We start from the raw sequence: 115,343 nt of genomic DNA on the forward strand, positions 1-115,343 counted from the left end.
TACCCTTATACCATTTTTGTTTGGCAACGGTGTAACTACTTATCCCACTACCGCACCTTACGCCCAGCGATACATTTATAATGACAACTCACGCGGCGTGTTGATGACCTATGGCGAAGTACAGTTTTTCAAAGCCGAAGCCTTATATAAAAAAGGCGATCAGGCTGGCGCTTATGCAGCCTACATCAATGGGGTTAATGCCAGTTTGGATTTTGTTAGTAATCCGCCGCAGGCTACATCACTTACCGGCACACAAAAATTCATATCCCAGGCAGCCATAGCTGCTTATATGAGCGGTCCGTGTGTTAAACAAAGTGCGGCCGCCTTAACTATTGCCGATATCATGCAGCAAAAATTCATCTCGCTGTTTGTATGGGGATCGCTGGAAGCCTGGGCCGATGAGCGTAGGTATAATTACGATACTAATATTTTCCAGGGCTTTAGTAAACCGGGTACGCTCTATCCGGATAACGGGGGCAAGCAGGTTTATGTGGTACGGCCGCGCTACAATTCAGAGTATATCTGGAACGTGCCCTCACTCAAGAGCTTTGGTGCTCTTGATCCGGATTATCACACCAAAAAACCATGGTTTATTTTACCTTAATTATTTCAAAAAAAGACATTATGAAAACGAACTTTTATATCATCACGTGCCTGTTTTTGATTATGAACACAGGTTGTAAAAAAAATACCATCACCCAGTTATCCCAACCGGCAACAGGTGCACAACTCAAGTATGTACAAGCTATTCCTGGGCTACCCGCTGTTGACGAATATGTGAACGGGACAAAGATAAGTCCGCAGCAAAACGTGGGGCTAACTGATAATTTAAAACCCACGTCTGTGATCACGGGCATCGCCTATCCCTCGGCGTTTAATACCGCTGTTCAATATGGCGGTCTTTATCCGGGCGGCACATCGGTTAATTACGCGTTGGTAGCTGCGGGCAATGCAACCATTAAAATTGCCACATCTACCCCGGTACCAGCTTTGGTAAGTCCGCAAACCGCGGCGCCCAATACCACTGTTGCCAGCGTAACCCAATCGCTTGCCGAAAGAGGTACTTATTCCTTGTTTACCATTGGCTATCCCGATAAACCAGCCACCCTATTTGTGGAAGATAAATTCCCCACAGCCGATATGACCAAGATCTATGTGAGGTTCGGCAACTTTATACCCAATAGTCCAGCGCTTGATGTAACCGGTGTTTATACCGCTACAGGTGCTTCTGCTGCTACTACCTTAACGCCCTTTACCAGCATAGCAGCAGGTAAACTAACCGATTTTTTACCCATAGATGCTAATGCCATAGGTACTACCGGATACACCTTCCAGCTGTACCTGGCAGGTACCACTACCAAAGTGGGCGCTGTTACCAAAGCTATTAACCTGGCACCGGGCAGGTACTATACCATTATTGCCAACGGCCTGTATGCCGATTATGTGGTTGGTACTACCGGCATTACTTTAAAAGCCACTGCCAGGCCAACCAAACCATCGGACCCCAACAGTTTGTTACCCGAAATATATTATAACCCACCGGGTATCAGTTATTTCACCACCAAGTAGGTTACCATTTATGAAAAGCCCCGAACATTTCGGGGCTTTTTTGTTATTGATATGACACGGCTTTTTTTAACCCTGGTATATTTGCACCAGGTTCCTGAATTTTCAGACACCACTATATTCACATGAAACAACTACCGCAGATACCGCAATCGGGCTTTGATTTTTTAAACGCGTTGAAACTGAACAACAACCGGGAGTGGTTCAACCTGCATAAAGCCGAGTTTGAAAAGGAGCAGCAACATCTGCAGATCTTTGCCGAAGCCTTGTTACAGCAAATGAATATTCATGATGTGATAGAAACTGTTTCAGGCAAAAAAAGTCTTTACCGAATTTACCGGGATACCCGTTTCTCGACCGATAAAACACCTTACAAAACACACTGGTCGGGTAGTTTTAAGCGTGCCACCAAATATCGCCGGGGCGGATATTATTTTCATATTGAACCGGGCAACAGCTTTATTGGCGGTGGATTCTTTGGGCCAAATCCGCAGGATCTGAAACTGATCAGGGAAGATATCGCCTTTGACCCTGCACCGCTCCGGACTATATTAAATGCCCCTGCTTTTATTTCGACATTTGAAACACTGAAAGGTGAGCAATTAAAGACAACTCCCAAAGGTTTTGATGCCGATCATGAAGCTATTGATCTGTTACGTTATAAACAATTCCTGCTGATTAAACGGTTTACAGATACCGAGGTTTTAGATCCGCATTTTGTGGAGCAGGCAAACAGCACATTTAAAAATATGCGCCCATTTCTGGATTATATGAGCGAAGTGCTTTCTACCGATGTGAACGGATTAGCATTTGAATAGTTAAAACCGAATACCCTATTTATCATGTAATTATATACAGAAAGCTAGAAACCTTAAGCCTAAAGGCATGAGGTTTTCTTGCGTTATAGGGCACCTATAAATCCACTGTCTGTTAAAGCCTGACACTTCAAATTCAGACTAACACTGATTTTATCACGTAATAAAATTCTATCTTTAATCTTCTAAACACTTACGCAATGATTCAAAAAATAGCCTGCTTTTTTTTGCTGTTCCTTATTTTAGAAACCAGCACTCATGCACAAACTTTCAATAAAGCCAAGTTAGACAGCTTTTTTGTCGCGCTGAATACGAAAGACCAAAACATGGGCAGTATCGCTATAGCTGCTAACGGGGTATTGATCTATCAAAACGCCATCGGTTATAGTCAGGTTAATAAAGGTGTAAAAACACCAGCAACCATTGAAACAAAATACCGGATAGGCTCTATCAGTAAGATGTTTACTGCAACGATGATCTTTCAGCTGATTGATGAAGGCAAGCTTAGCTTTGACACACCTTTGGCCAGTTATTTCCCACAACTCCCGAATGCAGGGAAGATCACTATAAGAGAAATGCTTGACCACCGTAGTGGTCTTCATAACTTTACGAATGACTCGCTTTATACCACATATATGGGCAGTCCTAAGTCAGAAGCAGAAATGATCACCATCTTTGCCAGGCAAAAGCCAGATTTTGAACCGGATACAAAGGCCGAATACAGCAATACCAATTTTGTGCTACTGGGTTATATCATTGAAAAATTGACCGGTAAAACCTATGCAGAAGAATTAAAAAAACGCGTCACCTCTAAAATAGGCCTGGCAGATACTTATTACGGTACTAAAGCCAATCCGGCCAAAAATGAAGCATACTCTTACAATTATTCAGCGCAATGGACACAAATGCCCGAAACAGATATGAGTATTCCTGGCGGGGCTGGGGCTATTGTATCCACGCCGGCTGATCTGGTTAAATTTATAAATGCACTTTTTGCGGGCAAACTAATTAGCCAAACTAATTTAGAATTGATGAAAACGATGAAGGACAACTACGGTATGGCCATGTTCATGATTCCGTTTTATGATAAAAAAGGTTTTGGACATTCCGGCGGCATCGACGGATTTTCCAGTTTGCTTGCTTACTTTCCGGAGGATAAACTGACTATAGCCTATATTTCCAATGGTGTTAGGTATTCGACCAATGATGTTGTTATAGGTGCATTAAGTATTTATTTTAACCGACCGTTTGCAATCCCTGAGTTTAAAACGATTACACTAAATACAACCGACCTTGATAAATATATTGGTAAGTATACCAGTACCCAAATACCGCTAAAGGTTGACATCACAAAAAACAACACTTTGCTGTTTGCACAAGCCACTGGACAGAGGGCATTTCCACTGGAAGCTCAAGGAGATAATAAATTTTCTTTTGCTGCTGCTGGTATTACTTTGCAATTTGATCCAGCTAAAAAAACTTTCACTTTAATCCAGGGAGGAGCTACCTATCTATTCACTAAAACGGATTAATGTGATCAAATTAAAAGTTCCGGATTGACAGCTGATCATTTAACCCAATAATTCACAAGGACTTATCGGTCTTTATAATATTGCCCCTATTACTTCAGGATTTTACCCCTTGTTTTTTCTCAAAGTTTCGAGCTTTGGTATCGTAAGCGCAGCACACTGCTTAAAACCAATTCATTTAACCAAAACCATCAAAATGAGAAAAGCATTCATCTTATTGCCTATATTGGCAATGGCACTATTTGCATCCTGCAACAAATCCATCAACCGGGTGCCTACAGACACCGGCGCTTCAAAAGCCCTGGTAAAAGGCACTCACTCTACCGGTACAACTTATTATGTAGATCCTGCGGGCAGTGACAGTAACGACGGGCAAAGCACCGCCACCGCCTGGCAAAGCATCAGCAAAGTAAATACCCAAACTTTTTTGCCCGGCGACCAGATCCTGTTTAAAGCAGGTGGCAGCTGGAGCGGGCAGCTTTTGCCAAAAGGATCAGGCAGTTCCGGGAGCCCCATTGTTATTGATATGTACGGAACAGGTAACAAACCGGTAATTAATGGTTCTGGTGCCGATACAACCGGGGCAGTTAAATTAATAGGGCAATCTTACTGGCAAATAAAAAATTTAGAGGTTACCAATAAGCAGACAGCCGGTGGTACATCCCGGTTATATGGCATTCATATTAAAACTGCTACTTCTACCGCTTTTACCAATGTGCAAATTCTGAATTGCTTTGTGCACGATGTTAATTCTTATACTACCGAATCAAACACCACCTTGTTTAACAAAGGCACAGGAGGAATAATAGTTGGAGGGAATAACAGCGAGGTACTCATTAAAGGTTGCCACGTAAAAGATGTAACTGTAGAGGGTATCAGAAATACGGGTGGAACCTGCTCGCATATCCTCATCGACAGCAATTTGATAGAGAATGTTTATGGCGACGGCATTGTATTAAACGGGGTCAATAACAATTCGGCTATTACCAGGAACGTTGGTCGTAATTTATGCTATAACACAAACACCTACAACTACGCAGGTATGTGGACATCTAACAGCGTGGGCACCTTAGTAGCCTATAATGAGATATCAGGCATTACAGGTGGCGGTGCCAATGATGGCGAGCCCTTTGACGCGGACCTGGGCGTTAGCGGCGACATTTTTGAATACAATTATACACACGATAATAAAAGAGGCTTTATGCTGTTTATGCACGGCACCAGCAATGTAACCGTACGTTATAATATCAGTGTGAATGATGTAGGAGACGGAAAAAGATTATTTTTCTACGATCCCGGAAGTCATACCAATATTAAAATTTACAACAACACCTTTTTTATAACCGGCAATGTGGCCCAATTATTTTATAACGATTTTAACAACACCAGTAATACCACCGAATTCAGTAACAACATTGTTTATTGCACCGGTACTGTAGCCAAGTTTTCACAAAACGGAACAAGCGCTAATTGCCTTTTCCGTAACAATTGTTTTTATCCGCAATCCATGACGTCTGTTAACGGTCCGGCAGCGGGAACCATGTCGGGAAGTGTATATTCAGATCCTAAATTTGTAAGTGCTGCTTCAGGAGCTACCACCAACTTTAACCTGCAATCAACTTCGCCTTGTTTAAACATGGGAGTAGTTATGGGCAGCAATGGCGGTATTGATTATTATGGAACCGCTTTACCTGCCGGCGCGCCTGACATCGGTTTTTACCAGCATCCATCCACAGGTACCACAAGCACATTGAATGCCACAGCCGATGCTTACGTGCGCGATGGCAGTTATGCCACAACAAACTATGGCACTTTAACTTATACTGTGGTTAAATCGGATGCGGTAGGCTATGCCAGGAAAGCCTATGAAAAATTTGATTTCAGTTCTGTACCAGCCTCAAGTGTGCAGGCTGCAACGCTGAGTTTATATGTTAATGGTGTTAATACGGCCCCTACACGAACCATCTCCGTATACACCACCCAAACCGAAAGCTGGGGCGAAACATCAATCAACTGGAATAATGCACCAACAGATACAACCTATGTTGGACAAATAGTAGTAACCGGCGTAGGTACCTATGCCCTGGATGTTAAGAATGCGATTAATGCGCAGCTGGCAAAATCAGATCATATCGTCTCGTTCCTGTTGCAAAACAATGGACCAAATAGTTCAACCAATGATATCACTTTGAATAGCAGGGAGGCATCCAGCAATCAACCTGCATTGACAGTTACTTATTAGTACGCGGAGGTATTGACCCGCACTTTTTAATAAACGCGTCATTGCGAGGTACGAAGCAATCCCCAGTAAGCAAGGTCTGCTCTGTATAGCGTAGAGATTGCTTCGTACCTCGCAATGACGCGTGGAGAGAGAACATTCCGTTCCCTCAGGGTCTCCTGAAAGGGACCCTGAGGTTGCCCGTGAAACTAGTAGCCCCCCCTCAGGGTCCTCTGCGAGAGACCCTGAGGGGACATTAGCGAATATCAAAAAAAATCCCCCAACGTAACCATTGGGGGATTTTCTTTTAAACTATTTAATTCTACCTCACATTTTTTGTAGACGGATCGACCTTGCGATATGCCCAGCCAAAAATGAGCGGGAAAACCCAAAGACTAAACAACATGGCGCATAATATACCACCGATAACAACCCTGGCCAGCGGACGGGAACTTTCGGATCCGATACCGTGTGAAATAGCCGCCGGGAACAAACCGATAGCTGCCATCAGTGCTGTCATCATCACCGGTCTGATTCGGGAGTTTACACCCAGCTTAATAGCGGTATATAAAGTAACACTATCGCCTTTTAACTCCTCCAGGTTATGTTTAAATATGGTGATCAACAACACACCATCCTGTATACAAATACCGAACAACGCTATAAAACCTATACCTGCGGATATACTGAAGTTGGTGCCGGTAATATGCAGGGCCAGAATACCACCCACAATGGCGAAGGGCACATTTAAAAATACCAGTGCAGCATCTTTCACATTACCAAACATGATAAAGAGCAGTAAAAATATAAGCGCTAAACTAATAGGAACAACCTGGGCCAAACGTTTCTGGGCGCGTTGCTGATTTTCAAAATCGCCCTGCCAGGCCATGTGATAGCCTCGTTTTAATTTCACTTTGGCATTTACTTTTTCCTGAGCCTCGGCAATAGTGCTGCCCATATCCCGGCCACGTACCGAAAATTTGAGCGTAGCATAACGCTCATTCTCATCCCTGAAAATTAAACACGGACCAGTTTTTTGGGAGATATCAGCAATTTGCTTAATGGCAACTTTAGCCCCGCTTTGTGTGGGCACCAGTAAGTTCCCGATATCGGCAGGGGTTTTCCTAAACGCTTCGGGGAAACGGATCCGGATATCAAACGTACGCACACCTTCATACAAAGTTGATGCTGCCTGGCCGCCAATAGCCATGGAAATTACGGAGTTGGCATCGGCCGTGGCTACGCCATACTGTGCCATTTTTTGCTGATCAAGTTGAATATCCAACTCGGGCAAACCAATACTTTTCAGCACGCCCAAATCCTCGATACCTTTTACATCTTTCAATATCCGGTACACATCGTTCACCTTTGATTCCATATAGTTTAGCGAGTCGCCATAAACTTTAACTACGATGGAGCCTTTTACACCAGACACAGCCTCTTCCACGTTATCACTGATCGGCTGCGAAAAGTTAAGATCGACACCCGGCAGTTTGGCCAGCTTCTTGTTCATCTGGTTAATAAGTTCTTCCTTGGAAATTTTCGGTTTCCAATCTTCTTCCGGGTACATCAGCACGTCGAACTCATTATTATAAAAGCCGGCTACGTCTGTACCATTATCTGGCCTGCCGGTTTGCGATACGGCATATTTAACCTGTGGAAAGGTCATCAATATTTGGCGCACCTGTTTAGAGGTTTCTACCGACTGATCAAGTGATACGCTATAAGGCAGCTGCACCCTTAGCCATATCGCCCCCTCATCTAATTCGGGCAAAAACTCGCTCCCTAAAAATTTAAAGGAGAACAACCCGATAGCCATCGCTATTAATGACACAGTCACCACCACTTCTTTCCGTTTAAACGACCGCACAAAGCCATTCAGCATAAAGGCGGTAAGGTGATGCACAAAAGGGTTATGTTTTTCGTGAACGTTTTTACTGAGCAGCAATTTGATCAAAACTGGCACCAGGGTTAATGTAGTGATCAAAGCGCCTACAAGCGCAAAACCCAGCGTATAAGCCAATGGCGAAAACAATTTGCCCTCTACCTTTTGAAAGGCAAAAATGGGCAGTAAACCGGTGATGATAATGAGCTTGGCAAAGAAAATAGCTTTACCCAACACGGCACCGTTATTTTTAATCATCCCCATCTTGGCGATCTTGTTAAATCGATCCATGCCCAACATCACCGCCTTATGGTCGAGGAATACAAACATCCCTTCCACCATTACCACCGCACCATCTATAATGATCCCAAAGTCGACAGCGCCTAATGAAAGCAGGTTGGCCGACATGCCCATGAGGTGTAAACAAATAAAGGCAAACAATAAAGCAAGCGGAATAATGATAGACACAATAAGCGTAGTACGCCAATTGAACATAAACAGCGATACCAGCAGCGTTACCAGGATAATACCCTCAATAAGGTTATGCAACACCGTATGCGTGGCATAATCAATGAGGTTGGTGCGGTCATAGTAAGGAATAATTTTGGTATCGGCAGGCAGTACATCATTGTTCAGCTTATCTACCTCTTTTTTCAAAGCAGTTACCACCTCGGTAGGGTTTTCGCCTTTTCGCATTACAATAATGGCCTCTACCGCATCGGTATCGTCTACTACAGTTCTTTTGCCTTGTTTATCTATCAGGGCATCGCTCCGGCCTACCCATCCCAGACGAGGCAGGTTGGAGATCTCTACATTGGCTACATCTTTTACCAGCACGGGTACACCGTTATTATTACTGATAACAATGTTCCTGATCTCATGGATATCATTTAACAAACCTATACCACGCACGGCAAATGCCTGGTTGTTTTGGATGATCATATCACCGCCCACGTTGATATTGGTTTTTTGAACCGCGGTAAATACATCCAGCGGGGTAATGTTTAGCGTAGCCAGCTTTTCGGGGTTAACCGTTATTTCATAGGTTTTGGTTTTACCGCCAAAGCTGTTAATGTCGCCAATACCAGGAATGGCCCGCAAACGTCTGTCAATTACCCAATCCTGTATGGTTTTCAGTTCCCTTACATCGCGTACCGAACTTTTGAGGGTATACCTGAAAATTTCGCCGGTAGGTGCAACGGGGGGCTGCACCGATGGATTAAGACCAGGAGGCAATGTAGCATTGTTTAACAGGTTCATGACCTGCTGCCGGGCTTCCGGGTCTTTCACCTCATCGTCAAATATTACTTTCACATAGCTTAGCCCGAATATGGTACTGGAACGCAGACTTACCTTTTTCTGCACCGGGTTAAGGGCTATTTCAATAGGGATGGTAACCAGTTTTTCAACCTCTTCAGCGCTTCGGCCAGGCCATTGGGTAATAATATCTATTTCGGTATTGGTAACATCCGGAAATGCTTCAATAGGCATCTGGATAAAGGTGATTATCCCGCTAACAACCAGCAAGCCGGCCAAAGAAAGTATCAGGTACTTATTTTTTAATGAGAATCCAATTATTCCCTTAAGTAGTTTAGTCATCAGCTTTTAATTAAGGATAAATAATTAGTTGTTTAATGACCCATAGATCAGTACCGCCTGCGAGCCAATCAGCCTGTCGCCTTTGGATACCCCGCTTTTGATATAGGCCAGTTTCCCGTTGATGCTGGATACTTCCACCGGTCTGATCTGTACATCTTTAGGACCTTTCAGAATAATCACATAATACTGGCTATGGTCAAAAATAAGGTCGCTGCTCGATACGGCTATCGCCTGCTCATTCTCGGTATTATTTACTGTTACGGTTGCAAACATCTGTGGCTTCAGCATAAAATTCGGGTTGTCCAGAACAACCTTCATTTTCATTACTTTGCTATTGGGATCAAGCACATTCATCAGCTTGTCTACCTTCCCTTTGAAAACTTTATCTGGGTATGATATCGTACTTACTTCGGCCTCGTCGCCCTCATGTACTTTGCCTATATTTTCTTCATACACGTTGGCCTCTACCCATATTTTTTTAAGGTTGGATATGGTAAACATAGGGGCGCTGTTATCCGTGCGGATAGATATGCTGTTGGTTACATTTTTTTGAACAATAAAACCATCAATCGGTGATTTGATCACATATTCGCCATTGGGATTATTGCCATTGATCCGCAGGATACGTTGCGCTGCTGTACGGGCCGCTATAGCCTGCTCATAATTAACCTCGGCACTGGTAATATCCACCTTTGAGGCCAGGCCGCTTTTAAACAGATCTCTTTGCTGATCGAGCTGTTTGGCGGTTAAGCGTACGTTGGTTTCGGCGTTGATGAGGGCCGCGTTATAGTTGGCAACCTCGGCGCTTTTAATAACACCTAAAACCTGTCCGGCTTTTACCTGATCGCCCTGCATCACACTGATGTCCTGCAAAGTTCCGCTTATCAGCGGGAATATATTAATAACCTTATCGGTATTAAAATCAACCGCGCCGTTAAACTTAATGGCGTAGGTAATGTTGGTTACTTTTACCGTATCAATAACCAGTGTTTTCATCAAGGAATCCGGAACGGTATAAGGCACCCTCACATCCTCTTTGTTTTCGTTGGAATTACAGGCAAAAAGATTAAGCAGCGATAGTCCTGCTGCAACAAAAATCAATGGATTTATAGGGGTTGATCTTTTCATGAATTATCCTGTTAGCGTATTTTATTGTTGATTAAAAAAAGGGGTGCCGGTTATAAAATTCAATTGTTCAAGCGATGTAACCTTACTTAGCTGTAAGGCATTAAGCTGCAGCAGATTGTTTTTGTAAGAATCATAAAAGTCAAGAAATTCCAGTAAGCCGATATTTCTTTTCTGATAGTTTTTAAATACTTCCTGTATCAAATGTGTAAAGTCATGCTTAAACTGCGGATCAAACCCGTTGTACAGATTCTCCAGGCGCAGGGCTCCTTTATAAGTAGTGGCCAGGTCCATTTCGAGCTGATCCTGCTGGCTTTGCAATTGTACCTTACTTTGGTCTATAGCTATGCGGGCCTGCTTAATACCGCCCTGGTTACGGTTAAAAAATGGCAGGTTAAATTCGATACCACCGGCAATGTAATTATTATTGAAAGCACCAAACTTGTCATAACTTACAGAAAGTGATACATCGGGTACTGCAGTGGCTTTTTGAAGTGCCAGATTAACTGTGTTATAATCAACCTGTGCTTTTGCATTCTTCAGATCGTACCGGTTGGCATAGGCAGAATCAAGCAGTTGCTTGTAAGGCTTTACAGTAACAGATTCATTAATATCATCATGATCGGCTACGGGCATAATATAAGTATTAGGCGATGCTTTGATGAGCATCTTCAGCTCGCTTTCAGTAGTATCTATGCCAACAATAAGATTATTATACTCTGTTTGCAGAGCGTACAGTTGTGATTGTATACGCAGTACTTCTTTCTGCGCTATATTGCCTTTAGCATATTGCTCCTTAAATACTACTAATATTTTGGCCAGCGAACTGATCTCTTCGTTATAAACCTTGGCAGATTGCTGCTGATAATAGATGGTATAAAAATCGCTCCGGAGCGTAAATCTTAAGGTTCTGATCAGATCAAAAAATTGGTACCGGGCCTGGTCAACACTAATTTTGGCCAGTTGTATATTTTTATTGCGCTTGCCTGCTGTAGTAAATAACTGCGACAACCCAAGTGACTGATTACGATACGCATCGTGCGTATCATTATGGATACCATTAGCAAAATTAAAATCGGGGTTGGGGAACAGTCTTGCTGTAATTACCTGTGCGCTTGCTATATCTATATTATAGCGTTGGGCCAGCAGGTTGAGGTTTTTGTTTAAAAATTCTTTTTCGGCATCTTTTACATTCATTTTCAATGTATCGTTACCAGGGCTTTGTGCGTAAGCACTGGCCCCGGTAACCATACACCATAGTTGAATTGAATAGAAAAGAACGATAACAAATTTGAAGTGCATAGTATATTTGTTTTAGCAAAATTACAAACAGCGAATTAGAACCAGGTTAAAGCTACATTAGAACGGCATTAGATTACCGAAGGTCGGAATTTAACAGTAAAAATAGCACCCTTATCTTTTTCAGATTCTACCAAAATAACGCCGTTAAATAAATGGATAATTTTCTGGGTAACATACAAACCTATGCCGCTTCCCTGAAACGAACGACCGTTTGGGCTACGGTAAAACGAGGTAAATATTTCCTGCAGATCGCCGGCGGGTATGCCTATCCCCGAATCTCTTATTTTAATACTGATTGTTTCCTGATCGGCATACAGATTACATACCACAGGCTGGTTATTAGAAAATTTAAAAGCGTTACCAATTAAATTATTAAAGGCTATGGTAAGCAAGGCCTTATTGGCATAAATGCGCAAAAGATCGGCATCCTCGGGGAGTTTCGAAATTTCGAGGACTAATTTACCGGCATCTTTTTGTTTTTTCCAGTAATCGTGCAGATCCCATATGAGTTCATCAATCATCACCGGCTCGCGTTTGGCCTGTGTGTATTGCATATCGGTTTGGGCAAGTTCTACCAGGCTGGTTATAGTTTCATTTAGCCTTTCTGAATCGGTTAAAACAGAGCGCAGCGTTTTTTGATATTCTTCGGGCGTTCTGGGTCTGGTTAAGGCCACTTCTATTTCGCCAACAGTACTGGTAACGGGTGTTCTTAATTCGTGCGAGGCATTGGTTACAAAAGCCTGCTGTAATTCAAACGCGTTTTGGAGATGCTCCAGCAAACGGTTAAAATACCTGGCCAATGCCGTTATCTCATCTTTCCCCTTACCTTCTTCAACCCTTAAATGTAAATTATTAACCGTTATGCGGTTCATTTGCATAATTAAGCCATCAATAGGTGCCAGGGACCGTTGAGCAAACCACCGGCCCAGGAAAAATAATAATCCGTTGATACCCAGAAAAGAAACCAGCATGATCTGCGCCATCTTAATCAAACGGTTATAGTTGAGTTCGTCAAAAGCCGATACCAGGATAACAAAATTACCCTGGTTGTCATTATAATAAATACCAACCGTTTGCCGCTTACCTTCGGTAAACTGCATAAACTTTTTATTACGGATTTTATCAATAACACTGGCCGACCAATACTGATGCGCCCCGCCAATAAAAGATTTATCGTGCTCATCATACATCCCCAGTATTTCGCCGGGTAATTTGGCCAGGTAGCGTTCACGTACATGGTTTAATGAATCGGTTGATATTTCATCAGCCTCAAAATAAAGCTGGGCCGCTACTTTAGCCCTGTCTTTTAGATGTCCGTAAAAGTCGTTTTTAAAAAGATTATAAAATATAGAATAAATAACCGCCAATATGACCAGCAATAAACCTGCGGTAATGAGCGAAAAGTGAAGCGCCAGCCGGTTTTTTATCTTCATAACAGTTTAAGCGTCTTTCATGATATAGCCCATTCCTATAATGGTATAAATTAACTTGCTACTAAAGCCTTTTTCTATTTTTTTACGAAGATAGTTTACATAAACATCTATAAAATTGGTACCGGTATCAAACTCAATGCTCCAAACTTTTTCGGCGATATATTCTCTTGACAATGTTTTGTTAGGATGCCGCATAAACAGCTCCAGCAAGGTATACTCCTTGGCAGTTAAAGTGATCTGCACTCCTTCACGTTCCGCGGTTTTGCTCCAGGTATCCAGGTTCAGATCGCCGAAGGAGATCATCTGCTCATCGGTTTGCGAGCGTTTAAACCGGCGTAACAGGGCCTCTATACGGGCCAGTAACTCGCTAAAGTGAAAAGGTTTCACCAGGTAATCATCTGCACCGGCCTGTAAACCTTTTACTTTATTATTTACATTATCCAGCGCGGTTAAAATCAAAATAGGAATATTAACACCGGCCTTTCTAAACTGGCGGCATAGTTCAATCCCGCTTATATCCGGCAGCATTACATCCAGGATAATGATATCAAAGTTGTGTGTGTCTATAATTTTTTTGGCAGATGCGCCATCACCGGCCACCGTGGCATTATAGCCATTCTCTTCCAAACCTTTGGAAACAAATGCGGCTACCTTGCTTTCATCTTCTACTAAAAAAACATTTCCCATTTTAAATACCTCACTATTAATACGCTATAAGATAAGAATCCTTTTTTTATTCAAAGAATCATATTATAAATGAAGTTTGCATGATTTTTGGGTTTACAGCCCCTATAATGTAGATATTTTAAGCTTTTGGGCGCTGATAAATTTATTGTTTACATTTATGACCAGGAGCAGATAGTATAAAGCCTTTTATGGAGAATTACAGCATTGTTATATTTATTCTTGCGGTGATGATTGGTCTTTCGGCTATTGCCGATAAAATTAAGCTTCCTTATCCTGTACTGTTGATTGTTGCCGGTATTGCCGTAGGGTTTACCCCCCAGATACCAGATATAGAGCTCAATCCCGAGATCGTTTTCCTGATATTTTTACCGCCATTGCTGTATGACGCGGCATTTAATATCTCATTCCAAACTTTTAAAACTAATATCAATACGATAGGCACTTTGGCTATTTCGCTGGTGTTTATTACTACCTGTGGCATTGCTGTAGCTGCCCATTATATGATACCCGGTATGACCTGGCCGCTTTCCTTTGTACTTGGTGCCATACTTTCGGCTACAGACGCGGTAGCAGCTATGAGTATTACCAAAGGCCTGGGACTCACACATAACACCAACACCATACTGGAAGGTGAAAGCCTGGTGAATGATGCTTCGGCATTGGTAGCCTATCGCTTTGCGGTTGCCGCTGTAACCGGTACTGCCTTTGTATTCTGGAAGGCTTCGTTGCAGTTTATCATACTGATGGCCGGGGGATTTGTTATTGGGGCTGTGATGGGCAGAATTCTGGCCTTTATCATTAAACGGGTACATACTAACAGTTTAGTAACCATTAGTTTTATGCTGCTGATGCCCTTTGTAACTTACCTGGTTGCCGAAGACCTGCATGTTTCTGGTGTTATTGCGGTAGTGATCCTGGGTTTAAGTATAGCGCGTTTCAGTAACAAAGTATTTCCTGATGCCTTAAAAAAACAATCCAAATCTATCTGGGATATCATTATTTTTTTATTGAACGGCTTAATCTTTATTTTGATAGGCCTGCAATTTCCACAGGTTATAAAAGGTCTTAATAATAGTCAGATACTGGCCTATATAGGCTATGCTTTTATCATAACGGTTATTGCCTTGCTGTTACGCATGGCGCGTGTGTTTTTACAACGGATAAATTTGCAACGGGCTTTTCAAAAAGGCAAAGGAAAAATCACAGAAGATGCCTTGTTGGATATGAAAAACAGTTTGATCATTAGCTGGTCGGGCATGCGGGGTATTGTATCATTGGCTATAGCTATTGGTTTGCCCGCAACTTTGGCCGATGGCAGTCCATTTCCGGAACGGCACGCTATCATATTCATTTCGGTGGTGGTAGTTCTATTTACACTGATTGGTCAGGGTCTTACCCTGCCCTGGATCGTAAAACGTTTAAAAACCGATTAAAATAATTGTAACAATAAGCATCTGTTTAAAAAACAGGGGCAATTTAAACCTGTATTTAAAGTTATGATAAGCGTATTTTTATTTAATGCTTTAATATGAATAAGTGCAATATCAAACCATATACGTGTCTTTTTATTTCGACTTTTACTTTTATCTTTTTTCTGTTTACCGATAGCACTGTGTTTGCTCAAAACACTGCCCGCTCAGAAGATATTCCACTTTGGCAGGGCGCACCACCGGATGGCCCGGGACCGCAAGGGTCTGAAAATGTAAGTACCAATGGCTCCTACACTAATATTTCGGTGCCCCGGCTAATTGTTCACCAACCAGAGCATCCAAACGGTATAGCTGTATTGGTGATCAGCGGTGGCGGCTACGCACATTTGGAGGCAGGAAAAGAAAGCACCCCGGCCGCTAACTGGCTGCAATCTGAAGGCATTACCGCTTTTGAACTCATTTATCGTTTACCGGGAGAGGGCTGGACTAACACGAATGTACCTTTTCAAGACGGGCAACGGGCCATGCGCATCATCAGGAGCTTATCAAAAAAATATGGATACGATCCGCACCGTATCGGCATCATGGGCTTTTCGGCCGGTGGGCATTTGGCCGGAATGACAGCGACAACATTTGATCAGCAATTCTATACTCCGGTTGACAAAACCGATCTCGTATCTGCCAGGCCCGATTTTGCAGCGTTGCTTTACCCGGTAATAACGATGCTGCCGCCATATGATCATACCCATTCCGAGAAAGAAATTATAGGCAAGCATCCCGACAAAAAGGCTCAAAAACGTTACTCGGTGCAGCTTCATGTTACCCGGAAAACGCCGCCTACCTTCCTGGCCCAGGCCGAGGACGATCCTATCTCCAATGTGCAGAACAGCCGTTTAATGTATTCAGCACTTCAGGAGCAACAGATACTAACCGAAATTCATCTTTTCCCTACCGGTGGGCATGGTTGGGGGATGGGAGCTCCAGGTTTACCTGAGCAGGAATGGCCAAAATACTTTAAAACCTGGCTTAAACGTATCCATATTTATTAAAAACAAAACCCCTACATGATGCGTGCAGGGGTTTCTACGTCTACCGATATCAGGAATAATCTTTCCCTGATTATTGATAGGTTATTAAAATTTGCTTCATTGATTTAGCTATAATGATTAATGTAATTCAACTCCAACCACTTGGCCATCATTGTCTATATTAACAAATGCAAAAGTTAGGTAATAGCGATTAGTGTTATAAGATTGTTGCTGATAGTAATTGATACCTCCATAACCATCATCTGCATGCCCAGCATATTTATCGTAAGTACCCGAATAATTAACTCCAACAGTAGTTTCAAGGTAGTATTTTCCCGGCTTTAGGTTTGGAAAGGTAAATTCTCCTGTTGAATTTGTAATAGCTGTATAATGATAATACCATGCTTGCTTACTCATGTAAACAAACCTAAGCTTTTTTTCATTTTGCTTTTTCTTTTTTAAATCAAGAAATTCCAACAAATACGGTGTTACCGGAAACAGCACTACTGTGGAGCGATTAGCATTTATTCGTGATGCAAACAAAGCCTTATTTCCGTTTGCAGCCCTACGTACATAAGCAACACCTTTTATAGTAGAAGCGCCGCGCCCCAAGGCATTAATAGCTACCACTGAGTCAAACTTTGTTTGCGGGTATATATAAGTAGTGTCATTTCTTTCGGGTTGTACATATTGGCCTCTCGCAATAAATGTAAAAAGAGTAAACGCCAGCATTAAAGGGATTGTTTTCATTCGATATGTTTTAACGTTTGTTACATCTAAGTTTGATCAAATAAATATGATTTTATAAGAAAAATGACAGCATATATTTTAATCCCGCAGGATTAAAGCACTTTTTAGAAATTTGGATTTAAATTAAACAATGCTCCAGACACAACTCTATTTTTATAAGTAGTTGACTAAAAACACTTAAAAGGCCGATTCAAAAAAGCCCATATCGATCATCAAACTAAAAAGCCCCGCGAATATGCGGGGCTTGATTATAAAAAAAACCGACAAATAAAAATACCCCTATTATTTACGTACCGGCAAGATCGATCGCTTACGGTTTAGTGATGGCAATATCTATTTTCCCATCTTCCATACCTTCTATATTCTTGTCAGTAAATATGGTTTTGGAAGTCTTCTCCAGGGCAGTTAACAGATCTTCTGTACTACCTTTGGCATGAGCTACTAAAATTACAGAACCGGTACCGCTAAACTTCATTTTGGTGCTATCAACCCCGGCGCAGGCTTTCACATTGGCATTCAGTTTCCGGAGATTTTCCATGGTAATACCTTTTATGGTGATAACTGTTTTATACCCTGTAAGCGCATTGGCAGGTGCAGATGCAGTTGCATCAGCTTTCTTTTTCTTTTTAAAGATCCCTAAAACTTTGTCGCCGGTGCCACCAGCCCGGTTTGCAGTGCTCGACGCATTATCTGCTTTGTTAAGTAAACTGTTTGCTTTGTCGATAATGCCCTGTGCTTTCACTGTAGATGCCCCTCCAACTACGAAGAGCAAAATTAAAACGATAAGATTTTTCATGACGGATTGATTTGGTTAATGCCTGTATAGATTATTATAGATGATGGTAGCTTCATATAGTTCCCTTCGATGCGTTCAGGTTATAGGGATATCTTACACATCTATACATCAATAATTACTATACAAAACTATTTCATAAATACATGAATGGAAATACCAGTATTTTTGGAATTATTTATACCAGTTTTCAGGTAGTTTTTTAAATCTCCGGAAAGCGTGTTTTCAAAAGCATTAACTTCACTTACAATAATTATTTACCATATGGCAACTATTTCAACAACCTATATTGGCGATTTAAAGACCGAAGCGATACACCTCCAATCGGGCTCTAAACTCATTACCGACGCCCCAACCGATAATCATGGAAAAGGTGAAGGTTTTTCACCAACAGACCTGCTTGCCGAATCATTAGCCGGATGTGTTTTAACTGTAATGGCTTTGGCCGCACGTTCGCATGGCATCAATATGGATAATACCCAATGTGATGTATCCAAAGTGATGGCGGCCAATCCGCGCAGGGTGGCAGAAATCATCCTTAATTTTAAATTCCCGACGGAATATACCGATCAGGAAAAAAAGATCCTTGAATTGGCCGCGTTAACCTGCCCGGTATCAATAAGCCTGCACCCTGATCTTAAAAAAACCATCAATTTTGGGTGGTAGCAAATCAACCATGGTTTTAGCGGAAATAGAAGAAGACATACAAGCCATAGAACAAGACGAGGCGATTTACCAGGAGATCAATTTTAACAGCCGGGCAAATGCTATCGACTTTATTGATTTCCATATTATTGACAGGATTGATGGGTTGCTGCAAAATTCAGCATATCAAAAAGAACTGACTATACTTCAACAACGGGCAGAAAAAGTAAAAACCGACCTAGAAAAAATAGATAATAACTTATTTAAGCGGCTCAGAGAAAATATAAGAACGGGTACTTACAAGGAATCATCTTTCCTAAAAACTCTCGATGAATATTTTGATCAGGATGATAATCCGACGGATAACATCGGATATGATAACCTGGATAATTTTATGAACGGTTTATTATCAGATCAGGCCATTCCAGAACCCATTATGGAACGGGAACAGGAAATGGTATTTTATCAAAAAACACCCGCCAGAATAATACTGGAGATAGCAGAACTTGCCAACTTAGGTTCGGAAGATGTTTTTTTTGACCTGGGATCGGGCCTGGGCCAGGTACCCATTCTGGTAAATCTGATCAGCGGAACAGCAGCCAAAGGCGTGGAATATGAACCGGCTTATTGTAATTACGCCAAAACGTGCGCATCGCAGCTCAACTTACACCTTGTTGAATTTATTAATATAGATGCCCGCCTAGCAGACTATTCGCAGGGTACGGTATTCTTCCTATACACGCCTTTTGGAGGAAAGATCTTACAAACTGTGCTGGAAATATTGCAAAAAGAATCGCTAAAACGAACTATCCGGATTTTCACTTACGGCCCTTGTTCCGAAACACTGGCCCAACAAAACTGGCTTAATTGTGTACATGGCGCGGTGAATGATCCGTATAAATTATGTGCGTTCAGAAGTTTGTCTTTTTAATCCCACTATCCTGAATATTCACGGCTGCAATAGTCTGGTTGAAGATGTAAAATGTCTAATTGAGCCATAAACAGGCTCGCGATTTCCGATTTAGACCGTAGTTTAGCAGAATAGACCGCAATTAATCAGCTAAAGGGAACGTCTCCGATAAGCTAACACGTCGGTCATAATTTACTTTATCTTTGCTTTGCAACCACCTGTGTTCCCGTAAAACAACTTATGCTGAATGAAAAATAAAAACTTTAAAATATCACCGGGAATTATATGGGTCAGTTCAATTTTTCTGGGTTTATTATCGTCGGTTCCTCAAATTGCCGAGCGGCATTTTAACCCGGCAGAGGCTGCTGTAAACTCGGCAATTACCGGTTTATTTGCCTTGTTTGTATGGTATTATAATATCTACACACTTCGCGACAACCCGGTCACCAATCGCCCTAACAGGATTTTTTCTTATTACCGGCTGCTCACCAGCTTATTGATCGGTATTGGGGTTATGCTGGCTTTGGCATCAATACAACAACTCATATTATCGCATATCAATTTTGGCCCTGTAGTGCTGATGGTGGAAGTGAGGGGTATACTCATTAACCTCGTTTTTTACATGTTTATACACCTGCTGTATCAAAACTATAAAAACCAACAGGTAAATATTGAGCTGGAGCGTACCAAGGCCGATAACCTGGGCGCGCAATACGAATTATTGAAACAACAAATTAACCCCCACTTTTTATTCAACAGCCTAAATACGCTGAAAGCCATGGTAGAAACCCATGATAAAAATTCGGTAGATTTTATTCTGAAATTGTCTAACTTTTATCGCTTTACCCTGGAAAGCCGTAAGCTGGATCTCATTCATTTATCAGAAGAACTGGAAATAGTGGAAGCTTATAATTTTTTATTAAAAGCCCGGTTTGAAGATGGTTTTACCTTCACCAATACCATTAGCGAGAAATATTTAGGAACCCTTATTCCCCCTTTTACTTTACAGCTACTGATAGAAAATTGTATCAAACATAATGTGGTATCGTTGGAGCGCCCGCTGCATATCCAGTTTTATGAAGAGAACGATAGTTTAGTAATGGAAAATCAGATGCAACCTAAAAGAAATGAGGAATCATCATTAGGTGTAGGGTTAAAAAATATCAGTCTGCGTTACAGTCATTTACTGGACAAAAAGATCGAAATCATTAATGACAATAAAATATTCAAAATAAAACTCCCGGTAATACATGAACATTATCATCATTGAAGACGAATTAAAAGCGGCCCGTTCACTCGAAAATATGATAGCCGAGGTTAGACCGCAGGCAAAAGTAGTAGCACAACTGCAGAGCATCGAAAGCTCGGTAAAGTATCTGACCGAGAACAAACAACCCGATCTCATATTCATGGACATTCAGCTTTCAGATGGCCTTTGCTTTGAGATCTTTAAATCAGTTAAAATTACCAGTCCTATTATTTTTTGTACCGCGTTTGATGAATATTCATTGGAGGCATTTAAAGCCAACAGTGTAGATTATGTACTGAAACCGTTTTCAAAAAGTGATATCACCGATGCTTTTAAAAAGGTGGATGAGCTCAAAAACTTTTTCCAACAAAGTATTATGCCCGATCTGGGTAATTTGTTGACGCAAATTGCACAACCGGCTGGCAAAAAAAGTTTCCTGGTATTTAAGCATAACAAATACACTACGGTATCTACCGATAGTATCGCTTTCTTTTATATCCGTAACGAGGCCACATCCATCATGTGTTTTGATCAGCAGGAGTATTCCTTAAATCAATCATTGGATCAGGTGATCAGTTTATTATCACCCGTACAATTCTTCAGGCTAAACCGGCAATATATTGTAAACTTTAGTGCAATAAAAGAGGTAGAGCATTACTTTATGCGTAAATTATTTGTAAAACTTACCATTCCTACGCCCGAGAAATTGCTCATTAATAAAGAGAAAGCGCCTGTTTTTTTAAACTGGCTCGAGAATAGATAAAGCACATTTATAAATGCCAAAATATTGGCATTTATAAATGTCTAATCGAACCGGGATTATGACTAATTGGACCCTTTTGTACTAAATAAGCAGCTGTTAGGAGAATACTTTTGAGTTAATTAAAAAAATCAGAAGATATGAAAACTCTTAAAATTTTAACATTTTGTGCTGGCGCGATAGCTTCCATATTGTTAACCACTGCTTTAATCGATCCTTCAACAGCTTCTCCTAAAAAAGACAATCCTCCGGTTACCGGAAAGGGATTTGCTTTATTGGAACTATTTACATCTGAGGGCTGCTCAAGCTGCCCGGCAGCCGATGACTTGTTAGCCAAAATCCAAAAAGAATCAAAAGACAAACCTGTTTACGTACTGGCCTACCATGTTGATTACTGGAACCGCCTGGGTTGGAAAGATCTGTTCAGCAACGCAGAATTTTCCAGGCGGCAGGTTACTTACGGCCAATGGCTTAATAACCCGCAAATTTATACCCCACAGGTTATTATCAATGGCAAAGCCGAATGCATAGGCTCGGACGAAACGGCCCTTCGTGATGCCATTTCCGGGGCGTTGGCAGGTACTGCTTCAGCAAATGTTGCCTTACAGGTTCAGCAGGATAAAGATAAGCTGGCTGTTAATTACCAGGTAACCGGAGGTTCCACAACAGATAACTTATTGATAGCACTTGTGCAGAAATCGGCCATCAGCAAAGTAGCCGCTGGTGAAAACAGCGGTCGTACCTTAGCCCATGCACAGATAGTACGCCAACTGCAAACGGTTAGCTTAAATGCCAACAAGAAAGGCATCTACTATATCAAAACTCCCCAAGGCTATAATTCACAAAACTGGGAGGTAGTGGGTTTTATACAAAACAGTACTACCGGCGAAGTTTTAAGTGCAACCCGGGCCAACCCTAACAGCAACAGCAACGTTAAAAGTAATATATAATGAACAGCACCGGAAAATATAGACAAAGTAGATTATTAGTCGGAATTATATCATTATTTTCTATGTCGATACTAGCAAGAGCGCCATTTGAAAATAATCCGCAGGATTGCGCCATGATCAGCGTTACAGGAAAGAAGCATAAGGGCAAACATCCTACCGATGAAGATCAAATACACTGATAAGCAAACCATACCGGCCTTCCAAAAGAGGGCTGGTATTATTTTATAAATGGTACAGTAAAATATCTGATTTATGAAAAAGCTACTTTTAACAGCAATGACATCACTCCTGGGTATAGTTGCTTATGCTCAAACCCCATATGGCTCTGCACGGGAACTGAAGTGTACAGAAGAGGCGGTGACTTTTAGTACGAACATACGCTCTGGCTTGCACCTGTATTCGCCTCATATCGGTTATGCAGACATGCTCAAACCCACGCCTAACTTTACCTCATCAAATCTTTATATAAGCAAAAACAGTATCCCCCAATCATCTCTTCCAGCCAAGTTTGAAAAAGCCTTTAATCCAGGATCTGCATCCACACACACCAATAATTTGTTTCTTCAAAAAATGACACAAGGCCTGTTTCAGATAGACGAAACGGCTATTAAACGCGCTTTTATCATCTATGATTACAGCAGATTTTTACCGCCGGCAAACACCGGGATCATTACTTTAAATTGATTAATATTACATAAAAAAAGTCCTATGAAAATTACGTATTACGGCCACTCCTGCTTCTCGGTAGTTGCTGGTGGCAAACACATTTTATTTGATCCTTTTATAACAGGAAATGAATTAGCCAAAGACGTTGATATCAATACCATACCGGCCGATTACATTTTTGTATCCCATGGCCATTTTGATCATATACAGGATGTGGTAGCTATTGCCAATCGTACAGGCGCCACCGTGGTTGGCATTTGGGAGTTATATTCCTATTTCGGCAAACAGGGGGTAAAAAATGTACATCCACTAAACCCGGGCGGTAAGTTTACTTTTGATTTTGGCACAGCCAAATCAGTTATCGCCCAGCACTCCAGCAGTTTGCCCGATGGAACTTATGCCGGCGTAGCCTGTGGCTTTGTTTTAAAAACTGCTGAAGGTAATTTTTATTACAGCGGTGATACCGGGCTTACTTTAGATATGACCCTGATCCCTAAATGGGCAGATATCGACTTTGCTGTTTTCCCGATAGGCGATGCCTTGACCATGGGCATAGATGAAGCCATTGAAGCCGCTCAATTTGTTAAAACCAATAAAGTATTAGGCGTTCATTATGATACCTTCGGCTTTATTAAAATTGATAAAGCCGATGCTGTTAAGCAATTTAAAACAGCGGGTATAGAGCTGTTTTTACCGGCGATAGGGGAAACTTTTGATATCTAAACAGAGTCAAAATTTATCCATAAAAAAACCTGCCCGAAATGATCGGGCAGGTTTTTTATTTAGAAAGGGGTATTAAACCAGGTTGATCACTACGTTGATATTACCTTTGGTTAGTTTAGAATACGGACAGGTTTGGTGAGCAGCTTCGATCAAAGCTTGTGCTACTTCACGATCTAAACCTGGCAGACTTACATTAAGACGAGCCTGTAAGAAGTAAGCACCTGAAGTAATCCCCAGATCTACTTCTGCATCAATTGCTGATTCCGTTGGAAGTGTTATTCTCATTTTGGCAGCTGTAATGCCCATTGCTCCTTCAAAACATGCTGACCAACCAGCAGCGAATAACTGCTCCGGATTAGTACCGGGAGCCGATGTACCCGGAGTAGCATGCCTGATATCTAAACGACCATCGTTGCTGCGCGAAAAACCTTCACGGGCACCGGTGGTACGCACTTTGGCGGTATATAATACTTTTTCGATTTTGTTATCGGTAATATCTTCGATGATTTTGATTGCATTCACTGGTGAATCTATTCTGTTGGTTTCCATTGTTTTATTTTTTAATTATTGCTTGTTATTGTTTTGTTGCTCAAATATACCCTCATATCGGGCGCTGTCCTATCAGTAAATACAGCAAACGGACAACCGGCCAGCTGAATCAGACATTTTTAAGTCTGAATATTTTATGACTTATTTTGTATAACCATCAACCTCGATGATCGCGTCGAAAAAGGCCTTTGGAGCTTCCTGTGGCAGGTTATGCCCTATGCCACCGGTAATGGTATGGTGTACGTATTTACCAGAGAATTTATTACGGTAAGATGCAGGGTCGGCATGTGGTGCGCCATTGGCATCGCCTTCAAGGGTGATGGTTGGCACAGCTATAACCGGGCTTTTTGCCAGTTGTTTCTCCAGGTTATCATATTTCGCTTCGCCCTCGGCCAGGCCCAATCTCCAACGGTAATTATGAATCACGATGCTTACATAGTCCGGATTTTCAAAAGAAGCCGCGCTGCGGTCTAAGGTAGTTTCATCAAAGTTCCATTTTGGTGATGCGGTTTCCCATATCAGTTTAGCGAAATCACGACGGTATTTGTCATAGCCCTCACGACCACGTTCTGTTGAGAAGTAATATTGATACCACCAGCTGAACTCAGCTTTTGGTGGCAGTGGGTGTTTGCTGGCTTCCAGGTTGGTCATGAGGTAACCGCTCACCGAAACCAGGGCCTCACAACGCTCAGGCCACAGGGCAGCGATGATACAGGCAGTTCTTCCTCCCCAATCGTAACCGGCGAATATGGCTTTTTTAATCTGAAGGGCATCCATCAAATTGATGATATCCACAGCTACGGCAGATTGCTGGCCGTTCCTGGGTGTGTTATCTGAAAGGAAACGCGTAGTACCATGACCACGCAAGTGCGGAATAATTACCCGGTAACCCGCAGATACCAGCAAAGGTGCAACATCAACAAAGCTGTTGATATCATAGGGCCAGCCATGCAGCAGAACAACCACTTTACCATTGGCTGGACCTACTTCCACATAACCCATATTCAGTACGCCGGCTTTAATTTGCTTAACGTTATCAAATGCCTTATTTGCAATGGGTTTGAATGGGGCTTTGCCTGTTGAGTTTGTATTTTCAGATTGCGCTTTTGCCGGGCTAAATATTCCAAGTTGAGTGGCTGCTAGAGTAATTGCGGCGGTACTTAAAAAGCGACGGCGACCGTATTGTATTTCGTTTGACATCTTTGTTTCTCCTTTTTATTTTATTGGTAGATTGAATGATAATTACCGGTAGTCCGCAGGTCAAATTGAATATATTGGCCTGCGGCCGGTAACATTATATATGATCAGTTATTTGCGTAATGATTTGAATGCGGCACGAAGTTCTTCGGCAAAAAGTTGTGGTTCTTCCCAGGCAGCAAAATGGCCGCCTTTGTTTACTTCGTGAAAATAGATCAGTTTGTGGTAACTTTTTTCGGCCCAGTTTTTTGGCGCCTGGTATATCTCGCCAGGGAAAACGGTTATCGCTGCTGGGATCGAAATGTCAACAGCATTAAAGTTGTTGGCATTGTTTTCCCAGTATAGTTGTGCTCCCGATGTAGCGGTATTGGTTAACCAGTATAAGGAAATATCATCCAGCATCTCGTCTTTGGTCAATGATTTTTCAGGATCACCGCCACTGTAAGTCCAGTCAGCAAATTTATCATAGAACCATGAGGCCAAACCTACCGGTGAATCAGACAAACTGTAACCAATGGTTTGCGGACGGGTAACCATCATAGCAGCGTAACCACCGCCCCGGGTATATAGATTATTTAATGATTGGTAAGCAGCTTTTTCTTTAGCAGGCAGACCTGCAGGTGCAGGGCTTCCGCTGGCCAGTAATTTGGCTATATCAGCAGGCACTGTGGCCGGCATGTTAACATGAATACCTAATAGACCTACGGGTTTTTGAGCCGCCATTTTATCGGCAACTACCGAACCCCAGTCTCCGCCTTGCGATACATAGTTTTTATATCCTAAACGCTTCATCAGCACATCCCAGGCGCGGGCTATGTGATCGGCGTTCCAACCGGTAGTGGTAGGTTTACCAGAAAAACCATAACCAGGCATTGAAGGGATAACCACATCAAAAGAATCTTCCTTGCGACCGCCATAAGCCTCCGGATCGGTCAGCGGACCAACAATTTTCAGCAATTCAAAAACAGACCCCGGCCAGCCATGGGTGATGATCACCGGCAGGGCATTTGGATTTTTGGAACGTACGTGGATAAAGTGGATATCCAGACCGTCGATATTAGTTATGAATTGTGGCAGAGCATTCAGTTTATCTTCTGCTTTGCGCCAGTCATACCCTGTTCCCCAATATTTTACCAGGGCTTGTATTTTTTCTAATTGAGCACCTTGGGAACGATCGGTAACTGTTTCTTTTTCGGCCCAGCGGGTTGCCTGTACACGTTGGCGCAGATCGGCAACAGCTTCATCTGAAATATGGGCGCGAAAAGGGCGGATAGCATTTGATGCCTGCGCATCGGCAGTTGTATTGGTTTGAGCAAAACTGGTTGCTGTAAGCAGGACAAAAACACCGGTGATAAATTTACTGATAAGGATACGTTTGTTCGTTTTCATGATTTAAATGTTTGAGTTTTCTTTTTTGTTTCCTCAAAAGTATCGTCACCCTGCCCCTAACCCAATCACTATATATGGCAAGTAGACAAAGCCCACCCCGAACCAGTCATTTTTAAACCCGAATTTTTATTTTAAAAGAGAAATCATCCGTTTAAGCCCTCCCGGGGGTATATAGGGCAAATACAGAACATTATGGTGGAAGCAATTGATAAAAAACAGCACAACTAAAAGACAATAGTTATCCTCCGATTAAATCTAATGACATCAAACGTTTGCGTCAATTTTTGAAGAAGTATAGTTCTATTTCCCTGATAAAAAGCACCATTCAGCGTCTTACAAAAAACAGGAATATTTTCTGACGGATTCAAATTTTAGATTTTTGACGCCTTTATTTTTGATAAAAGGCGACTTTAACGTATTTTCTTATGTTTTATTTTAAAATTGATATAAAATCATAAAAAATTACTTTTAAACAACAAATATGATTTCGGTTTTTAATCAAAACCATTAAATCTTTCCCGCTTTTCTAATAATTATGGCCCTTAAATCAGCTTAAACCTACTCTTTTTTTGCTTTAACTATTAAATAATTGAATTCTTAAACCATTGCGCAATAAAACTTCAGCAGCAAACGTTTGCGTGCCCTTCAATTAGGTGCTCAATAAAATTATTCGATAGGTTTGGTTTAAGAGATTATTGATTTTCTGATTGAAAAACAATCACTTACGACCTAAGTCCGACGCTTCCCGTAAGGCTGTTTATCAATGCAAATTAAGGTATGTATTGTTAACCGGCGATTACTCAATAATTAATTATAAAACAATCCAATTTATTTATTTAACCCAGTAAAGCATGATGAACATTTACAAAAAGATTCTGATTTGTTGTACGCTGTTATTTTACTACGGGCTTGCCTTTGCCCAGGTAAATATAACCGGCACAGTTAAAGGCGCTGATGATGGCAGACCTATCCCCGGTGTTTCTGTAACCGTTAAAGGAGAGAAACGGGGACTAATTACCGACTCGGAAGGTAAGTTTAAAATTTCTGTTACTCCCAATACCGTTCTCCGGTTTTCATTTATCGGTTTTGATGCCAAAGAAGTTGATGTTAAGGAAAAAACGGTTATTAACGTAAGCCTTCAACCTTCAAAAAATGAGCTTAATAATGTGGTTGTAGTAGGTTATCATGAAATTAAGCAACGGACAACTACCGCTGCTATAACCGTAATTTCAGGTAAGGATATAGAAAATTTGCCAGCGCCCAGTTTTGATATTGCCTTACAAGGTAAGGTAACAGGGGTAAACATCCAAAACTTTAGCGGGCAGCCAGGAGTACGTAATACTTTCACTGTAAGGGGTAATTCGGCTTTGTCATCTAACCTTTCTGAAGCCAATGCGTTGAGCACCCCCTTGTTTATTATTGACGGGGTACCCACCAGCCTTACAGATCTGGGCAATTATGATAATACCCAAACCGATGTTTTGGCCGGCATCAATATTAACGATATTGAAAGCATACAGATAGCCAAAGATGCCGCCGCCACGGCCATATGGGGTTCAAGAGGTGCCAATGGTGTAGTAACTATAAAAACAAAAAGAGCGACTAAAGGAAAACCGCAAATCAACTTAAACGTTTACGGTGGCTTTTCTGATCAGCCTAAATTAGTTGAAACAGCCACCGGCTCCTACGAGCGAAATCAAAAACTTAATTTCCTGACCCAACAAGGTGGTGTAAAAGCAATTGGTTCATTACCTCAAATGCTTACCGACAGTTTGAACCCGGCATTTAATAACGCTACTAACTGGCAGGGATTGTTTTACCGTAAAGGCTATATTCATAACGTAGACTTATCCATAGCCGGGGCTACAGATGCCATCAACTATCGTTTCAGTTTGAACAACTACGATGAGAACGGTGTTCTATATGGAACAGGCTTTAAGAGATATTCATTCCGATCAAATATTGATTATCAGATCAATGAAAAGCTGAGCACCGAAGTAAACATCAGCTTTTCAAGAGTCGACAGACAACCAGGCCTGGGTAATGATCCACATGAGGTCAATCCTCTATCCGGTTTTCAACAGCCAAGTTCATTGTATTACACTAATGATACAGATATTGCCAGATACCGGGGACAATATGATCAGTTAAGAAACCTGGACAGAAACGATCTCTTAACCGGCTTTATAGGGTTGCATTACAAGATACTACCGGGTTTATTGTATAAAATTGAAGGATCCGGAAGTACCAACATGAGTGAAAACCAGTTTAGCTCACCCACAACGCTATCTGCGCAAGGAATTGCTACTTCTTATGACTACAGCAGTAATTATGTATCGGCCAACATCAATAACGTTTTATCCTACGGACGAAAAATCGGCACCAATCACAATATCAATATTCTGGTACTGCAAAACTTTCAAAGAGATGTAGTGAACAGTAAAAATATTTATGGCGATAACGTTCCGAACGATAATATAAAAGTGGTTCAGGGTGTTCCGCAAGCCAGTTTAACTGCTTCAACCGATTACCAGGCTTCTTCACTGCTATCATACGCTACACAAGTACACTATGATTATAAAGAGAAATACCTGTTTGATGCTACTATGCGTGCAGATGCATCATCAAGGTTTGGCTCCAATCACAAATGGGGATATTTTCCATCGGTAAGCGCCGGCTATATACTTTCTGATGAAAATTACCTAAAACCAGTAAGATGGATATCGTTATTGAAACTAAGAGCAAGTTATGGTGTAAACGGCGATCAGCCATCTAGTTTTTACGCCCCTTACAATGGTTATAATTTAACACAAGGTTATTACAATGGCGTAGCCATGGGTACGCCTAACTTTAATACAGGCAATGGGGTTACCGATAAAAACCTTACCTGGGAACCAACTAAACAATTCGACATAGGTTTTGATGGCGCCTTTTTTAATAACCGTATTAACCTTACTGTCGATTATTATAACAAAATTCAAAGCAATAAATATTACACCTTTCCGCTGGCCTTTTATACCGGGTATACACAACAAACCTCTAACTCGGGTCTATCTGTAGGCAACTCTGGTATCGAGGTTAATATTGACACGCATAACCTGCCACCTTCCAGCAAATTTCAATGGACTACCAACTTTAATTTTTCATACAATAAAAATCAAATCCGTAGTCTTCCTAACGGAAACCGCACTATTTATGCAACCTATAATGATAACAATAGTGGTTTAGGCATTAATTACATTTTCCAGGTAGGCAAGCCCCTGTATATGCTTAACCAGATGATTTATCAGGGAGTTTACAACTCGCAATCACAAGTACCTGTTAATCCATTTACCGGCCAGGCACTTACTTATTTTAAAGGAAACTATCCGGTTAAACCAGGTTACCCCATCTGGTTTGATTCCAATGGCGATTACGATGTTTGGTCTGACGAGGACAAGGGTAATGCTCAGGGAGATTTACTGCCAACGGCAAATCCTAACCCGGCTATAACTGGTGGTTTTAACAATAACTTCAGTTATAAAAACTTCTCATTAGGTATCGGGATGACCTTTACCTTAAAAAGAGATATCATTAACAGCTTGCTCTCTAATCAATACAATAACTGGGCAAGTGGCATCAATAACTTTACCAGTTCTGGCATTCCTGACCTTTCCAAAATAGGGTTCTGGGATCCGGTGTTAGCCGCTAAGGATCCGGCTGGTTATAAAGCCAAGTACCCTGCCTTAAACCCTGGAGGCGCTTACTTTTATCAGTTCTTCCCTTTCTCAACTATGTTTAATGAAAATGGAGCTTATTTAAAAATCACCAATATTTCTTTAGGATATAAGCTTTCTAAAAAATATCTGGATGCTTTAGGGCTTACAGGTTGCCGTTTTTATGCTGTTTTACAGAATGTATATACTTTCCAAAAAGCCAAGGTTCCAGATGCGGAGCAAGTAAATCCATTTGGTATTTACGATGGTGCCACTTACCCTATCCCTAAAAAAGTAACCCTGGGTGTAAACGTTCAGTTTTAATTAATTCAATGAAATTACAGATGAAAAAGTATATTAATAAATACATTATAGCTATAATTATTTGCGGCGTTGGATTAATTACCTCGTGCAAAAAATATATCAACGAAGGACCAATTGACACCCCAACCGACGATAATTTCTGGTCGAGCGAAAGGGCCGCAGAAAGCGGACTGGCGGGTGCATATGGACTGTTACGTACAGCCTTAACCAATGGCAACGCCTATTTTATTTTAGGAGACGCTACCGCAAATGAATTTACCTATGGCAGCGATTGGACATTAGCCTCCCTAAGTTCAGCCAACCAGTGGAATTTCAATTACGTTCCTTACAACGAGTCGGTGCTACACAACTGGACCAGCTTTTATCAGGTTATAAGTCAATGTAATTTGATACTAAGCAAAGTACCCAATATTCCGGCAGCTAACTTCACAGATGACCCCGTGGCTACTAAGAACCAGATTTTGGGTGAAGCATATTTTATCAGAGCCTATTGCTATTATTATATTACCCAGGTTTGGGGACAGCCGGTTATTGTTACCCAAGCTTATACAGACCCCATCAACGCCAAACCTATAGCCCGCAGTTCAGATGCAGATGGGTTTAACCAGGTGGTTAGCGACCTTAAAAAGAGTTCCGCCCTTTTAAGCTACAGTTATTCCGATGCTTCAAAAGTTGCTGTTCAGGCAAGTAAAGGATCGGCTATGGCGCTTTTATCAAAGGTTTATATGTGGCAAAAACAATATCAATTGGCATCAGCAGCAGCTGACAGTGTGATACAATATGGCAACTATTCACTGGAATCAGGTGTAAATTTCTCCAATATATTTAAAGGCCAAAGCCCGGAAAGCATTTTTGAGATCAACATGATCTACTCGCCAAATCAGAATGAAGCACAAAGCGGAAGTAGCGGGGTCTTTTCTATTTTCCTGGCAGACCCGCTTGTAAAAGGTAAAAGTTCAAGCTGGGCGGTAAATAAAGACCTGATCAATAGTTTATATGATACTACCAAGGTGAGTAGCGACGTGAGGGTTAAATCTACATTTTATGGTTTGCATAGTACAAGTACCTTAATGGTTAAATATGCCAACGTAATCTACCAGAATCCACAACAGCAAACGCTTCCTTTTGTAAGCAATAACATGGTTGTTTTACGCCTTGCCGATATCCTTTTATTAAAAGCCGAAGCTGATCTGAACCTGGGAAATACCGGCAGTGCATTAACTTATCTTAATCGCGTACGTCAACGGGCAGGCCTTACCCCTTATGTTTTTACTGGTCAAAATGATTTACTGTATACCATTATGGATGAACGGGGAAGAGAATTATATGGTGAAGGTCAATGGTATTTTGATCTTGTACGATCGGGCCTTATTACTAATCCCAACTATGCAAATTCCATAGATGGCTATTTGCCTAATCGCATAACCAATCGGGGTTATTTATGGCCGCTTGATCTGAGAACTCTTTTACCCCAGGATCCATTGCTAACACAAAATGCATGGTGGGCAGCAGCAGGTCAGTAATTCACTTAAACAGATAAGAAAATGAAAAATATAATTAAATTCTTTATGATCTCTGCATTAGCCGGTATCATATTGGTTTCATGCAAAAAAAACGATTATATCGTTGGTGGTAAGCTGGAAAACACAACCACAACTTTAAGCACTTATGACTATTTAAAAAGTAACAGATATAATATGTTTGATACTTTATTATTGGTGATTGATAAGGCCGGATTAAAAGATGTGATCAATCAAAAAGGCATTACATTTTATGCACCAACAGATTTTTCCATTAACAATTATTTACAGGCAAAAACTCTACAGGCTCAAAAAAAGAACCCATTTGCCAAATACAGTATCGACACTTTAATCAAGTATGATCTGAATGTATTCAAAGACTCATTAAATACATATATCATCCCTCAAACAGTAACCTATGGTTCGCTAACCGGAAACGGAGTTGTTTTCAATACGTCAAAAACCGGGAGTCAGGCAGTTATATCGTTCGAAAAAACATATGACCCTACTTTAGGATACACCTCGGCTACCAGCACAGCTCCAAGTATAGAATATTACACCTTTATTAAAGGGAAACTACCAACTGTAGTAGTTGCATCTGATATACCGGATACAGTTGGCGTCAGGGTACGGTGCCAAACAACAGGTCTTACCACCTCTACAGGCCAGCTTAATGTGCTTAGTAATACACATGTTTTATTTTTTAAACAATAACAACAACATGAAACGTAATCTATTTTTATATATCCCATTACTCATTATATGTTTAGTAGCAAGCTACGCGTGCAAAAAAACAGGCAATGGTTTCTTAAGTCCATATATTCATTACGAGCAAAACCCTATCATTATTCCTAAAGGGCGGGCATTTCTTAGTGCAGGATTGAATGGCGACGGTACCTCGCAACCTTTTTCTGTAAGGGTTATCCATTTTTATGATAAGGCAACCGGTAAAATTGTAGATGATTTATTTAGCAAAACATACCCTGTTTCGGTTTGGACAGGATTATATGATCCTAAAACAGATACCACCCTGCAATTGATTAATGCTAAACTTAAAACCGTTAACGTAGCCCCAATTTCTATTAATCCTTCCAGTGGTCAGATATTGGGTAACTACGGAGCCCTGCAACTACCCGCCGGCGAATATCAATTTGACCTGGAAATAAAAAATGAAACCGGGACAAAAATTTATCCCAAAATTGGCGATTTTTTACTCAGGGACACTACCACCTTCGAATCGGTGCCAACCATCGGATCAACCAGCGAAACCAGGATAATGGTTGGCAATGAAAGTAAATCTGTGGGAGGTAAACCACCGTTGTTAACAGTAACCAGAGTTGCCGATACACCCAATGTGATCACCGTTAAGTATATGGACAAAAACGGCGTATTCTTCAACCCCAAAAAGGGCGAGATTATCAGCAGACCGGCAGCCGGTTTAAATCCAAATCCTCCCTATTTACAATCGCTGCAACAGTATACCAAATCATATTATTATACAGACGATGCTATGGTATTTAAATTTCCATTTACACCATTTCCGTTAAACTCCCTGGGTAATGGATATAATATTTATCAAAGGATCCCAACCCAGTTTGTGCATAATGATGGATTACCTGATGGCATGTATAGTTTAAATCTTCGGTTCCCTATACGAATATATGTGCCGGGTTCTTACCTGGTAGTTGAACAAACCATAGATGCAGCACACAACTAGCTAATTTAAGCCTATTTAAAGCACATGAAATTAAATATAAAATACCTTTTTATTCCGATACTAACACTAGCCACTGCAACACATAGTTTAGCCCAGCAAAGCTGCCCAAAATGGGGACCCTATGTAAAAACAGTCAAAATGAATAAAATCAAAGCCGAGCTGATGATGGCAGATGTAATGTTTCCGGCGGATGGTTTGGCTCCTTATACCTATGCCTGCAGCGTGCAGTTTGGCATTGGTAAAAGCGGTGGTTATTGCGGGATACAAAAAGCAGGCTTAAATGAAACACGTATGCCCAATAACATATTTTCCATTTGGGACTTTCCTAATAAGGTTCAGCTATCCGCACAATATAAAGACCCGTTAACTTTTGTTGGCGGCTTTGGTGGTGAGGGTACAGGTTTACATTCTCATGCCGATTTTGGTTGGAAGCCCGGTCATTGGTATACCAATATTGTAAAACGATGGACGGTAAATGATTCTACAACCATGGTGGGCTACTGGATATATGACCAAAGCGAGAAAACTTACCGGCATTATGTAACCTTTATGGTGCCCGAAAAAGAAGCTATGCTTCATGGAGATATCGGCAGCTTTCTGGAAAATTTTGCCGATGATCAAAAAAGATCCAGAACAGCTGTTTACAAATCTTACTGGATGTTAACTGATCAGAACAAATGGGCACACCCAGACTCGTTGGTGGCTGAAGCTGGTGAAGGTTCATGGAAGGCGGAAAAGTATGGTAATGATGGCGTAAAGGTAACTTCATGCGGCACAACTCCGGGACAGCCAAAAACCTTTTATCCTACCCATCAAAAAGATAAACCGGAGATTCAGCCGGCAAGTATTTATGATCTGGCTTCCTATTATGATCACTCCCAGAAAAAGATTTTTGTGAACTGGAGCATGCTGCCAACCGCAACGCCACAGTTAAGCTATGAGATAAAAATATACGAAAATAGCTCATACACTGGCAATCCTATTGCATCTATCAAAGGCACCGACCCCGACCTCACCAGTACAGGATTTTTGGTTAAAGACATGAACCTGAAAGCCCAGGACTACTATATTGCCCTGCAGATAACAGATATTTTTGGCCAGTTTTCTCCCGTTAAAAAAACAGTTTTGGAAGAAAAAAAGCCATAGTTATAAATCGTGTAACATTTGCCGCTTAAAAGAAAAAGCCTCAGAATTTTAAAATTCTGAGGCTTTTTCTTTTAAACAATGTATGCAAACCTACTCCTCTACAAGCCTCATTTATCCGACCCTTTGTCAATTAATTAAAAATTATTGTAAGGATCGCCGGTAATCTCCGACAAAGCAGCAAAACAACTAATCAAGATAATAAGATCATGAAAAAAATGTTCGCCCTGCTTGTTGCAGCTCTATTTATCATTCGCGTGGCCTCTGCACAAAACGCTACGGAATTTCACAAAAAACAATTTAACCTGGATGATTCCGGATTGGCCATCAGGGGTTATGATCCAGTTTCGTACTTCACAGCCCATAAAGCCCAGGAAGGAAAAAAAGATATTACCCTGGTTACTGAAGGCATCACTTATCGTTTTTCATCAACACAAAACAGGGATCTGTTCAAAGCCAGTCCGGCTAAATATCAGCCACAATATGGTGGTTGGTGTGCCTATGCCATGGGTGCAACCGGTGAGAAGGTAGACATCGATCCCGGTACTTTTAAGCTGCTCGATGGTAAGCTTTACCTCTTCTACAATAAGTTTTTCAACAACACCAAAAAATCCTGGGACAAAGACGAGAGCAATCTTAAAAGAAAAGCTGACGCCAACTGGGCAAAGATCACTCAGTAACCCACCCAATTACACACACTTAACCCAACAATTTACATGAAACGTACCATTCTAATCGCCTTCATCGCTTTTTTAGGCATAGCACAGGCAAAAGCACAAAAATCAGAAATATTTGCACCGGGTGGCAAAGCTATCAAAGGTTACGATCCCGTTGCTTTTTTCACAGAATCAAAACCAGTGAAAGGTTCAGATAGCCTAAGCTATCAATGGAAGGATGCTACCTGGCTTTTCGCATCCCGCAAAAACCTGGAAGTATTTAAATCAGATCCGGATAAATATGCACCTCAATATGGTGGTTACTGCGCTTATGGTTTATCACAAGGTCACAAGGCGCCTACCCAAACCGATACCTGGACTGTGGTAAATGACAAGCTTTATTTCAACTACAACAGCAAAGTGAAAGAGTTATGGGTAAAAGATCAGCAAAGCCTGATTAAAACCGCTGATGAAAAATGGCCAGCACTAAAGGATAACAACTAATCCATTATGACCACCACCACAAAGGGCCCTTTGGTATTAATTACCGCGGGCCCTATCCGGGAAGCCATTGACCCGGTACGCTATATCAGTAATCATTCATCGGGTAAAATGGGCTATGCTATTGCTGAAGCTTTTTTAGATCAAGGCTGTACGGTGGTACTGGTATCCGGGCCTGTAGGTTTAACATTAACCCACACTAACCTCAGCATTATCCAGGTTCAATCAGCAGATGAAATGTTTGCAGCCTGCCTGCCATATTTCGACTCAGCACAGGTTGTAGTTTTTGCAGCAGCAGTTGCCGATTATAAACCTGCCGAAATTTTTACTTACAAGATGAAGAAATCGGCCAATGAATTTGAGTTGAAAATGGTTAAGAATGTAGATATCGCTTACGAATTCGGGCGGGTGAAACGGGACGACCAAATCGCCGTAGGTTTTGCTTTAGAGACCAACAACGAAGAGCAAAACGCAGTACATAAATTGTATAAAAAGAACTTCGATCTTATTGTGCTTAACTCCACCCAGGATAGCGGCGCTACCTTCGGTTTTGATACCAATAAGATCACCATCATCAATAAAGATTTGGTATTTCAATCCTTCCCGCTTCAATCAAAGCAGGAGGCTGGTAGAGACATAACTAACGCCGCTTTAAAGCTGGCAGCTAATCATACCCCTATTATTCAGCATCATTAAAAACAACATCATGACAAGCACTCCAATCAATATTTTAGCCTGGATATTGCGCCTTGCCGCCGCGATAATTATGCTCCAAACCTTATATTTTAAGTTTACTGCAGCACCGGAATCAGTATATATTTTTTCAACCCTTGGTCTGGAACCCTGGGGACGGATCGGCATCGGCTCTTTAGAACTTATAGCCTCTATCCTGCTGTTAATTCCCAAAACCACCAGCTTAGGCGCACTCCTGGCCGTAGGCATTATGGCCGGCGCGCTACTGGCACACATCACCCAATTAGGCATCGTGGTACAAAACGACGGCGGGCAGTTATTTGGATTGGCATTAGCCGTTTTCATCTGCTGCTCCATTCTCCTGTTGATATTCAGAAAACAGCTGGTGTCCTATATCCCATTTATTCACGCTTAGGTAATCCTAATCAATTTAAAACATCATGAAACTTAAAAAGCCCATCATAAACTTACTGGAACAACTGGAGTTTGTTATTGACCATTTGACCAACGAACAATATACACAACCTGTAAAACTATTATCCCACTCAAGCATAGGGCAGCATACCCGCCATATCCTGGAGTTTTTTATCGAACTGTATAAAGGCTACGAAAGTGGCCTAGTCGATTATGATAAACGTATCCGGAACCATGCTATTGAATCTGATAAAAACGCGGCCATTTCAGCCTTGCATCAAATAGCTGATCAATTGGTTAGGCCCGATAAGAGCTTTGTTTTACAGGTAGAATATGGAGCTGAGGTCGATCACCGGGCCGAAGTAGTGACCAACTATTTACGCGAACTGGTTTACAATATGGAACATACGGTTCATCACATGGCGCTTATCCGCATTGGTGTAAACGCGGTGTCAGAGATCGACATACCCGAAGAATTTGGCGTAGCTGCTTCCACACTTAAATACAGGAAGGCATGTGCACAGTAACCTATATTCCCGGCAAGGATGGTTTCTTTTTGACCTCCAACAGGGATGAACATGTGACCCGAGGCATCGCCCTTGCTCCGGCAATTTACAATGCCGGAAGCGCTAAATTACTTTATCCCAAAGACCCGGATAAGCATGGCAGCTGGATAGCAGCCAAAAACAATGGCGACCTCGTGGTACTGCTTAACGGGGCGTTTGTAAATCATACCAAACAAAAAGATTACCGCAAAAGCCGCGGACTGGTGTTAAAGGAAATTATCGAAGCAGAACTTCCTGCACATCATTACCACAATATGGATCTGGACGGTGTTGAACCTTTTACATTGATCCTGTACACCTCGGGCGAGTTATATGAATGCCGCTGGGATGGTGAAGAAAAACATACCACGTCCATCAGCATGAATCTGCCCCATATCTGGTCGTCGACTACACTATATGATCAAACGGCGGCAAATAAACGGGAGAACTGGTTTAGCGACTGGCAGCGGTCCGACTATCCAAAAACAGCAAACAACATCCTTCATTTTCACAAATATGCCGGTGAAGGAGACCAGAAAGACAGCCTGGTGATTAACCGCGATGGAAAAATGAAAACAATGAGCGTAACCAACATCAGCGTAATGCATGGCAATATCACCATGACCTACGAAGACCTAAAAGCAAACAAACAATATATAAATGAGCTGGCCATTGAAAGCCCTGCTCAAATAAATCAGCCGAGAATATTGCCACGCTTTTTTGCTATAAAACGCTTTTTCATCAGGCTTTTTAATTGGGAATACTGGTCGCTCAACACGGTGTATGCCCCTATTATGTTCTATTGGTTTTGGCTGAGTTTTAAATCACGTTCATTTTTCTTTTTCAATACCGCGAACCCACAGATCGAAAACGGCGGTTTTGCCATGGAAAGCAAATGGCTCATCCATCACCAGATACCCGAACCATACAAACCCGAAACTTTTTTCTTTAAAGCAGGAACACCTGCGGAGCAAATAAAACAAGTCATCAAACAGGAAAATTTAAACTATCCATTAATCCTGAAACCCGATATTGGCGGCCGAGGGGTACTGGTTAAGAAAATACACAGCGATGATGAACTAGCTCCATATGTACAATCCATGAAGGTTGACTTTTTGGTACAGGCATTTATTCCATACCAACAGGAGGTGGGGATATTTTATTACAGAATACCGGGCCAGGACAAAGGCCATATATCGGGTATTGTAGGTAAGGAGTTTTTAACCGTTACCGGAGATGGCCGATTAACCATTGCGGAATTGCTGGCCAGAGAACCACGCTATCTATTACAGCTCCCCGAACTGATGATCACCAACGCCGAAGAGCTTCAACAGGTGTTACCATCGGGCGAAAAACGCGTATTGGTTCCTTATGGCAACCATGCCAGGGGTGCAAAATTTATTGATCTCAGCCACCAGATCTCGGATGAATTAACCCAGACTATCGATGCGGTTTGCAGGCAGATACCTGAATTCTATTTCGGCAGGATGGATGTGATGTACAATACCTGGGAAGAACTGTGCCAGGGGAAAAACTTCGCTATTGTGGAGCTGAACGGCGCCGGCAGCGAGCCTACCCATATTTATGATCCCAAACACTCCATCTTTTTTGCCTGGAAAGAGATCATGAAACATTGGAAACTTTTACATACCATCAGCACCATCAACCATAAAAATAAAAACCTTAAATACATGACCTATGCCGAAGGCATGCAAATGTTAAAGGATAATACTAACTATTTAAAACTGATCGCCTAACATGTCCAGATATTTCAAATTATTTTTCGCCGCTTTCAGCATCAGTTTTATTGGGGCATTGCCTATAGGCACCTTAAATACCAGCGTTGCCAATTATGCGCTCAATAATAATTTCATGGGAGCCTTTGAGTTTGGCTTTGCCGCCATTTTGGTAGAAGTAAGCCTGGTTAGGGTGGCTTTGTTTTTGCTCGATAAGCTCGGTCATTTACAAAAGCTGTTCAGATATTTAAGCGTGGTATTTTGCTTTGCCATTTTGTACTTGGCATATAAAAGTCTGGAAGCGGCATTTCATATGCGCAATTTTGAGGACACACTGCCATTTATAGGGATGCAGCCCTTTTATTCGGGCCTGGTGCTCAGTTTGCTTAACCCGCTCCATATTCCGTTTTGGTTGGGCTGGACGGCGGTGCTAAAAGGCAGAAAAGTATTGTACTCCAATACAGCCAATTATAATGTATATATAACCGCTATTGGTACGGGCACTTTCCTGGCATTTTTAATCTATGGCTGCGCCGGGAATTACCTCATGAACGTATTGAAAGCTCAGCATAACCTCATCAACTGGATATTGGGCTGTACTCTATTATTAACCGGAGTAGTATTGGCCTATAAGATCATCTTCCGAAAAATCCAGTTAAAAGTTGCATAACCTATTAATTAAAATCAAATGAAAATCTTTCAAAAAATAATGATGATCGCGGTCGTTGCCGGATTATGTTTCAGTATTACCGCTTGCACCAGGCGGTACAAGCCCATGTTAAGCTCGCATGATGGCGTCAACTTTAAGACCATTTCTTTGGTGCAAGCAGAAGAAATTGCCAAGGCCGAAAATAAACCCCTGTTTGTGTTTGCCCATGCCTCCTGGTGCCCTACCTGCAAAAAAATGGAGCAGGAAGTATTGGTTCAGAAAAAGCTGGGCGATGTTTATAACCAGCAATTTATAGATGTAGCCATTGATATTGACAGCCCTGAGGGACACAAGCTAAACGACAGGTACAAGATCAGGGCGACACCAACTTTGTTCTTTTTGAATGCTGATGGTAGCATTACAAAAAAAGCGGAAGGGTTTATGACTGCCGAAGAGTTACTAGCGACAGCTGATGGCCTGAAAATAAAGTAGTAGAAATGCGTAAAAAAGGGACTGTCACCCTAAGCTCCGTCGAAGGGTAGAGCGCAGAGGCCTGCCCACCATGCTTCGACGGAGCTCCATGACATCCATCAAAAGAGCCAGGGCTTTGTGCGATTCCTTCCCCCGGGAAGGGGAGGAAGGGGTTTATGAAACAGGATGATCATCGCGCGTAGAAACCCCTACCTGCCAGTACACCTGCCCTACACGCCCCTCCCGTGGGGAGGGAATTAAAAATGATTTCTTAGTCCCCAACACGGTGGCCCATTTCATTATAAAAGTGGGTTTACATGGGTTTACACTTTTCACAACCAACACAAATGCAACTAATTAATAATCAACACATTAATTAAATTTTAATACTAAAAAGTGGATTTTCATGTTAACCCACTTTTTGTTCATTGATGCTGATTGAAATGGTTGGGAGCGTTCTTTATACCGAACGCATGTTAGATAGGTGAAATATTAAATGCATTAAGTAATTTTGATTTGATGCAAGCCAAAGAAATACTCCAGGCACATATCGCCAAAACTATATCGTTAACGGATGAGCAGTTCGATTATCTTTTTTCGCATTTCAAACAGCGGTCTTTCAAAAAAGGGCAGGTTATTATTGCTGCCGGCGATAAGGTAGATCATGAATATTTTGTGCTGGATGGCTGCCTGAAGTCATTCTATGTCAATGATGATCTGAAAATGTTCATCCTCCAATTTGCTATGCCAACCTGGTGGGCATCGGATTACAATGCTCTATATAGCCATGCCAAAGCAACTATCAATTTAGATTGTATTACCGATGCCGAGGTGCTTTACCTCTCCAATGACGACCGCGAAAAACTCTGCAACGAGATTCACCAGGTAGAACATTTTTTTCGCTGGCGTACCAATAAAGGTTATGTAGCCTCCCAAAAAAGACTATTATCATTCATGAACAACGATGCCAAACATCGCTACGAAGAGCTGCTGGCCCAATATCCCGCGCTATACAATATCGTCCCCAAGCATTTGATTGCCGCCTATTTGGGAGTTTCGCGTGAAACGCTGAGTAGGCTTTATCATTCCTGAGTTGTTTACTACAGGTGTTGGGAAGATAGTTATTTCGGCTAAAGCCTATAAATGCTTCCATGATCCGTCCCATAAATGGGACGGCAATAAATAGGTTGATTTATTCTTCATTGCCGTTGGTTTTAACCAACGGAGTATAAACAATCTGATACAGGCTTTAGCCAAACCCTGTTTTAGCACCTATTTTGATTTTTCCGAACCCTGTAATCTCTACCCCTCAAAATGTGATGTACATCACGTAATTTACCTGCTCTTTCAAATGTGATGTAGGTCACGTAAGTTCCTCTTCATTCCTCCCCACATTTGTATTGTCATTAACGACATACAAACATGGAAACACAAAATTTTAAAATCGTAAGCGCTAAAAGTAACATCGACTGGACCGGTCGCAAAGTAACCGGCGCACATAACGGAACTATCTCTGTTAAAGAAGGTTCCTTAACTTTTAACGACGGTCAGCTTTCGGGCGGCCGCTTTATTATCGATACCACATCGATCAACATTTTGGATATAACCGATCCCGCTACCAATGCACAATTTGCCGGTCACCTGGCTTCGGAGGATTTCTTCAATTCAAAAGAATACCCTGAAGCTTTATTCGTGATCACCACATCAGTGCCAAAAGGAGATGGCTCTTACCACATCAATGGCGATCTGACCATTAAAGATCTTACCCATCCGGTAGCGTTCGACGCGCAAATCGAAAATGCTGGTGATGTCATTACTGCATCTGGCAAAATTGTGATCGACCGTACCAAATACGGTATGAAATTCCGTTCAGGTAATTTCTTCAAAGATCTGGGCGATACTTTGATCTACAATGAATTTGATCTACAGGTAACCATCACTGCTAACGCTGTTGCCGAAACAGCCGCAGCCTAAAAAACCACAGCCATGCCATTCGTAAAAATCGAGATCACCCGTGAGGGAGTCACCCGTGAACAAAAACAAACCCTAATAAAAGGCGTAACCGATCTGTTGACCAGCACCTTAAATAAAGACCCGCATTTAACCCATGTGGTGATACAGGAAGTTGACCTGGACGACTGGGGATATGCAGGCGAACAAGTATCCGTATTAAGAGCAAAAGGCATCACAGCCGATAAAAAATAAAGACCATGAAAAAACAAACCGTCATAGTAACCGGCGCATCGTCCGGTATAGGTAAAGAAATAGCCCGTTATTTTTTGGAAAAGGGCGATAACGTAGTGATCAATTCCACAACCGCCCACAAACTGGAACAGGTTTTTAACGAATTGGGTGCAGGTGATAACCTGGCTATGGTAGCAGGTAATGTAAGCCACAAACAAACCGGTGAACAACTGGTGGCCAAAGCCATTGAAAAATTTGGTTCGGCAGATGTGCTGGTAAACAATGCGGGTATATTTGAAACCCGGCCTTTTCTGGAAGTAGATGAAGCCTACCTGGATAAATTTCTGAATACCAACCTCAAAGGCACCTATTTTACCACCCAGGCGGTTATACCGCAAATGTTAAAACAGCACGATGGTGTAGTGATCAATATTGGCACACCGCTAGTCAGTCATTCCTATACTGGCGTTCCTATCACTGCGCAAATGGCATCAAAGGGGGCCATACAAGCGCTTACTATACAACTGGCGGCTGAGTTTGGTAAAGACAACATCCGGGTGAATACCATTGCGCCCGGTACCATCCGCACCCCGATGCATGGCGACAAGGCCGACCAAAGCGCTGGCTTGCATCTGCTGAACCGTGTGGGTGAAGTGGAAGACATTGCCGAAATGGTTTATACTGTTGCCAAGAGCAAATTCATCACCGGCGCTATCATCAATGTTGATGGAGGTATGGCTGCCGGACGCAATTTAAATTGATATGAAAACCTTGTTATTAACCGCTTTAATGTTCTGTACCTTGCAGAACATTAAGGCACAAAACTTAAAGAAAATGGAAACTAATCAGCAAAGCAGAGCTGCCATTACCGAGGTGCTCGAAAACCACTACTTCAAAGGGATATATGAAGGGGACATTAGCAAACTAAGCCCAATCTACTATAACGGTACATTATTATTTGGCGATGTAAAAGGTCAGCCGTATGCCAAAACTTTAGAACAATATTTAGATGGTGTGGCACATCGCCAAAGTCCCAAAGATTCGGGGAAACCATTTAAAGGCGAGATCGTTGATATCAGGGTAATAAACTCCATTGCCGTTGCCGAAGTAAAGGTAAAAATGTATGAATTCAACTATCACGAGTTCCTGTCATTTCACCAGATAGATGGCAAATGGTTGATCGTTAATAAAATGATCAGCGACGTAAACGAATAAAACTATATAATCATGTGGTATAACACAAAAGCAACAGAAATATTAGGCATTGATTACCCCATCATGCAGGGGCCATTTGGCGGCGGATTGTCATCGGTTGAACTGGTAGCAACGGTATCTAACGCAGGTGGTTTAGGCGGCTATGGCGCTTATACTTTAAGTCCGCAGGATATCTATGAAAAAGACAAGCAACTCAAAGCCGCTACCAATAAGCCCTATAATATTAACCTGTGGGTTTCTGATACTGATGCTATAGGCGGTACGGTTTCTGACGAGCATTTTGAACAGACTAAAGCTTTGTTCAAACCTTATTTTGACGAAGCCGGGATTGCTTTGCCCGAGAAACCGGCAGTTTTTAAACCCCGTTTTGAAAACCAGGTTGAAGTAATACTGAGTACCCGTCCAAAAGTGTTCAGCTTTATGTTTGGCATACCCTCTGCAGATATCCTGGAGCAATGCCGTAAACTGGGGATTAAAACAGTAGGCGCAGCCACCACGATGGATGAAGCCATTGCTTTGGATGCAGCGGGTGTGGATATGATCATCGCTTCGGGCTTTGAATCCGGTGGTCACCGCCCTTCATTTTTGGCTTCTGCCGAACAATCAACCACCGGAACTTTTGTATTGATCCAATTGATCAGGGAAAAAGTAAAAACGCCTATTATTGCCGCGGGTGGTATCGCCAACGGTCGTGGTGTAGCCGCAGCGCTCACTTTGGGTGCCGATGCCGCGCAGATCGGTACGGCGTTTCTGGCTTGCGATGAATCGGGTGCATTACCCGTTCACCGGGAAATACTGTTTTCTGATGCCGCCAAATATACCACCCTATCACGCGCCTTTACCGGGCGACTGGGCCGGGGTATCACCAGCAGGGTGGTCAAAGATTTAGTGGGCCAGGAAAAACAATTTCTGCCCTTCCCGCTGCAAACCACTTTCATATCGTCATTAAGAAAAGCGGCACTTGAACAACAAAAATGGGACATGGTATTGTTTTGGGGCGGGCAAATCGCGCCGATACTTAAACATACCAAAGCCGCGGTTTTGATGCAATCCTTAATCAAGGAAACATCAAGCATCATGGCATCATAAAACAAACAAGCTATGAACTCATCAAAAGTATGGTATATCACCGGGGCCTCACAAGGATTGGGGCTTAACCTGGTAAAAAAGCTATTGCATAATGGCTACCGGGTAGCCGCAACCTCGCGCAATGCACAAACCCTTAAAGATGCTGTTGGACTGATAGACGCCGAACGCTTTCTCCCGTTAGCGGTAGATTTGAATAACCTGGATTGCATCGAAGAATCCATCAGGCAAACCATCACCGCATTCGGGCAAATTAATGTACTGGTTAATAATGCCGGTTACGGCATGGCCGGTACGGTAGAAGAAATAGTAGAGCAGGATATCAAAAATATTTTTGACGTGAATGTTTTGGCTACCATTAATGTTACCCGGAGCGTACTGCCCGTTATGCGTAAGCAGAAAAGCGGCTTCATCATTAATATGAGTTCTGTTGCCGGTTTTGTAGGTGCGCCGGGCTGGTCAATATATTCGGCTACCAAAGCCGCGGTAACTGCCTTTTCTGAAGTATTGGCACTCGATGTTAAAGAGTTCGGCATCAAGGTAACCGTAGTTGAACCATCAGGATTCCGTACAGGCTTTCTTACCCAAAATTCATTGGCTTATACCGAAAGTAAGATTGAAGGTTACCAGGCCGTAAAAGACACACAGGAACGTTACCTGGCAGCCAATGGCAAACAACCCGGCGATCCGGATAAAGCTGCCGAAATATTGATCCAGATTTCTGAAGAGTACCAACCGCCACTGCATCTGTATTTGGGTAAAGATGCCTATAATCGGGCATCAGAAAAGCTGATCGCGATGACTGATGAATTGGAGGTCTGGAAGGCAACCACTATAGGCGCTGATTTTCCCAATCAGAAATAATGCTCGTATAATAAATGCTGTTGGTGATTTTGTTTATTTTCGTAACACCCAACAGATATAATAAATATGAAACCAGACTCGCAGAATGTAACAGACTATACCAATAACAATACCATATTTATGGTCTGGAGTTTTAAGGATGATGTGGAGGTGAAGGATACTTTCAGTCAGCTTTGTAAGCTGATCATCAACCTTAATAATTCTGCCAATATCCGTTTCCCTGTTTCGCGGGCAAGCTGTGTGATGGGTATTGGACATGATGCCTGGCTCCGGCTTGAGCTTCCTACTCCGTTACCTAAAGAGCTAACAAATTTTGCCCCTATTGTTGGTAGCAAACATACCGCGGTTTCTACCAAAGGCGATCTGCATTTTCATATCCGTGCCGATACCACCAGCATCTGTTATGATATGGCATCTGCCATAACGGATGTTTTAAGTCCTGTGGCCATCAGTACCGTGGAAATCCATGGTTTCAGGTATTGGGATAGCCGCTCCATTTTAGGCTTTGTGGATGGCACTGAAAATCCGCACGGACAGGATCGGGAATTTTTCAGTTTGGTGGCCGATGAAGATCCTGCTTATGAAGGCGGCAGCTATCTTTTCACACAAAAATACATCCATGACTTAACAGCATGGAAAGGGCTTTCAACAGAACAGCAGGAGAAAGTAATAGGGCGATACAAAGCGAATGATATTGAAATGAGCGATGAGGTAAAACCTTCCAACTCCCATATAGCCCTGGCCAATGTTGGCGATGATTTGAAAATTGTTCGGGATAATATGCCTTTTGGCAATATGAGTACTAACGAGATGGGTACTTATTTTATAGCTTACGCCAGCACATTCAGCACGGTGCAAACCATGCTGGCCAATATGTTTATTGGCTCGCCCGAAGGGAACTATGACAGGATCCTGGATTTCAGTACAGCCAAAACCGGGAGTTTATTTTTTGTGCCCACATTTAATATGATAGATGATTTTTCTGATTAATTTTTTGATCAAAGCGTAATGGATACCAGGCAATTTAATGATGATGTTTTTCAGGTAGTTGAGCTCATTCCAACAGGACGGGTAACCTCTTATGGGGCAATAGCTAAGGCGCTGGGCTATGGTACGGCCAGGATGGTGGGCCATGCTATGGGTATGATAGATCATGAGAACAAAACACTACCCGCTCATCGCGTAGTGAACAGCAGCGGCCATATTTCGCCCCCAGAAAACAGCGGTGGAAAATGGCGTATACAAATGTTGGAGCAGGAAGGCGTAGCCGTACATAACGGGAAAGTAGTAAAGTTTAAGGAGCTTTTCTGGGACCCTAAAATTGAAATAGAATAAGTGGGCCAAAGCCACGCCGAATAGCTTTAAATGGACGAGATCTTATTAACCCATCCTATCAATCCGGAAGAACTGTTATGGTTTTTATCCCGCGGTTTTGACGAACCTATGTACCGGGTTAAAAACAACAGCGTATTCAGAGCTTTTAAACTCGGCGAGGAAAAATTCCTGGTCAGGATTACACCAGGTATCCGTTCGGTAAAAATAGAATGGCTTTACGGAGACCGAACCGAAGAACAAGTCGCGTTTGTTAAAACTTTCATCAGCGAATGGTTTGACCTGGAAGCCGACATCGCGCCATTTTATGAACTGCTGAAAACCGATGACAGGCTGCATTATATGGCCGAAGATTTTAATGGCCTGAAACTGGTAGGCATGCCTGATCTGTTCGAGGCCTTGGCCTGGGCCATTATGGGTCAGCAAATCAACCTGACTTTTGCCTATAAACTCAAACGCCGATTGATTGAAAAGTACGGGGATTTTATTGAGCATGAAGGTGAAGTATATTATATATTCCCTTCTCCGGAGGCAATCGCGGCGGCCGATTCTGATGATCTCCGGGAAATGCAGCTCTCCGGCAGTAAAGTTACCTATCTAAAAAATGCGGCTACAGCATTCGCGACTGGAAAAATTGATAAAGCCATATTGAAGGCGCTACCTGATTTTGTTTCGCGCCAGGATCTGCTTACCTCGCAAAAAGGTATCGGGGTATGGACAGCCAACTACGTACTGATGAAATGCCTGCGCGATCAAACAGCCGTACCATTCGGCGATGCCGGACTGCTTAACGCGCTGCTAAATCATGGCATCATAACCAACAAAACCGAACTGCAAAATATGTATGCGCTGTTTGAGAAATTTAAAGGATGGGAGGCCTACCTGGTATTTTACCTTTGGCGAAGCCTTGCGCCAAGACCAAAAGTTAGCAAAGCTTTTTCACCTGATTAGGCGTTAAACCGGTATAAGATTTAAACTCTTTTATAAAATGCGCCTGATCATAATAGCCGCATTCAAAAGCTATGGAAGTTAAGGGCTGAGGTGATGATCGTAATAACTCCAGGCTCCTGTTAAACCGCTGAACAGAAAAAAACTTCTGGGGAGTTATTCCCACCCAGTCCATAAAAAGCTTCTGGATATAACGTTCAGAAAAACCATAGTGTGCTGATAAATCCTGTATATTGAAAGCCCTGTCTTCTTGCGCAACGTAATTGCACAAATGCTCCACTAATTTCAATTGCTGATCGCTCCTTTTATTCCTTACCAATCGTTGGATCAGGAACGCTTCCAAAACTTCTACCTTCTGTTCCAGAGTGGGTTGCTCCATTAAACGATTATAAAAGTCACCCGACTCTTTATTGAAAATATCACATAGATCAATCGATTCATTCGTAAAATCAGAAGCCGGATTTGGAAAAAAAAGCGCGTTGGCATGCGGATGGAACCGTGTGATCAAACATGTATTTCCTTTGGTGAGTGCTGCCATGGTTGGAATTGTCCAATGGCCCAGCACTTCCAGGCTGGGTACCTTCATCGCGTTACTTCCCCGGTGCCTGACGGTATCATTGGTGGAGATGTCTATACAAAGCTCCACACAACCGCTCGGATACATCACCTCCAGAACATCCGTATCGTGGCGGCATGTCCAGTAATTCTTTACAAAAGGCTTTAAAATATCCGACGGAAAGAATACCCTATCTCTCATAATTAAAGATAATGATATTATGAAAAATTACTAAGTGTCTAATAAAAATGTCGCTAAGTGTATTTGTTCGTTTTTTTACAATTTTACTTGTAAGCTGGGGTTTATTTTTGTTAAAACGACTAAAATTTATGAAGATGAAAAATTATAAGAAAGCTCTTTTGATCCTTCTCCTGCCATTGATGCCTTTTATTACAAACGCTCAATCGAGCCCACTACAGGAGGCTAAAAAAGCAATCGCGGCAAGCAAAGCTACTTATTTTATTGCCATTGCCAAAAACGACGGATCCATTCTTAATCACTATGCAGATGATGCCTGTTTGCTGCCACCCAATTCTACTGCCATATGTGATCATACCGGGATGGCTAAATTTTTTAAGGATGGGTATGAAAAGTATGGTCTGAAAGGCGGAAAATTCATCACCAAAAACATCTATGGCGATGGCCGGGAATATGTTACCGAGGAAGGGCTCTGGCAATCGTTTGATGCGCATGGAAAAGTTTTTGACGATGGCAAATTTTTAGTTCTTTGGAAGAAAACGAAAAACGGTTGGAAAATGTACCGCGATTCGTTCAGCAGTAACCGTGCTCAAAAATAAAAAAGAGTAACCCTCTTTTATTTACAAATACCCCGGTTAAGGTCAATAAAAAAGCCCCGCATGTCTGCGGGGCTTTTGCTTTTCCAGACTCAGTATAACTCGAGCCGATTAATTAATAAAGCAATTGATGGTTTAAACCATTTATAAATTGAATAAGAGGGTTCGGTTCTCTTACTTATTGGATACCTATCTATGAAAGTGTTTAAAGAAACTATAAATAGCCATTACCAGGGTATATGCAGACACGCTGATTAATATGACCAGCACTCCTGCAATCAGTAAATGCGGATTATAATAATCCTTATCAGTTGATTTGCCCAATTCAGACATAACTACCTTTCCAATCTAAATACATTATCAATAGATATTCACCTTTGCTGATTTGCATAATTTAAAAGTTTAAAAGGCAGGCTTTAAGTCCTGCCTTTAGTAATTAATTAAAAGGTTTAGGTTGCGTTAAACTTTGCAGGCTTTCAGCAATAAAAAGTGGTCATTTTATGCTGTTCTTCGTTAATCTAAATGGCTTTTACTTCACAAAGATTTACAACGGTGCAGATATACTGCACCGTTGTAGTAATTAATTCTTTTAATGGGTTGCTACTTTTCGTAAGGCTGCATTCTCAGCATCCATTACGTAGATGGTTCCATTTTTATCCACTGCCACAGCGCTTGGACTATTGAATAAAGCTGATGATAATCCGCCATCCTTGAATCCTGCCTGTCCCGAATAATTATTACCACCGGTTAAGGTAGTGACATTACGATCAGGAGTCACTATTCTTATAGCATTACTGCCGGAGCGGTCTGCCACAATGAGGTTTTGCGAAGTTGGATCAATAGCCAGCCCTGCAATGTTACTGAATGAACCAATACCTGGTCCCCCGTCTCTCAGGTTCTGTCCATAGTTGCCTGCATAAAAACGATAGGGTTCCACACCGGAAGGATTTACCATATGAATCGCATTATCATATGCCCCGCCGTAGTATAAATTACCTGCAGCGTCAATTACAAATTTGAAGTTATTTGCCTGCGTAGTCATCACAATCTGCAATCCATTCGACTGATATTTGGTAATGACATTATTGCTTTGACCTATATAAAGGGTTCCTTGTGAGTCAAAAGCCAATTGTACCGGGCCCGTTATTGTTTTATAAGTGCTTACAACTCCAGAAGGCGTGATTTTACGAATAGCATTGTTATTAATATCAGCAACGTACAGATTATCCTGATTATCTATAGTAATACCAATCAAGTATTGGAATAACGCTCCTGTGCCGGTACCATCCTGGAATCCGGTATCTCCTGTTGTGCTGCCCGCAAAAACAGAAATAACTCCTGTTGGTGATGCTTCAAGGACGTTGTTTCCATTGGTTAAAAACAAATTACCCTTACTATCAATTACCATATTCGATATATTACGATTCAATAAGGTTTTAACTTTTGGACCGCCGGCCAGCGTTGATACACCCGCATGCGTAAACACCGGACCAGTAGCTGTTAGTCCATTTGCCTTAACCGTAATTGGACCGGTTGTTGTGCCAACAGGTGCCGTTACAACTAAGGTGGTTGCCGTTGCACTGGTAACAGTTGCCGCGTTTCCGTTAAAATACACCTGGTTTTGTGATGCAGTGGTATTGAACCCGGTTCCGGTTATGGTAACCACAGTGCCATCAAGACCATTATCAGGGCTAAGGGAACTTACACCCAAACTTTGCACGGTAAATACCGGACCAGTGGTAACTTGTTGGTTGGTGGTAATTACAATTTTACCTGTTGTTACATTTGCAGGCGCATTTACTACCAGTTTATTAACAGACGCGCTACTGATTACGGCAGAGATTCCATTAAAGGTTACCTGATTTTCTGTTAGTACTGTACTGAAATAATTACCATTGATAGTAACCTGTACACCTGCCAAACCACTTGTAGGTGATACCGAAGCAATTAGCGGAGGTGGTACTACGGTGAATACTGGCCCTGCGGTGCGTTCGCCATTAATGGATACCGATACCGGCCCTGTGCTGACACCGGCCTGTAAGGTAGCTGTAATTGATGTACTGCTGGCACTGTTTACAATTGCCGCAACCCCGTTAACAGCTACTACATTTTGCGCTGTTACTGTATTAAATCCTGTTCCGGTTATGGTAACAACAGTACCCGGGCCACCAGTAAGCGGACTTATTGCAGAAATAGCCTGATAGGTAAATACAGGTCCCGTGGCTGTTTGCCCGTTCACCTTAACTACCACAGGTCCTGTACCGGCGTTAGTAGGTACAGCAACTATCAATAAAGTATCGGCAGCACTGGTTACTGTTGATGCTGCGCCGTTAATAGTAACTTGTGCCGGCGCTGTTGTACTGCCGAAACCCGCGCCAATGATACGCACATTTGTACCGGTTGGCCCGTTAAAAGGTTCAATAGAATGAATACTCAAAGCTTGAAAGGTATAGGTACCCGCAGTTGCCGATTTGCCGCTCACACTCACCTGAACCGTACCCGTACTACCACCCTGTGGTGCCTGAACAACTAACTGGCTGGCATTGGCATTCACCACATTGGCTTGCTTACCATTAAATGTAACCGTATTATCTGCTGCATTGGTACTAAAGCCGCTACCACTGATAGTAACTAAAGTACCTGCGTTGCCACTGGTGGGCATCATGGTTAAGGGGCCTGCGCTTCCTAATGGTACGCTGCCATCCTTATTATTGTGGTCTTTTTTGCAGGACACGATCAGGAACAGCAATCCCATGATCAGCATAAGGCCGCCTGCAAAACTCGTTAATGTTTTCTTTCTCATTGTTTGATCTTTATAAAATATCGATGACTTTCAACATATTCAGGTCGGCTGTTAAAATGTATACCTGGCGCCTAACTGTACCTGGTACCTGGAGTTAAAATAATCTACAGAATAGGATTTTCCCGGATCCTGGAATTGATATACCGGGTAATTGCCCGGATTTTGCCTGGCCGGAAAAGCGGGTGTTAACCCTATACTTGCTGTGGAGTTAAAGGTATTGGGCGAGAAATAACTAATACCCCAATTTTTATTCAGCAGGTTGGTAAGGTTGATAATATCCGCACTGAAAGTGAGATACTGTTTACCCGATTTTGAAAAATGATACTCTTGCGCAAAATGAAAATCGGCCTGATTGTTCCAGGGCGTTCTTCCGGTATTCCTTTCGGTAAAATCACCTCTTCTGGAGCTTAGATATTTGTTGCTATTAATATAATTATCAAAGGCATTTGCCTGGCTGACCGCAGTTATTACTTGTCCGCTACCATTGGTGTAGTCCTGGAAAAAGTTAATTGTTTCGCCCATTTTAGGGATATACAAAAGACTTACCTGCTGGCCCAGGCCTTGTATGCTGTTGTTCACCAGGCCATAAGTGAAAGGACTGCCACTTTGAGCGCTGAAGAACAGTGAAAAATTACTTATCCATCTCTCATTCCATGCTTTATGGTAGCCTGCGTTGATCACGATACGGTTGCGGATATCAAAATTGGAATTGGCCAAACCAGGATTGTTTGGGTTAAGCGCCTGGTTCAACTGCCAGTTTGATTCCAGTGAGTTACGGATTCCGTTGGAAACATCTTTTGATTTCCCATAAGTATATGATGCCGAGAAATTAAAACCCATCGAAAAATTCCTGCTGACAGTACCTGTTAAACTATAACGATACCCTTGCGATGTGTTGCTCATCTCATATACGTTGGTAAACGTAGGATCAACAGACCCGGAAAATATAGGCTGCTGCTTTTTTACATCGTACCCGTAATAAGTAGGGTTATCCTGTACATTGATCTGGCGGAACACCACATCTTGTATGGTTTTGGTCAATATCCCTTCAACGGTGTATTTAAACTGGTTTTGATCGGTATAATCAACAGCCATATTAATCCTGGCTACCCTTGGCATTTTGAAATGATTGTCCACAACATCTACCTGAGTAGGACTTGCATTTTTACCAATGATATTGACTCCATTTTGGCTGATATACTTTCCTATACCATTAGCACCTCCTTGCAGTGGATTACCGGTAAATACCGTATTGTTGCTGTTTCGGTCGTAAGCGCCATAAGAGTCGCCATTATTATAAAAGGTATAGCCCAGCCATGCAAATGGTATGCGCCCCGTAAATAAGCCGGCGCCGCCTCTGAATATCAGACTTTGATTGCCCAGCCAGTCGTACCTGAAACCTAAACGTGGTGAAATTTGAAGACTGCTGAAATAGGAGTTTGTAATTCTGTACAAAGGCGTATACAGATAAGTCGTTCCGAAATAAGGGTCATGATTGGCATTTTGCGATTTAGTGCTGAGTAACTGTTTATCGGGAACATCGGCATAATCCAGCCTTATCCCCGGTGTAATTTTAAACCTGTCGCTAATCTGGATCTCATCCTGCGCATAAACACTGTACAAATTAATATTAAACTTAGCTACCGGGTTATTCAAAATATAATCGCGGGTATCATCTGTATAGTTATAACTGCCTCTTACTCTATAGGGTGAGTTGTTCAGATAATCCTGTATACTTAAATAATCTATCCGCCCGTTCCAGGAGTTAACAAATCCATAATTGATATTGTAAAATTCATTATGGGTACCAAACGTAAAGGTGTGTTTACCCAGGTTCCAGGTAAGATTATCGGTAAACTCAATCGTCCGTTGCTTTTGATTAAAAATGGAGGCCTCTCTGTCTGTTCCTAAATAAATAGTAGTTCCAGGTGTTTCTCCTGCAATCTGTACTTGCGGAATAGATGGGTCAGATGAAGGATTACGATAATCGTGAACAAAGGTAAAACCAGCCACCGCGCTGTTGGATAAGCTATTGCTTATCCTGCTCTTCAACTCGGCAACCGTAGAGGTTTGATTATTTACCTGTTGATAAGCGATGCTCCCAAAGCGAAAATCCTGTTGATCTCGTTCCAGGTTGATGGCTTTCGAGGTAATCGTATTATTCCGGATAACCAGTTGGTTATTGTCGTCGATGTTCCAGTCTATCCTGTTAAAAAACTTATTGGAATTTGAGTAAGTATTGTACTGACCTGCAGTTCCCGGATCAAACCCATAATTTTTAATGGTAGCATTACGGATGTTTTCAGCATCCTGCAGGCTTAATATCCCTGCTGATTCGGCAGTACCGGCAGCCTGAAGTACGGGATCTGTTCTGCGGGTGATCTCTTCGTTGGTAAAAAAGAATAATTTGTTTTTGATGATCGGAAATCCAACACGAAAACCTGTTTGATAATCATGAAAATCGGATGGCAGCTTACCGGCAGTTCCCACACGATCAGGCCCTGTTATTGCGGCATTCCTTCCCAATGCATAAACCGATCCGGTTATTTCATTGGTTCCACTACGGGTTACCGCGTTGATGCTTCCGCCGGTGAAATTACCGATCTTAACATCAAAAGGAGCAATATAAACCTGCATATCCTGTATGGCATCCAATGATACCGGATTGGTACGGGTGCTGCTGCCCGGCATTCCGGACGATCCGGTTTGCCCGCCAATAGATGGACTGAATCCAATTGCATCATTATTGATTGCCCCGTCAATAGTTACGTTATTATACCTGAAACTGGTTCCGGCAAATGAATTATCCTTGGTGCTTTGTGGTACAAGGCGTGTAATATCCTGTATGCTCCTGGATATAGAAGGCATATTGCGGATGGTGCTTTGATTGATGTTTTGACCGGCTCCATAAGTATTGGCTTTGGCTCCCGATCTGGTCGCCTTTACCACTACTTCCGAAAGCGCTTTGGTATTATCTGTTAAAACTACGTTCAACAAAAGCGGATCGCCCAGCGTTACAGTTAAGGCATCCTTTACCTGTGTATTCATCCCGATCATACTAACAGTAAGCTGATAGGGGCCTCCTATGCGCAACCCGTTCAGGTGATAACGTCCGTCTTTATCACTCACGGTGGCGTACCTGGTACCTGATGGCTGATGAACAGCGCTGATAGTTGCGCCGGGTAATGGCTGACCGGCCGCATCTAATACCTTACCTGTTAACCCTCCGCCTGTTTCCTGAGCAGATGCCCACAGCGGTGTCATGGCTAAGATGACAAGTGTCCAAACTATAATATATAATTTATGCATTACTAAGTTTTATTGATGGTTAAAAGTTAGGTTTGAGTACCCGGTTAATAACATGAAGCACCCCGTTGCCCGTTAGTATATTTTGATTGATCAGGGTTACCGGCGATGTATTACCAATCCCTTGCAGGGTAATACCGGTATATTTCAATGTATAAGGATCCTGTTGCACATTTACAGTTAAATTATTCCCGTCAAGCATAGCTTGCTTACTGATGTTGGTGGAGTCTGTGGAAAGCACGTAGTCATATACAAATTTTCTCCCTGAAAGCATCTGGTACTTCAGCAAAGCGTTGAGGGTTGCCGGGCTGGTATGGTTGATGCTATCTAACGAAGCATAGCCCATCGCTTTAAAGGCCCCGTTAGTTGGTGCAAACACGGTATATGGCCCAATTGCCTGTAATGTGCTATTTAAATTGGCCCTTACTAAGGCCTGACTGAAAAAAGTAAGAGAATCGTTGGAAGCAATGGCTTGTGTAAGCAACGGATAAGTAGACGGAGTAAGTACCGCATTAATAACCTGAATTAAGCCGTTTGAACCCGGAAGATTTTTAGAAACAATCTGAGTTCCGTTAACGGTCAATACGGTATCCTTACCTTTCACCCAACGCGTTACGTACATGCTTAGTCCGTCAATTGTCTTTACCTCCTGATTAAAAAGGAACGGAAGCGTATTAAAATCATACTTACCGGCAAGTACATGGTAACGTATCACTTGCGTCAATACGGCCTTATTAGCAGCCCTTACGCTTACCGCAGAACTATAGCCCGCATTATTAAACGAGGGATCATCGGGTGCCAATACCGTTAAGGTCTGGGTGCTGTTTAATTGCGGATAAAGGCCTGTATAATTAAGGGCAGCATTAAATAACGACAGGTTAAAATTATCCGTAATGATATTCCCTATCCTGTTATCAAGCCCGGTATTGTTATTATTAACCACTTTATCTTTTTTACAGGCTTGCAGTAATAATAAGAAGGCACCACTGATGACAACTAAACTGAACAGCCGTTTATATTTAAAATTGATCATGTTTTTTTAATTGAAATTTCAGGTTTAATTAAGGTTGCAGTATGCCATCCACTATATGGATCACCCCATTGGTGGCCATAATATCGTGTTGTGTAATATTCACGGGCGGTGAGGTATTGGATGTGTGCCGTTTCACCTGAACCTGGTTACCGGTATGTGGAAAATCCAGGTCAACAATAACTGCCGGGTAACCTCCACTCCTTGCCGGGCTTACCACATATCCACTTAAACTTGCGGCATTATACAACAGATCATTATAAAGCCAGGTTGAACCTGTTACCAGCGGCCTGGTCGAAGAACTGTTCCTCCCAAACCCATAATTAACATTATAGCAGCTGATCAGCGTATCGATCGGGGAAAGCTCGTTAAAATCTATTTGTCCCGTAGTCCGGTTCTGATAATTTCGAAGATCATCCAAAGTAACAGCGCTGGTATTTTTGTGATATACACCCGCCAGAAATTTAATGAACACATCATTAGTTGGCGCAAATAAGGTCACATTAGAAAAATTGGGCGATAAATATAGGTTGGTGGTATCGCTTTTAATTAAAAATCCAATGTTGGCTATTACCAAACTATCGCTCATCCGGTAAGAAGCCATCAGGTAACTAAACCTTGGGTCGCTATTCAGGATGGCATAAATATCCTTATCCGGTTTTTGCAAAACCTGGTTAATAGGATAAATAATAGCGTGAAAAGCAGTGATGTTCTTTTGCCTGGTTTTCACCTGTTTGCCATTGATCCAAAATCCATTATTGGGTGAAACAAATAACGAATAGATATAGGGCGTGCCGGCATTAAATGGAAAGGAAGGAGGAACTGATTGCGGCGGATTAGCGCTTTGCAATAAAGTGGTAACCTCCGTAGTCCCGTTCAAAGTAGTTAATGTTGAATCAACGTAAGTCCCTAATCCTATATGAAACAGCAATAGGCTATCTAATATGGGTTTGCTGGTGCTCTTAATCCGGCTCATTGTATAGCCAGCCGCGGTAAATGCACTGTCTGTGGGCGCGTAAATGGTTAATGATGATGGCTTAACAGCCGCTACCAGACTGTCCAGCCCACCCTGTTTCCACGCGGCGTAAAACAAGGTATAAGGTGATTTCTGCAAAGCCGAATCAATACTTCCCAGCATCTGACCAGAATATTTGATAGGTTTCCCCACAGGAATTGGCGGCTCCTCATTTTTTTTACAGGATAGCCATAATGCCGAGATGCAAAGCATCAGCAACAAAGAGCCCATCTTGCTTCTTATCTGATTATATATATGTTGATATTTCATGTTTTTTAATTAAATGAGCATATGATTAGCATTATTTGCGTGCATCAGCCGGGAAATACAAGAGATCGGCAATTAAATCAACTATTCCGTTCGTCGTGACAATATCCCGTCCCTTATCGGGGTCGGAGAGACCGACACGATAGGTGGTTTGTTGATTTAGAGGCAGCGCAAACTGACCACCGAAAAACTGTGAAATTGAAAGTTGATAATTGCCGTCAGTGACGCTAACCCCATTATTCCCGCCAATATTCCAGCCATCACTGAGAAAAATGTGGTGAGGATGCAATACATAAACTTTAAACAGGAAGGGATTATAATTTGCCGCCTGAAGATTATTGATGGTATCCAACGTGATCCCATTTTTAATAAAAGCTTCATTAGTTGGCGCTACAATTGTGTATGGCCCTGCCGTTTTGAGACTGTCCCAAAGGTTAAATTTCTTGAGCCCTGCTACAAAATAAGAGAGATCCTTATTAGCAGCCAGATAATCCTGAACGGTGATGGGATTGTATTTTAATACATTTTGCAGCACATGTATGATCCCATTAGAAACGATCACATTGGATTTGGAAACGCTTACTCCGTTAACAGATAAATCAGTACCGCCACCGGCAAGTTGCTTGCTTAAATACAATTGCAAACCATCGGCATTGGCATACAGGTTATCCAGAGCCTTGGGCACATCGCTGATAAATAGCTTACGGTTGAGGATATGATATTTTAATTGAAAGCGTAAACTGTCTGCATTCATTTTATCAAAATCAGCAGCGCTGTGAATTCCCCTTAAATTAAATGCATTATCATCCGGAGCAAAAATGGTAAACGGGCCAGGTCCATTTAAACTATCTACCAGGCCAGCTCTTTTAATGGCTGCATAAAAAAGGGTAAACTCATAGTTATTTTTCAAAAAATCGCTGGCGGGCCTGAAGGTCACCGTAGATGCTGGTGCATCCAGACTTGTTTTCTGGCAGGAAGAGTATCCCAAAGCCGTCAGTAACACGACCGGAATTATAATGAATAGATTGATTAATTTTTTCATATCTGTATGTTATATCAATGAATTACCGGTGGGTCATATTTGCGCTGAACGGTCATGAGGTAAGTTTTGCCATTAACAATCTCGATAGTGTTGATGGTTCCGAATGACCTTGGGTTATATTGACCAGAAGGCGTTGTGACAATTAAATTTGGTGTTTGCCCCTGTGTATAATCATAGCCAAAGCATATAATTCCGGCGTAATTGGGATAAGAAACCGGATTACTGCCGGGACCTACCCGGTTATTATCATACCCGGGCGCAAAAAGATCAAATACCTGATAGATATTAGTGGATATATGATTTGAGCCTACCGTTGGGAATAAAGGAAAACTGTAATAAGGATGCACATCAGAGGCCGTTGATCGTATCACCCGGGCAAAATAAATACTGTTATACCCAACCGCGGCACTATCGGAGGCCGGCGAAGGATATGGGTTGCTACTATTTCCTTTGAGCAGGGAGAGATAAATATTCATAGTATCTTTCACCTCTGGCACCTGTTGCCCGGAACCCACATCTATAACACCATAATTCTTTTGCCAATAACCTTTTGATCCTAAGTTGTAGAAATTGACATATACTGATGAATCTGAAAATGCCGTATTGGTAAACTGCTCGTTACGCAGATACAGGGATACCTTATTACTATAAGCATCCGCATTTATTGTTTCCATCGTATACACCTGGCCTTCATTCAAATTAATAGTGGTGTCTACCAATATTTTATTACGATTGGAAGGGTCAAGGCTTAAAAATGCATCCGCGGTTACCGGGCGGCTCACAAACATAATGCGGTGCTTGCCCGAAGGTATCTGTGCCCAGCTCGACAAATCGATACCATTCAGTATCGGGCCTACCAGAACATTCTCCTGACCCGGATATTCCGGATTGCGAAAACCTGAATTTCCGGCATGTGCCGGATAGGCCGGAGCATAACTTGACCGCGTATCTAAATGGTCGCCCATAATAGCAGCACCTGTGATCACTCCTTTGGAGTCGATAACCGGGTCTATCAGCATTGTTAAAAAGGGAAGCGGAGCATCTTTATTATCCAGCGTTAAAGCATAATTTAAATCATTAAAAACACGCAGATAAGCCGCTTTATTGATGGTATGGTAGCTGAGTTTCTGACAACCCATTAAGCTATATATGGAGTAGAAACAAATCATCGCTCCGAAAACAAACTTTAATTGCTTCATATTTTATTTATTATGTTTAATAATGACTAAATGTGCTCCCTGGCCTGCCCCACCCGCATTGTTAAGACTACCAATAAGCGCCACTGAATAAATGCCGAATTCTGTTCGTGGCAGACCTGTAAAATTGCCCTGACTATAAACTGATTTGTTGGCAATAAAATCTGCCGGCTGGATTGCGGTAATATTGGAAAGCCATGTTCCGGGCACAATCAAAGGAGATGGCTGGGATTGGTAAACCCTGATCTGGTCAGGAATGCCCAAAGTATAGGCGGAGGTTGTTAAGATTTGTCCTGGTGTAATATTTTGCTGCAAAGGCTGCCCATTCTGATCGGTAAATGTGGCATAAGGTAAATCCTGGCAAAAGTTTAAAAACCGGAGTGCCGGAGTATAAGCATAATGAGTTATACTATTCACGCCCGTCGCTACATCTCCGCCATAATTGTTGTTAAAGTAATTACCGCTCATGTTATCTGTTGCAAATGACAAGTCCGTTTTACCATTGGCAGCATATGCCCAAACTGTCCATACATCATTACCTTTTACAGAGAGCGTTTTTTCGGCAAGAACTTTCCCGTTTTGATCTATAGCCTTTATATCATGGTCGCCTTGTACATAGATCTGGTAATCTGTTGCTTTGCCAAAAGCCAGGGCAGAACCCAGAGATTTGCCATCAACCAGTAAACTGATATTGGCTCCCGGGATAACATTTACAGCCTGAACCCTTGCGTAGGTTAAATTTACCGGCACACTGATATCGGCTATGGTTCTGAAAGAATTGATGTAAACCGCACCTTCATTAATGTACGGAACAAATGTGCCGTTAACCGATGCCACAACGGTGTAAACCCCACCAGGCTCATAAGATTGGATGGTGGCAATAACGTTGTTTAAAAAATTATTATGCCCATCAACCATAATCCCGGTAACCGGATCAACATAAGTTATTCCCACGCTTTCTAAACCACTATTGGCGGCACAAGGTAGCTGCGCCCCATTTTGCGTTTGTAACTTAAATTGGTATGATCCATACGGTAGCTCTATATAATCTGAATAGGCGCCCTGTTTAACACCAGAGGTGACTGTATTTACGGGTGTACCGTCCGCATAAGTTAAAGTCAACGGTCCTTTTAAATTAGATGGGTCGCCGTTATCGATAAGGTTTAGCACCCTGATCTTAAAATGTGTTGGATCGGACGGAGCCGAAACAGAACGGGGTATGGCAATCACGGTATCAGTAAGCGGCGGGAAACTGGCACTATGAACGCCGCTATAAATTGCGTAATAGTCTAACGGATGATTAAAATTATCAACCGCCTTAAATACCGTTGGACTAATGGTATCATTTGGAGCACCTGCTCCTATCATAGATACTTTGTTTAGCGATATATTCGCAGATCCGTCAGCATTGATCAGGTTTTGAGGAATATACCAGGCATTCCCTTTACCGCTGAAACTACCGGTTGAAGGAAAATAAAGTGTTCCGCTTACAGGCGGTACATTTCCCTGGACCTGAGGCAGGAAATTAGTTAGCTTTTGCCCATTAGCAATTACCTGGTTATAATCGGATATATTAACTATACGTGCGCTGGAGTTGGCAAAATGCAAACTTGTAGGGCGATTATCGTATGTAAAGTCTTCCTTTTTTTTACAGGAACAGATTACTGTTACCGTCAGAAATATGAATAGAATATATTGTGATACTTTCATAGTTTAATACAGATTATAAGTTAAGCCCAGCATCAGTTCGGTTCCATAGGTATAGCTGCGGTGGATATAGCTTTTGCCATAATACTGCCCTCCGGTTCCCGGATCGGCATAAACCTCCTGGTAAGGATGATTCAGTATATTTTTAGCAAATCCTTTTAGTTGTAGCCTGCGGGTAATCTGTTGCCTGAAAACCAAGTCAAGAACAGGTACAGGGCGGGTATACAAATCGGGTTCACCGGTTAGGTTCACCTGGATCAATCGTTCACCTACCTCATTAAAGCTTACAGTGATATTGGTCTTACTATGTGGATTATCATAATCCAGGGAAGCGTTGATGGAGTAAGGCGCCTGTTCAAACAAAGGACTGGTGGCTGATGCCTGCCGGTCAATGGTACGGTTATCATTTAATCGTTCAGCATTCTTCTGTATGGAACTCTGTGCCAGCATTAAATTTGTACCAATGAAAAAATATCGAAGCGGAGTCCATACTCTACCTAAATCCTTAACTACCTCCAGCTCTACCCCGTACACCTTACCTTTATTGGGATCATTTGTGTACTTAATAACAGGAAACTCAGGATAATTAGATAAGTCGCCAGCAGAATTTAAGGTATAAGTTTTGGTCAGCTGGTCAGTGATCTGTTTATAAAAGCCGGAAGCTGAAATCACTTCGCCCGGATTAGGAAACCATTCCCATCTAAAATCCATATTGCGGTTAAACTGATTCTTCAGATTGGGATTACCTACCACTACCGCTTGTTGTACCGGGTCGTAATTATAAACGTTGGTTAGTTCCCTTAACTCAGGTCGGGCCAATGCGGTACTATACGCAAACCTGAAGTTCATGTTCTGCTTCAAAGTATAAGTTAAGTTTGCAGAGTAGTAAGGCTTGTATTTTGTGGTATAAACTGTTTTTGGATTGATAAGTACCAGGTTAACATTCCCCTGTTTTAATGAAGGGTCGATGTAAATGTTAGTCGTATCCACCAGCGATTGGATATTGGTAGACTCAAACCGTACACCACCGGTAAAACGGAGATTCTTTAAGGGCTTCAGATCTGCCATGGCATAAAAAGCCCGGGTTTCATAAAAACCAGTATAATTATTAGGGGATTTTAAGGAGTTATAAAGAAATCCGCCAACAACCGGGCTGCCCTCCGCATTATAATTGGAAGGGTTAAGAATACCTACCTTATCATAGCCCACCAGTTGATTAAGATTTCCATTCACCGTATATAATGGAGCGGAGCCCAATGAAGAAAAATTTGATCCGGGAAGGGTAAGCTGGTTTTCGGTATATACCCGGTCACGATGCAGGTAATTACCACCAAGCTTTAACAGTTGTTGCTGCCCCAGAAGGGTAAAAGGTACAGTTACATCAACTTTGTAGTTATGATTGGTTTCATTTAAATCACGATAGTACCTGCCATTCGGATCAACCTGTACTTTACCAAATGGCCCTATACCATTTGCATAGCCTGATAGCAATGAATAATAATCATTAGTTGAAATGGAACCGATGCTATTATTAGGGCCGATAATACCAAATAAACCGGGTTTGGGTAGTTTGTAATCAATCAGGTTAACAACTCTGTAATCGGGCTCGTTTTGTTCAGATTTTGATGTGGCCAGGTTATAACTCACCTTAATGCCATTTTTGGCATCCCATAATTTGTGCTCACCCTGCAGATTAAAGGTATTCAGGGTACGATACGTTTGCCTTAATGTATAGCTGGTTTCAGTAACTGTTCCGGGAAGGGCTACATAATTAAAGCTTCCGTGCAGATTTTGTCCTTCTGCCTCTGCTCCTCTGCTGCCCATATATTGCAGGTTGATTTCATTTAAGGCATTAAACCGGTAAGTTAAACCGGCAAGAAAACCATAATTCAAGGTTTGTGTGCCTGTATTTTCTTTTAAATTGACATACTGCCCCAGGTTTGGGTTATTAGGGGTGATATAGGAAGGAATGATACGTGGAGCAAAAATATAATTGCTGCCCGTAACCACCCCTTGCCTGATGGAATAGTCGGTAACAGTCCCATTGTAAATATCATCAGACCTGTAATAATAGCTGGCACCGGCTATAACACCCAGTTCATGGGTTTTGAATATTTTGAAAGAATTACCATAACTCACAGAATAAACCTGGTTTGATTGAGCCGGATGGTAGTTTGTTGTCAGCACTGGATCAAAGCCGTGCATGATATTATTAATCTGGCTGGCTTGCTTAGCTAATTCAGGGCTATTTCTGCTATCTGCGATGATCTGCTGCATTTGCAGATTTCCGCCAGGGTATTCAGTAGCCAGATTGGTAAAATCTTTTGACAGATTTTTCTTAGCTACATTTTGCCCCCACGTGCCCAGGTTATCGTTATAAAAACCATTCACCTTTCCACCGAAACCTACATTAGAATTAAATCCGTTCTCTACAGTAATAGTCAATGTAGCAGAGTCAGGTACTGATTTTGTTTTCAATTCAATGATACCGGCTGCGGCGTCGGCGGGTTTATCCGGGGTGGCTGTTTTATAAACCGTTATGTTATCCAGTAAAGATGCCGGGATCAAGTCAAGAGGAATAGAACTACGATCTGGATTAGCCGAAGCCAACCGCACACCATTCAGCTCCCCGATAACGCTTCGGTCACCTAAGCCCCTTATCGCTACATATTTACCATCCGTAACGGTAACTCCCGACACCCGTTGCAAGGCTTGTGTAGTGGTAATACTCGCTGTTTTTTCGATGTTAGCAGCAGAAATACCATCAGAAACCACTGCACTAAGTTTTCGATCATTTAATAATGATATCTGGTTATCCACTTTCCGGCGTGCCTGCACACTCACCTCGTTCAATTGTGTAGATAGTACCTCCAGGTAAATATTTAAGGTGACCGTGTTTTTTTCCTTTACGGATACGCTCAGGATCTTTTTTACTTTATAGCCAATATATCCGGCACTCAGATCGTAAACACCAACCGGTAAGCTAATACGATAATGGCCATTGACATCTGCCGAATAGGAACGGCCATTGATGGTCACTGTTGCCCCGATTAATGTTTCTTTGGACTTGGCGTCATAGATGGTTCCTTCTATGACGCCTTCTACCGGGGGGCTTTTTTTGAATAAAACAATGACGTTTTTTTGGTCTGCGTATTTAAATTCTGTTTTAGATAAAATGACATCCAATACATAAGCAAGGGATTGATCTGAAAAATCATAATTTTTCAGAGTAACCTGCTCTAATGCTGCAGGATCATAAGAGAATTTAACATTTGTAAGTCCTCTCAGTTTCTCTATTGCATTTTCTAAGGTTTCTCCATTTTTAAAATGGACAGAAACTTTGGTATTCAAATTCTGTGCTGAGCTAATATTAGCACAAAATGCGGCAAATATATTTATTGAAATAAAACATATAACCAAAGAAATTCTCATAAAAATTGTAACTATAACCGTTACCGATTTTTTCATATTTTCGAGTCGTTTATTTATTAAGCAAAAGCGGGTACCACATAAACATCCAGGAAGCTGCAATTTTCTGTTAGTCTGTGGAGCCGCGTATTTAATCAGTACCTGTTCCAAGCGGGTACTGATTTTTATTTTGAGGAGGAATTAATGTAAATTGTTATTTCATAAGTGCGACCTCCTTATTTTTAATGACATAATTAACATGGTGAATAAGCTTTAACTGCTCCAGTATATCCCGGATATTATCTTTCATATTGAATTGTGTGGTAATACTTAATTTTTGCAAATCAGGTGATTTCAGGATTACCTTTAAGCCATAAATATTTTCCAGTTGTAAGGCTAACTCGCTTATAGAAGCATTCTTAAGCACATACTCACCGCTCTTCCAGTTGTCTGCCAGCCCGGCAGAAATTGTCGTAAAATCAATCTCGTCCGTTAGTGTATTAAAGGTTAACTGTTGCTGCGGTGTTAAAAGACGCAGTAGTTTTTTACCATTCATCACCGCTACCTTGCCCGTTGCTACACTTACTTGTATATGCTTAAGTTGTTTGTAGTTTTTTATAAGAAATGAGGTGCCGAGCACTTGTGTGTTCAGCTTTCCGGATAATACAATGAAAGGATGATTAGCATCATGCTTTACCTCAAAAAAGGCTTCGCCTTCTACTAGCTGCACTTCACGAAGATGGCCTTTGAATTTCTGTGGGAATTTCAGAACAGATCCGGGCCTTAAATAAACAACTGAGCTGTCAGAGAGCACCATTTTATCCAGATGCCCATGCAGGGATTTTACCTCCGACCAAACTACCCGACGCTGTTCTTCCAAATGCTGCCGAATTATCATGGAAGCCAGAATACCAAGGCCGGAAAGGAAAACAATGACAGATGCTATTTTTAAATAATAGTAACGATTAAATCTTTTTTTATGGATTTCATTACGGATACCTTTAAATATATCCTCGCCAATGCGCTGTTTAGCTTCATTACTGCCAAATGCATCAAATGGTTGGTTATCATCAGTCTGATCAAACCAGGCGTTAGCCTCCCGGTCAAGATCATTATTAAAGGACTTTCTTCTGTTCCGCATATATACATCTACCGAGTCAAACCGATAAAGTACTTTAAGGGACAGTTATGAATGTATTACTTCTTTGTTAACAGGAAAATTAAAATGCCGGCCAGGTTAGCGGGCTCTGCGTAAAATGTTTTCGCTTTTCTGCGTAAACGTTCCAGCGCCTGGGAAATGTTATTCTTTATAGTTTGCTCTGAGAGGGAAAGCTCTATAGCTATTTCACGAATTGATTTATTCTCATAGCGACTGAGTAAAAAAGTTTTCTGCATAGTATCAGGCATCTTTTCTATCTCGTCCTTAAAAACCGATTCCAGTTCTTTAGCCTCCAGGTTAAACTCCGGAGAATAATGTTCTGGCAGGTCATTCTGAAAACTGGTATCCCGATTGATGGAAGCGTACTTTTTTTTATAATGGCTGATAGCCTTTGTTCTTGCAGCGGTATTTAGCCAGGGGGCTAATGATTTTTCTGCGATAATGTTTTTTCTCGAAATCCAGATATTCACAAAAATGTTCTGAACAATATCTTTCGAATCATCCACATCACCAATCCGTCGGTAGATCATCGTATAAACTTCGGCCCAGTACTTTTCATACAGCGTTTTGAATGCAGCCTCATCTCCTTTTTGTAAGGCAGCTATCAGTTCCTGGTCTGTATCTGAAACGATGTACATACGCCTCGAAGATAAGTAATGAATATTAAGCCAATATTATATTAAATATCAGGACCAGAAAGCATTCCAGGATTTTGCTATGAGCCCTCAGAAAAGATGCGCTTAAATTAAGTTATAGGAAAATAGACTAGAATAAGAATGTAATTCAATAGGTTTCAAATGCATATTTTGAATTTTGCAGAAAACAAAAAAAGCCTAGCGGACATGCTAGGCTTATTGCTCCTGAGGCTGGGCTCGAACCAGCGACCCTCTGATTAACAGTCAGATGCTCTAACCGGCTGAGCTACTCAGGAGTATTTTCCGATTGGAGTGGTGCAAAAGTATGATTTCTGAGGTAATTTCACAATATTTGCGCAAAAAAATTTTAAAAATATTTTACATGAGCTTGTTAGTTATTGGTACTGTGGCATTTGACGCTATTGAAACACCCTTCGGAAAGACAGATAAAATTGTTGGTGGGTCGGCAACCTTTGCCAGTTTAGGCGCATCTTACTTTTACGGCCGTATAAAAATCGTTGCTGTGGTAGGTGACGATTTCCCGCAGACCGAGATCGAAGACCTTCAAAAACATAACGTGAACACCGAAGGTCTGCAGATAAAACAAGGTGAAAAATCCTTTTTCTGGAGCGGAAGATACCATAACGACATGAACAGCCGTGATACTTTGGCTACTGAGCTCAATGTTTTAGAGGCTTTTGACCCCATTATTCCAGATTCTTACCAGGATTGCGAGTACCTGATGCTGGGTAATTTATCACCACAGGTACAGCAAACGGTTATCAAAAGGCTAACCAAGCGTCCAAAATTGATTGTGATGGATACCATGAACTTTTGGATGGACATTGCTCTTGATGAATTATTGGCTACTATTAAGCTAGTTGATGTGATCACTATAAATGATGCCGAAGCCCGCCAATTGTCGGGTGAATTTTCCCTGGTGAAGGCTGCCCGTAAAATATTAACCATGGGACCAAAATATGTGATCATTAAAAAAGGCGAGCATGGTGCCCTGCTTTTCCATGAGGATAAGATATTCAGCGCCCCTGCGTTGCCATTGGCCGAAGTATTTGATCCGACTGGGGCCGGCGATACCTTCGCTGGTGGATTTATTGGTTACCTGGCTAAAGTAGGTTCGATAAATTTTGATTCCATGAAAAACGCCATCATATACGGATCAGCCCTGGCTTCATTCTGTGTTGAAAAATTTGGCTCAGAGAGATTGCGGAACCTATCCCAGGAAGAGATTACAGCCCGCGTACAGGAATTTGTTAGCTTATCCAAATTCGAAATATAAAAAGCTTCTCCCAACCCTCTCCTTCAGGAGAGGGCTTTTGAAGTCCATTTTGTTACAAAGTGGGTTTACATGGTTTACACTTTTCATGGTTAACATACACACAAATAACTTATAGTCAATAATTTATGTGAATTTTTCTTAAAAAAGTGTAAACCGTTAATTTTATAGCCCTGCTGGTGGCTGTTTTTGTCTTTATAGCCTTATTTTAATATTTCACAGTAGGAATAGGTCAACATGAATGAAGATATATTCATCCTATCTCCCTCTTTAAGAGGTTGGACGGCTTAGTCGCCCTACAGGCTCAAACTTCTCAAATACCATTTCAGTATGCGGGGCATCGGCCAGTTCTTCAGTCAGGTCTTGCCCGGCCCAGTGTTCGTAGTGTTTGCCGTTTCTCCATAGCCGGCTTTCGCTCACATCATAGATCAGTCCTTTATAGGCCACCCATATCTGCGGCTTATCCTGCCCGTTACGCAGGGCCAGCTGTGACTTGGTATACTCCGGAAGTTGATTCAAGATAATTGACTTTTAGTTTTAAAATATTCAAAAAAACCGATGTTCATCAACAACAGGATAATTAAATAAAAATGATCCTCTATAGGGATGGTACCTATTCGTTTTCCCATATTTTCGCTATTGTTATATATAACTATGGGTATGGATGTCAATATACCATTTACGATATAAAAAGGAATAAGCGCCACCAGATAAGCCAGGTAAAACCGGTTAAGCCATCTTACTTTAAATACATATTGCAGCAAAGGCACCAACACCAGTAACACACCAAAAGTTACAACAGTATATAAACGGTCATAATAAAAAATGAGCCCTAATATACTCAGCATAATGATCAAACTATTGATAATGCGGGTGAGCCTGTTATCTATCTGCCATTTAATATAATAATTTAAACAGGCATAAATAAAGATACAAGCAAACGGTACGGTGATAAAAAACAGGATTTCCTCCAATGGTAAGCCCCAGAGAGTTAGCCCTATAATATAGTGTGGGTTAAAAGACCACACCCCTTTTACCGCGAAAAGAACATCCCAAAACAGAAAGAAAAGCGCGGTTATGGTCATTCCCGGCCAAATGAATTTCCAGCTTTTATAAAAATGAACCCGCTTATCAAACGATAATACAACCGGAAAAAACACGGTCAATATATTGATCAATAAGTAGGTATATTTCACTTTAAAGCGGCTAAGAGCTTGTTTAACTCATCAATTTGAGCGGGGGTGCATCTCCGGGAATTCACCAAAAACTTAATGATCTCTACCGTAAGTTCCTTATCAGCTGTACCATAATTTTTTTTATCCAGTTGGGTGATGATCTCTTTACTATCCGTAGCTATGTTTTTGTTGTAGCCTAAAAACCCGGGCACACTGTCTTCCACAGAAAAACGCATAAACCTGATCTCGATATTATGCGGATCAACTTCTATGGCTTTTTCAAATGTTTTTTCGCAGTTTTTCAGATACTTTATCTTGGAGTATGGATTCCAGGCATGCTTTGCTTTCAAAGCCTGCACACCGGCTATAAAACCCTCCATAATGCCCGTACGGTTTTTTACACTGCTTAAACTTTTATAAAGAGAATCAGTGGTTTTGCTGTCATTAATAGCCTCCCTTAATTGCCTGCGTATATTTTTCAGGTTTGGCTCATCGGCCTTTACGTTTTGTACCATCAACAAAAACGAAAACATTCCGGCTATAAAAAAAATATGTCTCCTCATCATCTTAAATCACATTCAGTTTTTGTTGTAAAACAGCTTTAACGTACAAGCCCATTTTCCGGGTATCAGAAATGCGTATCCTTTTTTGCAGAATAACATTTGCAGGTGTATAACTTATTTTTTTAAATAGTTTCAAATAATAGGTATAAGCTATGTAAACCCCTAAACGCGTACCTGCGGGTAATTGTTTGATCCCCTCAAAAGCCTGGTCAAAATCGTTTTTTATATCCGCTTCAATACGGCGCTTGTCCTGTTCGGTAAAATTGTCAAAATCAATTCCGGGGAAATAGGTACGGCCACGCTCCTGATAATCGGCCTGTATATCACGTAAAAAATTTACTTTCTGAAAAGCTGCCCCCAAACTACGGGCCTGGGATAAAAGCGACTGATATTGCGCCTCATTATTACCTGTAAAAACACGCAGGCACATGAGTCCTACCGTCTCGGCCGAACCATATATGTAGGTTTCATAACAGACCGGATCATAGGCTTTTTTATCCAGATCCATTTCCATAGAGCGTAAAAAAGCGTCGATAAGTCCCATTTCGATACCATACCCATTCACTACCTGCTGAAACGAGTGTATAACCGGGTTTAAACTGATCTTTTCCTGTATCGCTTTAAACGTTTCCTTCCTGAAATCGCTGAGTAAGGTTAATTTATCATACTCATGAAAGGTGTCTACTATTTCATCGGCATACCGTACAAAGCCATAAATAGCGTAAATAGGATAACGAAATTGCTTATCAAATGCTTTTATCCCCAAGCTAAATGATGTGCTATACTTATTAGTTATCAATTTACTGCATTCAAAACTGGTCTTGTCGTACAGATTCATCATTTACACGTGGGCTGATCTCCAAAAGTACAAATTCAAACCGTTATTGTTTTTTTATGACCACAAAACAATTTGTTTAACTTGGCCCTCTATAGCTATATGAACAGGGGCAGGCATATCATCATCATCGGGGCTGGTTTCGCGGGCTTATCAGCTGCCTGTGTGTTAGCTAAAGAAGGCTTTAAAGTAACCATATTAGAAAAGAACGATCAACCCGGTGGCCGGGCACGGGTCTGGGAAAAAGATGGCTTTCAATTTGACATGGGCCCCAGCTGGTATTGGATGCCCGATGTATTCGAGAACTTTTTCGCCCTTTTTGGCAAAAAAACCGCTGATTACTATCAATTAGAACGTTTAGATCCCGGGTACCGCATCTATTATGGCCCTGGCGATGCAATGGATATCCCCGCCAACATGAACGAACTGGAAGCCCTTTTTGAGCAAACAGAATCAGGCAGCAGCGTTGGCCTGCGGCAGTTTTTAAAACAGGCCGCTTATAAATACCAGGTTGGTATAGGTGAATACGTGTTCCGCCCCTCGCATTCCATTACCGAATTTATCGACTTTAACCTCATCAAAAAAAGCCTCAGCATGCAGCTGTTAAGCAGTATGAGCAAACATGTGCGTGGTTATTTTAAAAACCCCAGATTGATTAAACTATTAGAGTTTCCGGTTTTATTTTTGGGCGCTACACCGCAAAATACCCCTGCTATGTACAGCATGATGAATTACGCCGACCTAGCTTTGGGTACCTGGTACCCGCAAGGCGGTATGAACCAGATTGTGAAGGCTATGGTTAACCTGGCCGAAGAGCTAGGCGTCGACATAAAATTGAATACCGAGGTTGTTAACATCGAAATAAAGGATAACAGGGCAAGTAATATAAATACCTACCAAGGCGCATTCCAGGCTGATTTTGTAATAGCCGGAGCTGATTATGAACATGTTGACCAACACCTATTACCTAAATCACACCAAAACTATACCGAAAAATACTGGGATAGCCGAACCATGTCGCCATCGAGTTTGTTGTTTTACATCGGTACTAACAAAAAGGTAGAAGGTATAAAACACCACAATTTGTTTTTTGATGAAGATTTTGAACTGCATGCCAAAGAGATATACACCTCGCCACAATGGCCTACAAACCCGCTATTTTATGTTTCCTGCACTTCCAAAACCGATCCTGGCGTAGCGCCGGAAGGCGGCGAAAATCTATTTTTCCTGATGCCGATTGCGCCCGGGCTTCACGATGATGAAAGCATCCGCGAAAAATATTTCGATCTGATGCTCAGCCGCTTCAAACACATTACCGGACAGGATATCCGCGATTCCATCATAGTGAAGCGCAGTTACGCGTTGAACGACTTTAAGGCCGACTACCATTCCTTTAAAGGCAATGCCTACGGATTAGCCAATACGCTTGCGCAAACCGCCTTTTTTAAGCCGGCCATGCGGGCTAAGCATGTTAAGAATATGTTGTATACCGGGCAGTTAACGGTGCCGGGACCCGGGGTTCCGCCAGCTATTATATCAGGTCAAATCGCGGCTCAGGAAGTTGTAAGAAGTATCAAGTAGCTAGTATCAAGTATCAAGATTTTGGGTTAAACCCATAAGCAGTGCTCTCATTACCTATTCCCTGTATGAGTCTTGATACTTGATACTAACGACTTGATACTAACAGACTAATTGTCATACATCAGCGAGTAGATCTCCTGCATATAAATGGCTTCGGCCATAGCAGCGTGGAAATCTTCCCACTCTTCAGTAGTAAAAGTTAACTGTACATCATTAACAGGGGTACGCATCACCAGCCGTTCCTGCCCGTCGGGGAATGAATGGGTATGTTCGGCAAAATCAAGATCGACTGTAAAATCTCTGAACTGTATAAACTGTTCGGGCGAGAAGCTTAGGATCAGGTTATTATTCCAGATAAATACACAACGGCATTCCGAGCATCGGCTCACTATGGTTGCCCCTACCTGGCTTATGATTTTTGAATCGCACATATACATTGTTAATTAAGTTGTGCCTGCCCGGCCCGCAAAGCTATCGCACCGCAGCATTTGCTCAAGAGCAGGACTTTATATTTTAAACTGTTTTTATTTACAGGTATGTCCCTTTATCAATAGGAACAAAGTAATATCTTATTTAGAATAAATCCAAATAAAAATAAAAAAAGCTTATTTACAGTAACTTAGAGACAGATAATTATTTCATGGGGATAGTTTTGGCTTTGGTCACAACTTCTTCATTCTCAAATGCACTGTACCTGATGATCACGTAACCCTTTTTACCCGGGGCTTTTTCAATAGGCTTAACATCAGCTTCCCACTGGTTGCAGTGCGTTGAGAACGAAGGCACAACTTCCTGCCAATGCTTGTTCGCCAGGGTGTACACATAGTAAGGACTCCAGCAACTGGTGAACCACTCGGGCAGGATGCCTATTTCATCCGTGCCATTATCGTTCAGATCGCCGAGATTAGTAATCGTTCCGCCAATGGCATTTGATATGACCAAGGGAGGTATTTCGGGATTAGACGACACGATTTTGATAGTACATTTGCCAACACAATCTTCGCCACTATCAGCTATCTTAGGGCCAACTACCCAAACGTACTCGGGTTTGCCATCGCCATTAAAATCGCCTTTTACGGCATCTTTAGGGATAGTATTTATTTTTTGTGAGAAACATACATGAGTTACAAAAACTAAACTTAATAGGAGTACTGTTTTAAGCGGAAGCATAATAATGTATATGTTAGATTTAAAAGATAGATTGATATGTTAAAATTCTCTTGTTTAACTACTCGAAAAAACTTTTTAAACCTTAAATTTTAACACTTTTCTGTTCAAAAACGGGCATTTTTTGGTCAAAAAGCACTCGAAAAACATCGATTTTAACACTTTTTAACAAATTACGACTTGGTTTTGGGGTGTTTTTAAAAGTTAAAAAACTATTAATTTATTGATTATCAAATAACTAACTTAAAATAACTTCATTTTGGAGCTATTTTCCTTTACCCAAACGGCCCGACTTTCTGTTACGAAAGCCGGGCCGTTTGATTCATATAAATATACGAATTTTTAGAGCACGGAACAAGGACTTTTGGAGCAAGGGCTTTCGCTTATCTACAAGTCTGTGTTTGACTTTTCGGCATCCGTATATTCCAAATCAATATCCTACCCGATACCAGTTTTCATCAAACTTTTTAAAAATATGATCCTTTATAACCGCCTTGTCCAAAGCTTTAATCTCCTCTATATCGTCGGTATATAAAAATGCCGAATAATGATCAATAAAGCCACGGTCAATATAAAACTCGACAGAGACGGTCCCTTTCGCGCTATCTCTGATGTTGAGCCCGTACCTATCCGCCTCTCCGGGCTTTAATAACCCACCTTTTATCCTCTCCACAATCCGGTTTCTTTCAGCAAATCGCAACTTGTAATCGATATATTCCATCGCATCTGGTCTTACTGTACCTACACCTGCTAAAAACGCGATCGATAAACCGGCAATTTGATATGTTGTATTGGGTACTTTAGATTTTATAAGATTTACCAAAAGGATAATTGTTAAAATTAGTCCGGTAAGCATATATGGTACTGCAAATAGCAGTTTTAAAAAACCCTGTCCCAAATAATATATAACAGGCCCCTGAGCTAAGGCCATTATCAATAGGATAGTGGTTAAGATAGTTTTATTCTTTGAACTCATCAGAAATTTTAACTCCTGCTTTAATAAGCACTAAGTTATAAAAACCACGATTAAAGTTATCCGTTCATGGTTATCATCAAACAAAAAAGCCTTTCAAGTTAAAACTTGAAAGGCTTTTTATCATCTGCACATCGTTACGACATCAATTTGATAAAATCATCAAACAGGTATCGTGAATCGTGCGGGCCGGGTGATGATTCCGGGTGGTATTGTACCGAAAATGCTTTTTTATCTTTTACACGGATACCTTCGATAGATTGATCGTTCAGGTTCACGTGGGTGATCTCTACCTTGTCAGAAGCGCGTACGGCTTCGGGCACTACGCCAAAACCGTGGTTTTGTGAAGTTACCTCGCAATGGTTGATAATAATATTTTTTACCGGGTGATTTAAGCCACGGTGACCGTTAAACATTTTTTTGGTTGGGATATCATTTGCCAAAGCCAGTAACTGGTGACCAAGGCAAATACCAAACATCGGTTTTTCAGAAGCTAAAACTTTTTTAACTGTTTCAATAGCATAAGGCATCGCAGCCGGATCGCCGGGGCCATTAGAGATGAAATAACCTGTTGGGGCAAAATCCTTTTCCATTTCTTCAAAGGTGGTTTTTGCCGGGAAAACTTTGGCATAAACGTCACGGTCGTCAAAATTACGCAGGATGTTTTTCTTCACACCCAGATCGAGCACGGCAACACGGTATCTGCCTTCTTCATCGCCAAAAGTATAGGCTTCTGTGGTTGATACTTTTGATGAAAGCTCCAGGCCGTCCATTGATGGCACTTCGGCCAGTTTAGCTTTCAGCTCATCAATATCCAGGATCTCCGAAGAAATAATGGCGTTCATAGCGCCTTTATCGCGGATATGGCGTACCAGCTGACGGGTATCCACATCAGAAATACCTACCAGGTTTTGCGCCTGGAAATAATCCTGTATCGATTCATCGGCTTGCTTGCGGCTGTAAGCAATGTTATAGTTTTTACAAACCAAACCGGCAATCTGGATATTTCCAGATTCCACTTCTTCATCGGTGATGCCATAGTTACCAATATGCGCATTGGTAGCCACCATGATCTGCCCAAAGTATGATGGATCTGTAAAAACTTCCTGGTAGCCGGTCATGCCGGTATTAAAGCATATTTCGCCGGTAGTTGTACCTATTTTTCCTGCGGCTTTACCGTGAAAAACGGTTCCATCATCCAATAATAGTACAGCCGGTAATTTGGTGAAGTATGTCATTTATCAAAAAAATTGAAAGGATTAATAAATCGGATCGCCTGGTTCAAAGCCCCGTGAAAACTGATAGAAATATTGAAGTAAGGAACTTCCTGATTCACGCCGCAAAAATACAGTTTTATTTCGGAAATTATAACACTAATTTCACGAATTTGTAATTTACAAATTTCACGAAATAAAATCTACAGTCATCGGGCCCAACACCCTAAATCTGCATCAATTTAAACTCCTTTCTAAGTAATTAACATCTATTCGTGTAATTCGATTCCATTCGTGAAATTCGAAATTAATAGTAACCTTTGCATACCGAAAACATAAATCCGATATCGAACATCCGAAATCCGAAATAAAACATGTCAATACATAAAGAAGTTAAAAGGATCACTACACATACCGTGCAGGAAATGAAGACCCGCGGCGAGAAAATAGCTATGCTTACTGCTTATGATTACTCCATGGCCACTATTGTTGATGATGCCGGGATGGATATCATACTGGTAGGTGACTCGGCCTCGAACGTGATGGCCGGTCATGAAACTACGCTGCCTATAACGCTTGATCAGATGATCTATCATGCCTCGTCGGTGGTGCGTGCGGCCAAACGCGCGCTGGTGATCGTTGATCTGCCTTTTGGTTCTTATCAGGGCAACTCCAAAGAAGCCCTTAACTCGGCTATCCGTATTATGAAAGAAGCGGGCGCACACGGTGTAAAAATAGAAGGCGGCATTGAAATAGCCGAATCGGTAACCCGTATATTAACTGCCGGCATACCGGTTATGGGTCACCTGGGGCTTACGCCACAATCTATTTATAAATTTGGCACTTACACCGTACGTGCCAAGCAGGATGCCGAAGCACAGAAATTACGGGAAGATGCCCTTACTTTACAGGAATTGGGCTGTTTTGCCATTGTGGTGGAAAAAATACCCGCCAAACTGGCCAAAGAGGTTGCAGAAAGCGTACAGATACCTATTATAGGCATAGGCGCCGGTCAGCATTGTGATGGTCAGGTGCTGGTAATACATGATATGCTGGGTATTAACAAGGGCTTTAAACCCCGTTTTTTACGCCAGTATGCCAATTTGTACGAGCAAATGAACGGCGCCATCAAAAATTATGTTGGCGACATTAAATCAAAAAGCTTCCCGAACGAGCAGGAGCAATATTAATTAGTTCATAGTTGATGGTTCATTGTTCATAGTCAATTTTGAAGCTCCCATGAACCATCAGCTATGAACCATGAACTAAACACAACATGCGTCCCGAATTTAATTATACCAGCTACGACATTACCGATAAGGATATCCTTTATGAGGATAATCACCTTATTGCCGTGAACAAACGCGCCGGTGATATTGTACAGGTTGATGAAACCGGCGATGAGCCCCTGGATGAAAAGGTTAAAAAATACATCGCCCAAAAATACAACAAACCTAACGGCGCATTTTTAGGCGTGGTACACCGGTTGGATCGCCCCGTGAGCGGCGTTATCCTGTTTGCCAAAACCAGCAAAGCACTGGACAGGATCAATAAGATGTTTAAGGCCCGTGATATGCACAAAACTTATTACGCGGTAGTACGCAAACGCCCTCAACCCGAAGCTGGTACTTTAGTACACTGGCTGGTGAAAAACTCGCAGAAAAACGTAACCAAGGCACATGATAAAGAAGTGCAGGGCAGCTTACGCTCCGAACTGCATTACAAACTGGTTGCCGAACTTAACGGCTATTACCTGATTGAAGTTGACCCGATAACCGGTCGCCCGCACCAGATCAGGGTGCAGCTATCCACCCTGGGCACACCTATTGTTGGCGATAACAAGTATGGCTATCCGCGTGGTAGTCTGCGTAAAAGCATTTGCTTGCATGCCCGTAAACTAACCTTTGTACACCCGGTTAAAAATGAGCCGGTAACGATTATTGCCCCCGTTCCGCACGATGGTTTCTGGGAAAAGTTTGAGGGTATGATGGTGGGGCAATAAGACAGAAGCAAGAGTGGTGCGGTGATAACACCGACCACAAGCTTCATGAGGTTTTTTAATGCTAAACAGTCCCTTAAAATAGTTTTCAGCTCGTAGTCGGATTCCCACTACACCACTATCAATTCGTTGAGCACCGGATTAGTGTTATCAATAACAGAATACTTAAGAACAGATTCTAGCCTGTGGTCGGTGTTATCACCGCACCACCACCAATCTTATGATGGAGAAAAATTGTCATTTCGAACGAGGTACGAGGAGAAATCTTTTACGCCAAATTATGTTCCATGCAGCCTACTAAAAACAACCCAAGTTGCAGAAGATTTCTCCTCGTACCTCGTTCGAAATGACAAACTTTTTACTTCTTCTGAACAATTAAGTAATAACGTCTGCAATAAATATAATGCGCCATTTTAACACATCACCTTCGCATTCACTTCGTTATATTTGATCAACAAATAAATCATCTGTCATGAAAACCGAATTTAACAGTATCATGCCGGTGCTGCCCTCTGCTGATATTGAAAGGGATGTGGCCTGGTACAAAGACAAAACAGGTTTTGAGCCCGTGTTTTGGGATAACATGTACGCCGTTTTAAACCGCGACAACCTGTATCTGCACCTGCAGTGGCACGCGGATACCGAAACAGACCCGCTGCTTGGCGGTTCGGTTATCAGGATAGATGTCAAAAACATTCAGCCGCTTTTTGAGGAATTTGTACAAAGGGGAACAGTTAAAGTGGATGCTTTTAAAAGCAACACACCCTGGCACACCAATGAATTTGGTTTTTTTGATCTGAATAAAAATGCCATTTTCATTATGGAAGGGTAAATAGAGAAGCAAGAGTCAGGAAACAAGATACAAGATAAAACCACTTTTACTGTAAGTCTGGTGCCGCCACTTCCATTCTCTTGATTCCTGACTCTTGCTTCTTGATTCTCTATCCCCCCTGCCACTACATTAAATTAAGATCATTTTTCTGATAACCAATCAATTCCATTCGTAATAGCTTTACATTAATTTTTAAATTGGCTTATCTTAAAACTAAAAATAACCAATTATGAAAAAGAAATTAAGTATCGTGCTGGTGCATGGTTTTTGGGGAGGCGCTGCCCATTGGAGTAAGGTTATTGTTGAATTGGCCAGCAAAGGTTATGAGCTGATTCATGCTGTTGAAAATCCGCTAACCTCGTTGGCTGATGATGCGGAACGTACCCGCAAGATGGTTGCACAACAGGACGGTCCGGTATTGTTGGTGGGGCACTCTTATGGTGGCGCCGTTATTACCGAAGCAGGCAATCAGCCCAATGTAATTGGCCTGGTATACATTGCTGCATTTGCGCCCGACGCCGGCGAAAGTCCGGGCAGTATCAGTCAGGAACATCCACCGGTTGCGTTTCCAAACCTTACGGCTGATAGTGATGGCTATTTGTGGGTAAAACCCGAACTGTTTCATGAGAGCTTTTGCCAGGACCTGACCGCGGAAGAGGCACTGGTAATGGCAGTGACACAAAAAGCCCCGCTGGCCAGTACCTTTGGCGACAATATCACCGACCCGGCATGGAAACACAAACCATCATACTACCAGATATCCAGCAACGATAGGATGATTGCGCCGGAAAATGAAGAGCGAATGTCTGCAAGGTTAGGAGCCAAAAAGATCATCACCCTGGCAGCAAGTCATGCCTCACTGGCTTCTATGCCTGCCGAAGTAGCCGCCTTTATTGATGAAGCAGCAACAGAATTTGCCGGAAATTAGAGTCGAGAGACAAGAGTCAAGAATCAAGATTTTTAATCGCATATCACGGTGAAGTCTTGATTCTTGACTCTTATCTCTTGCTTCTACCCTACAGCCCCTGTACCGTATTCCATATTTTTTCGTCGACCCAAACGCCCTCGCTTAGGTTTTTCGCACGGGTTTTCAGTGTATTTTCACCGGGATAGGATATGGATTGTCCTTCGTGCTCCGGGGTACTGGTTTTAGTATAGGCAATAATCTCTTCGATGAGGGCAGCGGTTTGCTCATCATCTCTGGGTTTTATGCAGATAAACACCTGGGAGATACCTGCCTCCGTTTTCTCTTTGCTGATCCGTGCGGTAGAGTTACCACCGCTTAAAACGGTTGCCAGCAGATCGAGCACCAGCGAAAGTCCGGAACCTTTCCAAAAACCAATGGGCAGTACTCTTTCAGATTTCAGGATGGCGGCGGCATCTGTACTTAAATGCCCGTCACTATCATAACCACCCGGCAGTGGCAACTCTTCCCCACTTGCTTCGTATTGTTTTAATTTACCAACCGCGTATTGTGATATAGCCATATCCAGCACCACATGGCCGTTTTTGCGGGGCACGGCTATCACCAGTGGGTTATTACCTAATCGCGGGGTGAGGCCACCCCAGGGTGGTAAATTGGCAATAGTATTAGTAAAACAAATGCCTATATAACCGGCCTCGGCAGCTTGCCAGCCGTAAGTACCGCCACGCATCCAGTGATTGGTATTTTTGATGGCCACACAACCTATCCCGTTTTCACCAGCCAGTTCCATGGCCCTGTTCATACATATGCCGGCGTTGAGCATTCCCGGACCATAATTGCCGTTCCATTGTTCGATAGCACCCAGGCCGCCTTCTTTTACAGATTCGGCATCGGGCTTAACCCACCCGTCTTTTACAAATTGTACAAAAACCGGGAAGCGGCTAAGCCCATGCGTATACACACCGTCTCTGCTGTTCTCTGCAAAAATAGTGGCACACTTTTCGGCTTTTTCAGTAGTAAAATCAAGGCTTAATAATATCCGTTTAAATTCGGCTTTCAGTTTTTCAAAAGGTACGCGCATGGGGCAATAGGTAAAAAGTTAAAACGGCGAAGCATTCCTGAACTCCTTAATGGAAAAACACTCCGTGAAAAAATCAAAAGTAAAAATAAAATATCCGGCTCCTTGTTTTATTTAAAGGGTAAAATGGCTAAACGGTCTTATTAAAATAATTTCAGTTTAAAAGAGTTATTATTACATCCTGGTTGCCAACTAATAACCGGGAATATTTATTTTTGCCTGCATATTTTCTATGAGAAATAAGATCCCGTTACTTTTTGTTTTAGGCTTAGTGATGATTAACCTGCTGATTAACTCCTGTAAAAAGGACAACGACAGCAACATACCACATTTGCTTACCTCGGGTAGCTGGCTGCTGGCTACGGTACAGGTTAACAACTATGTGGGAGATGCTCAGATTGGCATTACGGATACTTTATATGTTAATTGCGACTCTACCCAGACATTTACTTTCAATACCAATAATACCTGCACATTTGTGAATTTTGCCTGCCTTGCTCAAAAAACAACAGGCAACTGGTCGCTTACGGCCAACAGGCTTTATCTAACATCAGATATGACTTGCAAGGATACTACCGGCAATCTTGGAGCCGCAATAAAGCAAATACAACCTTTTTCCAATGCGCAAATAACCACACTTGGGGTTTATTCCCTGGTATTACAAACCGGGGATGTGCAGCCTAATTATTCAGCAACCTCCAGGCGGAGAATTGTGCGATACGGATTTATCAAGCAAAAAGCGGTAACACAATAAGTAAACTTTTATATTTGGATTATGATACCAGTGATTTTTTATAATAAAATTACCAGCAACATAAAACAAACCGGTATAAATAAACATTTACAGGTAACATCACCTTTGAAAAGCCCCCAATTTTAATGAAGAAACGAATTGCCATTTTTGCTTCAGGTTCAGGGTCAAATGCCCAAAAGTTAATGGAGCATTTTAAACGCAATGCCGATGCCGAAGTAGTGCTGATACTCACTAATAATCCCCAGGCTTATGTATTACAACGGGCCGATAATTTTGAGGTACCATCGCACATATTTACCAGGCATGAATTTTTTGAAACAGACGATGTGATCAGGCTACTTAAAAACCTGCAGGTTGATTTGATTGTACTGGCAGGCTTTTTATGGCTGGTACCCGCATCGCTACTAAAAGCTTTTCCAAACAAAATTATTAACCTCCACCCTTCCTTACTACCCAAATATGGTGGCAAAGGCATGTATGGCGACAATGTGCACAAAGCCATCCTGGAAGCCGGTGAGGAGGAAAGTGGTATTACCATACACTTTGTAAACGAGCAGTTTGACGAAGGCGAAATTATCCATCAATCCAAATTCAGGATTGAGCCGGGCGATAACCTGGAGATGGTTAAATTTAAAGGCCAGCAGCTGGAGCATCATCATTTTCCCAAAGTTGTTGAGGCTTTGCTCAAGAAGATGAAGAGTTGATCAAACACGCAGTATATGTTAATCTGAGATTAAAATACCATTAGAATTTGCAAATACAGAAAATACACTAACCTATAACTGTACTTTCATCGAATATTTCTTTCGATGAAACAAGTTTATCTTAATCTGGTTAAAAAAACAGGAATGGTGCTGTTGGTGTACCTGTTTGTTGCTTTAACGGCAGGCCGGAGTTACGCGCAATTGATTTATCAGCCATATAGCTATCAGTTTTACCAAAAGCTGAATACGGATGTTTACTCCACCCAAACCCGTCTGCATACCTCGTTAAAGCCCTATCTTATTGGCGATTCCAGTTCATTAAGGCCAATTTATGATTCATTAATGCAAACCCATGTGGATAAAAAGGGCCGAAGCTGGGTTTACCGGGAATTATTCCAGCAGCATTTAATTGAAGATCGTACCAAAAAGTATACTTTTTACGCTGATTTTTTACCCGATCTGCTAATAGGCAGGGAATTTACGGATAAAAAGAATGTTAGTTTAAATACCCGCGGCTACCAGATAAGCGGCACCATAGGTGCTAACTTTTTCTTTTATACCAGTGGTTATGAAAACCAGGGAAAGTTTGCCAATTACGAAACGGCCTATATTGATAAAGTGGGGATGATACCCGGTCAGGCTTATAACAGGAGCTTTTTAGGCAACACCGACTGGTCATATAGTACCGCGTTGATAGGCTTTACGCCTAACAAAAATATATCCATAGTATTGGGCGAGGATAAAACCTTTATAGGCGATGGCTACCGCTCGGTATTATTGTCGGATTATGCCTCTAATTACCCCTTGCTCCGTCTTACTTTTAACTTAGGTAAAAACGTCCAATACATGGCTATGTGGGCCTATATGGAAGATCAGAATGCCAAACAGTTCAATTCTTTTACTAATAACAGAAGAAAATGGGGGGCATTTCACTATGTAGACTGGAACATTAACAATAGGGCATCTATAGGCTTTTTTAACGCCCTTATAGCAGAAGAAGCTAATGATGTGGGCAAATTACATGGATTTGATATCAATTACATAAACCCTATACTTTTTGCATCGTCATTAGGGCCAGGTGGTGGTGCGCCAGACCATACATTGGTAGGGTTTAACGGTAAATATAAGGTCCTTGATAAAACCACCGTTTACAGTCAAATTCTGTTTGACCAGGGAACATCCACAGCCAGCAGTAATAGTAAAACGGCCTGGCAGTTAGGTTTCAGAGGATCAGATCTTTTTAAAATCAGCCGATTCAATTACCTGTTTGAATATAATACAGCAGCGCCATACACTTATTCCAGTCAATCACCTATTGTAAACTATGCAGAATTGAGCGAACCGCTTGCCCATCCATATGGCGCCAATTTCAGGGAATGCCTGGGTATTTTAAACTATACCCTGGGTAAATTTGATTTTCAGGGACAGATTAATTATGCTAAATACGGTCTTAATTCGGCTACAATCAATTATGGTAAGGATATAACGCTGGCCAATAACGTTAATTTACCGGTTACCGGTGGTTCAACCGGGCAGGGGTTAGCCACTACCTTAAAATACGCTGAAGGCACTGTTGCTTATTTAATTAACCCCAAGTATAACCTCCGCATAGAGATCGGTGGATTGCTTCGCCAGGAAAAAAATAGTCAAACCGATCTAAAAACCAGTATGATCACTCTTGGTTTAAGAAGCTCGTTCAGAAACTTATACCATGATTTTTAATCATCATTCAACAGGTATCATGAAATACAAATACTCCCTAAAAATATATAAAAGGTTCTGTTTGCTACTGCTTCTTAATATGGCGGGGCTAACAGCAGCATTTGCTCAAACTTATCAGCCCTATTCGTACCAGTTTTATCAAAAGTTGAATTCAGATTTGTATTCAACTAAATCGCGTGAGCATACTGCTTTAAAACCTTTTGCCGTAGATGACTCTCTTTTAAAAACTCATTATGATTCGCTAATGAACATCAATAACGATGGAAAAGAACATAGCTGGGGATATCGAAAGTTGTTTACCGAACACCTGGTAGACATTAAAAAAGATGATTATAGTCTTTATGGCGATATATTACCTGATTTTAGCATTGGCCGGGATTTCTCCAATCACCAAACTACCAACCAAACCTCTCTGGGTTTTCAGTTTGGCGGTTCTATAGGCAGCAGCTTATTTTTTAATGTAAGCGGCTATGACAGCCGGGCGGTATTTCCTAACTATTTAAATACCTATATTAACCAGGTTGGAATAGTTCCCGGGCAGGCTTATGACAGGACTTATCTCCAAAATGTGGCTAAATGGAATTATATAACAGCCACTGTGTCTTATGATGTAAATACCTACCTCAATATCAGCGCCGGGCGCGATAAAACATTTATAGGCGATGGGTACCGGTCGTTACTATTATCAGATTACGCTTCTCCCTACCCTTTTCTGAAATTTACCGGAACATTGGGCAATGTACGGTATATGGCTATGTTTAGCTATATGAATGACCCAGCTACCACGTCGCAATATGGTATCGACAGAAAAAAATTCGGTGTTTTCCATTATCTGGACTGGAACGTAAACAACAAGTTATCCATTGGCTTTTTTGACAATGTTATTGGCTTCCTGACAGACGACAATGGCGTTAAGCGCCCCTTTGATTTTAATTATATCAACCCCATCATATTTTTAAAGCCTATTAATAACTCCAGCGATGATCCGGATAAATCATTGTTAGGCTTTACAAGTAAGTATAAGATAAGTGATGGCATTACCGCTTACGGGCAATTTGCGCTGAACGAATTTCATGCCAAAGATTTTTTCTCCAGCAACGGCGCCGTTGATAATAAATACGGTTTTCAATTGGGTTTCAGGGGCACTAATCTGTTCAGTGTAAATAGTTTAAACTTCCTGGTAGAAACAAATAATGTAAGACCATATACCTACTCGGCCCGCTCGGCCATTGAAAACTATACCGAGAATGGAGAACCTCTGGCGCATCCGTGGGGAGCCAATTTCAGGGAACTGGTAGGTTTACTCAACTACTCTTATAAAAGGTTCGACTTTAGCGGAGAGGTTGACCTGGGCAGATATGGTCTGGATATGAACGATCTTAATTACGGCAAAAACCCATTCATGCTTTATACTCAACCGGCCAAACCATATGGCAATTACATTACACAGGGATTAACCACCAATATGATTTACCTGGAAGGTAAGGTTGCCTACCTCCTTAACCCCAAATACAATTTACGGATAGAGCTTGATGGGGTATACAGAACCGAGAAGAACAGCGTATTTAATGACAAAACCTCGCTGATAACCCTTGGCTTAAGCAGTTCATTCCGGAATCTGTATAAGGATATTGCCAGTTTCAGATCGCACTAAGGTAACCGGCTATTCATTCTTCATGTACTTATCTATACCTTCGGCAGGTTTCCAATCGCTGCCGGGTTCAAAATAGTGCCATAACAGGGCCGATATCTTTTTGATGAGCACGCTGGCTTCATTGTCGGGCACCCAGCGCTGATCGGTGTTATGATTGGTCATGATAGAAAATACATAATCGCCATGCGGGGCACTCACCAACACTGTTTCTGATTTGGCAGCGTCAACGGCACCCTGTTTGGATATGGTTTGCACATAGGGTGGTAGCTGCGACAGCGCTTTCTCGTCCCAATAAATACGAGCCATATTGCGGCTCATGCGCTCGCTGGCGGCAGCGCTAACAGCCTTACCCTGTCTGATCATGGTGAACAGGCGGCACATTTCAAACGGCGTACTTACACCCCAACCGTAAATACTGCGGATAGCTTCGCGTCCGGGTACACGGGAGTTAACCCGCATTACCTTAAACCCGTTTTGCTGCAGCCAGTTGTTAATATACTCGCCACCTACCAGTTTTTGCAGCCAGGTGCTGGCGGTATTATCGCTCATGGTAATCATGAGCAGGGCTACCTTGCTCAACTGTATGGTGTCTTTATCTTTAAAGGAACCCAGGATATCCTCGCCTTTATACAGCAGCGAATCGCGGTAAACCAGTTTTTGATTGTATTGTAGCTCGCCTTTTTCAATCTTATCCATCAAACCACATTGAATGCTCACCTTGATCATGCTGGCAGTTGGGAATAGCGTATCTGCATTAATAGCCGCTACTTTGCCTGTTTTAAGGTTTTGTACGTAGATACCCACCTGGCCATGAAAGCCCTTTACCACATCGTTGAGTTGTTGTGTAAGTTTACGATCGGCTTGGGCGAAGGCAATTGACGTTGTTAATACGAAAAGGGCAATTAGTTTGATTTTCATGTGGCATGGCGTAATAAAACTAATTTAAATAAATTTTGTAAAATAAACAGCCACGTTTAGGTTCATATCAAAGCTACCATTTTCAAAATAAGGAGGCTCCGATGGAGCCATTAAATATTAGCTTAATGGCTATAAACAGGGAGTTCCTCCGGAACTATAACAGCTTTCCACTCCGCGACTCCAGCGGAGTCCCCTGTTTATAGCATAAATAATCCACCCCATGGCTCCGGAGGTGCCTCCAGATAACTTTTCAATTTAAAAGTGATTGTTTTCAGATTGATAAATAGCGGACAAAGTAATGTTCATCAACTCAAATATTCGTATCTTCATGCTATGGGCATTCAAAAAGTTATCAATATCGATAAGGATATTTTAGGTGGACAGCCGGTTTTTACAGGAACGCGCGTTCCTGTTGAATCTCTTTTTGACCACCTGGAGGCAGGCGTTTCTTTAGATGACTTTTTAGGTGATTTTCCTTCTGTAACCAAAGAACAAGCTGTTGCTTTATTGGATCTTGCCAATAAGATCATCACTTCAAAAGACATTAATTAACAAAACTTACTCCCCTCGTAAAAAAACATATCAAAAGCAGCAATCCGGGGCCGGTCATAGTTGTGGCTTAAAAAAGATATAAACGTTTATATCTTTGTATCACCTATGATATACCTCCGCTGGCTTTTATTTCCTTTCTCGTTATTGTATGGCCTGGTGGTGGTTATCCGCAATTGGTGTTTCAATGCGGGCATATTGAAAAGCCGGGAGTTTGACTTGCCGGTGATTGCGGTAGGCAACCTGGATGTTGGTGGCGCGGGTAAAAGCCCGATGACCGAATACCTGATCCGTTTACTGAAAGGCAATTACAAACTAGCCACCTTAAGCCGTGGTTATGGCCGTAAAACAAAAGGTTTCCTGTTAGCAGACGCACCTGCACAAGCTTGGGACATTGGCGATGAGCCGGCCCAGTTTAAAAACAAATTCCCTAACGTCACCATTGCCGTAGCCGAAAAACGGGTGGAAGGAATTGAGCAGTTACAGTCATCACATGATCTTATTATTCTGGATGATGCTTATCAGCACCGCGCTGTGAAACCCGGGTTCAGCATTTTGCTGTTTGACTATAACCGCATCCGCGAGCCGCGTTTATTATTGCCCGCAGGCAACCTGCGCGAGCCTTTTGCCGGGCGTAAACGTGCCGACATTATCGTGATCAGTAAATGTCCCGCTGCATTAGAGCGTAAAGATCAATTCGAACTTCAAAAAAGAGTAAAGCCTTTTCCCAACCAGGCCGTTTTTTTTACCTCGATAAGCTATTTGCCCCTTCAGGATATAAACGGACAGGCTACCGATTCTGTGATCGATGATACCACAACCGTGTTCCTGCTTACAGGTATAGCCAATGCCTCTCCTTTGTTGGAGCATCTAAAAAAACAAACACTGCATATCGTCCATCATAAATATCCCGATCATCACCAGTTTAGCTTAAAAAATATCAGTAAACTTGCCGAGGATTTTTTGGCCTGCACTGCACAAAAAAAACTGATCATCACAACAGAAAAGGACGCACAGCGTTTAGGGGAACAGGAACTGCAGCAGGTGATGAAAAAACTTAATATTTTGGTATTGCCTATAGGCATTGAGTTTTTAAATAATCAACAAAAACAGTTTGATAAATTAGTAACAGATTATGTTAGAAAATATTCAAAGCACAGCCCAATACATTAAAAGCCGTATTGGCGATTTTGAACCAGAAATAGGTATTATTTTAGGTACTGGTCTTGGTGCCCTGGTAAAGGAAATAGAGGTTGAAAAACAACTGATGTATTCCAACATCCCCGATTTCCCGATCTCGACGCTGGAATTCCATTCGGGTAAATTAATTTTCGGCACACTGGCCGGTAAAAAGGTTGTGGCCATGCAGGGGCGCCTGCACTATTACGAAGGCTATAACATGCAGCAGATCACTTTTCCGGTAAGGGTAATGAAATATCTGGGCGTTAAGTCCCTGTTTGTTTCAAATGCCAGCGGCTCCTTAAACCCCGAGTTTAAAAAAGGAGAACTGATGATCATTGCCGATCATATCAATCTGCAACCGCACAACCCATTGGTAGGCCGTAACGATAATGAACTGGGTCCGCGTTTTCCGGATATGAGCCAGCCCTATCAGCGCACATTGATTGATAAAGCATTAACAATAGCCAAAGCAAACAATATTATTTGCCATAAAGGAGTTTATGTAGCTGTTACCGGGCCAAATCTGGAAACCAAAGCAGAGTACAACTATTTAAAAATTATTGGCGGCGATGCGGTTGGCATGAGCACCGTACCCGAAGTAATAGTAGCCAACCATATGGGCTTGCCAGTATTTGCCATATCGGTATTAACCGACGAAGGTTTTAACGATGTACTTGAACCTGTGGTTGTGGAAGATATTATAAAAATTGCCGAAGAGGCCGAACCCAAACTAACATTGATACTTAAGGAACTGATAGCCGGTTCTTAAAGAGGAGAACCGAGAGTCAAGATATTAGAGCCAAGAAAAGAGTTTTTAAAGTGAATAAAAGAAAATATTTCAACAGGACATTACAGCATCACCGTTTACATGAGGAAGCTTCTGTCTTGATTCCTGATTCTAATATCCTGGCTCTGAAGCTGCGTAAGCCGTTCAAATATATTTTATTGTTCCTGCTGTGCACATCGGTACATAGCGCGTTTGCGCAATATAACCAAACCGGCCGGCCACGCCCCTTACCTACCCGGGATACCCTCAAACAAACCAGGCAGGTGAGTGATGACGAATTACTGGATAGTTTACGTAAAAAAGAAGAAAACAAGCACGATTCTGTTATCTACAATTCAAAATTCATTCGTGTAACCAACGAACAATTGCTTAACGACAGTACCCAAACCTTTGCTATTGATACGGGTATAAGTCGTTTTGAAAATTACAGCCCCTTACTTGATCCCCGGAATCCGCGCATACACCTGGGTTATACCGGGCTATCGCAAAGAAGCCTGTTGTTTGAACCGGTTAAAACTATTGGATTTGATATAGGCATGCATGCCCTCGATATTTATACTATCCAACCACAGGATATCAATTATTATAACACGCGGGTAGCCTATTCCAACCTCACTCTTTTTAATGGCTTTGGCAGTTCGGCCGAGCAGTTATTTAAGGTGATCCATACTCAAAATATTAAACCCAACTGGAATGTAGGCTTTAATTTAAACTTCAACGGTTCCAAAGGGTATTATAGCAGTAGCAGTGTACTCGGCCAAAATGTAAGTGGACTTAACGCGGCCATATTTACCTGGTATGAGTCAAAAAGCAAGCGTTACAATTTACTGGCGAATGCTACCTTTAACAATTTAAAAGCTCCCGAAACCGGATCTATCTTAAATGATTCGGTTTTTACAAGCGCCAAGGGTACTGTATTCTTTAAAACATCGGCCCCGGTCCGTTTGCCCAACAGTTACGAAAACTGGAACGATAAAGGCATATATATTAAACAGTTTTACTACCTGGGCCGCATTGATAGCTTAAATAAAGGCAAAGAGAACTCCAAGGTTTTACCTACCCAGCGTGTATCACATACGTTGAATATTAAAAATGGCCGGTACAACTATCTGCAAAGTGGTGTTGATACCTACAACGTATTCCCGGATTATTATTATAGTAATAACCGCTCGCGCGACTCAACGATATACACGCATATCCAGAATGAATTTTCGTACAGCTTTTATCTGCGCAGCAAATCGGTCAAATTTGTCAAAAATGAATTGAAGCTTGACCTGGGATTAGTGCATGATTTTTGGCACTATGCACAATTTGTAAGTGATACTGCCTTGAACCAGTATGGCGCCAAATATGTTCATCAGGACAAGGTACAAAACACCACGTTTCAGGATATTACCCTCAAGGCTAAACTGGGTTACCGTTTCAGCGACCGTATAGGCCTGGATGCCGATTTCAGACAGATAGTACAGGGGCGTGATTTTGGTAATTATTTGTACGATGCCAAACTTAACCTTGCCGGTGGAGGCCGTGTGGGTAAAGTTACTTTAGAGGCTTACACCCAAAATAGTTCGCCGCCGCTGGTATATACTGACTGGATATCCAATCATTATATTTTTCATAATAGTTTCAGCAATCAAAAAACAACCAGTTTATCTTTCAATTATGTTAATGCCCCTTTACAATTTGATGTAAAGGTGGAGTATTTTCTGATATCTAATTATCTGTACTTTACTGCGCAAAATGGTGGTAACGATGCACACCCTGTACAATTGGGTAGCGACATCAACTTATTGAAGGTAAGCGTTGGTAAAAGCTTAAAATGGCGTAACCTGCATTTTGACAACTATGTTGTTTATCAAAAAACCGACTATCAATCAACCCTGCGTACGCCCGAAATATATACCTACAGTAACCTGTACCTAACCAAAACTTTTTTTAATGTACTGCAATCGGCCTTTGGAGTAAATGTGCGGTATAATTCAGAATATGTAGCGCCGTCATACGCGGTTGGCTTAGGTCAGTTTTATAACGGGGCAAATGTTACCTTCTCCTCATATCCAATAGCATCGGTATATTTCAAGGCCACGTTGCAGCGCACTAATTTATTCCTGGGGTACGATTATGCCAACCAGGGCCTTTCAAGCAAGGGATATTATACAGTGAACAGATATCCACAGCAAGATCACCTCCTCAAATTCGGCGTAAGCTGGACGTTTTATAATTAGTATCAAGTATCACGACTCCTCAAATACGGTACTACGAATAGTAAAATCTTGATACTTGATACTAGCTACTTGATACTAAAACAACAATCACGTTTTCTGTTTCTTCTTTTTGGCTGCCGGGAATAATACGTTGTTTAGGATGAGTCGGTAACCCGGCGAATTGGGATGCAGCTTCAGATCTGTTGGTGGATCGCCTACGGCATGCTGGTAATCTTCGGGGTCATGGCCACCGTAAAATGTCCATTGTCCTTTGCCATATTCTCCATGTATATAACGAGCCTCGTTGGCCGTTTTCATTTCACCCATAATGGTTACACCAGGCTTCAGTCTGTTTTTGTTGAAAGCGGTGGTCAAGCCCATAAAACCTTTAATCACTTTATCATGATCCTGCGTGAGCATACTGGGCACCACATCCCACTTGGCCGAAAAATCAAATAACGTAAAAAAATCACGGGTGCGGTCAACCTGGCGGGTACTGGTTACATCAATATTGCTGAACTGGTGCGATATGGGGTTCATATCCAGCGTAAAGTTTTGAAAAGCGAATGTCTGGGTAAAATCCAGTTTCGACTGTGCATCCGGATCAGCCGAATCACCGTCGAACATACTTTCGCAGATATCGGTATTGGCAGCAGCCAGGGCAATATCAAAAGTATCGGTACCAGAACACATGGCAAACAGGAAGCCGCCGCCCGCGCAAAAATCACGTATATTTTTGGCAACCGCCAGTTTCATTTTGGATACTTTTTTAAAGCCCAGCTTGTGGGCCAGCTCTTCCTGTCCTTTAACATCGTCGGTATACCATTGGGCAAAACGGAAAGCTCCATAAAACTTACTGTATTGACCGGTAAAATCCTCATGGTGCAGATGCAGCCAGTCGTATTTAGGCAGATCGCCGCGGATTACTTCTTCATCATAAACTACATCGTAAGGTATTTCGGCATATTTGAGTACCAGCGTAACAGCATCATCCCAGGGCAGTTTGTTCTTGGGCGAATATACAGCCATTTTGGGCGCTTTTTCCAATTTAACCACATCCATATTAACCGATGGGTCGCTTACCTCGGTTAATATCTCATTTACTTTGGCATCGGCCAGCACCTGGTAACTTACTCCACGTACTTTACATTCCTCTTCTATCTTAGGATTGTATTTCATCATAAAACTGCCGCCGCGATAGTTCAACAGCCAATCCACCTCTTCACCGTTCTTTAAAGTCCAGAAAGCGATACCGTATGATTTGAGATGATCTTTCTGCTCATCATCCATCGGGATTAATATGGATGCAGCCCTGGATAATAAAGGTAAAAGGATAAAGGCGAAAGCTAAAAGGTATTTATGATGTGTTTTAAAAATCACTTGCCAATAGATAATATGATGCTAATTATCAAATGTAACGAATAATTGTTGAAGCTATTATTAGCCAATTAATATCTTGTAAATCTTGCCCTAACCTTTTTCCTTTGGCCTTTAACCTTTCGCCTCAAATTATTACCTTTGCCAACTGTTTTCCAAAAAACAAATAAAATGAGCAAAGCAATTATCAAAACCGAAAAGGGCGATATGACTGTTGAGTTTTTCGACAAAGATGCCCCAAATACTGTTGCTAACTTTCAAAAATTGGCAAAATCAAAATTTTATGACAACGTGATCTTTCACCGCGTTATCCCAAACTTTGTAATACAAGGTGGCGATCCAACCGGCACAGGCGCTGGTGGCCCGGGCTACAAAATTGATTGCGAACTAACCGGCGAAAATCAATACCATGATCGCGGCGTGCTTTCAATGGCTCACGCTGGTCGTAACACTGGTGGTTCACAGTTTTTCATTTGCCACAGCCGCGATAATACTGCTCACTTAGACCGTAACCATACCGTTTTTGGTAAAGTGGTTGAAAATGTTGAAGTGGTTGACGCTATCCGTCAGGGCGATAAAATTTTAACCATCGAAGTAATAGAAGAATAGTGAATAGTGAGTGGTTGATTAAGTTGATTGGTTTAAATTTCGAAAACAACTACTCAACTCAGTCAACCACTCACCTAATCAACCAAAACAAATGAATTTACAAGGAATTGTAGCCGTATCGGGCAAACCGGGCTTATGGAAAGCTTTGGCACAAAACAAAAATGGTTATGTGCTGGAAAGCCTTGATGCGCAAAAAACCAAACTGGTAGCCAACCTATCAACTGCTAAATTAGCAGCATTGAGCGAGATCACCATTTTTGGGGTTGATGACGATATTAAATTAACAGATGTGTTTGAGCAGATGAAAAGCGCTGCCAGCATCCCCGACGCTAAAGCCGACGGTAAAAAATTAAGGGAATTCTTTTTTGAAGTAGCCCCAGATCATGACGAAGAGAAAGTGTATGCCTCCGACATGAAAAAAGTAATATCATGGTTTCAACTGTTAAAAGATCTGCCGCTTTTTAACGAGCCTGATCCAACTGTAGCCCCGGCAGAAGCTGCTGCTCCGGCTGTTGAAGCTCCGGTTGCTGTAGAAGAGGTTGTTGCTGAAGCAGCACCAGCCGCAGCACCAAAAGCAAAAGCTAAAAAAGCTCCGGCCAAAAAAGCATAAGCAAATTGCTTTAAAATATAAAAGCCCCGGTGATAATTACCGGGGCTTTTTTGTTAGTACAATAAAAATTGTCATGCTGAACGGAGTGAAACATCTACCCATCAACTTGCCTGTCCCATAATAGATCCTTCGTTCCTCAGGATGACAAGCTGAAATAGTGTTTATGCATCCACCGCATCATACACAATAACCTTTTCCCAAAGGTGGCTACAGTTTTTAATAAACTCCAGGTGTATAGGATGGGTTTGATAAGTGGCCTGCCCGGCCAGGTCGCTGAAGAACATGAGTTCAGATACTGCCCAGCTATTATCAACTACATCGCGTTTTTCGGTACTGGCCACAACGCCTACCTTTATTTTTTTGATAGTTTCAATTTTGGCTAAAGTCTTTACACCTGCTACCAGCTTGTCGCGGTCTTCAATAGAACCCGGATTTTTAAGCCAGAAAAACACATGGTGAACTACCGGAAACTCGTCTTTTTGATAATCTGATGATGACATGGCTGATGCTGCTACAGTACCGGCGGCCAAAGCAGCCGTAGTGGTTATAAATTTGCGTCTGTTTGTTTTCATGACAGGGTAAATAATGCCTTAAATTAATAAGAATTATTTACTTAGTCAGCATTTAAAGAAAGGGTTGTCATCCTGAGCTTGTCGAAGGATCGCGCGAAGAGGCCTGCCCACCATGCTTCGACAAGCTCAGCATGACAATCCTTGTTTATCTCCTTACAAACACTCCGGCTGTTTGCACTTTTCGTCGGCAAACTCGGGCTCAAAGGTGCTGTGATTGATATCAAGATGTTCCAGGCGGTGGCGCAAATCATGTTTGATATTGTCAAAGTCGGCCATGGATTCGGGATTGATCACCAGGTGGGCGGTCAGTGCGTTTTCTGTGGTGCTCAGGGCCCATACGTGCATGTGGTGCACATCAACTACGCCTTTACCTTTCATCAGTTCGGCTTTGATCTTTTCCAGATCCATTTCGGCAGGTACACCATCCATTTCCAGGCGCAGACTGTCTTTAAGCAGGCTCCAGGTGCCACGTAATATTACAATACCTATAATTACGCTCACTACGCTATCAATCCAATAGATCTTGGTAAAATAGATGATTAAGCCGGATACTACCACACCAAATGAAACTATGGCATCAACAGCCATGTGCAGGTAAGCACCTTTTACGTTCAGATCTTTGTCTTTATCCTTAACAAAAAGCCATGCGGTAAAACCATTAATAGCAATACCAATAAAAGCTACCCAGGCCATGGTGCCACCTGATACTACTTCGGGGTTCATAAAACGTACGACAGCTTCGTATAAAATAAAGCCTACCGCCACAAACAGGATCAGCGCATTAAAAAACGATACAATGATGGTTGATCGTTTGTAGCCGTATGTATATTTGCTATTGGCGCTCACCTTGGTAAGCTTAAAGGCCAGCAGGGCCAGGGCCAGTGAAGCCACGTCGCTCAGGTTATGCCCGGCATCGGTTAATAATGATAAGGAATGCGTGGTTAAACCGGCTATTACCTCAACTATTATAAAAATCGAATTCAATATGATACCCACAATAAATGCGGCATTCAAATGATCGAGCTTGGGAGCATGGTCATGGTGATGATGACCTGCGTGTGAATGATCGTGACCTGCTGACATTTAGCAAAGATAGGGTTTTTGATGTGCAGATATGCAAATTTAAGATGTGCAGATTTTTGTCTTAATCAGAAGTTCACAATTGAAAAGAAAATCATCTGAAATCTGCACACTCGCACATCTGATCACTCGTGATGATAAGGTTCACCTTTAATAATAGTATAGGCGCGGTATAATTGTTCCACAAAAAACAGACGCACCATCTGATGCGAGAATGTCATACGCGACAGGGATATTTTATCGTTAGCACGTTGGTAAACGGATTGGTCAAAACCATAAGGGCCGCCAATCACAAATATCATATTGGCCGATGAACTGATCTCTTTTTTATTGATATAAGCTGCAAATTGGGTTGATGAATACTCAATACCCTTTTCATCCAGTAATATAAGGTGGTCAAGCGGGGTCACTTTTTTAAGTATCAGTTCGGCCTCCTTGGCCTTTTGCTGCTCGGCGCTCAGGGCTTTGGTGTTTTTTAATTCATTAATTTCAACCAATTCCAATTTGGTGTAATGCTTCAGGCGCTTTACATATTTGTCGATACCTTCTTTTAAATAAGCATCTTCTGTTTTACCAACGGTTAAAAAAGTGATCTTCATATATTGAACAAATAAACGTTTATTTAAAATATATGTGTTTATTTAGCCACAATTTTTTTAAACACCAATTATGCAACAAGATATTATTAATGATTATCAGCAACGGGCAGCAGCAGCCGGCCAGGAAGCTGGTAAGTATAAAAAACTGGCTAATACTTACTCCCTGCTGCGGCTTAGTATCTTCGCGCTTGTTGTAGTAGCTATTTATGTTGCCGTACAGTTTGACAATTTTAGCATTGTAGCTGCTGCATTTGTTCTGCTTGTTTTCGCCTTTGCCTGGCTGGTAGCGCGCCAAAGCAAGTATGAGCGTCAGAAACAATATTTTGACGACCTGCAAAGGGTGAATCTTAATGAAATCGATAATATACAAACCCACGCCAACATTTATAATGATGGAGCACGTTTTGCCAACGAAAAACATTATTACACTGCCGATCTTGACATTTTTGGCAATGCCTCCCTTTATCAACTGGTAAACCGTACCGCCACTTCAACAGGCAATAATAAGCTGGCTCAATGGTTTGATAAACCATCGGCCAAGGAGATTATTCTCCCACGACAAGCCGCCGTTCAGGAGATCGCTGCAAAAAATAACTGGAAACTGGATATCCAAACCCGGCTCATATTTGCCCTTAAACAGGACGCTAACCAACTGCCTAATCTTTTCAAATACCTGCACATGTCCCTGAATATGCCGGGTGAAAAGTGGCTCGGCCGTTACACTAAAATTGCTCCTTACCTGTTCACCGGGTTGCTGGTGCTGGCCTGGTTTTTTCCGGTGGTAAAGTTGGTACCCATTTTAGTAGGTATCATTAATATGAGTCTGGTTTTTTCCAAAGCTGCATACATCACCAAGGCCGATCTGATTGCCGGTAAAATAGGAAATACTCTAGCCAATTATGCTGATGTTTTTGAGCGTATTGAAGAGGAAAAATGGCAAGCCGTTTATAACTCCGATCTTGCTCAGCAGCTCAAAATTGGGCAAACATCCAACAAAATAAAAGAATTGGCTTCACTGATCAATAAGCTCAACTATCACCTCAATATGATCATTGCTTTTGTACTTAATTTATTTTTTTTATGGGACATACGCCAGGTAATAGCCATTGAGAACTGGAAACGTCAGAATAATGAAAGCCTGGAAGCTGCTTTTGAGGTAATAGCAGAATTTGAGGCCCTGCTTAGTTTAGCCGGACTGGCTATCAACTATCCGGAATGGAATTTCCCACAGATTGATGATCGTGAAGCTTATACACTAACAGCCCAAGAACTGGCGCACCCTCTTATTGATGCCACCAAACGCATTGAAAACGATTATGAACTGAATGATGCTTTTAAGATAGACATCATCACCGGATCAAATATGGCGGGTAAGAGCACTTTTTTACGCACCATCGGTATCAATACCGTGCTGGCACTTTGTGGCGCTCCGGTATGTGCTAAAAGCATGCAGGTATCGGTTATTACCATCATTAGTTATATGCGTATTAAAGATTCATTGAACGAAAGTACATCTACTTTTAAGGCCGAGCTTGATCGTCTGCAAATGCTCCTGGCCGCGGTAGAAAATGAGCCTAAGATATTTTTCCTGATAGATGAAATGCTGCGGGGTACAAACTCTGTCGACAAGTACCTGGGATCAAAAGCGGTAATTGAACAGCTGATTGCCAAAAAAGCAGTAGGCATGGTGGCCACACACGATTTGCAAATAGCTCAATTGGAAACTAAATATCCTGATTACGTACGTAATTTTTATTTCGATATCCAGGTTAAAGATGGCGAAATGCTGTTTGATTATAAGATAAAACACGGCGAGTGTAAAACATTTAACGCATCGCTGCTGCTTAAACAAATCGGCATCAATGTAGAAGCTGGAGAATAGATGCAAGACTGCTAGAGTCAAGAATCAAGACTACATATCAATAATAAAAACCGCGTCATTGCGAGGTACGAAGCAATCTTTACGTAGGCAGGCCAACTATGCAAATTTGCTCTGTATAGCATAGAGATTGCTTTGTACCTCGCAATGACGTAATGGTTAAACAAATAAGGCGTGCCGATTAGTCGACACGCCTTATTTGTTTTGGAAAAGTCTTGATTCTTGACTCTAACAGTCTTGCATCTTACCTGCCGCCAGATGGGCCACCTTGGCCTCCACCCTGATCACCTTGTTTCTGGTCGTCGTTATTAACGCCTTTTTTCTGTTGATTAGGATTGCTGAAGGTAGTTTTACCAAAGCTGTAGCTAAACGTTAAACCAAATGAACGGAACGGAAACGCGGTTGAGCTGCTTTGCGTAAAGCTGGCACTGCTGATATTTTGGTCAAAGTGTTTATCGCGGGCAAATGGCTGTACGGTATTAAAGCCAATGGCCAGTTTCCTTTTCATGAATTGCTTTTTGATACCAAATGCATAAATACCAAATGCAGGGTTGGTACCTTGTATGGTACGGCGTGCCGAATTGGTAAAGCCAAATAACTCTGCCAGGAAATCACCTTTAAACTGGTATGATGCGCTTCCAAATGCCGAGAATTGGAAATAAGTGCCCACTTTTGAAGCACTGTTGACATACTGATCAAATATAGTTGGGCTATAAGTATAACCGTTAATACTGGCCCTTATAGTTAAAGGTTTGATAGGATTTACCGAACCAAAGAAACTGGCGCCGAATGAATTGTTACGGCCAATGTTTTGGTAAACTGTACGGGTAGCATGAACAGTTTGGTTGCGGATGGTTTCGGTCAACGTATCGGCAATACCTTCTATCAGGTCATTAGTTCTTTTATAATAAACCGAAAAGTTCAATACCGACGATTTAATGAAGGTATTATAACCTAACTCCACCGTTTGTGAAACCTCAGGAGCAAGATTAGGATTACCTACACTCTGGTTCTGGATATTGCTGCGGTTAATGAACGGATTCAGGAACTGCAGGCTGGGCCTGGTTATACGTTTGCTGTACGACAATTTAAGTGTTTGATTGCCAAATTGCTTTTGGATAGTTAAGCTTGGGATATAAGTAGTGTAACTTGACGAAAACGGTTGCAGATTCTGGAACAGGTTACTGTTAGCATCCTGGAACGGATTCTGCGGATCGCCCTTTATCCGGGTATTTTCAACACGGCCACCTGCTAATATCGACCAGCTTTTGGGTAATGTAAAAGTTAACACCGTGTATCCTGCATATACATTCTGCGTATAATCATACAGGTTGGAGTTTAACGAATCGCGCTGAGCGTTGTTACCGTTGTTGTCTGTATCAAATATATCGTAATTACTGTTTATTCGACGTTGTATGGTTTTACCACCGGCTTCAATCTTTAGTACCTTATTTACCGGTAGGGTATAATCTAACTGAAGCGTGTACTCATTATTTTTACCATTGTTATCGCCTGTTTGGCTTGGGTTCTGCGCTGTAAACAAGTTGGTATAATCTGTGGTGATGATACTATGGCTCCACTGCCCGGATACGGTTATTTCCTCACCCTCTTTTTTAAACTTGTGGGTGTAGTCTATACTCCAGTCAAAACCACCAAAATGGTTGTGCGACATGTTTTTGCTGAAATACTGTATTGGTGAAATATGGTTGTCGATATTATTAACACCACTACCATCAACATTAAAACCGCCATCATTTAATCTGAACGTACTGTTAATGCTGTTAAAGGCGTTAAACTCATAACCTGCGGTAACGGAACCGATAGCACCATGCCTTTTAATACGACTGCTGGAATTATTAAAGTTGTGCACCAATGGATTACCGGCCGCATCTTTCAGTACCTGGTCAAAGGTAGTTAATGATGTTTGAGGCCAGGTTAAGTTACCACCGGCGTTGATACCTAAACTAAAGCGATTCTTGTTATAGTTAAGGTTAACGTTACCGTTATTTTGACGTGTACCTACACCACCGCTTACCGAGCCGCTTATGCCTGATATATTTTTTTGTTTAGTGATGATGTTGATAATACCTCCAGAACCTTCGGCATCGTACTTAGCCGACGGAGAAGTTACTACCTCAATGCTCTTGATCTGATCGGCAGGGATGGTTTTTAACACATCTGATAAATTAGCCGATGTAGCGCCTGATGGCTTGCCATTGATCAATACACGCACGTTTGCATCGCCACGTACCGATACGTTACCGTTAATATCCACCGCTACTAATGGTACTTTCTGCAATACATCCGTCGCATTACCACCTGCAGCGGTAAGATCTTTCTCGGCATTGTAAACAATTTTATCAATTTTGTTCTCTATCAGCGGAGCCTGACCAACCACATTTACCTGTGCCAGGGCATGAGCGCCTGGAGCCAGCAACACGTTACCCACTTTATTATCAGGTTTTGACGCAGTAGTTACTACCGGGTCAATTGTTTTTGCCGGGTAACCGATAAAAGATATCACCAGTTTGTAACTGCCTGGTTTGATGTTATCTAATTTAAAATTACCTTTTTCGTCGGTCACTACACCGGTAATAGGCGATTTCCCTCCGCTGCGGTATAAACCTACCGTAGTGTAATCCATTGGTTTCTTGGTAACTGAGTCAATTACGGTACCCGATATGCGGCCCGTAGTTGTTGGCCCGCTCCCACCTACACCAAACTGGGCTTTCGCCGAAAGTGCAAAACAAAAAAGAGCTATAAGTATGTAAAAACGTTTCATTTATAAGGATTTTCGTAATTGGAGGCGAAAATAGATTAAATGTTACACCACCATCTTTTATTTTTTTAGGAAAATAGCAATTGTCATGTATATGTTACACTAAGAAGATATTAACTCTATGTAAACTCCGCATTATTCTTTATATATCTATTCTGAAAATTGATCCTGACTAATCAAGTTATAACTTATGCGCTTTGATAATTTAAAAAAAGGTCTTTCAACCAATAAGTAAAACAGGTAGGCAAACAAGATACTTACTACAATGCCTGTCAAAAACTCAATACCTTTAAAAAGTACAGTTTTAGGAAGTTTTGTCCCCATATAAACTACCAGGCGGCTGCCCACCATGTCATGCGTAAGATATAATGAAAAGGAGATCTTTGAAAAAAAGCTGACAACTGCGTAGCTTTTTAAAGGGGCTATCAATAATAATAGGGTAAATAATGCCATCCCAGCGGGCAGCCAGCCTACTGTATAAATACAACATACAACTATCAAAACGCTCAGAAACAAAACAGTATTAATGCCGGCAATTTTTTTCAGATAAAGATAATATAGTATACCCAAGCCAAACACCGGAAAAACGCCAAACAGTAAACCACCCGGTACATTTACAACTGTGGGAACAATACATAATACCAGTAAAAACCATGGCCCCCATTTGGAGTGTAACCATGGAAAACATAAGGCTACAAACAGGTAAAATTGAAATTCTATTCCTAATGTCCAATACACCGGACTTAAATATGGTTTACCTAAAAATGAGTTGAGATAAGCTAAATGACACGCAATATTAAACCAATCGGGCTTATAATGACTCAGCACTATAAAGTTCATTACAATAGCCAATCCAATTGAAATAATATAGGGTGGCTCAATACGGGTAATGCGTTTGCCAACAAAACGGCCGCTCATTTTCCAGGTATAATCCGCAGGCATAGACCAACATATGATAAACCCCGACAGCAGGAAAAACATATGTACACCCAGCCACCCATATTTTAAAACAGGCAAAGCCTTTCCCCCCAAATGAAACAAGGCAACGGCTAAGGACGCAATAGCTCTAATATAGTCAACCTGTTGAATGTGTCCTTTGGAGGTATCCCGTTCAGTCATATTTAATGAAAGATATAAAAGCCTGTCGATACTAAGAAATATCACCATAGCTTATTGTAGAACAGATCCTTCGCTTCGCTAGGATGACAGTTATTAAGTAAGGCATGGATATAAAAAATGCCGACATTTTCGTCGGCATTAAAATAGTTAAAATAAGCTAATCCAAAGCTCCCCTTTTAGGGGGTTAGGGGCTTAAACCACCATATTCACAATCCTGCCTTTTACCACGATTACCTTTTTCGGGGCTTTCCCATCCAGGTATCGTTGTACATCGGCATTGGCCAAAACAAATTCTTCAATAGCTTTGGGCTCCAGGCCTAGGGATATATTGAGGTTCATTTTTGTTTTACCGTTGATAGAGATCGGATATGCAAACTCATCCTCAACCAGGTAGGCGCTGTTGAATTTTGGATACGGAGCATATGACAAGCTACCGGCCGGATTACCCAACAAGGTCCACAGTTCCTCGCAAATATGCGGAGCGTATGACGATAGCACGATCACCATATCCTGCAGGATGGCACGGTTGTTACATTTCAGATCGGTCAATTCATTAACCGCGATCATAAAGCTGGATACCGATGTATTGAACGAGAAACGCTCCACATCTTCTTCTACCTTACGGATGATCTTGTGCAACGATTTCAGTTCGGCTTTGCTCGGTTCAGCATCAGATACACTAAATTCCCAGGCTTCGTTATGGAACAAGCGCCAGAATTTACGCAGGAATTTAAACACACCTTCAATACCGTTGGTATTCCAGGGCTTGCTCTGCTCCAATGGCCCCAGGAACATTTCGTACATGCGTAGGGTATCGGCGCCATAACGTGAAATAATATCATCCGGGTTCACTACATTGAACTTAGATTTCGACATCTTTTCAACCTCTACCCCACAGATATATTTGCCATTTTCGAGTATAAACTCAGCAGTTTCAAATTCCGGTCTGAATTTTTTGAATTTCTCCAGATTCAGCACTTCATTCTCTACAATATTAACATCCACATGTAATGGGGAAGTTTTATACTCTTTAATCAAACCATGCGATACAAACGTATTGGTTCCGCGACCTTCTTCGTCAATTAAGCGGTATACAAAATTACTGCGGCCTTGTATCATCCCTTGATTGATGAGCTTTTTAAACGGCTCTTCTTCAATCACCAGGTCCAGATCTTTTAAAAACTTGTTCCAGAAACGACTGTACAATAAGTGTCCGGTGGCATGTTCGCTGCCGCCGATATATAAATCAACATCTTTCCAGTAAGCAATAGCTTCTTTGGATGCAAATTCTTTATCGTTATGCGCATCCATATAGCGGTACCAGTACCAGCTGCTACCGGCCCAGCCCGGCATGGTGCTTAATTCATATTCACCTTCCGGATGTTTCCAGCCTTCTGCACGGCCCAATGGCGGTTCGCCGGTTTCGGTTGGCAGATATTTATCCACTTCTGGTAATAATAATGGTAAATGCTGCTCTTCAATTAAATGAGGCAAACCATCTTTAAAGTAAACCGGCACCGGTTCGCCCCAGTAACGCTGACGACCAAATATGGCATCACGCATCCTGAAGTTTACTTTAGCCTTACCAGCGCCAATGGCTTCCAGTTTGGCAATTACCGCGGCTGTCGCTTCTTTATAAGCCAAGCCGTTCATAAAGTCGGAATTGATATACTTTCCTTCTTTGGTAGGGTCGGCTTCGTTTTCAATATTTTGTATGTCGATAATAGGTACTATCGGCAGGTTAAAATGCTTGGCAAATAAATAATCACGCTGATCGCCTGATGGTACAGCCATTACAGCGCCAGTGCCATATCCGGCCAACACGTAATCTGCAATCCAGATCGGGATCCTTTCGTTATTCAATGGGTTCAATACATAGCTGCCGGTAAAGGCGCCTGATACCGTTTTGGCATCGGCCATCCTGTCCAGCTCCGATTTCTTTTTGGTTTGAGCGATATACGCGTCAATATCCGCCTTTTGTTCAGGCGTTGTCAAAGTACTCACCAGCTCATGTTCTGGCGCTATCACCAAAAAGGTAACCCCAAAAATGGTATCGACACGGGTGGTGAAAACTTCTATGAATTCGTGAGTGGTGAGTGGTGAATGGTGAGTGGTTTTCTCAATCGGAAATTTCACACTTGCACCAGTGCTTTTGCCTATCCAGTTGCGCTGCATTTCTTTTAGCGGCTCGGGCCAGTCAATAGTGTCCAAGCCTTGCAATAAGCGTTCGGCATAGGCAGTAATGCGCATGCTCCACTGCATCATTTTCTTTTGTTCCACAGGGTAACCACCTCGTTCGCTAAAGCCGTCTTTTACCTCGTCATTAGCCAATACAGTGCCCAAAGCGGCGCACCAGTTTACGGTGCTTTCGCGCAAATAGGTTAAACGGTATTTTAGTAGTTCATTTTGCTGTTCGCGGTTGCTCAGGGCTTTCCACTCCTCAGCAGTAAAACTCAAAACTTCTTCGTCACATACGGCATTAATTCCCGCAGAACCTTCTTGCTCAAAGTGTTCAACCAATTTAGCAATAGATTCAGCCTTGTCAGCATCTTTATTATACCAGGAGTTGAACAGCTGCATAAATATCCACTGAGTCCACTTATAATAATCGGGTGAACTAGTGCGTACCTCCCGACTCCAATCAAACGAGAAACCAATCTGATCTAACTGGCGGCGATAGGTAGCAATATTGGCTTCGGTAGTAATGGCAGGGTGCTGCCCGGTTTGTATGGCATACTGCTCGGCCGGTAAGCCAAAGCTGTCATAACCCATAGGGTGCAACACATTAAAACCTTTTAAGCGTTTATAGCGTGCAAAAATATCAGAGGCAATATACCCCAGCGGATGTCCTACATGCAGCCCAGCGCCCGATGGGTAAGGGAACATATCCAGCACATAATACTTAGGTTTGGCGCTTTTATCCTCAGCTTTAAAGGTTCCGTTCTGGGCCCAAAACTGCTGCCACTTTTGCTCTATATCTTTAAATTGATAGTCCATTTTATTGTTTACACGTATGAGGTTGCGAAATTAAGAAAATACCTATTAGTTTGGTAGTTTATTGATGCTTTGTTTGTTATGTTCTGCGGATAATTTAATCCAATAGGCAGTCCTATACCTGATTATCTCCATAAATTAATTTGATTTCTCATTTCCTTAATTCATTGATAATAAGTTAAATTTGCACAGAACACCAAACCTTTTTTATGAAACAGTACCCCAAACTCAGCTTTTTACTACTTGCCTGCATCGCTATCGGCTATTCGGCTTGTATCAAATCCGCAAACAATAATAATAACAAAAACAATTCTAGCACAGTAAGCACCAAAGTAGTAAGCAGCACTGTTGCAATGAATCTTAAACAGATACTGTACGGCGAATATGGTTCGTTCAATATTGCCGATGGCGCTAATATGCCCGATGATATGAATCAAAGTCATAAAGGGCATCTAAAAGTACAATCAACCCATGCCCCGGATTGTGGTTTTAAAATAGATACGGCATTTCAGTTCGCGTTGGATCTGAGCGACACAGCCAAATTCAGCATCTGGAACAAGATCAAATATAACGTACAGTGTACAGGCAGCTCGCTTTCTGGCATCAGTGTTTATGATAGTTTGTACGTATCGATCACTTCGAATGACTATATCGTACTAACTAAAAGCGGCGAAACGCTCAATATGAAGCTATTAACACCGGGCAATAAGGATTCGCAATTGTCTATGACCGGCTCTATGAATGTTTACACCAATTTACAGGCTAAAGCAACGGCATCCAAAACAACTATTTCCAGTTATAATTACTCATTTAACTCACTTATTATCGACCCTACCAAAGAAGGGGATATCATCAGCGGTTCGGCCAGTTTTGCCACCAAGGGTAGCGGCGCCGATGGTACATGGGATTATAAGGGCACCATTCAGTTTTTGGGAAATCACCAGGTAAAAATAGTGATCAATGGATCAACCTATACCTATGACCTGCAAACGGGGCTCGCGGTATAAATTATCCAGCCAGATAAAAACACAAAAAACCCGCCTCAAAAGCGGGTTTTTCTATTATATATATTTGAGTTTAATAGATATTAATTCTCTGCGTAAACAGGTTTGGCAATACCGTTATCGTAAGCTTTCAAATTCTTTTTCAGCAATTTGCGGGCTACGTGAATACGGGTTTTTACAGTACCGATCGGGATATCCAGATGATCGGCAATTTCGTGGTATTTATGACCTTCAAAGTACATGGTGAAGGGTACATAATAATCTTCCGGTAAGCGGTCAAGCGCTCTTTTGATGTCGTCCATCACAAATTTTGCTTCGCCTTGATTTTTTGTAGAGCTGTATACCAGGTTTGGAGAAGAGATCTCATCTGACTTGGTAACAAAGGTGCTCATTTTAACAAAACGGCGATAATTGTTGATGAATGTATTTTTCATGATGGTATATAACCATCCTTTTAAATTAGTACCCTCTTTAAACTTATTGTAATAAGTTATGGCCTTCAACATTGTATCCTGGACAAGGTCGTTAGCATCATCTGCGTCATGCGTAAAATGAAGGGCGTAAGACCTTAATGAACTTGCCTGACGTAGTACTAGGGTGTTAAACTCAATCTTTGTCATTTTGTTAAAGTTTTGTATCAACTCTTAGGCAACCATGATGCCACTTAAAAATTGATCCCGGAGCAGCGACAAAGACAAAAGACGATTTAAATAAAAATATCAAGTGTGTAAAAATTACACTATACAGACAATTAACCTATTGAAAAGCAGATTATTAATGATAAAAATAAGCCTAAATGAAAAACTAATGAAATTTAGTTTCGTAACAAGAATGTTATACTATTGACGCAAAACGAAAGCCAAAGTTTAATTAGAATAAAATTATTTAACTAATAATATTCACCTCACGTTGTAGCATAACGCCAAATTTAGTGTACACACTGTCTATGATTTGCGACGAAAAACTGTACACTTCTGCACCCGTTGCACCTCCGTGGTTCACTAATACCAGTGCCTGATTTTTCCAGGTACCCGTATTTCCTACTACTTTTCCCTTCCAGCCACACTGCTCAATCAACCAGCCAGCAGCTAATTTGACAAGGCCATCGCCACCAGGATAGTTAACCACATCCGGAAATTTTGCCTGGATCACGTTGAACTCTTTCGCACTGATCAATGGATTTTTAAAGAAACTGCCCGCATTACCTATGGTAGATGGGTCTGGCAGTTTAGATACCCTGATATGCGATACCACCGTCGATACATCTTTTATAGTTGGCGCAGTGATACCCCGGTTAACCAGTTCCTGCCCTATAGCGCCGTATTGTGTATTGACATTAGGAATAAGGGATAATTGAAATTTTACAGATACAATAATATACTGCCCCTTGAGCTCATTTTTAAATACACTCTCGCGATAGCCAAACTTGCAATCCTCTTTGGTGAACGTTTTAAAAGTACCGGTGGCTATTTCAAAAGCTCGGCAATTCAAAAAAGCATCTTTTAGTTCTACACCGTAAGCGCCTATGTTTTGGATAGGCGATGCACCCACCGAGCCGGGAATCAGACTCAGGTTTTCGATACCGGCATATTCACGGGCTACGCAAAAGTTTACCAGGTCGTTCCATACCTCGCCGCCGCCGGCTTCCACAAAAACGTCGTTATGACTGATGCGGTGCTCAATACCACGGATATTAATGCGGATCACCAGTCCATCAAAATTACTCACCAGCAGCAGGTTACTGCCACCACCCAGCACCAGGCGATCAATTTGCAGCCATTGAGGGTCGGCAAACAGTTCCACAAGTTCCTCCTCGTGTGCTATCTCCACAAAATAGCGGGCATAGGCATCGATACCAAAGGTGTTAAAGTTTTTGAGCGATACATTTTCCTGTATTTGCAGCATATTTTTTGATTTCGGATATCGGATGTTCGATGTCGGATTTATTGGGGCCGAATTTCGGAATTTTATTTTACTCTCACCCCCATACTAACCAACCAATGAACATGTAAAAAACTTTTTAAACCTTAAATTTTAACATTTTTCTGCCCAAAAAAGGCTCAAAAAAGGCCCAAAATCATTCAAAAAACATCGATTTTAACACTTTTTAACAAATTACAACACTGTTTTGATGCGTTTTTGAAACTTTAAAAAGTATTAAATAACTGATTGTCAAATAACTAAATAAAAAATCAACTATTTTTTACCCTTTTTGTCCTTTAACAAAATGGCCCTGCTTACTGGTAAACAGTAAGCAGGGCCATTATTAGTATAAATATACAAAAATTAAAGGGCAATATCAAACCCTGACTTATCTAACGTACCCTTTAGTTAATACAAATACTTTCAATAGCTTTTTGGAAAGCGGTTTCCTTTACTCCCGGTATGGCCAGGCCTTCCACACGGATTGAAGTAATATCACTCAGGCCGATAAAGCTTAGTATGGTTTTCAGATAAGGCTCTACATAATCGGCCGGGCGCATGGGGCCTTCCGAGTACACAGCACCCGATACCAAAGCCAGGTAAACTTTTTTCCCCTCAATCAATCCCGTTTGATTTCCCTGATCATCATATTTAAAAGTAAGACCAACCCTGATCAAGTGATCGATCCAGGTTTTCAGGGTAGAGTGAATGCCGAAATTATACATGGGTGCCCCGATAACCAGGATATCAGCCTCTTTAATTTCCTGTACCACTTCGTCGGAATGTATAATGGCTTCCAGATTTTCCGGTGTCCTGTATTCCGGTGGTGTAAAAAAGGAGGCGACGTGTGCTTCTTCCAGATGCGGAAGCGGTTTTTCTAATAAATTACGTTCTTTAACAATACTACCGGGATAAGTTTGCCTGATTTTTTCAATAATGGCATTTCCCAATGGAACACTCACAGAAGCCTGCCCGCTGGCACTTGATATGATATGAAGTATCTGTTTCATTTTAATTTTGGTTTGATGGGATTAATACTAAGTTTTTCATCGTTGTCAAATTTGTTGTTTGCCCTGATGACGACTGAACGTTAGGAACGGGGACACGGAGCTTATTTTTACTATCCAAAATAAAAAGGGGTGTCATCCTGGGCTCCGTCGAAACCATGACACCCCTTCCCAATTCCTTTACAGTTTTACTGCTACGCGTTTTTTCGTTTGATACCCACAATGGCCAGGAGCAATATCACTACACCTATCCATTGCAGCATACTGATATGTTCGTTCAGGAAAAGCCAGGAACAGCACATCGCCACCGGGAACTCCACCGTCATCAGTACCGAACTTTTAAAGTGACCCGTTTTGGGTATCCCCGAAGCAAATAAAAGCGGGGGGATAATGGTACCAAACAAAGCCAGGAATGCCCCCCATTTCAATAACTGTATATTAAAATGGTGAACAGCTACTAATTGATGCCCCGTAAAGATGATTAGCGAAATAGCCGAACCCATGATCATGACCGAGCTTTTCGTCAAGGAACTGACCGCATATTTTAACCTGCTATTGATCAATATAAAAACAGCGTAGAATAAGGCAGATAGCAAACCATAAAGTATACCGATAACCGGCAGATGACTATTCTGCGTGCCGGCTATTCCGCTTGCCATAATGGTAGCCACCCATATAACACCTATAATGACGAATTGAATAGCCGTTGGCTTTTTACTAAAAAGCAGCCACTCCAGCAATATACCAATCCAGGTGAACTGCATGAGCAGTACTATAGCCACAGAGGCCGGGATATATTTTACAGAAAGATAATATACATAAGAGGTCATGCCGATACAGGAACCGGTAAGTAATAAATAAAGCCAGGCTGATGTAGGAATTGAACCAGTTGCGGACTTTTTATGATGCCCTTGTATTAATGTTAATGTAGATAATACGATAAAACCGATGGAAGCCTGAGTAACACTCAGCTCCTCGATGGTGTAACCAGCCTGGTAAGCCAGTTTTACAAAAGTAGAAAGTATGCCGTAGCTGCATGCCCCGGCAAATACCATAAACATATATTTGTTCATTGTTGCGGTTGAAATAAGAAAATAGAATGAATGGCTAAAAGATTAGATAGCACAAAGCAACCGCCTGCTGCAGGAAAATATTAAAGTTGTTTTTACAGTAATAACCGGTTGCGTTGCTTAAGCAACAACTACTACTGGTGGAGGAAGAACCGTTTTGAATTGTAACATGATGATAATAATTACAAGTGCAATGTAGGGATAATAGTATTTGAAGTCAAGAGATCTCTTAAAATGAAGATTATTGACGTAGAGATGCATAATTGCGTCTCACACATGCTTCCCTGTAAAGTTATTTGCCCTAAAGGAGACGCAATTATGCGTCTCTACATAAAAACACTAATACATTTGTCATGCTGAGGAACGAAGCATCTGTTATTAAATTTTTCAATCGTAGAATACATCCTTCACTTCATTCAGGATGACAGATGATCTTAATTTAGCTCGGCGCTCGTATTATCACAGTACTAAACCCTGTGCCCTACAACGCCTTATCTATCCTTACCAAATAAAAACGCTCCAGCGTTCCCATTCTGTGGGCTTTGATAATGAAGGGCAGCGTCATATTTTCGTTGGGATAATTGTAAAATGCCTGCACTATCCGGAAGTCGCTGTGGTTATTTTCGAGGTCTGTTTTTAACCTGTCATCAATCAGGATGAGGGCTTTGCTGTGCGTAGCTGCCTCGGTCATGCTCATAAAAGTTACCGGCTGGTGGGTATAAAAATCGAAAGCGTTGGGCACGTCAAAAGCGGCTATGATCTCATCATTCGGGTAATGTAGGTTGATGTACTCTGCCGCATGAACATCGCCTTTAAATTTTAACAGTGTAGGGTAAACTACGCCCATCAAATAAGCATTAACCCATAAGCCTATCACCGCGGTTAATAAAACCAATGCCCTTTGCCGGTTGCCGCTATTTTTATATATGTACAAGGTAATACCGATGAGCACGATACAAAGCGATACAAATACCGGCCAGCGTTCGGGCTCGAAAACAAAATTGAGTACGGTTACCGCGATGATGAGCAAGGCCACAATGGTATACTGGGTTATGGTAAAAAACTTGCTTTTATTTTGGATAACTTCCCGGATAGAGCCCGCCGTGATGATGGCGAAGAATGGAAACAGGATATTAGTATAAAAAGGCAGCTGAAATTTGGATACCGAAAATATCAGCAGCATCACTACCGAACCGCTAATGGTGATATACTCGGGCAGTTTTACGCCTTTGATCATTTTACCAATATGCTTGATCAAAGCGCAATAAAACAACAACATCCACGGTGCAAAGGCCCATAATAGCGTATGCAGAAAAAAGAACACGCTGCCATGACTATTACGGATAAAGCTGTTATTGTTGAAACGCCCAAACTGGCTATCCCACAAAAACCAATGGATTCCCGATATACCTGTTTTACCAAACACCACTTTTTCAGGGTGTATATCAAACTGTATATATAAGGTATAAATTTCGGGCAAGGTAAATATGCACACTAATACAAACGCCAGCAGCCATTTCCAATGGAACAGGCTTTTGATATCTTTTTTAAACAGATAATCGCCTATAATGGCGCTGCCGATAGGGATAAGCAGGTAAATACCCTTGGTCATGACGGCACAGGCGGTAAACAGGGCGCCGAGTAAAATATCGGCCCAGCCAAAACGCTCTTTGAGTTTATAAAAGTGATATACAGCCCCCATGAGCAAACCCATAATATAAGGCTCGGCCCGCACATCGGTGTTTGACATGAGTACATGCTGTGCGGTAAGTAATATCAGTGTGGCGATGAGCGAAGTTTCCAGGTCGTAAAACTTACGGGCCAGTTTATAGGTGTACATTACCGACATCAGGAAAAACAGCAGGGCCGGTAATTTATAAGCGATGGTATTGATGCCAAAGAGCTTAAAACTGATCGCAGCCATCCAGAACGGAAAATGCGGTTTATCCAGCCAATCCTTTCCGTGGTATATCAGATCGGTAAAATTGTTGCTTTGGGCCATGCCGCGGGCAATCACACTGTACAAACTCGGATCGTCGGTAAAATAACGGATACCAATGCCTGCTATATTTACCAATATGGCCAATGCCAGCACTACAATGTATGGCTTTTTACATGCGGGAGATAAAGTGGTTGCTGAACTATTCACCGGAGATATTTAGGATACAAAATAACACATTATAATATTATTAAGCTGTTGTGTGATCAAGAATCTTTGAAAATTTGGCCTTTTTCAAGTTTTAAAAAACTTAATATTTTTGTCATCTTGAGGAACGAAGGATCTATTAACAAGCTAGAAATGGCTACTAGTAGATGCTTCACTGCGTTCAGCATGACAAAATATTTTCGCTAAAGGCTTAGGAGATTGGAAATCTGAACCATTTTACGCGTTCCAGGGCAGGTACTTGGGCGATACTTCTTTTAGTGTCGGGTTTACCGGGTTTAAACTTTCACCATTCAGAACCCTTTCATATAGCGCCAGGTAATGTTGTGCCATTTTTTGCACGGTAAAATGTTCCATGGCATAATCATAGCAATGTTGATTACTAAAGATATCTACGGATTTTAATCCGGCTACCAATTCCTGTTTACTGTTGCTTAGCAGACCAACTTCGGCGGGTACCAGTTCGGGTAATGATCCGTAAGGCGTGCCGAAAACCGGGCAACCAAAATAAAGACTCTCGATAATAGCCAAACCAAAAGGCTCGTGCCATAAAACCGGGAACAACAAAGCTTTGGAGGCATTTAACACTACCGACTTTTGGTTATTATCAACCATGCCTTTAAAGCTTACATTTAAGTTAAGCGTAAAGCGCAGGCCCATTTTCAGGTTTAATCGTGTGCCGCCCAATACTACCAGTTTATTATGGCTTTGAGTGGCTACATCAATGGCGCCCTTTACATTTTTAACACGCCAGGCGGCCTTGGCCAAAAAGTGAGTATGCGTCCGTTTTTGCCGCAGATCGGGCTTAGGATAATCATCGGGATCGAGACCATGGTGTACAAATACTGTTGAACCGTGCCGGGCAGCGTGATTGGCCGATACAAATACGGAGTTTTGATCCAGCACCTGACCGTAGCCCGGGTTGTTATGCACATTAATAAGGTGTGGCTTTTTTGTAAAGCCACTCACCTGGAAATGAAAATGCACCACATCCACATCATCAGGCACCTGTTGGTTCATGTCGATAGCCGGATCATACACTAATACTTTAGCAAAAGGACAGGCAGAACCTGCGCTTACCAGATAGGTAACCTCATGCCCAAGGCGGTTTAATTCCTTGCCCAGCCACCATATCACTCTCTCGGTACCGCCATATTTGGCAGCGGGTATCACGGTATTGTTAACTATTAATATTTTCATGCAGGTGATGAATGTAAGCGCCCGAATTTCGGAATTTTAATTTGGATTGAGTATTTCTGAAATAGATGATCAATTGAACCAATACCTTGCAATAAATTGAATTTTTTTCCAAATATTGACTTTTATAGGCATTGCACATAAAAACCAATACGCAAACGTTTGATAAATCAATAAAACACATAATTAGCCTATTTTTTAAAGAAAAATCGACGCCAAAAATCATACAAATGATATAAATCACTTAAATAAGATAAATATATCCTCATTTAATTTTACTAATTTTCACATTATCAATACAATCTACCAACTTTTTTAATTATTTTAGAAACTTCATTAAGTTCCTAACAATTTAACTAAAAGAAATAAATGGCTACTGCTATCAAAGTCGAAAATCCGGTTGTAGTAAAAAAATCGGGTATAAATCCTATCATCATCATAGGTGCATTATTTTTCATTTTCGGGTTTGTAACCTGGTTAAATTCTGTATTGATACCCTATTTAAAAATTGCCTGCCAGCTTAATAACATTGAATCATTTTTAGTTGCGAGCGCTTTTTACATTGCCTATTTATTAATGGCCAAGCCATCGGCCTGGCTGCTTAAATTATTTGGCTTTAAAAATGGTATGGCGGTAGGTTTGCTTATCATGGCGGTAGGTGCCCTGATATTTATCCCCGCGGCCTTAACCAGGACTTATGCTGTTTTCCTTATTGGTTTATTTGTACAGGGTTCGGGACTGGCCGTTTTACAATCGGCATCCAATCCGTATATCACTATAGTTGGTCCACCCGAAAGCGCTGCCAAACGTATCAGCATCATGGGTATCTGTAATAAGTTTGCCGGCGTATTGGCGCCTATTGCATTGGGTGCCGTGGTATTAAAAAACATCGACGCTTTTACAGCCAATCTTGCTAAACTCGATGCTACCCAAAAAATAGCCGAATTGAACGAACTGGCTTCCCGGGTAATTTTACCTTACGTATTGATTGTTATTGTACTGGTAGTATTGGCCGTGTTGATCTATTTCTCGGGTCTGCCAGAAATTGATACCGATCATGAGGACGAAACCGTAGCTGCCGCCAACTCCGGCAAAACCAGTATATTACAATTTCCTCATTTGGTATTGGGTGTAATAGCACTATTCTTATACGTAGGGGCCGAAGTTATAGCCGGCGACTCTATCATTAGTTATGGCGTTGCGCATCACATCCCGCTATCTACCGCCAAATATTTTGCCTCTGGCACACTGGCCTGTATGGTTATCGGTTATATTGCTGGTATTTTATTTATCCCTCATTATATTTCACAACAAAAGGCACTCGTATACTCAGCTGTTTTAGGTGTTGTTTTAACCGTTGCAGCTCTAATTGTTCCTAAATATGCCTCTGTGGCTTGCATAGCACTTTTGGGTCTGGCCAATTCATTAATGTGGCCGGCTA

101 protein-coding genes and 1 tRNA gene (2 of these 102 cut by a window edge) are annotated in these 115,343 nt (G+C 41.8%); 57 read left to right on the top strand and 45 right to left on the bottom strand.

The annotated features are described in order from the left end of the window. From G7092_RS14975 to G7092_RS14995, 5 genes are all read left to right on the top strand, one after another. Positions 1 to 604, top strand: the 3' portion of a protein-coding gene (locus G7092_RS14975; RefSeq protein WP_166090589.1) for a SusD/RagB family nutrient-binding outer membrane lipoprotein. Its footprint begins 983 nt before the window's first position; only the last 604 of its 1,587 coding nucleotides appear in the window; its start codon lies beyond the left edge, outside the window; its stop codon occupies positions 602 to 604. 20 nt (positions 605 to 624) lie between these two features. Further along, positions 625 to 1,569 (top strand): DUF4397 domain-containing protein, encoded by a 945-nt coding sequence (locus tag G7092_RS14980; protein WP_166090590.1) that lies wholly within the window; start codon positions 625 to 627, stop codon positions 1,567 to 1,569. Between the two features lie 122 nt (positions 1,570 to 1,691). Next, a complete protein-coding gene (locus G7092_RS14985; RefSeq protein ID WP_166090591.1) occupies positions 1,692 to 2,384 on the top strand; it encodes a DUF2461 domain-containing protein in 693 nt (230 codons plus the stop codon). Between the two features lie 197 nt (positions 2,385 to 2,581). After that, positions 2,582 to 3,913, top strand: coding sequence for a serine hydrolase domain-containing protein (locus G7092_RS14990; RefSeq protein ID WP_166090592.1), 1,332 nt, complete (start codon positions 2,582 to 2,584; stop codon positions 3,911 to 3,913). Between the two features lie 193 nt (positions 3,914 to 4,106). After that, complete coding sequence (locus G7092_RS14995) at positions 4,107 to 6,152, top strand: CBM96 family carbohydrate-binding protein (protein ID WP_166090594.1); 2,046 nt, start codon at positions 4,107 to 4,109, stop codon at positions 6,150 to 6,152. A 298-nt stretch (positions 6,153 to 6,450) separates the two neighbouring features. Here the strand turns inward: G7092_RS14995 and G7092_RS15000 are convergent, their stop codons facing one another. The 5 genes from G7092_RS15000 to G7092_RS15020 all read right to left on the bottom strand — a co-directional run bounded on the left by G7092_RS15000 (position 6,451) and on the right by G7092_RS15020 (position 14,159). Continuing rightward, positions 6,451 to 9,612 (bottom strand): efflux RND transporter permease subunit, encoded by a 3,162-nt coding sequence (locus tag G7092_RS15000; RefSeq protein ID WP_166090595.1) that lies wholly within the window; start codon positions 9,610 to 9,612, stop codon positions 6,451 to 6,453. A gap of 24 nt (positions 9,613 to 9,636) precedes the next feature. Continuing rightward, positions 9,637 to 10,740: an efflux RND transporter periplasmic adaptor subunit gene (locus G7092_RS15005; RefSeq protein WP_166090596.1), complete on the bottom strand. Its 1,104-nt coding sequence runs from the start codon at positions 10,738 to 10,740 to the stop codon at positions 9,637 to 9,639. A 21-nt stretch (positions 10,741 to 10,761) separates the two neighbouring features. Then, on the bottom strand, positions 10,762 to 12,039 hold the full coding sequence (locus G7092_RS15010; protein WP_166090598.1) for a TolC family protein: 1,278 nt from the start codon (positions 12,037 to 12,039) through the stop codon (positions 10,762 to 10,764). Between the two features lie 68 nt (positions 12,040 to 12,107). Then, on the bottom strand, positions 12,108 to 13,472 hold the full coding sequence (locus G7092_RS15015; RefSeq protein ID WP_166090600.1) for a HAMP domain-containing sensor histidine kinase: 1,365 nt from the start codon (positions 13,470 to 13,472) through the stop codon (positions 12,108 to 12,110). Positions 13,473 to 13,478: 6 nt separating this feature from the next. Next, complete coding sequence (locus G7092_RS15020) at positions 13,479 to 14,159, bottom strand: response regulator transcription factor (RefSeq protein WP_166090602.1); 681 nt, start codon at positions 14,157 to 14,159, stop codon at positions 13,479 to 13,481. A gap of 188 nt (positions 14,160 to 14,347) precedes the next feature. On the opposite strand from G7092_RS15020, the gene G7092_RS15025 reads away from it, so the two are divergent. Beyond that, positions 14,348 to 15,592: a Na+/H+ antiporter gene (locus tag G7092_RS15025; protein WP_166090604.1), complete on the top strand. Its 1,245-nt coding sequence runs from the start codon at positions 14,348 to 14,350 to the stop codon at positions 15,590 to 15,592. Between the two features lie 95 nt (positions 15,593 to 15,687). After that, complete coding sequence (locus tag G7092_RS15030) at positions 15,688 to 16,638, top strand: alpha/beta hydrolase (protein ID WP_166090605.1); 951 nt, start codon at positions 15,688 to 15,690, stop codon at positions 16,636 to 16,638. A 117-nt stretch (positions 16,639 to 16,755) separates the two neighbouring features. Here the strand turns inward: G7092_RS15030 and G7092_RS15035 are convergent, their stop codons facing one another. Together G7092_RS15035 and G7092_RS15040 are read right to left on the bottom strand one after the other, a co-directional pair. Then, entirely contained in the window at positions 16,756 to 17,367 is a 612-nt protein-coding gene (locus tag G7092_RS15035) for a prealbumin-like fold domain-containing protein (RefSeq protein ID WP_166090606.1), read from the bottom strand. A 310-nt stretch (positions 17,368 to 17,677) separates the two neighbouring features. Beyond that, positions 17,678 to 18,163: a hypothetical protein gene (locus tag G7092_RS15040; RefSeq protein WP_166090607.1), complete on the bottom strand. Its 486-nt coding sequence runs from the start codon at positions 18,161 to 18,163 to the stop codon at positions 17,678 to 17,680. A 261-nt stretch (positions 18,164 to 18,424) separates the two neighbouring features. Between G7092_RS15040 and G7092_RS15045 the strand changes: the two genes are divergently transcribed. The 7 genes from G7092_RS15045 to G7092_RS15075 all read left to right on the top strand — a co-directional run bounded on the left by G7092_RS15045 (position 18,425) and on the right by G7092_RS15075 (position 24,063). Continuing rightward, entirely contained in the window at positions 18,425 to 18,826 is a 402-nt protein-coding gene (locus G7092_RS15045; protein WP_166090608.1) for an OsmC family protein, read from the top strand. A 10-nt stretch (positions 18,827 to 18,836) separates the two neighbouring features. Further along, positions 18,837 to 19,736: a class I SAM-dependent methyltransferase gene (locus G7092_RS15050; RefSeq protein ID WP_166090609.1), complete on the top strand. Its 900-nt coding sequence runs from the start codon at positions 18,837 to 18,839 to the stop codon at positions 19,734 to 19,736. Positions 19,737 to 19,962: 226 nt separating this feature from the next. Beyond that, on the top strand, positions 19,963 to 20,985 hold the full coding sequence (locus G7092_RS15055) for a sensor histidine kinase (RefSeq protein ID WP_166090610.1): 1,023 nt from the start codon (positions 19,963 to 19,965) through the stop codon (positions 20,983 to 20,985). Beyond that, positions 20,966 to 21,727 (top strand): LytR/AlgR family response regulator transcription factor, encoded by a 762-nt coding sequence (locus G7092_RS15060; RefSeq protein ID WP_166090611.1) that lies wholly within the window; start codon positions 20,966 to 20,968, stop codon positions 21,725 to 21,727. The genes G7092_RS15055 and G7092_RS15060 overlap by 20 nt, the downstream gene beginning before the upstream one ends. Positions 21,728 to 21,864: 137 nt before the next feature. Then, on the top strand, positions 21,865 to 22,674 hold the full coding sequence (locus G7092_RS15065) for a DUF1223 domain-containing protein (protein ID WP_166090613.1): 810 nt from the start codon (positions 21,865 to 21,867) through the stop codon (positions 22,672 to 22,674). A 252-nt stretch (positions 22,675 to 22,926) separates the two neighbouring features. After that, positions 22,927 to 23,358, top strand: coding sequence for a hypothetical protein (locus G7092_RS15070; protein WP_166090614.1), 432 nt, complete (start codon positions 22,927 to 22,929; stop codon positions 23,356 to 23,358). A gap of 24 nt (positions 23,359 to 23,382) precedes the next feature. Further along, positions 23,383 to 24,063 (top strand): metal-dependent hydrolase, encoded by a 681-nt coding sequence (locus G7092_RS15075; protein ID WP_166090615.1) that lies wholly within the window; start codon positions 23,383 to 23,385, stop codon positions 24,061 to 24,063. Between the two features lie 72 nt (positions 24,064 to 24,135). Here the strand turns inward: G7092_RS15075 and G7092_RS15080 are convergent, their stop codons facing one another. The 3 genes from G7092_RS15080 to G7092_RS15090 all read right to left on the bottom strand — a co-directional run bounded on the left by G7092_RS15080 (position 24,136) and on the right by G7092_RS15090 (position 27,198). Further along, on the bottom strand, positions 24,136 to 24,612 hold the full coding sequence (locus G7092_RS15080; protein ID WP_166090616.1) for an organic hydroperoxide resistance protein: 477 nt from the start codon (positions 24,610 to 24,612) through the stop codon (positions 24,136 to 24,138). A 141-nt stretch (positions 24,613 to 24,753) separates the two neighbouring features. Then, complete coding sequence (locus tag G7092_RS15085) at positions 24,754 to 25,812, bottom strand: alpha/beta hydrolase (RefSeq protein WP_166090617.1); 1,059 nt, start codon at positions 25,810 to 25,812, stop codon at positions 24,754 to 24,756. Between the two features lie 108 nt (positions 25,813 to 25,920). Beyond that, positions 25,921 to 27,198 (bottom strand): epoxide hydrolase family protein, encoded by a 1,278-nt coding sequence (locus G7092_RS15090; protein WP_166090619.1) that lies wholly within the window; start codon positions 27,196 to 27,198, stop codon positions 25,921 to 25,923. Between the two features lie 851 nt (positions 27,199 to 28,049). Between G7092_RS15090 and G7092_RS15095 the strand changes: the two genes are divergently transcribed. The 23 genes from G7092_RS15095 (at position 28,050) to G7092_RS15205 (ending at position 48,894) form a co-directional block, all read left to right on the top strand. Next, entirely contained in the window at positions 28,050 to 31,217 is a 3,168-nt protein-coding gene (locus tag G7092_RS15095; protein WP_166090620.1) for a SusC/RagA family TonB-linked outer membrane protein, read from the top strand. A 20-nt stretch (positions 31,218 to 31,237) separates the two neighbouring features. Then, on the top strand, positions 31,238 to 32,740 hold the full coding sequence (locus G7092_RS15100; RefSeq protein WP_166090621.1) for a RagB/SusD family nutrient uptake outer membrane protein: 1,503 nt from the start codon (positions 31,238 to 31,240) through the stop codon (positions 32,738 to 32,740). Positions 32,741 to 32,761: 21 nt separating this feature from the next. Next, on the top strand, positions 32,762 to 33,451 hold the full coding sequence (locus tag G7092_RS15105; RefSeq protein ID WP_166090623.1) for a fasciclin domain-containing protein: 690 nt from the start codon (positions 32,762 to 32,764) through the stop codon (positions 33,449 to 33,451). Between the two features lie 7 nt (positions 33,452 to 33,458). Then, positions 33,459 to 34,454, top strand: a complete 996-nt coding sequence (locus tag G7092_RS15110; RefSeq protein WP_166090624.1) for a DUF5007 domain-containing protein — start codon at positions 33,459 to 33,461, stop codon at positions 34,452 to 34,454. Positions 34,455 to 34,478: 24 nt separating this feature from the next. Then, on the top strand, positions 34,479 to 35,600 hold the full coding sequence (locus tag G7092_RS15115; protein WP_438861463.1) for a DUF3472 domain-containing protein: 1,122 nt from the start codon (positions 34,479 to 34,481) through the stop codon (positions 35,598 to 35,600). A 206-nt stretch (positions 35,601 to 35,806) separates the two neighbouring features. Then, positions 35,807 to 36,277 carry a YHS domain-containing (seleno)protein gene (locus tag G7092_RS15120; RefSeq protein WP_166090626.1) on the top strand — a complete coding sequence of 157 codons (471 nt, stop codon included), beginning with the start codon at positions 35,807 to 35,809 and terminating at the stop codon, positions 36,275 to 36,277. Between the two features lie 36 nt (positions 36,278 to 36,313). Further along, positions 36,314 to 36,757: a YHS domain-containing (seleno)protein gene (locus G7092_RS15125; RefSeq protein ID WP_166090627.1), complete on the top strand. Its 444-nt coding sequence runs from the start codon at positions 36,314 to 36,316 to the stop codon at positions 36,755 to 36,757. 6 nt (positions 36,758 to 36,763) lie between these two features. Continuing rightward, on the top strand, positions 36,764 to 37,450 hold the full coding sequence (locus G7092_RS15130) for a phosphopantothenoylcysteine decarboxylase domain-containing protein (RefSeq protein ID WP_166090628.1): 687 nt from the start codon (positions 36,764 to 36,766) through the stop codon (positions 37,448 to 37,450). A 10-nt stretch (positions 37,451 to 37,460) separates the two neighbouring features. Further along, complete coding sequence (locus G7092_RS15135; protein ID WP_166090630.1) at positions 37,461 to 37,862, top strand: DoxX family protein; 402 nt, start codon at positions 37,461 to 37,463, stop codon at positions 37,860 to 37,862. Between the two features lie 25 nt (positions 37,863 to 37,887). After that, entirely contained in the window at positions 37,888 to 38,388 is a 501-nt protein-coding gene (locus G7092_RS15140; protein WP_166090631.1) for a DinB family protein, read from the top strand. Next, positions 38,376 to 40,163 (top strand): NRDE family protein, encoded by a 1,788-nt coding sequence (locus G7092_RS15145; RefSeq protein ID WP_166090632.1) that lies wholly within the window; start codon positions 38,376 to 38,378, stop codon positions 40,161 to 40,163. The genes G7092_RS15140 and G7092_RS15145 overlap by 13 nt, the downstream gene beginning before the upstream one ends. A gap of 1 nt (position 40,164) precedes the next feature. Continuing rightward, the gene (locus tag G7092_RS15150) at positions 40,165 to 40,812 is read left to right on the top strand and encodes a LysE family translocator (protein WP_166090634.1); all 648 of its coding nucleotides are present in this window, start codon (positions 40,165 to 40,167) and stop codon (positions 40,810 to 40,812) included. An 18-nt stretch (positions 40,813 to 40,830) separates the two neighbouring features. After that, on the top strand, positions 40,831 to 41,283 hold the full coding sequence (locus G7092_RS15155) for a thioredoxin family protein (RefSeq protein ID WP_166090635.1): 453 nt from the start codon (positions 40,831 to 40,833) through the stop codon (positions 41,281 to 41,283). Between the two features lie 498 nt (positions 41,284 to 41,781). Continuing rightward, the gene (locus G7092_RS15160; RefSeq protein ID WP_166090636.1) at positions 41,782 to 42,354 is read left to right on the top strand and encodes a Crp/Fnr family transcriptional regulator; all 573 of its coding nucleotides are present in this window, start codon (positions 41,782 to 41,784) and stop codon (positions 42,352 to 42,354) included. Between the two features lie 330 nt (positions 42,355 to 42,684). Beyond that, a complete protein-coding gene (locus G7092_RS15165; protein WP_166090638.1) occupies positions 42,685 to 43,236 on the top strand; it encodes a YceI family protein in 552 nt (183 codons plus the stop codon). A gap of 12 nt (positions 43,237 to 43,248) precedes the next feature. Beyond that, positions 43,249 to 43,467: a tautomerase family protein gene (locus G7092_RS15170; RefSeq protein ID WP_166090639.1), complete on the top strand. Its 219-nt coding sequence runs from the start codon at positions 43,249 to 43,251 to the stop codon at positions 43,465 to 43,467. A 5-nt stretch (positions 43,468 to 43,472) separates the two neighbouring features. Next, on the top strand, positions 43,473 to 44,207 hold the full coding sequence (locus tag G7092_RS15175; protein ID WP_166090641.1) for an SDR family NAD(P)-dependent oxidoreductase: 735 nt from the start codon (positions 43,473 to 43,475) through the stop codon (positions 44,205 to 44,207). Position 44,208: 1 nt separating this feature from the next. Next, on the top strand, positions 44,209 to 44,661 hold the full coding sequence (locus tag G7092_RS15180; protein WP_166090642.1) for a nuclear transport factor 2 family protein: 453 nt from the start codon (positions 44,209 to 44,211) through the stop codon (positions 44,659 to 44,661). Between the two features lie 12 nt (positions 44,662 to 44,673). Continuing rightward, positions 44,674 to 45,750, top strand: coding sequence for an NAD(P)H-dependent flavin oxidoreductase (locus tag G7092_RS15185; protein ID WP_166090643.1), 1,077 nt, complete (start codon positions 44,674 to 44,676; stop codon positions 45,748 to 45,750). 12 nt (positions 45,751 to 45,762) lie between these two features. Then, positions 45,763 to 46,611 carry an SDR family NAD(P)-dependent oxidoreductase gene (locus G7092_RS15190; protein ID WP_166090644.1) on the top strand — a complete coding sequence of 283 codons (849 nt, stop codon included), beginning with the start codon at positions 45,763 to 45,765 and terminating at the stop codon, positions 46,609 to 46,611. 66 nt (positions 46,612 to 46,677) lie between these two features. Then, positions 46,678 to 47,601: a Dyp-type peroxidase gene (locus G7092_RS15195; RefSeq protein WP_166090646.1), complete on the top strand. Its 924-nt coding sequence runs from the start codon at positions 46,678 to 46,680 to the stop codon at positions 47,599 to 47,601. Between the two features lie 18 nt (positions 47,602 to 47,619). Then, complete coding sequence (locus tag G7092_RS15200; protein WP_166090647.1) at positions 47,620 to 47,946, top strand: MGMT family protein; 327 nt, start codon at positions 47,620 to 47,622, stop codon at positions 47,944 to 47,946. 30 nt (positions 47,947 to 47,976) lie between these two features. Beyond that, on the top strand, positions 47,977 to 48,894 hold the full coding sequence (locus tag G7092_RS15205) for a DNA-3-methyladenine glycosylase family protein (RefSeq protein WP_166090648.1): 918 nt from the start codon (positions 47,977 to 47,979) through the stop codon (positions 48,892 to 48,894). On the opposite strand, the gene G7092_RS15210 is transcribed toward G7092_RS15205, so the two are convergent. Beyond that, entirely contained in the window at positions 48,869 to 49,648 is a 780-nt protein-coding gene (locus tag G7092_RS15210; RefSeq protein ID WP_166090649.1) for a helix-turn-helix domain-containing protein, read from the bottom strand. The two genes, G7092_RS15205 and G7092_RS15210, sit on opposite strands and share 26 nt — an antisense overlap. A 134-nt stretch (positions 49,649 to 49,782) precedes the next feature. Here G7092_RS15210 and G7092_RS15215 point away from each other — a divergent pair, with 134 nt between their 5' ends. Further along, positions 49,783 to 50,244 (top strand): YybH family protein, encoded by a 462-nt coding sequence (locus G7092_RS15215; RefSeq protein WP_166090651.1) that lies wholly within the window; start codon positions 49,783 to 49,785, stop codon positions 50,242 to 50,244. Between the two features lie 586 nt (positions 50,245 to 50,830). On the opposite strand, the gene G7092_RS15220 is transcribed toward G7092_RS15215, so the two are convergent. From G7092_RS15220 to G7092_RS15270, 11 genes are all read right to left on the bottom strand, one after another. Next, positions 50,831 to 53,044 (bottom strand): IPT/TIG domain-containing protein, encoded by a 2,214-nt coding sequence (locus G7092_RS15220; RefSeq protein WP_166090652.1) that lies wholly within the window; start codon positions 53,042 to 53,044, stop codon positions 50,831 to 50,833. A 51-nt stretch (positions 53,045 to 53,095) separates the two neighbouring features. Next, positions 53,096 to 56,353 carry a TonB-dependent receptor gene (locus G7092_RS15225; protein ID WP_166090653.1) on the bottom strand — a complete coding sequence of 1,086 codons (3,258 nt, stop codon included), beginning with the start codon at positions 56,351 to 56,353 and terminating at the stop codon, positions 53,096 to 53,098. A 19-nt stretch (positions 56,354 to 56,372) separates the two neighbouring features. Further along, positions 56,373 to 57,383, bottom strand: a complete 1,011-nt coding sequence (locus tag G7092_RS15230; RefSeq protein WP_166090655.1) for a fasciclin domain-containing protein — start codon at positions 57,381 to 57,383, stop codon at positions 56,373 to 56,375. 28 nt (positions 57,384 to 57,411) lie between these two features. Further along, a complete protein-coding gene (locus G7092_RS15235) occupies positions 57,412 to 58,665 on the bottom strand; it encodes a fasciclin domain-containing protein (RefSeq protein ID WP_166090656.1) in 1,254 nt (417 codons plus the stop codon). Positions 58,666 to 58,696: 31 nt separating this feature from the next. Beyond that, complete coding sequence (locus tag G7092_RS15240) at positions 58,697 to 59,704, bottom strand: fasciclin domain-containing protein (protein ID WP_166090657.1); 1,008 nt, start codon at positions 59,702 to 59,704, stop codon at positions 58,697 to 58,699. A gap of 14 nt (positions 59,705 to 59,718) precedes the next feature. After that, positions 59,719 to 60,903: a hypothetical protein gene (locus G7092_RS15245; RefSeq protein ID WP_166090658.1), complete on the bottom strand. Its 1,185-nt coding sequence runs from the start codon at positions 60,901 to 60,903 to the stop codon at positions 59,719 to 59,721. Between the two features lie 3 nt (positions 60,904 to 60,906). Next, a complete protein-coding gene (locus tag G7092_RS15250; RefSeq protein WP_166090659.1) occupies positions 60,907 to 62,610 on the bottom strand; it encodes a DUF4397 domain-containing protein in 1,704 nt (567 codons plus the stop codon). A gap of 3 nt (positions 62,611 to 62,613) precedes the next feature. Beyond that, positions 62,614 to 65,958 (bottom strand): TonB-dependent receptor domain-containing protein, encoded by a 3,345-nt coding sequence (locus G7092_RS15255; protein WP_166090661.1) that lies wholly within the window; start codon positions 65,956 to 65,958, stop codon positions 62,614 to 62,616. A 271-nt stretch (positions 65,959 to 66,229) separates the two neighbouring features. Then, entirely contained in the window at positions 66,230 to 67,156 is a 927-nt protein-coding gene (locus G7092_RS15260) for a FecR family protein (protein WP_166090662.1), read from the bottom strand. Positions 67,157 to 67,212: 56 nt separating this feature from the next. Continuing rightward, on the bottom strand, positions 67,213 to 67,812 hold the full coding sequence (locus G7092_RS15265; protein ID WP_166090663.1) for an RNA polymerase sigma factor: 600 nt from the start codon (positions 67,810 to 67,812) through the stop codon (positions 67,213 to 67,215). Between the two features lie 219 nt (positions 67,813 to 68,031). Then, positions 68,032 to 68,105: transfer RNA gene (locus tag G7092_RS15270), tRNA-Asn, on the bottom strand. Between the two features lie 86 nt (positions 68,106 to 68,191). Between G7092_RS15270 and G7092_RS15275 the strand changes: the two genes are divergently transcribed. Next, positions 68,192 to 69,106, top strand: a complete 915-nt coding sequence (locus G7092_RS15275) for a PfkB family carbohydrate kinase (RefSeq protein WP_166090664.1) — start codon at positions 68,192 to 68,194, stop codon at positions 69,104 to 69,106. A 267-nt stretch (positions 69,107 to 69,373) separates the two neighbouring features. Here G7092_RS15275 and G7092_RS15280 read toward each other — a convergent pair whose 3' ends face one another. Genes G7092_RS15280 through G7092_RS15295 form a run of 4 tightly spaced genes read right to left on the bottom strand, consistent with a single transcriptional unit; the run spans position 69,374 to position 71,682 of the window. After that, positions 69,374 to 69,622: a cytochrome b5 domain-containing protein gene (locus G7092_RS15280; protein ID WP_202985276.1), complete on the bottom strand. Its 249-nt coding sequence runs from the start codon at positions 69,620 to 69,622 to the stop codon at positions 69,374 to 69,376. Then, entirely contained in the window at positions 69,619 to 70,299 is a 681-nt protein-coding gene (locus G7092_RS15285; protein WP_166090666.1) for a lycopene cyclase domain-containing protein, read from the bottom strand. Before G7092_RS15285 ends, G7092_RS15280 begins: the two co-directional genes overlap by 4 nt. Further along, a complete protein-coding gene (locus tag G7092_RS15290; RefSeq protein ID WP_166090668.1) occupies positions 70,296 to 70,844 on the bottom strand; it encodes a hypothetical protein in 549 nt (182 codons plus the stop codon). The genes G7092_RS15285 and G7092_RS15290 overlap by 4 nt, the downstream gene beginning before the upstream one ends. Before the next feature lies 1 nt (position 70,845). Next, positions 70,846 to 71,682 (bottom strand): phytoene/squalene synthase family protein, encoded by an 837-nt coding sequence (locus G7092_RS15295; protein WP_166090669.1) that lies wholly within the window; start codon positions 71,680 to 71,682, stop codon positions 70,846 to 70,848. A 96-nt stretch (positions 71,683 to 71,778) separates the two neighbouring features. On the opposite strand from G7092_RS15295, the gene crtID reads away from it, so the two are divergent. Next, entirely contained in the window at positions 71,779 to 73,257 is a 1,479-nt protein-coding gene (gene crtID, locus G7092_RS15300) for a bifunctional phytoene desaturase/3,4-desaturase (protein WP_166090670.1), read from the top strand. Between the two features lie 107 nt (positions 73,258 to 73,364). On the opposite strand, the gene G7092_RS15305 is transcribed toward crtID, so the two are convergent. The 4 genes from G7092_RS15305 to carA all read right to left on the bottom strand — a co-directional run bounded on the left by G7092_RS15305 (position 73,365) and on the right by carA (position 76,635). Then, on the bottom strand, positions 73,365 to 73,688 hold the full coding sequence (locus G7092_RS15305) for a DUF6686 family protein (protein ID WP_166090671.1): 324 nt from the start codon (positions 73,686 to 73,688) through the stop codon (positions 73,365 to 73,367). Between the two features lie 202 nt (positions 73,689 to 73,890). Beyond that, positions 73,891 to 74,427: a hypothetical protein gene (locus G7092_RS15310; RefSeq protein WP_166090672.1), complete on the bottom strand. Its 537-nt coding sequence runs from the start codon at positions 74,425 to 74,427 to the stop codon at positions 73,891 to 73,893. 427 nt (positions 74,428 to 74,854) lie between these two features. Further along, positions 74,855 to 75,247 carry a hypothetical protein gene (locus G7092_RS15315; protein WP_166090674.1) on the bottom strand — a complete coding sequence of 131 codons (393 nt, stop codon included), beginning with the start codon at positions 75,245 to 75,247 and terminating at the stop codon, positions 74,855 to 74,857. Positions 75,248 to 75,534: 287 nt separating this feature from the next. After that, on the bottom strand, positions 75,535 to 76,635 hold the full coding sequence (gene carA / locus G7092_RS15320) for a glutamine-hydrolyzing carbamoyl-phosphate synthase small subunit (RefSeq protein ID WP_166090675.1): 1,101 nt from the start codon (positions 76,633 to 76,635) through the stop codon (positions 75,535 to 75,537). A gap of 350 nt (positions 76,636 to 76,985) precedes the next feature. Here carA and panB point away from each other — a divergent pair, with 350 nt between their 5' ends. The 4 genes from panB to G7092_RS15340 all read left to right on the top strand — a co-directional run bounded on the left by panB (position 76,986) and on the right by G7092_RS15340 (position 80,370). Then, entirely contained in the window at positions 76,986 to 77,801 is an 816-nt protein-coding gene (gene panB / locus G7092_RS15325) for a 3-methyl-2-oxobutanoate hydroxymethyltransferase (RefSeq protein ID WP_166090676.1), read from the top strand. An 86-nt stretch (positions 77,802 to 77,887) separates the two neighbouring features. Continuing rightward, on the top strand, positions 77,888 to 78,613 hold the full coding sequence (locus G7092_RS15330; protein ID WP_166090678.1) for an RluA family pseudouridine synthase: 726 nt from the start codon (positions 77,888 to 77,890) through the stop codon (positions 78,611 to 78,613). A gap of 469 nt (positions 78,614 to 79,082) precedes the next feature. Next, a complete protein-coding gene (locus G7092_RS15335) occupies positions 79,083 to 79,442 on the top strand; it encodes a VOC family protein (protein WP_166090679.1) in 360 nt (119 codons plus the stop codon). A 229-nt stretch (positions 79,443 to 79,671) separates the two neighbouring features. Next, complete coding sequence (locus tag G7092_RS15340) at positions 79,672 to 80,370, top strand: alpha/beta hydrolase (RefSeq protein ID WP_166090680.1); 699 nt, start codon at positions 79,672 to 79,674, stop codon at positions 80,368 to 80,370. An 88-nt stretch (positions 80,371 to 80,458) separates the two neighbouring features. Here G7092_RS15340 and yiaK read toward each other — a convergent pair whose 3' ends face one another. After that, entirely contained in the window at positions 80,459 to 81,448 is a 990-nt protein-coding gene (yiaK, locus tag G7092_RS15345) for a 3-dehydro-L-gulonate 2-dehydrogenase (protein ID WP_166090681.1), read from the bottom strand. A gap of 229 nt (positions 81,449 to 81,677) precedes the next feature. Here yiaK and G7092_RS15350 point away from each other — a divergent pair, with 229 nt between their 5' ends. The 4 genes from G7092_RS15350 to G7092_RS15365 all read left to right on the top strand — a co-directional run bounded on the left by G7092_RS15350 (position 81,678) and on the right by G7092_RS15365 (position 86,279). Beyond that, positions 81,678 to 82,199: a hypothetical protein gene (locus tag G7092_RS15350; RefSeq protein ID WP_166090682.1), complete on the top strand. Its 522-nt coding sequence runs from the start codon at positions 81,678 to 81,680 to the stop codon at positions 82,197 to 82,199. A gap of 125 nt (positions 82,200 to 82,324) precedes the next feature. Next, entirely contained in the window at positions 82,325 to 82,903 is a 579-nt protein-coding gene (gene purN, locus G7092_RS15355; protein WP_166090683.1) for a phosphoribosylglycinamide formyltransferase, read from the top strand. A 105-nt stretch (positions 82,904 to 83,008) separates the two neighbouring features. Then, positions 83,009 to 84,625, top strand: coding sequence for a gliding motility protein RemB (locus G7092_RS15360; RefSeq protein WP_166090684.1), 1,617 nt, complete (start codon positions 83,009 to 83,011; stop codon positions 84,623 to 84,625). Between the two features lie 19 nt (positions 84,626 to 84,644). Next, a complete protein-coding gene (locus G7092_RS15365; protein WP_202985277.1) occupies positions 84,645 to 86,279 on the top strand; it encodes a gliding motility protein RemB in 1,635 nt (544 codons plus the stop codon). A 9-nt stretch (positions 86,280 to 86,288) separates the two neighbouring features. Here the strand turns inward: G7092_RS15365 and G7092_RS15370 are convergent, their stop codons facing one another. Beyond that, positions 86,289 to 87,197 (bottom strand): serine hydrolase, encoded by a 909-nt coding sequence (locus G7092_RS15370; RefSeq protein WP_166090685.1) that lies wholly within the window; start codon positions 87,195 to 87,197, stop codon positions 86,289 to 86,291. A gap of 333 nt (positions 87,198 to 87,530) precedes the next feature. On the opposite strand from G7092_RS15370, the gene G7092_RS15375 reads away from it, so the two are divergent. The 4 genes from G7092_RS15375 to G7092_RS15390 all read left to right on the top strand — a co-directional run bounded on the left by G7092_RS15375 (position 87,531) and on the right by G7092_RS15390 (position 91,940). Beyond that, positions 87,531 to 87,749 carry a DUF433 domain-containing protein gene (locus tag G7092_RS15375; protein WP_166090686.1) on the top strand — a complete coding sequence of 73 codons (219 nt, stop codon included), beginning with the start codon at positions 87,531 to 87,533 and terminating at the stop codon, positions 87,747 to 87,749. Positions 87,750 to 87,854: 105 nt separating this feature from the next. Beyond that, positions 87,855 to 88,919 (top strand): tetraacyldisaccharide 4'-kinase, encoded by a 1,065-nt coding sequence (gene lpxK / locus G7092_RS15380; RefSeq protein WP_166090687.1) that lies wholly within the window; start codon positions 87,855 to 87,857, stop codon positions 88,917 to 88,919. Further along, the gene (locus tag G7092_RS15385; protein ID WP_166090688.1) at positions 88,882 to 89,697 is read left to right on the top strand and encodes a purine-nucleoside phosphorylase; all 816 of its coding nucleotides are present in this window, start codon (positions 88,882 to 88,884) and stop codon (positions 89,695 to 89,697) included. The genes lpxK and G7092_RS15385 overlap by 38 nt, the downstream gene beginning before the upstream one ends. A 50-nt stretch (positions 89,698 to 89,747) precedes the next feature. Then, positions 89,748 to 91,940 (top strand): putative porin, encoded by a 2,193-nt coding sequence (locus G7092_RS15390; protein WP_317169997.1) that lies wholly within the window; start codon positions 89,748 to 89,750, stop codon positions 91,938 to 91,940. Between the two features lie 87 nt (positions 91,941 to 92,027). On the opposite strand, the gene G7092_RS15395 is transcribed toward G7092_RS15390, so the two are convergent. Continuing rightward, the gene (locus tag G7092_RS15395; protein WP_202985334.1) at positions 92,028 to 93,209 is read right to left on the bottom strand and encodes an asparagine synthetase B; all 1,182 of its coding nucleotides are present in this window, start codon (positions 93,207 to 93,209) and stop codon (positions 92,028 to 92,030) included. Between the two features lie 258 nt (positions 93,210 to 93,467). Here G7092_RS15395 and G7092_RS15400 point away from each other — a divergent pair, with 258 nt between their 5' ends. Both G7092_RS15400 and G7092_RS15405 read left to right on the top strand, forming a co-directional pair. Further along, positions 93,468 to 93,905, top strand: a complete 438-nt coding sequence (locus tag G7092_RS15400; RefSeq protein ID WP_166090690.1) for a peptidylprolyl isomerase — start codon at positions 93,468 to 93,470, stop codon at positions 93,903 to 93,905. A 91-nt stretch (positions 93,906 to 93,996) separates the two neighbouring features. Further along, positions 93,997 to 94,515 (top strand): DUF5606 family protein, encoded by a 519-nt coding sequence (locus G7092_RS15405; RefSeq protein ID WP_166090691.1) that lies wholly within the window; start codon positions 93,997 to 93,999, stop codon positions 94,513 to 94,515. 161 nt (positions 94,516 to 94,676) lie between these two features. On the opposite strand, the gene G7092_RS15410 is transcribed toward G7092_RS15405, so the two are convergent. The 3 genes from G7092_RS15410 to rlmH all read right to left on the bottom strand — a co-directional run bounded on the left by G7092_RS15410 (position 94,677) and on the right by rlmH (position 96,766). Beyond that, positions 94,677 to 95,087, bottom strand: a complete 411-nt coding sequence (locus G7092_RS15410; protein ID WP_166090692.1) for a Dabb family protein — start codon at positions 95,085 to 95,087, stop codon at positions 94,677 to 94,679. Positions 95,088 to 95,240: 153 nt separating this feature from the next. Next, entirely contained in the window at positions 95,241 to 96,170 is a 930-nt protein-coding gene (locus G7092_RS15415; RefSeq protein WP_166090693.1) for a cation diffusion facilitator family transporter, read from the bottom strand. A 122-nt stretch (positions 96,171 to 96,292) separates the two neighbouring features. Beyond that, entirely contained in the window at positions 96,293 to 96,766 is a 474-nt protein-coding gene (gene rlmH, locus G7092_RS15420) for a 23S rRNA (pseudouridine(1915)-N(3))-methyltransferase RlmH (protein WP_166090694.1), read from the bottom strand. Positions 96,767 to 96,836: 70 nt separating this feature from the next. Between rlmH and G7092_RS15425 the strand changes: the two genes are divergently transcribed. Continuing rightward, entirely contained in the window at positions 96,837 to 98,648 is a 1,812-nt protein-coding gene (locus G7092_RS15425; RefSeq protein ID WP_166090695.1) for a MutS-related protein, read from the top strand. Between the two features lie 241 nt (positions 98,649 to 98,889). Here G7092_RS15425 and G7092_RS15430 read toward each other — a convergent pair whose 3' ends face one another. The 3 genes from G7092_RS15430 to leuS all read right to left on the bottom strand — a co-directional run bounded on the left by G7092_RS15430 (position 98,890) and on the right by leuS (position 105,540). Beyond that, positions 98,890 to 101,427 carry a TonB-dependent receptor gene (locus tag G7092_RS15430; RefSeq protein ID WP_166090696.1) on the bottom strand — a complete coding sequence of 846 codons (2,538 nt, stop codon included), beginning with the start codon at positions 101,425 to 101,427 and terminating at the stop codon, positions 98,890 to 98,892. Between the two features lie 147 nt (positions 101,428 to 101,574). Further along, positions 101,575 to 102,591 carry an acyltransferase family protein gene (locus G7092_RS15435; RefSeq protein ID WP_166090697.1) on the bottom strand — a complete coding sequence of 339 codons (1,017 nt, stop codon included), beginning with the start codon at positions 102,589 to 102,591 and terminating at the stop codon, positions 101,575 to 101,577. Between the two features lie 144 nt (positions 102,592 to 102,735). Next, positions 102,736 to 105,540, bottom strand: a complete 2,805-nt coding sequence (gene leuS / locus G7092_RS15440; RefSeq protein WP_166090698.1) for a leucine--tRNA ligase — start codon at positions 105,538 to 105,540, stop codon at positions 102,736 to 102,738. Positions 105,541 to 105,746: 206 nt separating this feature from the next. Here leuS and G7092_RS15445 point away from each other — a divergent pair, with 206 nt between their 5' ends. Then, on the top strand, positions 105,747 to 106,544 hold the full coding sequence (locus G7092_RS15445) for a hypothetical protein (protein WP_166090699.1): 798 nt from the start codon (positions 105,747 to 105,749) through the stop codon (positions 106,542 to 106,544). Between the two features lie 80 nt (positions 106,545 to 106,624). On the opposite strand, the gene G7092_RS15450 is transcribed toward G7092_RS15445, so the two are convergent. The 6 genes from G7092_RS15450 to G7092_RS15475 all read right to left on the bottom strand — a co-directional run bounded on the left by G7092_RS15450 (position 106,625) and on the right by G7092_RS15475 (position 113,905). Further along, positions 106,625 to 107,161, bottom strand: coding sequence for an RNA polymerase sigma factor (locus G7092_RS15450; protein WP_076376152.1), 537 nt, complete (start codon positions 107,159 to 107,161; stop codon positions 106,625 to 106,627). Between the two features lie 265 nt (positions 107,162 to 107,426). After that, the gene (murB, locus tag G7092_RS15455) at positions 107,427 to 108,446 is read right to left on the bottom strand and encodes a UDP-N-acetylmuramate dehydrogenase (RefSeq protein WP_166090700.1); all 1,020 of its coding nucleotides are present in this window, start codon (positions 108,444 to 108,446) and stop codon (positions 107,427 to 107,429) included. 422 nt (positions 108,447 to 108,868) lie between these two features. Further along, a complete protein-coding gene (locus G7092_RS15460) occupies positions 108,869 to 109,474 on the bottom strand; it encodes an FMN-dependent NADH-azoreductase (protein ID WP_166090701.1) in 606 nt (201 codons plus the stop codon). Positions 109,475 to 109,665: 191 nt separating this feature from the next. Then, on the bottom strand, positions 109,666 to 110,544 hold the full coding sequence (locus tag G7092_RS15465) for an EamA family transporter (RefSeq protein WP_166090702.1): 879 nt from the start codon (positions 110,542 to 110,544) through the stop codon (positions 109,666 to 109,668). Between the two features lie 478 nt (positions 110,545 to 111,022). Beyond that, positions 111,023 to 112,690: an ArnT family glycosyltransferase gene (locus tag G7092_RS15470; RefSeq protein ID WP_166090704.1), complete on the bottom strand. Its 1,668-nt coding sequence runs from the start codon at positions 112,688 to 112,690 to the stop codon at positions 111,023 to 111,025. Between the two features lie 234 nt (positions 112,691 to 112,924). Continuing rightward, positions 112,925 to 113,905, bottom strand: coding sequence for a glycosyltransferase (locus G7092_RS15475; RefSeq protein ID WP_166090705.1), 981 nt, complete (start codon positions 113,903 to 113,905; stop codon positions 112,925 to 112,927). Between the two features lie 366 nt (positions 113,906 to 114,271). Between G7092_RS15475 and G7092_RS15480 the strand changes: the two genes are divergently transcribed. Further along, on the top strand, positions 114,272 to 115,343 hold the 5' portion of the coding sequence (locus G7092_RS15480) for a sugar MFS transporter (RefSeq protein ID WP_166090706.1). 248 nt of this gene lie beyond the right edge of the window; the window shows 1,072 of its 1,320 coding nt (coding positions 1-1,072); the start codon lies at positions 114,272 to 114,274; the stop codon falls past the right edge of the window.

Source organism: Mucilaginibacter inviolabilis (assembly GCF_011089895.1).
Taxonomy (GTDB): Bacteria; Bacteroidota; Bacteroidia; order Sphingobacteriales; family Sphingobacteriaceae; genus Mucilaginibacter; species Mucilaginibacter inviolabilis.

Excerpts from the sequence above, each read along its gene's own strand:
- G7092_RS15245 (WP_166090658.1), bottom strand. The coding sequence starts at position 60,903 with ATGAAGCAATTAAAGTTTGTTTTCGGAGCGATGATTTGTTTCTACTCC.
- G7092_RS15340 (WP_166090680.1), top strand. The coding sequence starts at position 79,672 with ATGAAAAAGAAATTAAGTATCGTGCTGGTGCATGGTTTTTGGGGAGGC.
- G7092_RS15020 (WP_166090602.1), bottom strand. The coding sequence starts at position 14,159 with ATGGGAAATGTTTTTTTAGTAGAAGATGAAAGCAAGGTAGCCGCATTT.
- G7092_RS15460 (WP_166090701.1), bottom strand. The coding sequence starts at position 109,474 with ATGAAACAGATACTTCATATCATATCAAGTGCCAGCGGGCAGGCTTCT.
- murB (WP_166090700.1), bottom strand. The coding sequence starts at position 108,446 with ATGCTGCAAATACAGGAAAATGTATCGCTCAAAAACTTTAACACCTTT.
- G7092_RS15110 (WP_166090624.1), top strand. The coding sequence starts at position 33,459 with ATGAAACGTAATCTATTTTTATATATCCCATTACTCATTATATGTTTA.
- G7092_RS15045 (WP_166090608.1), top strand. The coding sequence starts at position 18,425 with ATGGCAACTATTTCAACAACCTATATTGGCGATTTAAAGACCGAAGCG.
- G7092_RS15050 (WP_166090609.1), top strand. The coding sequence starts at position 18,837 with ATGGTTTTAGCGGAAATAGAAGAAGACATACAAGCCATAGAACAAGAC.
- G7092_RS15010 (WP_166090598.1), bottom strand. The coding sequence starts at position 12,039 with ATGCACTTCAAATTTGTTATCGTTCTTTTCTATTCAATTCAACTATGG.
- G7092_RS15025 (WP_166090604.1), top strand. The coding sequence starts at position 14,348 with ATGGAGAATTACAGCATTGTTATATTTATTCTTGCGGTGATGATTGGT.
- G7092_RS15130 (WP_166090628.1), top strand. The coding sequence starts at position 36,764 with ATGACCACCACCACAAAGGGCCCTTTGGTATTAATTACCGCGGGCCCT.
- crtID (WP_166090670.1), top strand. The coding sequence starts at position 71,779 with ATGAACAGGGGCAGGCATATCATCATCATCGGGGCTGGTTTCGCGGGC.
- G7092_RS15415 (WP_166090693.1), bottom strand. The coding sequence starts at position 96,170 with ATGTCAGCAGGTCACGATCATTCACACGCAGGTCATCATCACCATGAC.
- G7092_RS15150 (WP_166090634.1), top strand. The coding sequence starts at position 40,165 with ATGTCCAGATATTTCAAATTATTTTTCGCCGCTTTCAGCATCAGTTTT.
- G7092_RS14985 (WP_166090591.1), top strand. The coding sequence starts at position 1,692 with ATGAAACAACTACCGCAGATACCGCAATCGGGCTTTGATTTTTTAAAC.
- yiaK (WP_166090681.1), bottom strand. The coding sequence starts at position 81,448 with ATGCGCGTACCTTTTGAAAAACTGAAAGCCGAATTTAAACGGATATTA.
- G7092_RS15125 (WP_166090627.1), top strand. The coding sequence starts at position 36,314 with ATGAAACGTACCATTCTAATCGCCTTCATCGCTTTTTTAGGCATAGCA.
- G7092_RS15215 (WP_166090651.1), top strand. The coding sequence starts at position 49,783 with ATGAAAAATTATAAGAAAGCTCTTTTGATCCTTCTCCTGCCATTGATG.
- G7092_RS15170 (WP_166090639.1), top strand. The coding sequence starts at position 43,249 with ATGCCATTCGTAAAAATCGAGATCACCCGTGAGGGAGTCACCCGTGAA.
- G7092_RS15015 (WP_166090600.1), bottom strand. The coding sequence starts at position 13,472 with ATGAAGATAAAAAACCGGCTGGCGCTTCACTTTTCGCTCATTACCGCA.
- G7092_RS15465 (WP_166090702.1), bottom strand. The coding sequence starts at position 110,544 with ATGAACAAATATATGTTTATGGTATTTGCCGGGGCATGCAGCTACGGC.
- G7092_RS14980 (WP_166090590.1), top strand. The coding sequence starts at position 625 with ATGAAAACGAACTTTTATATCATCACGTGCCTGTTTTTGATTATGAAC.
- G7092_RS15260 (WP_166090662.1), bottom strand. The coding sequence starts at position 67,156 with ATGCGGAACAGAAGAAAGTCCTTTAATAATGATCTTGACCGGGAGGCT.
- G7092_RS15310 (WP_166090672.1), bottom strand. The coding sequence starts at position 74,427 with ATGCTTCCGCTTAAAACAGTACTCCTATTAAGTTTAGTTTTTGTAACT.
- G7092_RS15135 (WP_166090630.1), top strand. The coding sequence starts at position 37,461 with ATGACAAGCACTCCAATCAATATTTTAGCCTGGATATTGCGCCTTGCC.
- G7092_RS15240 (WP_166090657.1), bottom strand. The coding sequence starts at position 59,704 with ATGAAAAAATTAATCAATCTATTCATTATAATTCCGGTCGTGTTACTG.
- G7092_RS15080 (WP_166090616.1), bottom strand. The coding sequence starts at position 24,612 with ATGGAAACCAACAGAATAGATTCACCAGTGAATGCAATCAAAATCATC.
- lpxK (WP_166090687.1), top strand. The coding sequence starts at position 87,855 with ATGATATACCTCCGCTGGCTTTTATTTCCTTTCTCGTTATTGTATGGC.
- G7092_RS15155 (WP_166090635.1), top strand. The coding sequence starts at position 40,831 with ATGAAAATCTTTCAAAAAATAATGATGATCGCGGTCGTTGCCGGATTA.
- G7092_RS15075 (WP_166090615.1), top strand. The coding sequence starts at position 23,383 with ATGAAAATTACGTATTACGGCCACTCCTGCTTCTCGGTAGTTGCTGGT.
- G7092_RS15035 (WP_166090606.1), bottom strand. The coding sequence starts at position 17,367 with ATGAAAACAATCCCTTTAATGCTGGCGTTTACTCTTTTTACATTTATT.
- G7092_RS15095 (WP_166090620.1), top strand. The coding sequence starts at position 28,050 with ATGATGAACATTTACAAAAAGATTCTGATTTGTTGTACGCTGTTATTT.
- G7092_RS15395 (WP_202985334.1), bottom strand. The coding sequence starts at position 93,209 with ATGGATGATGAGCAGAAAGATCATCTCAAATCATACGGTATCGCTTTC.
- G7092_RS15405 (WP_166090691.1), top strand. The coding sequence starts at position 93,997 with ATGAATTTACAAGGAATTGTAGCCGTATCGGGCAAACCGGGCTTATGG.
- G7092_RS15205 (WP_166090648.1), top strand. The coding sequence starts at position 47,977 with ATGGACGAGATCTTATTAACCCATCCTATCAATCCGGAAGAACTGTTA.
- G7092_RS15275 (WP_166090664.1), top strand. The coding sequence starts at position 68,192 with ATGAGCTTGTTAGTTATTGGTACTGTGGCATTTGACGCTATTGAAACA.
- G7092_RS15375 (WP_166090686.1), top strand. The coding sequence starts at position 87,531 with ATGGGCATTCAAAAAGTTATCAATATCGATAAGGATATTTTAGGTGGA.
- G7092_RS15065 (WP_166090613.1), top strand. The coding sequence starts at position 21,865 with ATGAAAACTCTTAAAATTTTAACATTTTGTGCTGGCGCGATAGCTTCC.
- G7092_RS15305 (WP_166090671.1), bottom strand. The coding sequence starts at position 73,688 with ATGTGCGATTCAAAAATCATAAGCCAGGTAGGGGCAACCATAGTGAGC.
- G7092_RS15400 (WP_166090690.1), top strand. The coding sequence starts at position 93,468 with ATGAGCAAAGCAATTATCAAAACCGAAAAGGGCGATATGACTGTTGAG.
- G7092_RS15165 (WP_166090638.1), top strand. The coding sequence starts at position 42,685 with ATGGAAACACAAAATTTTAAAATCGTAAGCGCTAAAAGTAACATCGAC.
- G7092_RS15450 (WP_076376152.1), bottom strand. The coding sequence starts at position 107,161 with ATGACAAAGATTGAGTTTAACACCCTAGTACTACGTCAGGCAAGTTCA.
- G7092_RS15435 (WP_166090697.1), bottom strand. The coding sequence starts at position 102,591 with ATGGTGATATTTCTTAGTATCGACAGGCTTTTATATCTTTCATTAAAT.
- G7092_RS15000 (WP_166090595.1), bottom strand. The coding sequence starts at position 9,612 with ATGACTAAACTACTTAAGGGAATAATTGGATTCTCATTAAAAAATAAG.
- G7092_RS15335 (WP_166090679.1), top strand. The coding sequence starts at position 79,083 with ATGAAAACCGAATTTAACAGTATCATGCCGGTGCTGCCCTCTGCTGAT.
- G7092_RS15055 (WP_166090610.1), top strand. The coding sequence starts at position 19,963 with ATGAAAAATAAAAACTTTAAAATATCACCGGGAATTATATGGGTCAGT.
- G7092_RS15225 (WP_166090653.1), bottom strand. The coding sequence starts at position 56,353 with ATGCATAAATTATATATTATAGTTTGGACACTTGTCATCTTAGCCATG.
- G7092_RS15040 (WP_166090607.1), bottom strand. The coding sequence starts at position 18,163 with ATGAAAAATCTTATCGTTTTAATTTTGCTCTTCGTAGTTGGAGGGGCA.
- G7092_RS15090 (WP_166090619.1), bottom strand. The coding sequence starts at position 27,198 with ATGAAAACGAACAAACGTATCCTTATCAGTAAATTTATCACCGGTGTT.
- G7092_RS15070 (WP_166090614.1), top strand. The coding sequence starts at position 22,927 with ATGAAAAAGCTACTTTTAACAGCAATGACATCACTCCTGGGTATAGTT.
- G7092_RS15060 (WP_166090611.1), top strand. The coding sequence starts at position 20,966 with ATGAACATTATCATCATTGAAGACGAATTAAAAGCGGCCCGTTCACTC.
- G7092_RS15085 (WP_166090617.1), bottom strand. The coding sequence starts at position 25,812 with ATGTCAAACGAAATACAATACGGTCGCCGTCGCTTTTTAAGTACCGCC.
- panB (WP_166090676.1), top strand. The coding sequence starts at position 76,986 with ATGTCAATACATAAAGAAGTTAAAAGGATCACTACACATACCGTGCAG.
- G7092_RS15175 (WP_166090641.1), top strand. The coding sequence starts at position 43,473 with ATGAAAAAACAAACCGTCATAGTAACCGGCGCATCGTCCGGTATAGGT.
- G7092_RS15295 (WP_166090669.1), bottom strand. The coding sequence starts at position 71,682 with ATGATGAATCTGTACGACAAGACCAGTTTTGAATGCAGTAAATTGATA.
- G7092_RS15190 (WP_166090644.1), top strand. The coding sequence starts at position 45,763 with ATGAACTCATCAAAAGTATGGTATATCACCGGGGCCTCACAAGGATTG.
- G7092_RS15100 (WP_166090621.1), top strand. The coding sequence starts at position 31,238 with ATGAAAAAGTATATTAATAAATACATTATAGCTATAATTATTTGCGGC.
- G7092_RS15235 (WP_166090656.1), bottom strand. The coding sequence starts at position 58,665 with ATGAAATATCAACATATATATAATCAGATAAGAAGCAAGATGGGCTCT.
- G7092_RS15200 (WP_166090647.1), top strand. The coding sequence starts at position 47,620 with ATGGATACCAGGCAATTTAATGATGATGTTTTTCAGGTAGTTGAGCTC.
- G7092_RS15230 (WP_166090655.1), bottom strand. The coding sequence starts at position 57,383 with ATGATCAATTTTAAATATAAACGGCTGTTCAGTTTAGTTGTCATCAGT.
- G7092_RS15030 (WP_166090605.1), top strand. The coding sequence starts at position 15,688 with ATGAATAAGTGCAATATCAAACCATATACGTGTCTTTTTATTTCGACT.
- carA (WP_166090675.1), bottom strand. The coding sequence starts at position 76,635 with ATGACATACTTCACCAAATTACCGGCTGTACTATTATTGGATGATGGA.
- G7092_RS15370 (WP_166090685.1), bottom strand. The coding sequence starts at position 87,197 with ATGAAAATCAAACTAATTGCCCTTTTCGTATTAACAACGTCAATTGCC.
- G7092_RS15365 (WP_202985277.1), top strand. The coding sequence starts at position 84,645 with ATGAAATACAAATACTCCCTAAAAATATATAAAAGGTTCTGTTTGCTA.
- G7092_RS15350 (WP_166090682.1), top strand. The coding sequence starts at position 81,678 with ATGAGAAATAAGATCCCGTTACTTTTTGTTTTAGGCTTAGTGATGATT.
- G7092_RS15265 (WP_166090663.1), bottom strand. The coding sequence starts at position 67,812 with ATGTACATCGTTTCAGATACAGACCAGGAACTGATAGCTGCCTTACAA.
- G7092_RS14995 (WP_166090594.1), top strand. The coding sequence starts at position 4,107 with ATGAGAAAAGCATTCATCTTATTGCCTATATTGGCAATGGCACTATTT.
- G7092_RS15120 (WP_166090626.1), top strand. The coding sequence starts at position 35,807 with ATGAAAAAAATGTTCGCCCTGCTTGTTGCAGCTCTATTTATCATTCGC.
- G7092_RS15475 (WP_166090705.1), bottom strand. The coding sequence starts at position 113,905 with ATGAAAATATTAATAGTTAACAATACCGTGATACCCGCTGCCAAATAT.
- G7092_RS15195 (WP_166090646.1), top strand. The coding sequence starts at position 46,678 with ATGAAACCAGACTCGCAGAATGTAACAGACTATACCAATAACAATACC.
- G7092_RS15250 (WP_166090659.1), bottom strand. The coding sequence starts at position 62,610 with ATGAAAGTATCACAATATATTCTATTCATATTTCTGACGGTAACAGTA.
- G7092_RS15290 (WP_166090668.1), bottom strand. The coding sequence starts at position 70,844 with ATGATGAGGAGACATATTTTTTTTATAGCCGGAATGTTTTCGTTTTTG.
- purN (WP_166090683.1), top strand. The coding sequence starts at position 82,325 with ATGAAGAAACGAATTGCCATTTTTGCTTCAGGTTCAGGGTCAAATGCC.
- G7092_RS15145 (WP_166090632.1), top strand. The coding sequence starts at position 38,376 with ATGTGCACAGTAACCTATATTCCCGGCAAGGATGGTTTCTTTTTGACC.
- G7092_RS15445 (WP_166090699.1), top strand. The coding sequence starts at position 105,747 with ATGAAACAGTACCCCAAACTCAGCTTTTTACTACTTGCCTGCATCGCT.
- G7092_RS15210 (WP_166090649.1), bottom strand. The coding sequence starts at position 49,648 with ATGAGAGATAGGGTATTCTTTCCGTCGGATATTTTAAAGCCTTTTGTA.
- G7092_RS15425 (WP_166090695.1), top strand. The coding sequence starts at position 96,837 with ATGCAACAAGATATTATTAATGATTATCAGCAACGGGCAGCAGCAGCC.
- G7092_RS15385 (WP_166090688.1), top strand. The coding sequence starts at position 88,882 with ATGTTAGAAAATATTCAAAGCACAGCCCAATACATTAAAAGCCGTATT.
- G7092_RS15430 (WP_166090696.1), bottom strand. The coding sequence starts at position 101,427 with ATGAAACGTTTTTACATACTTATAGCTCTTTTTTGTTTTGCACTTTCG.
- G7092_RS15330 (WP_166090678.1), top strand. The coding sequence starts at position 77,888 with ATGCGTCCCGAATTTAATTATACCAGCTACGACATTACCGATAAGGAT.
- G7092_RS14990 (WP_166090592.1), top strand. The coding sequence starts at position 2,582 with ATGATTCAAAAAATAGCCTGCTTTTTTTTGCTGTTCCTTATTTTAGAA.
- G7092_RS15005 (WP_166090596.1), bottom strand. The coding sequence starts at position 10,740 with ATGAAAAGATCAACCCCTATAAATCCATTGATTTTTGTTGCAGCAGGA.
- G7092_RS15140 (WP_166090631.1), top strand. The coding sequence starts at position 37,888 with ATGAAACTTAAAAAGCCCATCATAAACTTACTGGAACAACTGGAGTTT.
- leuS (WP_166090698.1), bottom strand. The coding sequence starts at position 105,540 with ATGGACTATCAATTTAAAGATATAGAGCAAAAGTGGCAGCAGTTTTGG.
- rlmH (WP_166090694.1), bottom strand. The coding sequence starts at position 96,766 with ATGAAGATCACTTTTTTAACCGTTGGTAAAACAGAAGATGCTTATTTA.
- G7092_RS15410 (WP_166090692.1), bottom strand. The coding sequence starts at position 95,087 with ATGAAAACAAACAGACGCAAATTTATAACCACTACGGCTGCTTTGGCC.
- G7092_RS15185 (WP_166090643.1), top strand. The coding sequence starts at position 44,674 with ATGTGGTATAACACAAAAGCAACAGAAATATTAGGCATTGATTACCCC.
- G7092_RS15360 (WP_166090684.1), top strand. The coding sequence starts at position 83,009 with ATGAAACAAGTTTATCTTAATCTGGTTAAAAAAACAGGAATGGTGCTG.
- G7092_RS15220 (WP_166090652.1), bottom strand. The coding sequence starts at position 53,044 with ATGAGAAAGAAAACATTAACGAGTTTTGCAGGCGGCCTTATGCTGATC.
- G7092_RS15105 (WP_166090623.1), top strand. The coding sequence starts at position 32,762 with ATGAAAAATATAATTAAATTCTTTATGATCTCTGCATTAGCCGGTATC.
- G7092_RS15180 (WP_166090642.1), top strand. The coding sequence starts at position 44,209 with ATGAAAACCTTGTTATTAACCGCTTTAATGTTCTGTACCTTGCAGAAC.
- G7092_RS15160 (WP_166090636.1), top strand. The coding sequence starts at position 41,782 with ATGCAAGCCAAAGAAATACTCCAGGCACATATCGCCAAAACTATATCG.
- G7092_RS15115 (WP_438861463.1), top strand. The coding sequence starts at position 34,479 with ATGAAATTAAATATAAAATACCTTTTTATTCCGATACTAACACTAGCC.